This is a genomic window from Labrenzia sp. C1B70 (genome assembly GCF_000475395.1).
GTDB lineage: Bacteria > Pseudomonadota > Alphaproteobacteria > Rhizobiales > Stappiaceae > Roseibium > Roseibium algicola.
This window is the reverse complement of record NZ_AXCE01000003.1, coordinates 229,588-314,730: the sequence shown is the minus strand read 5'-3', so window position 1 is coordinate 314,730 and position 85,143 is coordinate 229,588. Positions and strand designations below refer to the sequence as shown.

75 protein-coding genes (1 of these 75 only partly in view) are annotated in these 85,143 nt (G+C 58.6%); 43 read left to right on the top strand and 32 right to left on the bottom strand.

The window, feature by feature from the left end; all coding sequences use genetic code 11:
- Positions 1-358: tyrosine-type recombinase/integrase (locus Q666_RS38265; RefSeq protein ID WP_023014450.1), on the top strand; the 358-nt coding region annotated here is incomplete at its 5' end.
- 1,992 nt (positions 359-2,350) lie between these two features.
- On the opposite strand, the gene Q666_RS38260 is transcribed toward Q666_RS38265, so the two are convergent.
- Positions 2,351-3,145: an IclR family transcriptional regulator gene (locus Q666_RS38260; protein WP_023001551.1), complete on the bottom strand. Its 795-nt coding sequence runs from the start codon at positions 3,143-3,145 to the stop codon at positions 2,351-2,353.
- 372 nt (positions 3,146-3,517) lie between these two features.
- Here Q666_RS38260 and Q666_RS38255 point away from each other — a divergent pair, with 372 nt between their 5' ends.
- On the top strand, positions 3,518-5,620 hold the full coding sequence (locus Q666_RS38255) for a TonB-dependent receptor (RefSeq protein WP_031269562.1): 2,103 nt from the start codon (positions 3,518-3,520) through the stop codon (positions 5,618-5,620).
- A 144-nt stretch (positions 5,621-5,764) separates the two neighbouring features.
- Here Q666_RS38255 and Q666_RS38250 read toward each other — a convergent pair whose 3' ends face one another.
- From Q666_RS38250 to Q666_RS38230, 5 genes are all read right to left on the bottom strand, one after another.
- Positions 5,765-6,808, bottom strand: coding sequence for a methyltransferase (locus Q666_RS38250; protein ID WP_152533269.1), 1,044 nt, complete (start codon positions 6,806-6,808; stop codon positions 5,765-5,767).
- Between the two features lie 73 nt (positions 6,809-6,881).
- Positions 6,882-7,637 (bottom strand): 2,3-dihydro-2,3-dihydroxybenzoate dehydrogenase, encoded by a 756-nt coding sequence (gene dhbA / locus Q666_RS38245; protein WP_023001548.1) that lies wholly within the window; start codon positions 7,635-7,637, stop codon positions 6,882-6,884.
- A 19-nt stretch (positions 7,638-7,656) separates the two neighbouring features.
- Positions 7,657-8,523 (bottom strand): isochorismatase family protein, encoded by an 867-nt coding sequence (locus tag Q666_RS38240; RefSeq protein ID WP_023001547.1) that lies wholly within the window; start codon positions 8,521-8,523, stop codon positions 7,657-7,659.
- 9 nt (positions 8,524-8,532) lie between these two features.
- Positions 8,533-10,167 carry a (2,3-dihydroxybenzoyl)adenylate synthase gene (locus Q666_RS38235; protein WP_023001546.1) on the bottom strand — a complete coding sequence of 545 codons (1,635 nt, stop codon included), beginning with the start codon at positions 10,165-10,167 and terminating at the stop codon, positions 8,533-8,535.
- A 33-nt stretch (positions 10,168-10,200) separates the two neighbouring features.
- The gene (locus Q666_RS38230) at positions 10,201-11,361 is read right to left on the bottom strand and encodes an isochorismate synthase (RefSeq protein ID WP_286133852.1); all 1,161 of its coding nucleotides are present in this window, start codon (positions 11,359-11,361) and stop codon (positions 10,201-10,203) included.
- A gap of 101 nt (positions 11,362-11,462) precedes the next feature.
- Here Q666_RS38230 and Q666_RS38225 point away from each other — a divergent pair, with 101 nt between their 5' ends.
- The 3 genes from Q666_RS38225 (at position 11,463) to Q666_RS38215 (ending at position 17,690) form a co-directional block, all read left to right on the top strand.
- Entirely contained in the window at positions 11,463-13,121 is a 1,659-nt protein-coding gene (locus tag Q666_RS38225) for a condensation domain-containing protein (RefSeq protein WP_023001544.1), read from the top strand.
- Positions 13,122-13,137: 16 nt separating this feature from the next.
- Positions 13,138-16,227, top strand: coding sequence for an AMP-binding protein (locus Q666_RS38220; RefSeq protein WP_152533268.1), 3,090 nt, complete (start codon positions 13,138-13,140; stop codon positions 16,225-16,227).
- A 77-nt stretch (positions 16,228-16,304) separates the two neighbouring features.
- Positions 16,305-17,690: a condensation domain-containing protein gene (locus Q666_RS38215; RefSeq protein WP_023001542.1), complete on the top strand. Its 1,386-nt coding sequence runs from the start codon at positions 16,305-16,307 to the stop codon at positions 17,688-17,690.
- 89 nt (positions 17,691-17,779) lie between these two features.
- Here Q666_RS38215 and Q666_RS38210 read toward each other — a convergent pair whose 3' ends face one another.
- Positions 17,780-18,799, bottom strand: coding sequence for a LacI family DNA-binding transcriptional regulator (locus Q666_RS38210; protein ID WP_031269559.1), 1,020 nt, complete (start codon positions 18,797-18,799; stop codon positions 17,780-17,782).
- A 140-nt stretch (positions 18,800-18,939) separates the two neighbouring features.
- Between Q666_RS38210 and Q666_RS38205 the strand changes: the two genes are divergently transcribed.
- The 11 genes from Q666_RS38205 (at position 18,940) to Q666_RS38160 (ending at position 28,098) form a co-directional block, all read left to right on the top strand.
- On the top strand, positions 18,940-19,971 hold the full coding sequence (locus tag Q666_RS38205; protein WP_023001540.1) for a Gfo/Idh/MocA family oxidoreductase: 1,032 nt from the start codon (positions 18,940-18,942) through the stop codon (positions 19,969-19,971).
- 17 nt (positions 19,972-19,988) lie between these two features.
- Positions 19,989-20,921: a sugar phosphate isomerase/epimerase gene (locus Q666_RS38200; RefSeq protein ID WP_023001539.1), complete on the top strand. Its 933-nt coding sequence runs from the start codon at positions 19,989-19,991 to the stop codon at positions 20,919-20,921.
- Positions 20,922-20,968: 47 nt separating this feature from the next.
- Positions 20,969-22,177 carry a sugar ABC transporter substrate-binding protein gene (locus Q666_RS38195; protein ID WP_031269557.1) on the top strand — a complete coding sequence of 403 codons (1,209 nt, stop codon included), beginning with the start codon at positions 20,969-20,971 and terminating at the stop codon, positions 22,175-22,177.
- Positions 22,178-22,292: 115 nt separating this feature from the next.
- Positions 22,293-23,195, top strand: coding sequence for a sugar ABC transporter permease (locus tag Q666_RS38190; RefSeq protein WP_023001537.1), 903 nt, complete (start codon positions 22,293-22,295; stop codon positions 23,193-23,195).
- 11 nt (positions 23,196-23,206) lie between these two features.
- Entirely contained in the window at positions 23,207-24,022 is an 816-nt protein-coding gene (locus tag Q666_RS38185; RefSeq protein WP_023001536.1) for a carbohydrate ABC transporter permease, read from the top strand.
- Positions 24,019-25,095 (top strand): sn-glycerol-3-phosphate ABC transporter ATP-binding protein UgpC, encoded by a 1,077-nt coding sequence (gene ugpC / locus Q666_RS38180; RefSeq protein ID WP_023001535.1) that lies wholly within the window; start codon positions 24,019-24,021, stop codon positions 25,093-25,095. The genes Q666_RS38185 and ugpC overlap by 4 nt, the downstream gene beginning before the upstream one ends.
- Positions 25,096-25,675: 580 nt before the next feature.
- Positions 25,676-26,293, top strand: coding sequence for a DsbA family oxidoreductase (locus Q666_RS38175; protein ID WP_035907839.1), 618 nt, complete (start codon positions 25,676-25,678; stop codon positions 26,291-26,293).
- 64 nt (positions 26,294-26,357) lie between these two features.
- The gene (locus Q666_RS38170) at positions 26,358-26,678 is read left to right on the top strand and encodes a multidrug efflux SMR transporter (protein WP_023001532.1); all 321 of its coding nucleotides are present in this window, start codon (positions 26,358-26,360) and stop codon (positions 26,676-26,678) included.
- Between the two features lie 56 nt (positions 26,679-26,734).
- Positions 26,735-27,109: a multidrug efflux SMR transporter gene (locus tag Q666_RS38165; protein ID WP_353607752.1), complete on the top strand. Its 375-nt coding sequence runs from the start codon at positions 26,735-26,737 to the stop codon at positions 27,107-27,109.
- Positions 27,109-27,597, top strand: coding sequence for a nucleoside deaminase (locus Q666_RS0132820; RefSeq protein WP_031269554.1), 489 nt, complete (start codon positions 27,109-27,111; stop codon positions 27,595-27,597). The genes Q666_RS38165 and Q666_RS0132820 overlap by 1 nt, the downstream gene beginning before the upstream one ends.
- A gap of 81 nt (positions 27,598-27,678) precedes the next feature.
- Positions 27,679-28,098, top strand: coding sequence for a MarR family transcriptional regulator (locus tag Q666_RS38160; RefSeq protein ID WP_031269552.1), 420 nt, complete (start codon positions 27,679-27,681; stop codon positions 28,096-28,098).
- 38 nt (positions 28,099-28,136) lie between these two features.
- On the opposite strand, the gene Q666_RS38155 is transcribed toward Q666_RS38160, so the two are convergent.
- On the bottom strand, positions 28,137-34,853 hold the full coding sequence (locus tag Q666_RS38155) for an autotransporter outer membrane beta-barrel domain-containing protein (RefSeq protein WP_023001527.1): 6,717 nt from the start codon (positions 34,851-34,853) through the stop codon (positions 28,137-28,139).
- A 204-nt stretch (positions 34,854-35,057) separates the two neighbouring features.
- On the opposite strand from Q666_RS38155, the gene Q666_RS38150 reads away from it, so the two are divergent.
- Together Q666_RS38150 and Q666_RS38145 are read left to right on the top strand one after the other, a co-directional pair.
- Positions 35,058-36,200 (top strand): histidine kinase, encoded by a 1,143-nt coding sequence (locus Q666_RS38150; RefSeq protein WP_023001526.1) that lies wholly within the window; start codon positions 35,058-35,060, stop codon positions 36,198-36,200.
- A complete protein-coding gene (locus Q666_RS38145; protein WP_023001525.1) occupies positions 36,188-36,934 on the top strand; it encodes a LytTR family DNA-binding domain-containing protein in 747 nt (248 codons plus the stop codon). Before Q666_RS38150 ends, Q666_RS38145 begins: the two co-directional genes overlap by 13 nt.
- Positions 36,935-37,009: 75 nt before the next feature.
- On the opposite strand, the gene Q666_RS38140 is transcribed toward Q666_RS38145, so the two are convergent.
- Together Q666_RS38140 and Q666_RS38135 are read right to left on the bottom strand one after the other, a co-directional pair.
- Positions 37,010-37,342: a VOC family protein gene (locus Q666_RS38140; RefSeq protein WP_023001524.1), complete on the bottom strand. Its 333-nt coding sequence runs from the start codon at positions 37,340-37,342 to the stop codon at positions 37,010-37,012.
- A 27-nt stretch (positions 37,343-37,369) separates the two neighbouring features.
- Positions 37,370-37,816, bottom strand: coding sequence for an SRPBCC family protein (locus Q666_RS38135; protein WP_023001523.1), 447 nt, complete (start codon positions 37,814-37,816; stop codon positions 37,370-37,372).
- A gap of 49 nt (positions 37,817-37,865) precedes the next feature.
- Between Q666_RS38135 and Q666_RS38130 the strand changes: the two genes are divergently transcribed.
- The 3 genes from Q666_RS38130 to Q666_RS38120 all read left to right on the top strand — a co-directional run bounded on the left by Q666_RS38130 (position 37,866) and on the right by Q666_RS38120 (position 40,771).
- Positions 37,866-38,243: a metalloregulator ArsR/SmtB family transcription factor gene (locus tag Q666_RS38130; RefSeq protein WP_023001522.1), complete on the top strand. Its 378-nt coding sequence runs from the start codon at positions 37,866-37,868 to the stop codon at positions 38,241-38,243.
- 743 nt (positions 38,244-38,986) lie between these two features.
- Positions 38,987-39,430, top strand: coding sequence for a GNAT family N-acetyltransferase (locus Q666_RS38125; protein WP_023014449.1), 444 nt, complete (start codon positions 38,987-38,989; stop codon positions 39,428-39,430).
- A 162-nt stretch (positions 39,431-39,592) separates the two neighbouring features.
- Complete coding sequence (locus Q666_RS38120) at positions 39,593-40,771, top strand: PAS domain-containing protein (RefSeq protein ID WP_081713180.1); 1,179 nt, start codon at positions 39,593-39,595, stop codon at positions 40,769-40,771.
- A gap of 67 nt (positions 40,772-40,838) precedes the next feature.
- Here Q666_RS38120 and Q666_RS38115 read toward each other — a convergent pair whose 3' ends face one another.
- Complete coding sequence (locus Q666_RS38115; protein ID WP_023001519.1) at positions 40,839-41,753, bottom strand: PhzF family phenazine biosynthesis protein; 915 nt, start codon at positions 41,751-41,753, stop codon at positions 40,839-40,841.
- An 85-nt stretch (positions 41,754-41,838) separates the two neighbouring features.
- Here Q666_RS38115 and Q666_RS38110 point away from each other — a divergent pair, with 85 nt between their 5' ends.
- Positions 41,839-42,768, top strand: coding sequence for a LysR family transcriptional regulator (locus tag Q666_RS38110; protein WP_023001518.1), 930 nt, complete (start codon positions 41,839-41,841; stop codon positions 42,766-42,768).
- A gap of 290 nt (positions 42,769-43,058) precedes the next feature.
- Positions 43,059-43,541, top strand: a complete 483-nt coding sequence (locus Q666_RS38105; protein WP_031269548.1) for a GNAT family N-acetyltransferase — start codon at positions 43,059-43,061, stop codon at positions 43,539-43,541.
- Positions 43,542-43,584: 43 nt separating this feature from the next.
- On the opposite strand, the gene Q666_RS38100 is transcribed toward Q666_RS38105, so the two are convergent.
- Both Q666_RS38100 and Q666_RS38095 read right to left on the bottom strand, forming a co-directional pair.
- Positions 43,585-44,328 (bottom strand): response regulator transcription factor, encoded by a 744-nt coding sequence (locus Q666_RS38100; protein WP_023001516.1) that lies wholly within the window; start codon positions 44,326-44,328, stop codon positions 43,585-43,587.
- Positions 44,325-45,593 carry a sensor histidine kinase gene (locus Q666_RS38095; protein WP_023001515.1) on the bottom strand — a complete coding sequence of 423 codons (1,269 nt, stop codon included), beginning with the start codon at positions 45,591-45,593 and terminating at the stop codon, positions 44,325-44,327. The genes Q666_RS38100 and Q666_RS38095 overlap by 4 nt, the downstream gene beginning before the upstream one ends.
- A 227-nt stretch (positions 45,594-45,820) precedes the next feature.
- Here Q666_RS38095 and Q666_RS38090 point away from each other — a divergent pair, with 227 nt between their 5' ends.
- The 5 genes from Q666_RS38090 to Q666_RS38070 are packed head-to-tail and all read left to right on the top strand — an operon-like array spanning position 45,821 to position 51,133.
- Positions 45,821-46,837, top strand: a complete 1,017-nt coding sequence (locus tag Q666_RS38090) for an ABC transporter substrate-binding protein (RefSeq protein WP_023001514.1) — start codon at positions 45,821-45,823, stop codon at positions 46,835-46,837.
- A gap of 13 nt (positions 46,838-46,850) precedes the next feature.
- A complete protein-coding gene (locus Q666_RS38085; protein WP_023001513.1) occupies positions 46,851-48,332 on the top strand; it encodes a sugar ABC transporter ATP-binding protein in 1,482 nt (493 codons plus the stop codon).
- Complete coding sequence (locus tag Q666_RS38080; protein WP_023001512.1) at positions 48,329-49,270, top strand: ABC transporter permease; 942 nt, start codon at positions 48,329-48,331, stop codon at positions 49,268-49,270. Before Q666_RS38085 ends, Q666_RS38080 begins: the two co-directional genes overlap by 4 nt.
- The gene (locus Q666_RS38075) at positions 49,263-50,225 is read left to right on the top strand and encodes an ABC transporter permease (RefSeq protein WP_023001511.1); all 963 of its coding nucleotides are present in this window, start codon (positions 49,263-49,265) and stop codon (positions 50,223-50,225) included. The genes Q666_RS38080 and Q666_RS38075 overlap by 8 nt, the downstream gene beginning before the upstream one ends.
- Positions 50,222-51,133 (top strand): SMP-30/gluconolactonase/LRE family protein, encoded by a 912-nt coding sequence (locus tag Q666_RS38070; RefSeq protein WP_023001510.1) that lies wholly within the window; start codon positions 50,222-50,224, stop codon positions 51,131-51,133. The genes Q666_RS38075 and Q666_RS38070 overlap by 4 nt, the downstream gene beginning before the upstream one ends.
- A 55-nt stretch (positions 51,134-51,188) precedes the next feature.
- On the opposite strand, the gene Q666_RS38065 is transcribed toward Q666_RS38070, so the two are convergent.
- From Q666_RS38065 to Q666_RS38050, 4 genes are all read right to left on the bottom strand, one after another.
- Positions 51,189-52,184: a zinc-binding alcohol dehydrogenase family protein gene (locus Q666_RS38065; RefSeq protein ID WP_031269544.1), complete on the bottom strand. Its 996-nt coding sequence runs from the start codon at positions 52,182-52,184 to the stop codon at positions 51,189-51,191.
- 38 nt (positions 52,185-52,222) lie between these two features.
- On the bottom strand, positions 52,223-53,014 hold the full coding sequence (locus Q666_RS38060; RefSeq protein WP_023001508.1) for an ATP-binding cassette domain-containing protein: 792 nt from the start codon (positions 53,012-53,014) through the stop codon (positions 52,223-52,225).
- 75 nt (positions 53,015-53,089) lie between these two features.
- Entirely contained in the window at positions 53,090-54,031 is a 942-nt protein-coding gene (locus Q666_RS38055) for an ABC transporter substrate-binding protein (protein WP_023001507.1), read from the bottom strand.
- Between the two features lie 46 nt (positions 54,032-54,077).
- Positions 54,078-55,100 (bottom strand): ABC transporter permease, encoded by a 1,023-nt coding sequence (locus Q666_RS38050; RefSeq protein WP_023001506.1) that lies wholly within the window; start codon positions 55,098-55,100, stop codon positions 54,078-54,080.
- Positions 55,101-55,238: 138 nt separating this feature from the next.
- Here Q666_RS38050 and Q666_RS38045 point away from each other — a divergent pair, with 138 nt between their 5' ends.
- A complete protein-coding gene (locus Q666_RS38045; RefSeq protein ID WP_023001505.1) occupies positions 55,239-56,141 on the top strand; it encodes a GntR family transcriptional regulator in 903 nt (300 codons plus the stop codon).
- Here the strand turns inward: Q666_RS38045 and Q666_RS38040 are convergent.
- From Q666_RS38040 to Q666_RS38025, 4 genes are all read right to left on the bottom strand, one after another.
- On the bottom strand, positions 56,126-57,127 hold the full coding sequence (locus tag Q666_RS38040; protein WP_023001504.1) for an aldo/keto reductase: 1,002 nt from the start codon (positions 57,125-57,127) through the stop codon (positions 56,126-56,128). The genes Q666_RS38045 and Q666_RS38040 overlap by 16 nt on opposite strands.
- Positions 57,124-58,245, bottom strand: coding sequence for a D-mannonate oxidoreductase (locus Q666_RS38035; RefSeq protein WP_023001503.1), 1,122 nt, complete (start codon positions 58,243-58,245; stop codon positions 57,124-57,126). Before Q666_RS38035 ends, Q666_RS38040 begins: the two co-directional genes overlap by 4 nt.
- Before the next feature lie 111 nt (positions 58,246-58,356).
- Complete coding sequence (locus tag Q666_RS38030) at positions 58,357-59,454, bottom strand: ROK family transcriptional regulator (protein ID WP_023014448.1); 1,098 nt, start codon at positions 59,452-59,454, stop codon at positions 58,357-58,359.
- A gap of 60 nt (positions 59,455-59,514) precedes the next feature.
- Positions 59,515-60,156, bottom strand: a complete 642-nt coding sequence (locus Q666_RS38025; RefSeq protein ID WP_023001501.1) for an SGNH/GDSL hydrolase family protein — start codon at positions 60,154-60,156, stop codon at positions 59,515-59,517.
- Between the two features lie 377 nt (positions 60,157-60,533).
- On the opposite strand from Q666_RS38025, the gene Q666_RS38020 reads away from it, so the two are divergent.
- The 7 genes from Q666_RS38020 to Q666_RS0132815 all read left to right on the top strand — a co-directional run bounded on the left by Q666_RS38020 (position 60,534) and on the right by Q666_RS0132815 (position 67,356).
- Positions 60,534-61,607, top strand: coding sequence for an ABC transporter substrate-binding protein (locus Q666_RS38020; RefSeq protein ID WP_023001499.1), 1,074 nt, complete (start codon positions 60,534-60,536; stop codon positions 61,605-61,607).
- A 98-nt stretch (positions 61,608-61,705) separates the two neighbouring features.
- A complete protein-coding gene (locus Q666_RS38015; RefSeq protein ID WP_031269541.1) occupies positions 61,706-63,199 on the top strand; it encodes a sugar ABC transporter ATP-binding protein in 1,494 nt (497 codons plus the stop codon).
- 25 nt (positions 63,200-63,224) lie between these two features.
- Positions 63,225-64,187: an ABC transporter permease gene (locus tag Q666_RS38010; RefSeq protein ID WP_031269540.1), complete on the top strand. Its 963-nt coding sequence runs from the start codon at positions 63,225-63,227 to the stop codon at positions 64,185-64,187.
- Between the two features lie 2 nt (positions 64,188-64,189).
- Positions 64,190-65,146, top strand: coding sequence for an ABC transporter permease (locus Q666_RS38005; RefSeq protein ID WP_023001496.1), 957 nt, complete (start codon positions 64,190-64,192; stop codon positions 65,144-65,146).
- A 29-nt stretch (positions 65,147-65,175) separates the two neighbouring features.
- Entirely contained in the window at positions 65,176-65,856 is a 681-nt protein-coding gene (locus tag Q666_RS38000; protein ID WP_023001495.1) for an SGNH/GDSL hydrolase family protein, read from the top strand.
- Between the two features lie 351 nt (positions 65,857-66,207).
- Entirely contained in the window at positions 66,208-66,654 is a 447-nt protein-coding gene (rnk, locus tag Q666_RS37995) for a nucleoside diphosphate kinase regulator (RefSeq protein WP_023001494.1), read from the top strand.
- 183 nt (positions 66,655-66,837) lie between these two features.
- Complete coding sequence (locus Q666_RS0132815; RefSeq protein WP_023001493.1) at positions 66,838-67,356, top strand: hypothetical protein; 519 nt, start codon at positions 66,838-66,840, stop codon at positions 67,354-67,356.
- A 72-nt stretch (positions 67,357-67,428) separates the two neighbouring features.
- On the opposite strand, the gene Q666_RS37990 is transcribed toward Q666_RS0132815, so the two are convergent.
- Positions 67,429-68,001: a carboxymuconolactone decarboxylase family protein gene (locus Q666_RS37990; RefSeq protein ID WP_023001492.1), complete on the bottom strand. Its 573-nt coding sequence runs from the start codon at positions 67,999-68,001 to the stop codon at positions 67,429-67,431.
- Between the two features lie 69 nt (positions 68,002-68,070).
- A complete protein-coding gene (locus Q666_RS37985) occupies positions 68,071-69,261 on the bottom strand; it encodes an acetyl-CoA C-acyltransferase (protein ID WP_023001491.1) in 1,191 nt (396 codons plus the stop codon).
- A 111-nt stretch (positions 69,262-69,372) separates the two neighbouring features.
- Here Q666_RS37985 and Q666_RS37980 point away from each other — a divergent pair, with 111 nt between their 5' ends.
- Positions 69,373-69,945 carry a TetR/AcrR family transcriptional regulator gene (locus tag Q666_RS37980; RefSeq protein WP_023001490.1) on the top strand — a complete coding sequence of 191 codons (573 nt, stop codon included), beginning with the start codon at positions 69,373-69,375 and terminating at the stop codon, positions 69,943-69,945.
- 135 nt (positions 69,946-70,080) lie between these two features.
- On the opposite strand, the gene Q666_RS37975 is transcribed toward Q666_RS37980, so the two are convergent.
- Positions 70,081-71,187, bottom strand: a complete 1,107-nt coding sequence (locus Q666_RS37975) for a glycosyltransferase family 4 protein (RefSeq protein WP_023001489.1) — start codon at positions 71,185-71,187, stop codon at positions 70,081-70,083.
- A gap of 1,610 nt (positions 71,188-72,797) precedes the next feature.
- On the opposite strand from Q666_RS37975, the gene Q666_RS37970 reads away from it, so the two are divergent.
- The gene (locus Q666_RS37970) at positions 72,798-73,316 is read left to right on the top strand and encodes a MarR family transcriptional regulator (RefSeq protein WP_023001488.1); all 519 of its coding nucleotides are present in this window, start codon (positions 72,798-72,800) and stop codon (positions 73,314-73,316) included.
- Positions 73,313-73,933: a gamma carbonic anhydrase family protein gene (locus Q666_RS37965; protein WP_023001487.1), complete on the top strand. Its 621-nt coding sequence runs from the start codon at positions 73,313-73,315 to the stop codon at positions 73,931-73,933. Before Q666_RS37970 ends, Q666_RS37965 begins: the two co-directional genes overlap by 4 nt.
- A gap of 83 nt (positions 73,934-74,016) precedes the next feature.
- Here Q666_RS37965 and Q666_RS37960 read toward each other — a convergent pair whose 3' ends face one another.
- Together Q666_RS37960 and hemA are read right to left on the bottom strand one after the other, a co-directional pair.
- Complete coding sequence (locus Q666_RS37960) at positions 74,017-74,400, bottom strand: cytochrome c family protein (RefSeq protein WP_023001486.1); 384 nt, start codon at positions 74,398-74,400, stop codon at positions 74,017-74,019.
- Positions 74,401-74,616: 216 nt separating this feature from the next.
- Positions 74,617-75,840 (bottom strand): 5-aminolevulinate synthase, encoded by a 1,224-nt coding sequence (gene hemA / locus Q666_RS37955; protein WP_023001485.1) that lies wholly within the window; start codon positions 75,838-75,840, stop codon positions 74,617-74,619.
- A gap of 171 nt (positions 75,841-76,011) precedes the next feature.
- Between hemA and Q666_RS37950 the strand changes: the two genes are divergently transcribed.
- Both Q666_RS37950 and Q666_RS37945 read left to right on the top strand, forming a co-directional pair.
- The gene (locus Q666_RS37950) at positions 76,012-76,716 is read left to right on the top strand and encodes a Crp/Fnr family transcriptional regulator (protein ID WP_023001484.1); all 705 of its coding nucleotides are present in this window, start codon (positions 76,012-76,014) and stop codon (positions 76,714-76,716) included.
- A gap of 2 nt (positions 76,717-76,718) precedes the next feature.
- Positions 76,719-77,279, top strand: a complete 561-nt coding sequence (locus Q666_RS37945) for a DUF4202 domain-containing protein (protein WP_031269536.1) — start codon at positions 76,719-76,721, stop codon at positions 77,277-77,279.
- Here the strand turns inward: Q666_RS37945 and Q666_RS37940 are convergent.
- The 6 genes from Q666_RS37940 to Q666_RS37915 are packed head-to-tail and all read right to left on the bottom strand — an operon-like array spanning position 77,269 to position 82,745.
- Positions 77,269-77,541 (bottom strand): hypothetical protein, encoded by a 273-nt coding sequence (locus Q666_RS37940; RefSeq protein WP_023001482.1) that lies wholly within the window; start codon positions 77,539-77,541, stop codon positions 77,269-77,271. The two genes, Q666_RS37945 and Q666_RS37940, sit on opposite strands and share 11 nt — an antisense overlap.
- A 6-nt stretch (positions 77,542-77,547) precedes the next feature.
- Positions 77,548-78,126 carry a cytochrome c oxidase subunit 3 family protein gene (locus tag Q666_RS37935; RefSeq protein WP_023001481.1) on the bottom strand — a complete coding sequence of 193 codons (579 nt, stop codon included), beginning with the start codon at positions 78,124-78,126 and terminating at the stop codon, positions 77,548-77,550.
- 8 nt (positions 78,127-78,134) lie between these two features.
- Positions 78,135-80,072 carry a VWA domain-containing protein gene (locus tag Q666_RS37930; RefSeq protein ID WP_023001480.1) on the bottom strand — a complete coding sequence of 646 codons (1,938 nt, stop codon included), beginning with the start codon at positions 80,070-80,072 and terminating at the stop codon, positions 78,135-78,137.
- 10 nt (positions 80,073-80,082) lie between these two features.
- A complete protein-coding gene (locus Q666_RS37925) occupies positions 80,083-80,898 on the bottom strand; it encodes a CbbQ/NirQ/NorQ/GpvN family protein (RefSeq protein WP_035907776.1) in 816 nt (271 codons plus the stop codon).
- Positions 80,898-82,268 carry a cbb3-type cytochrome c oxidase subunit I gene (locus tag Q666_RS37920; RefSeq protein WP_023001478.1) on the bottom strand — a complete coding sequence of 457 codons (1,371 nt, stop codon included), beginning with the start codon at positions 82,266-82,268 and terminating at the stop codon, positions 80,898-80,900. The genes Q666_RS37925 and Q666_RS37920 overlap by 1 nt, the downstream gene beginning before the upstream one ends.
- Before the next feature lie 24 nt (positions 82,269-82,292).
- Positions 82,293-82,745: a cytochrome c gene (locus Q666_RS37915; protein ID WP_023001477.1), complete on the bottom strand. Its 453-nt coding sequence runs from the start codon at positions 82,743-82,745 to the stop codon at positions 82,293-82,295.
- A gap of 370 nt (positions 82,746-83,115) precedes the next feature.
- Between Q666_RS37915 and Q666_RS37910 the strand changes: the two genes are divergently transcribed.
- On the top strand, positions 83,116-84,870 hold the full coding sequence (locus Q666_RS37910; RefSeq protein ID WP_031269533.1) for a nitrite reductase: 1,755 nt from the start codon (positions 83,116-83,118) through the stop codon (positions 84,868-84,870).
- Between the two features lie 70 nt (positions 84,871-84,940).
- Positions 84,941-85,143, top strand: the 5' portion of a protein-coding gene (gene cobA / locus Q666_RS37905; RefSeq protein ID WP_023001475.1) for a uroporphyrinogen-III C-methyltransferase. Its footprint extends 601 nt past the window's final position; only the first 203 of its 804 coding nucleotides appear in the window; the start codon lies at positions 84,941-84,943; its stop codon lies off the right edge, out of view.

The following is an 85,143-nucleotide window of genomic DNA, read 5'->3' as shown; positions in this document are numbered from 1 at the left end:
TTCGGTTCTTCTGATCGGACGGAGTGTCGACGCGCTAAAGACCTGGCTGGAAGCGGCCCAGATTCAGGAAGGGGCCGTCTTCCGCGCGATCGATCAGTGGGGCAACCTGAAAACCCGTGCCCTCACCCCGCAATCGGTGAATGCCATCGTCAAGAAACGCTGTGCACTTGCCGGTCTGGACCCGCAGGACTTTTCCGCGCATGGCTTGCGCTCTGGCTTTCTGACAGAAGCGGCCAACAGGGACATTCCGATCCAGGACGCCATGCTGCAGTCCCGGCACAGGTCCCTCGCCCAGGCGTCCAGCTATTACAGCGATGCCGGGCGCAGCAGACGGCGGTCGGCCAGATTGTTGGGGTGATGTTCAACGCGAGGGAAGTTCATGAGGGAGATCCGGGCAGGTCTTGAAAGTGGCCCGTCCGGATCATTTCTCCTCAATCATTAGCTGATCCATCAGTCGAGTTGAACTCCTTAAAAAACAGTTAATAACCTCTCATATTCCCTTGCGGCATACAAGCGACGAGAGGTTGTTGTTATGGCCAGGTTGCATCCGTTTCGTGTTGTGCAGACTTCGGCTGGCTCTGTTTGCTGAGAGGTCGTTCTTGGGTCTGGCGTTTTGCACTGCACGGGACTGCCGCGCAATTTCCCAATGTTGTTCAGCGCGGCATGATCGTTGAGCGTAATGATTGGTGCGCGTCATTGCACGTAATGCCTCTCTTGGTGGTCGTTTGAATTCTGTTCGCATGGCCGGCCGGTCAGGTCGATGCTATCAAGTCTGCAATCATCTTTGTGAAAACAGGTCGTCCTGTTCCTGTCAGGCCGGCTGCGCAATTTCAGCAGCTAGCGTTTGCAGGACATGTATCTGGTAGCGCCTAAATACGTGACCACTTGCTCCTCTCTTGAGTTGGTTCATTCTCTTCAAGATTTCGTTCGGATAGGTGACGGCTGATTGGGGAAGCAATCAGGAAACTGAAGTTTGGTCGCATAGCCACAGTGGGTTTCACCAACACAGGTTGAGCTATATTGGGGCAACAAGGGAGCCGTCGGCTTGGTCCATGCTTGTGTTGCCGGTTCATTGGTTTCCGGTCTGAAAATACTTAGTTGTGCGATACGGGAGAACTCGAGGACAGGCTCGGCTAATTGATTGCTTTTTGGGATTTGCTAGCTGTGTGAAATGGCCTTTAGCGCGATGGGGTTCGTTCTGTGGGTATAGCGCCCTCCCCTGATGAGATGCGCTTCTTAGCTTGAAGAAGTTTTCTTCAAGCGCCGCGTAGTTTTCGTTGGACTAATGATCTCTGATCCGGAGTCCGGTTGTTGCCATACAGGCGGTTCGTCGTTCAGCCTTGAATTGAAGCTGCCGATTGATTGAGCTCTTTATTGACACGTGGTTTGCGGAAGGTGTTGCGGAGCACTCATTGGTGGATGGAGCGTTAGACGGAGTGGCGCTGGAGGGCCAGATGTTCCGGTCGTTTCGGCTGGACGCATTGTGAAAAGCGGTGGCGTGTGTCTCTGGCCAGATGTCTCGTTACTTTCATCGTTCGGCGTTACCTCCCTGCCCGCTCCATTTTTGTCCTGACCCGCTTCAAGAAAAGAGAATATCGAGACAGTCCGCGCGAGCCGATGCTCGTTATGCCAAGGACCAGCTTTTCGTCCGATGCCTTGTCCGGCTTGAGGTGTTTTCTGATCTCTGTTTTCTTGCATTGGGTGGCGCGACGGTCTGGTTCTGAGAATGCTCGCCGGAAACCAGGCGGAGGCTCTGTGATAGGGCGTTTTTTTGAGCGTCCAAGGCCTGGCGAATATAGATAGCCATCTGCAATGTGTTGCCTGTGCAGAAATTTCGGAAGTGCCAGGTACACATGCGTCGACGCATCATTACGTTCGCAAGCGTTTCAGACGCTGCCAAGGGCAAAACTTGTGAATATAGCAATTGCTATATCAGCTGATTTTTCCGGGTGTGGGGTATGACCCTTCAGTGTTAAAAGTCGCTCCGCTAGAAATTATAGCAATTGCTATATTGGCCGGTGTTGTGCTGAGCGTTCGTAGAGGCACAAAGAGCCTGACGCCAATTTCGTCGATTGTCCGGCTATAATCGTGGTTTGTAATGCATGGGTTTCAGGCAAAATAGTCCTGCGATGCATGGCAAAAATACACGGCAAAAATTTGGGTGAACGCCCTATGAGGGCGGTTCGTCAGATGCCAGGGCCTGTCTTCACTCCCGAAGATTTTTCTGGCCGATTGGGCAACGAGTGCCAGGTGGGCTTTTAGATGGTCGCCGGCTTTTTAATTGGAGCCGATCTGGCCAAAAGCTTTTTGTGAGCCTGCTGTATCGAAAATCCCCGGAGAGGGGAGGGGCTTACAAACCCGTGAACGCATCCAAACCACCAGTTTCCCGGGCCGCTTGCCGTGCGCAGTCGAACAGAGCCTTTCTATCCTCGGGCTTGTGCATGAGGCCGAGATTTGTGACCGTTGTCATGACGCAGGCAATCTCCTGCTGTGCATCAAACACCGGTACGGCCTGCCCCGTAATACCTGGTAGCAGGTGGTCGGTCAGTTCGGCCCAGCACTCGGTGCGGACGGTCTCGAGGATCTTGCGCGAGGGTGGTTTGCCTCGGAAATGAGGGGGCTGCAATTTCCTGGCAACGTTGATCTGGCTTTCGGGAAGGAATGCCTGGAAGATCAGACCGCACGCGGAATTGTCGACCGGAAGGACGTCACCAAGCCCGACGGAACTGATCGAAAAAAGTGCGCTGCGATACCAGCGCACGACTGTTGGGCCACGCTCGGTCCAGATGGCAATGCCCGCACTTGCGGCGTACCCACTGGCGAGTTGCTTCGTGTGCCTTGCCGCGATCTCGACAGGGTTTACACGTTTCAAGGCGCCAATGCCGATACTCAACGCGGTCGGGCCAAGATCGTAGTGCCCGGTCTGGGGATCTTGCATGACGAGCCCCTCCTTCACCAGGCTTTGAAGGTATCGGTGTGCAGTCGGGCTGCCGGTGCCGGCCTGTTTGGCGATGACGCCAAGTGCCATGGCTTCGGAACCATTGGCCAGGATGTTCAAGAATCGCGTGGCAATGGAAACGGATTGAATGTTACCGGAGCGTTTGGGTGATTGTCCGGTCGTTTCGCCATCTGCGTCTTCACTCATTGCCTGGCACCTTAATCGACTGATGCCTGGATTCGTCGTGCAACCAATCTGAAAATTTCGACAACGCACACCTCTCCCATCTCACCGACAGGGTATTTGGCAACCGTTGCAAGTTCAATCGTGAATGCAGCAGATTTTCCGTTCAAATTCAGTTTGTTGACTGAAGGTGTTGCCGGTTCGCCACATTTATTTATGAGTTTTATACTCATGTTGAAATGTGTAATGAGTTCTGTATAGTGAAATTCAGTTGATCCGGTCACCGGCGGCTGGGGCAAGCATGAGCCGCAACCGGTGACAGGGTCGTCTCTCCCCAACTGCTCGTGGGCAAGGCTTTTCCAGCTCGCGCAGTCATAAACTCATCAGGATCAAGAGATGAAACCGACTCGTATTGCGACGATGCTTGGCAGCACCGCCGTGCTCACCGTTTCACAGATGGTTACCAGCATCGCATGGGCTCAAGATGCAGGAACCGGAACTGCTGCTGACGTAACTGTCCTCGATACGATCCTCGTGAGCGGCGAAAAGATTTCGCGCAGCCTTCAGGAGACGGCCAGCTCGGTTGAAATCATTACGGGGGAGGATCTGGAAACACGGCCGGATGAGGAAAATGTCCAGAGCGCCATTCAGGACGTTCCCAACGTCTACTATCCCGGCACGGCAGGCGTTGCGCCGATTATCCGCGGGCAGGATACGCAAGGGCCGAACACTGGCGCGGTCGCGTTTTATTCAGGTACCGTTCCTCGGGCGTCCATCAACATTGACGGACACTACCAGACCTATTTCGAAACGGTGTTCGGTGCGACATCGATCTGGGATGTGGACCAGATCGAAGTGTTCCGGGGCCCACAGACAACGTCTCAAGGTGCGAACAGCATCGCCGGTGCGATCATCGTCAAGACCAAGGATCCCACGTTCACGCCGGAAGGTGCGCTGCAGGCTGAATACGGCAGCTACAACACTCACCGTGTGTCGGGCATGCTGAGCGGACCGCTGAGCAGCCAGCTCGCCGCCCGTGTCGCGCTGGACTACTACGGCCGTGACACGTTCATCGACTATATCAATTCAAGCTTCACGGATGACGAGACCAACCTCGACATCATGTCCTTTAATGGACGGGCGAAGTTGCTCTATACGCCTGACGCCATTCCGGGTCTGACGGCAAAGCTCACCTATGCGACCGCTCAGAACAATCAGCCGACATATGAAGCTGCGACGGTCCAGCCCTACGACCGGCTTGAAAACAGCCAGGCAAACGTGCCGAGCTTCTATTCCCGTTCACACACCGGGTTCGCCGACCTTTCCTATGAGTTCGAAAACGGAATTGTCGTCAGCAACGTCACCCAATACACCGATCTGGAAGTGAAGCGGAGCGTCGAAACAGTCGGCAACGGCGATGCGACCATCGACCAGCAGAACTGGTCGAACGAGACCCTGGTGAACTTCGGAACGCAAGACAGCACTTTCAGTGGTGTTGCGGGCCTTTATGCAGCTCATACACAGTCAGACGAAACCCTGCTCTTGCCTTTCAACGGTTCGCCGGATTTCGAGGATTCCAAGACCAATCTGGGTGTATTCACCGAGATCGATTACCGGATCAGCGATGCCTGGACCCTGACGGGCGGCTTGAGGTTCGAGAGCGACCGGATCAAGCGCACCGGCCTGTCGTCGACAGTTGCGCCCAGGCCCGTGGATTTCGATTACGACGAGACCTTCAACGCGCTTCTGCCGAAGATTGCACTCGCCTACAACATCACGCCGGACGTTACCGTGGGCGGCCTTGTCAATCGGGGTTTCAATCCAGGTGGTGTTGCCTTCGACTTCCTGAACGGACAAGCCCTGCCGTTCAAGGCGGAGACGTCCTGGAACTATGAAATTTTCGGCCGTGCCAATCTTCTGGACGACAAACTGTTTGTGTCCGCAAACCTGTTCTACACCGACTATCACGACTCCCAGCGTTACTTCCAAACGGTGTTGCCTGGCAGCAGCGTGACGCAGCTCCTCACGTTGAACGCGGAAAAGGCCCACGCCTATGGTCTTGAAGTGGCGATGAGCTACCAGGTCCTGGACAATCTGCGTGTGAACGCCAATGCCGGTGTGCTTCAGAGCGAGATCTCCGAATTCGATACGCTGCCGTCGGTCGAAGGCAATGAATTCGGCAAGGCTCCGGGCTATATGCTGGGCTTTGGTGTGGACTGGAGTGTGCTGGAAAACCTGACCCTCTCGGCAAATGTCGAGCATTTCGACGGGTACTATTCGGACGATCTCAACACGCCGGCTTTCCAGGTCGATCCCTATACAATCGCGAATGCACGGGCGACCTACCAGGTCCACGATCATTTCCAGCTTTATGGCTACGTGAACAATATCTTCGACGAGCGTGTTCCGACCTATCTCGAGAACCGGCCGGGAGTCGCTTCCTTCGCCACCATGACGGCACCGCGCATGTTCGGCATTGGTGCAAAGGCAACGTTCTAAATCAGGCTTCACGACACAATTCTGCCGGTGGCACGGGGTTCCCCCGCCGCCGGCAGAACATTGATTGCTTGAGAAACTTAGCCGTTTAAATATCTGTCTGGCGCGAACCGATTTTCTGCGCGAGAGGGGTGGGGAGTGGCTGCATCAGCCTGCCTGCCTGAATTCCAGAATGCTGACGGGGCTGGCCGTCGGAGTTATGGAAGAAGTCTCAAAACCTGCCTTCGCCAACAGTTCGATAAATTCGTCCGCCGTCCGCTCCCTGCCACCGAGCTGCGTCATCATGAAGATATCCTGGGACGACCCGCGGGCATCGGCAGCAGCGTCGCTGGTCATCATGTCGATCAGATAAAGGCGTTCTTTTCCGCTCAGGGATTGGCTGGTGTTCTGCAGGATGGTGAGCGCAGCTTCATCGTCAAAGTCATGGAAGACCCGGCTGAACAGATAAACATCGGCATCACCTGGTACATGCTCGAAAAAGGATCCGTATTGAGTAGTTGCCCGGCCGTTTGACCGCATCTGCTCGAACAGCGGATCGTGGTCTTCGACACCGCGCGGAAGCTCGAACAGAGTTCCCGTGGTTTCCGCGTTCCTGTCCAGAATTTGTGCCAGAAACGACCCGTTGCCGCCGCCGACATCCATGATCCTGGTGCCTGGTGCGAATGCCAGTTTGTCGACGACGACAGCACCAATGCCTTTTGAGGCCCCGTTCATCTGGTCGTCGAACCGTTTTTGCGCTGCCTCATCCTGCACGTGCCAATCGAAAAACGCGGAGCCATGGGCCAGATCGAAGGCAGTCGTACCGGTTCGCAGTTGTTCGGGCAGGTTTTCCCAGCTTCGCCAGAGCAACGGGTCGAGTTCACAGGCCACCCAGTTGCGCAGGCTCTGCGGATGCCCCGGCACGAGGTGGCGGGTGACAGGGGAGGGGAGGTAATGTCCCTGGTCATCCAGGGAAATCACCTCTTCATTGACCAGGTGCCTGAGCACTCGTTCCAGGAGACGGGGCTTTGTTCCTGTGATTTCCGCAAGCTCTCCCAGCGATCTCGCCCGCTCGACCAGAAGGGCGGGTATCCCGAGTTCGACAAGAGCACGAATACATTGAGACGTACGATATGCCGTGATCTGTGCCATCAGCTTGAAGGGCGGAACGGGGGCCGGTTGTTCGGAAGGTGTGGGAGCTGGTGCTGTCAATTTTGCAATCCTTGTAAATGAAAATTTGCCGGAGGGTCCGGCTCAATGGAGGGCAGGGGAGGGGCGCTGGCTGTCAGGCGCCCAGGGTCGCGCCTCCATCGACCACGATGTCCTGCAGCGTGATGTGCCCGGCCTTGTCGGATGCAAGAAACAGCACCGTCTCGGCAATATCGTCCGTCGTGGCTACCTTTTGCAGTGGAATGCCGAGTTTGAACCGATCCGGTTGGCCCGCGACCAGCTGCCTGTAGCCGGATGCTCCACCCGCCATCTCGCGCAGCATCGGTGTATCGGTCGAACCCGGCGAGACAAGGTTGCAGCGGATGCCGAAGGGCGCGAGTTCCAGCCCGATGCAATGGCTGAGGCTCGCCATCGCCGCCTTGGACGCGCAATAGGCAGTCATGCCCGTGCGCGGCACATGCGCCGCATTGGAGGCGATGTTCACGATCGCCCCGCTTTGCCGTTCCTTGAACACCGGTATCCATTGGCGCAGCAGGTAGAACGGTCCGCTGACGTTGACGTTCATACAGGCCTGCCAATCCTCTAGCGACAGATCCTCCGCCGCCCCGGTTCGCAGGACACCGGCGGCATTCACCAGGATGTCCGGGTACCATCGGTCCGCCATGAGCCCGCTAGAGATCGTTTCAAGCTGACGGGCATCGGCAAGGTCCGCTGTGAGAATGCGAAATGGCAGGGTGTTATCGCCGGCCTGTCTGTCCAGACCAAGGACCGTGGCACCCTCGTCACAAAACCTTTCGGCGATGCGCCGACCGATGCCGCTTGCGGCACCGGTTACGAACACGCGCTTGCCTGCGAACTGCCGAGTTGACATGTCGGAGCGCTCTGATCTGTCAGGCTGCAAGGCGCTTGCTTTCAATGAGCGCCCACCAGCCGTTCAGGGTCGGGACACGCGCAAGTTCGTCAAAGCCGACCACAATGCCGCGTTCCTTCAGTTCACTGGCAAGTTTCATGACCTGAATGGAATCGAGACCATAGAAAATCAGGTTTTCTTCCGGATCGAGATCGGCGTCGTCTTCGATGAGCTCCAACACGCGGCTGTGCAGCCAGTCACGCATCGGCTCAGACTTCTGGGCTGCACCTGTGAGGCTTGCCGTATCTGTGACCGCACCGCAGCGGGTGGCGACATATTTCAGGGCCATCTTGTGTTCGGCCTCGGAAAAATCGGCAACTGCATCGCCAATCATGAAGGCCTGAATGTCGTTCATGAACGCATCCGCAACAGTCATCAGGCAGCCGATATGTGCGTAGATGCCACCGACGATCAGTTGATCGCGGCCAAGGGATGCCATGCGGGCCTTGAGGTCGGATCGTTGAAATGCGCTGTAGCGCCATTTGGTCAGAACCACGTCGTTTTCGCCTGGCTCCAGTCCCTTGACCACCTGCTGCAGGGCCGGGTCGGCCACGGTCAGGCCGGGACCCCACATGTCGTTCAGGAGTGCTCGGTCTTCCGGCGGCTGGTCATGAGGCTGAGCCGTGTAGATGACCGGGACGTTGTTGGCGTAGGCCCAGTTGCGAACACGCTGCAGGTTGGCGATCAACCGCGTCATCAGTTCGCCGTCGGCGTTGTAGTAGCGGAGGAAATAGTCCTGCATGTCGTGGATCAGGAAGACAGCACGCGCGGTATCCGGTTTCCAGCCGGTCTTGTTCGCCGGAAAGTCCTTCGGCATCGGGTAGTCGGAAATTGTCGGGATGGTCATTGGGAACCTCTACTGTGTCAGAGCGGGAGTGAATTTCTGCGCGAGATCCATGCGCAGTTTCTTCTTGTCGGGTTTGCCGAAGGCTGTGAGGGGAATGGCGTCCGCAAAACTGAAGCGGTCAGGCAGCTTGTAGTCGGCAACTCCGAGCGACATTAGGTGCCTGCGAAGAGCAAGCGGTTTGATGCAGGAGTTGTCCGAGACAATGACAGCGCAGCTTTTCTCGCCAAGTGCCGGGTCCTGGATGGCGACAAGGGCCGCTTCTCGAACATCAGGATGAAGCAGAAGCAGGCTTTCGACTTCTTCCGCGGCTATCTTCTCGCCGCCCCGGTTGATCTGGTCCTTTACCCGTCCAACGACCCGCAGATAACCTTCACCGGTGCGGCACACCAGGTCACCGGAATAGTAGAACCCGTCCTCATCGAAGACGTCGGCATTGTGTTCCGGGCTTCGAAAGTAGCCGCGGAAGGTGTAGGGACCACGCGTCGCAAGTCTGCCCGTTTCGCCGTCGGTAACAGGTTGCCCATCTTCTCCGACAATCTTGATTTCGTCGTCAGGGCTGATCGGGCGTCCCTGGGTCGTGAAGACAAGCTCATCCGGATCATCCAGACGGGTGTAATTCACCAGTCCTTCCGCCATTCCGAAGACCTGTTGCAGCTTGCAGCCAAGTATCTGAGAGACCAGACGCGCATGGGACTCAGGAAAATGTGCGCCGCCCACCTGCAGGAGTTCCAGGCTCTCCAGCGCATTGCGATGATCAGGCGCTGCCTGAAGCCAGAGATTGACGGCGGAAGGCACAAGACCGGCCATGGTCACCTTGTGTTTGCGAATAAGCTCGAAACAGGCAAGAGGTTCCGGATTGGGGGCGAGCACGACGCAGCCACCGGCATGGAACACTCCGAGTGCGCCTGGTGAACTGAGCGGAAAGTTATGCCCGGCCGGCAACGCGCAAAGAAACCGCGTTTCGGGTGTCAGGTCGCAAATTTCCGCGCTGGCCCTGACGCTGTAGTCGTAGTCGTTGTGCGTACGTGGGATCAGCTTAGGTGTACCCGTGCTGCCGCCGGACAGTTGGAAGAAGGCGACTTCGCCTGGGGGTGTCGGGCCGTAATCGGGGGCAACGCCTTCCGGAGCACTTTCGATCCAGTGTGACAGGCTGGAGGCGGGATCTGCTTCGTCCATAAGAAGAACAGTGAGAGCACCGTCCTGCATTTCCTGCAGGCTGCCGATGAAGTCGTCCGTCCGGAACAGCTCATGTTGGCGGCTGGCGATCAGAAGTTTCGGTTCGATCTGCCGGGCATAGGCCGTCATCTCGTGACGTCGATGGCTGTAGAGCGCGTTGACCGGTGCAATGCCGGCCTTCAGCAACGCAAAAAAGGCGATGTAGAACTCGGCGAGGTTTGGCAGCTGCACCAGTGCGGTGTCACCGGGACCCAACCCTTTTGCCACCAATCTTGCAGCCAGATTGGAGGACAGCCGGTCGAGTGCGTCATAGGAAAGGGTTCGTTCGCCGCACACGATCGCCGGCGCGGAGGGACGCGTTTGCCTTTGTTGATCCAGAATTCGGGTCAATGGCTGATCGATCCAGTAGGCACAGGAGCGGTAATGCGCTGCCAGTTCCTCTGGCCAGCGCTGAAATTCGACGTTCATTGGAAAACCTGATTGTTTGGTAAGGTCAGGGGCTCAGGCGGCGAGGCCGCAAGCCTTGAGCATGGTGCCCAGTTTGGTTTGGACTTCGGCCCATTCGCAGTCCGGTTGAGAGGCCTCAACGATGCCGGCACCTGCGAAAAGCCGCACTACGTCACGCTCAACGATGCCGCAGCGGATGGTGATGGCCCATTCGCCGTTCCCCTGGGCATCGCACCAGCCTACAATTCCGGTGAAAAGCCCGCGCTCGAAGGGTTCGACAAACCGGATGAGACGGTGAGCCAGCTCGGTTGGATATCCGCAGACAGCAGGCGTCGGATGCAGGAGGCATGCAAGCTGCAACACGGTCATCGACGGGTCGTTCAGCTGTCCCTCGATCCTGGTGGACAAATGCCACAAAGCCGCTGTGCCAAGAAGCGACGGCTGATCCGGCACATCGATCTGTGAGCAATAGGGTTGCAGCAAACGGTGAATGTCCTCCACGACCAGCCTGTGCTCATAGCGATCCTTTTCGGAGCGAAGCAATTCAGTGCCGGCGTCCTTGTCGGCGGCGAGTTCGGGCAGGCGCCTGGTCGACCCCGCTAGTGGGTTTGACGTGAACGAGCGGCCGCTCTTGCGAATGAGCAATTCCGGACTGACGCCGATCAGCTCGCTGCCATCCGGAAGTGGCACCTGGAACTGATAGCCGTCGGTGTTCTGGGCTCGCAGGCTTGTCATGAGCCGCTCGACATCGACAGGCTCTGCAAATTGCAGTTCCCGTATGACCGAAAGGACGGCCTTGCGGACATCACTGTGCTGGAAGTTGACGATGGCGTGTTGGACGGCCCGTTTGAAGCCGGCCTCATCCGGATAACTCCGCTGTGCGAGCAGCTCCGGCATGATGCGTTTGGAGACGGCGCCTCCGTTCGTCTCCTTGCAGGTGCGCCATTCATGGCGTTCAGGCACGTAGAGGCAGGACACCTCACCGAGATCGAACGGAATGGCACCAACGACAATCGGGTTTTCCTGGCCAGCATTGCGGGCGCGTTCCAAGGCTGCGCCAACCGTGGCTTGAAACAGGTCTCCCGAAGTTTTTCCGGACCGGGCCGGGACGGCAATCCGCTCACGAATTCCGTCTGCATGCAGTTCGTTTCCGCCTGAAGTGAACAGAAATTTTCGCTTGGGATCAGGCTGGATGGCCACGTCTTCGTGACGCATCACTCTCGCTCCGGTTGCCATGGAGCATCTCCTATATGAATGGTTGACCTGCTTCAATACTTGAGTATGATACTCATGTTTTGTCAACACCAAAAGTCGCAATGAAAAATCTTACACCCATGCAGGCCGCTTACTGGACCGGGCGCGAAGCCAAGGGCTTCCTCGGAAATGTATCAGCTCATCTTTATGTGGAATTCGATGGCAGCAACATCGATCCGATCCGCCTGGAAGGCGCGGTTCGCAAACTCTATGAGACGCATGCCATGCTTTGCATGCAAATCACGGCGGATGGCCGGCAAGTCATTGGAAAAACAGAAGAAAGCCTGTCTTTCGAGGTTGAGGACCTGAGCCCTCTCAAGCCGCAAGCACTCGCCCATCGACTGGCGGAAAAGCGGGAAAGCTGGACCAGTCGATCGCTGGACCTTGCCAGCGGTGAGACGTCCGCATTCGGACTTAGCCTTCTACCCGATGGTGCCAGCCGCTTGCATGTCGACACGGATATGGCGGCGATCGATCCGCCGAGTTTCTGCCTCCTCATGGAGGACCTTGCCCGGTACTACGAAAAGCCGTCATTGCCGGCCGAACCCGGGGAAAGCAGCTTTTTCGACTGGCTGGACGCCAAAGCCGATGATGCCGATTTGCACAGGCGTCAGCAGGAAGACAAGCGCTGGTGGCAAGAGCGTCTGGATGACATGCCGCCGGCTCCCGATCTGCCGGTCGTTGCCGCTGGCCAACGGGTCAAAAGCGGGAGGCTCGCCGCCTATCTGTCGCCTGCTGAACGCAGGTCACTGGAAGAGACCGCGCGCCGGCTGCGCGTGACGGTGTCGGCGTTGATGCTGGGGTTGTTCGCCGCCGTTGTGGGTGGGGCCACCGGCAGCGGCCGTTTTCGTCTCAACGTGCCGATGTTCTGGCGTGCTCCTTACACCGCTGGTGTCGAGCGGCTTGTCGGAGACTTTTCCAACACCCTTATTCTGGCGGTCGATCTACGGCCCAGGGAGACCTACGAAGACGTCTGCAAATCTCTGGCCGGCAGAATGCTGGACCTGCTCGCCCATTCTGCCTATCCGGGTGTCAGCGTGATGCGTGATCTGTCGCGCCATCAACGGTCCCTGCAGTCTGCTCCCATCGTGTTTACCTCCGGCCTCGGTCTGCCAGCGGGAGGCCTCTTCTCCGAACGTGTCCGCCAGGTTTTCGGATCGATGAACTGGGCCGTGTCACAAGGGCCGCAAGTTGCCCTGGATGCCCAAGTTGCGGAACTGGACGGCGGTATCCTGGTCAACTGGGATATCCGCTATGATGCACTGCCCGAAGCCTGGGTCGATGCCGCGTTCAAGAGCTATGAGCGGCTCGCGAGGAAAGTTGCGGCCGACCCGCGGTCACTTGGCGAACAGGCAGTTTGCAACGTCATGACGTGCGGCTCTGCAAGACGGCCCGCCACATACACCGAAGACATGCTTCTGGAACTGTTGAACCGGCTGGCGCCGGGCAGGGTGACTGGTAGTGATGCTGACATGCATCTCCCTATCCGGGATTTCGGACTGGGCGAGGGCGATCTTGCGGACTTCGTCACCTTTCTCAATCGTTACATTCCGTCTGCAGCCATTGCACCGGAGGACATTGGTCCTGCGAGCACAACCGCCGCCCTGGCATCCCTGATCAACGATCGCTCCGGCAAGGCGTCGGACAGCATCGCACGAGCTTTTCTGCAGGCGGTTGGCGCAAGTAGCCGGATTTCGCTTGCAGCTCAACCTGCCGAATAGATCCGCTGGAGACATCATGACATCCGAACTGACGTCGCTGCAGCGCGCGTACCTCCTTGGCAGAAGCGAATATGTGCCTCTCGGCGGCGTCGCGATGCAGGAGTTTCGCGAGTATCGCGGTCGCTTCAACCTCGCTCTTCTGGAGCGCCGGCTGCTCCATCTGGCGGAGCGATATGACAGCCTGCGGACGGTTGTCGATGGCCAAAGCCAATCGAGACACGTCCTGGCAACGCCGCAGGTCGATTTCCTCCGCATCGATCTGTCCGACCAGACGCCGGAAAGTGCTGAGCAAAAGATCGCCGAGTTGAAGCAGGGGTTTACCCATGAGCTGTTCGATCTGACTGCACCGCCCTGGCGGGTCGTCGCGTTCCAGTTGCCCGAAACGGCCGGCAAGACCGGAGATGACTGTGCAATCTTCTTCCGGTTCGATGCGCTGATCCTGGACGGTTTTTCCATAGCTGCGCTGATGGTTGAACTGTTCGAGGATCGACAGATCGAATCCGCGGCAAGCTTGCCTGTTCCTTCTGCCATACAGCCGATCAAGAGCCAGAACGAGGCTGATGCAAACTACTGGAGGGCCAAGCTCGGGTCTTACGAAGGCGCGCCGAAGCTTCTCTGGGCGAAATCTCTGCAGACCATTGGAACCTCTCGCTACGTGCGCGCCGGTTTGACGATCGATGCAGCACGATTCCGCAAGCTCACGCGCATGGGGGCAAAGGCGGGCCTCTTTCGCAATACGGTGCTGTCAGCCGTGATCCTGGAAGTTCTATCGTACTGGTTGAGCGAAGGGAGCCTTCATGTCGGCGTACCGGCGGCCCCGCGAACGGAAGGGGGCTACCAAAACGGATCGACGTTCTTTGCCGTCGCTTGGGACGGGCAGGGAACAGACGATTTTGTTGCCAGGGCAAGGGCCTTGCAGGACGACGTTCTGGAGGGGCTGGATCACCTGTCGTTTTCCGGCGTCGACATCAGCCGGTTCCTGATGGATCTCGGAGGCGGTGCAAGTGGTGTCGCCCTGCCGGTTGTCCTCACGAACGGGCTGTCCTGGCCAGTGCTCTCGTCCGATGCGCACGTTCGCCTGCATGACGGCCTGACACAGACACCGCAGGTCGCATTGGACATTCGCCTGGGTGCGTTGGCCGACGGAGGCCTGGCGATCGATATCGATCATGCCGTCGAAGCTATCGAGCGCACCGTCGTTGATGACATTCTGGCAGCAATCGACAGGGCCGTGACCGCCATCTGCGAAAGCGATGAGCTTCAGGTCGAAGCGCGAAACGTGCTGGATTTCGACCACTATCGGTTCAACATGCCGGAGGAGACTTATGCCGCCTGCGGGTTCCTGAGGCGCATTGCCGACAACATGTTTTCAGCACCGCCGGAAAACGACGCGCTTGTCTGCGGTGCCCGTCGGGTCTCCTATGCAGAGCTCGGCAGGGGCGTGCACAAGGTGCTGGCGTCTCTCGCGGCCCGAAACCTTCAAAAGGGAAATGTTGCGGTTCTTGCGCTGCCGCGTTCTCCTGAACAGACGATGGTGACGCTGGCCTGTGCGCTGCGTGGGGTAACCTGGGTTCCCGTGGATGCTTCTGCCCCAGAAGAGCGCAGAAAATTTCTCTGCGACAATTGCAAGCCAGACCTTATCGTCGGAACGCAGCCGATTGAGGGCTACGACGTCGTTTCTGCCGAGACGCTGCTGCAGGGAGAACCGTCCGGCGACGTATTTGACTTCATGCCGCCGCTTCAGGAGCTCTCGTCCAGTCCGGAGGACGCGTACTATCTTTATACGTCAGGCACGACCGGGAAACCGAAATGCGTCGTGCTGTCCAACCGATCGACCGACAACGTCATCGGCAGCACCAATGCGGAGTGGGAAATCACTTCAGATGACATCTTCATTTCAGTCAGTCCATTGCATCACGACATGTCTGTCTACGAGGTCTTCGGGTGTCTGACCGCTGGCGGAACGCTGGTTCAACCCGCTGAGGGCGAGGAGAAGGATGCCGTTCGGTGGAACCAGCTGATTGACGCGCACGGCGTAACGATCTGGTCGTCTGTTCCGACAATCTTCGAGATGTTGCTTTCCTGCCGTCAAGAGCCGGAACTTGCCAAGCTGCGCCTGATCAACCAGGGCGGTGACTACCTCAAACCGGCGGTGATCGCAGATGTAAGGCGCAGCAACCCGGCTATCCGACTGAGTTCAATCGGCGGACCGACCGAAACCACGATCTGGAGTATCTGGCACAGGATCTGTCCGGAAGATACAGGCAACATACCTTATGGCCGCCCGCTGCCGGCAAACCGGTATTTCGTGCTCAACAAAAAAGGCGAGCACTGCCCTGTCGGTGTTGTTGGCCGTATCCATTCTTCGGGCGTGAACACGGCGCTCGGATATTTGGAAGGCGGCGAGTTGCGGCAGCATGACTTCGTCATGATCCGGGATGAGCACGGAGAGCCGGTTCGTGCATTCCGGTCTGGAGACCGGGGGCGATACAGGCGCGACGGACTGATCCTGTTCGACAGCCGCGTTCAGGGCTACGTCAAGGTGCGCGGCGTCCGCATTTCCATGCCTGACGTCGAGAATGAACTTGTGAAACACCCTGACGTCGCCCGCGTTCTACTAACGGATCTTGGAGACGAACGCCGTGGGGAAACCGAATTGGGTGCCCTTTATGAACCGGTTCCAGGAAGCGGACTTTCCGATGCGGACCTTCGGAATTTTGCAAGACAGCACCTGCAGGAAACCCACGTTCCGGCTTACTTTTTAAAGGTGGATAGCATTCCGCTGTCTGCCAATGGAAAACCGGATCGAAGGGCTGCAAGGCAATTGTTTGCAGATTTCCCTTCCAGGCAACCGGTGCCGCGAAGGAAAACATCCTCGGCAAACCGGCGGCTTGTCGACATCTATCTGGAGGTCGTCGGCTGCGGATCAACGTCAGCCGTAAATGGGGCTACCGACTTCCTGTCGATGGGGCTGTTACCGTCGCATCTCAAGACGATCGCTCAGCGCATCTCCGACGAATTCGGCGTCGCTCTGCTGCCAAAGCAACTTCTCATGTGCCGAAACGCGAACCAGGTGGAGGAACTCGTTTCCCGAGAGCTGCCTTGATTGGCCTCAAGACGTTCCGTTTTCCAACCTTGCGAATAATTCAATCGTCATTTGAAATCGAAAAAGGAGTTTAGTTCATGCCGGACATCGGTCCAACCGGTGAGATGCCGCTGACACTGCCACAGCTCGATTTCTGGGAAGAATTCACCTTTCATCCCGACCAGCCCGTGTCGACGGTCGCGCATTACATCGAGCTTGAAGGCGACATTGACGAGCTAGCGTTGACCAGGGCGATCACACGCACCATCCGCGAGGCCGAGATCCTTTCGGCACGGTTTCGGGTGAGCCCGGATGGTGGAGCGCCGGTTCAGGTCTGTGATCCGGAATTTCTGCCCGCGCTTGAACAGGTGGACTTGCGCCAGGAAGCCGAGCCACTGGAAGTTGCCAGAAAGCGGATGGAAACCGATCTGGCCGCAAAGCTGGATTTGCGGCGCGATAAACTGTCGGCGCATGCGCTTTACCGCGTCGGGGAGAGAAACTACCTCTGGTACATCCGCGCTCACCATATCATCGTCGATGGCTATGGTCTGGCGCTGATCGAACAGCGCTGTGCCGAGCTGTACAATCATTATCGCGGCCAGGGCGATGCCGGTCTGCCATTCCATCCGCTGGCAAGTTTTCTGTCTGAAGAGGCTCGATATCAGGAGAGCCGGCAGTGGAACGACGACAAGGCGTTCTGGTCGGACTATTTCGCAAGATCCTCCGACATCGAAGTTCTGGAGCGGGGAGATGAAGACTATGGTGGCCCCGGGTATCACGCTCAGATTTCTCTAACTTCGGAGTTCACGCGAAACCTGCAGGCAACCGCTGCGACGGTTGAAATTGGCTGGCCGGATCTCCTGACACTGCTCTGCGGTCTCTATCTTCTGCGCGAACGGGCCGGTCGGCAGATGCCGCCCGAGAATGCGTTGACCCTTTGGCTTCCATTCATGAGCCGGTGGGGCAGTGTGGGGGCGCATTTGCCGGCGCTGCTGGTCAACATTCTGCCGTTCCGGATGGAGGTGAACAGAACCGACACCCTGGCAGATTTTCTGAAAGGCTCGGCCGCTGAGCTGAAACGCCAAAGGCGATACAGCCGCTACCGTATCGAGCAGATTTCACAGGACCAGGGGCTGACAGAAGGCAGCCGCTACTTCTTCTCTCCCCTGATCAACGTGCTGCCTTTCAATGCACCGGCTTTCACCGGTTGCAGATCTCGCCGCCACATTCTTGGCAGTGGCCCCGCTGACGGCTTCAATCTCACTTTCCGAGGGGAGGATGACGCAAGCAACCTGACCCTGTGCCTGGACGTCGATCCCAGCATGATGAGCTCACAGGCTTTCAGCGAGCACGAAAAGAAACTGCCGTCATTCCTGTCAGGTGCACTTCAACCGAAATGGCTGACACGACCGGTCGGCGATGCCCTTGGAACGACCTGCTCGTCGGCTCTGTTTGACGCAGCTGTACAGCGATTTCCGATGTAGTGACGCGTCATCAGGGACTGACTGCCTTTGGGAGGGGAGGGCAGCGTCCGCTGAAAAACAAGTGGCAAGCCGGTCGGATACGAGTTGGACTACCGGCCAGGTGGGGGCGCGAAACTCTCTGTTATGGCCATCGTGGCAGGCCAGACAATCCTGGTCTTGTGGCTGTTGTCGCGCAGCACGTGCAGAACTTCCCTCGCGATTGTTCGCCCGAGCTGCTCCAGATCGATCTCGAATGCCGTTACCGGCGGGTTGAGGAAGCGAAGGAGCTTGCTTCTGCGGAGTGTTGCAACCGACAGGTCCTTGCCCGGTGAGAGCCCGGCTTCCTGAAGGGCCGAGTAAACGCCAAAGGCCATCAGTTCGTAGTTCAGCAGCAGCGCGGTCGCCCGGTTGGGCATTTCCAGGATCTGGCGGGTCACCTGATTGCCGCCAGACTCGCTGACTTCACACTCGAAGATCAGACCGGGATCGAATTCCAGCCCCGTTTCGGCAACTGCGTTTTCATAGGCTTCGCGCAACACACTGGCGATGTTGGATCGGGTCGGCGGCACGGTAATGGCAATGCGTTTGTGTCCGAGGGCCACCAGCTTGCGGATTGTCTGATCGACATATCCTTCGAAATCGAGATCGATCCAGGGGTGCTGGTCTTCCAGGCGTGACCGTCCGAGTGTCAGGAACGGGAGCCGTGACTTGAGCAGGAACTCGATCCGCGGATCGTTCTTCATGGTCGCGGTTACAACAATGGCATCCGCCGTGCCGCGCGCGATCACGCGTTTCAGAAACTCCGTCGGATCATTGGCGGAATGGCAAGGCAGGATGATGAGATCATAGCTCTGGTCGTCGAGTTCGGCCTGCATGGCGTCAATCACGCGCATGAAGAAGTTGTCGCCGCTCCTGAGTTCCGACTGCCCGGTTTCAAGCATGAAGGCGATTGTCTGCGTTGTTCCACGACGCAGCGAACGGCCCGAAGCGTTCGCACTGTAGCCGAGTTCAACTGCGGCATTGAGCACGCGCTCTCGGGTCTTTGCGTTTACATCCGGCTTGTCGTTCAGCGCTCGCGAAACGGTTCCGATAGAGATCCCAAGATGTTGCGCGAGGTCTTTTATGTTCAAGGACAGGGGCTCCTGAAAAGATTTCCGAAAACGTTTACGAAACTTCTTGACACAAAGTTCCATCGTAATCTAGCGTCGTAAACGTTTACGGAGCCCGGAAAGACGAAAGGTCACAACCGCGCCCGATGGGAGGAAATCACATGCAGACCGCCGTCATGGTGGGGTGCGGAGCCATGTCCGAGGGCTGGCTACGTGCACTTCAGGACATCAACTCTTCCGGCAAGCGGGTCGAGATTGTCGGCTTTGTCGACCTTGACACGGACCTTGCGCAAAAACGTGCTCAGACCTCCGGCTTCGGCAACGCAGAGGCCGGAAACGATCTGACGGAACTGCTGTCCAGGCTGAAGCCAGACCTCCTGTTCGATATCGTCGTGCCATCCGCCCGCAACGAGGTGGTGACCCAGGGCTTTGCTGCCGGCTGCGATGTGCTTTCCGAAAAACCGATGGCGAACTCGCTGGATGAGGCAAAAGCGCTGCTCGACGTGCGACGGGATCAGGGCAGGTTGCATGCCGTGATTCAGAACCGCCGGTTTCTGCCCGGCATCCGGCGTGCAAAACAGTTTCTGGACCAGGGTGGCATTGGGCGGATTGCGGAGGTCCATTGCGACTTCTTCATCGCACCGCATTTCGGTGGGTTCCGGGAGGAGATGGATCATGTGCTGTTGCACGACATGGCAATCCACACTTTCGACGCGGCCCGTTTCGTCGCCGGGCTGGAACCGCGCCGGGTCTTCTGTCACGAGAGCAATCCGTCCCATTCCTGGTACCGCCACGGAGCCAGTGCCGCCGCCATCTTCGACTGCCATGACAATGTGACCATGACCTATCGCGGTTCGTGGTGTGCGGAAGGTGCGCGCACGGACTGGGAAGCCTCCTGGCGGATCATCGGATCGCGCGGAACTCTTTTGTGGGACGGCAACGAAGGCTTCCGAGCCGAAATCGTGAAATCGGCCGAAGGCTTTCTGTATCCGCTGGAAGAGGTCGAGGTGCCCGAATTGCCCGCATCGCTGGAGGCCACCGGTCATGCAGGCGTCATTGCCGATTTCCTGGACGCGCGCGAGACCGGCAGGGCCGCTCTCACGGATTCCGCCGACAACATCCGCTCACTCGCCATGACATTTGCTGCAATCCGGAGCGCCGAGGAAGAGCGCTTCGTCGAGATAGATATCTGACCCGAGGACATTCATTCATGAGCAATCCTGCAAAATCCATTCGCATCGGAACGATGATCGCCGCCACGGGCGGAGACGCTGCGAAGCGAATCGATGAAATCGCCGATCTCGGGTTTGAAAGCTTCGAGCCGTTCTTCTGGCAGACGACCAACGGGCAGGACCTGGCCGAGCTCGGCAAACGCTGTGTCGAGGCGATCGGCGACCGGGACATCACCATCTCGACCCTGGGCATGTTCGGGAACCCGCTGGAAGATCAGCCGCTGGACCGGGACACCCTGCAGGGATGGAAGGACTGTATCGATAACGCCCATCACTTCGGCGCCACTTGCGTCGCCGGCTTTACCGGCAGGATCCGTGGCAAGCCCCTGGAAGACAGCCTGCCCAAATACAGGGAAGTCTGGTCAGAGCTTGCAAGGCGCGCCGCCGACAAGGGTGTCAGGATCGCTTTTGAGAATTGCGCCATGGACGGGAACTGGCAGACCGGCGATTGGAACATCGCCCATAATCCGGATGCCTGGGAACTGATGTTCAACGAAACGACGGACGACAATCTCGGCCTGGAATGGGAGCCTTGCCACCAGCTTGTCTATCTGATCGATCCGCTGCCGCAGATCCGCAAGTGGGCCGACAAGATCTTTCACGTGCACGGCAAGGACGCCACGGTCCGTCATGATGTCATCCGGGAACACGGCATTTTCGGAAAACATCCGTTCGTCTTCATGCGTACGCCGGGTTTTGGCGATAGCAACTGGACAGACATCATCAGCGAGCTGCGTCTTGCGGGTTATTCAGGCTCCATCGACATCGAGGGCTGGCACGACCCGGTCTATCGCGACGAGCTCGAAATGACCGGCCAGGTGCATGCGCTCAACCATCTGAAAACCAGCCGGGGCGGTGCCTTCATACCGGGAACCGGCAAATACGAAGGCGGCGATCCCTCACTGACCTAGGGCAACGCCGTCCGTCATTCATGTCGCATACAGGGAGGAGACCCAACATGGACTTGAAATCAATAGCATTGGCAACATCCGGGCTGATCGCGCTGGCTTCAACCGCCGTTGCCGATCCGGTCGAGCTGGATCTGTGGACCATCGACGACCCGGGCGAATATCACTACGTCATGGCCGACGAGTTCATGGCCAAGCATCCCGACATCAAGATCAACGTGCGGACCGTCCAGTTCGAGGACATGGTCAACGACCTCGCACGCGGCGTGGCGACGGGCGATGCTCCCGACATCACGTACATCGACAATCCGGAAGTAGCGCTGTTTGCTTCTCGCGGACTGTTGCTCGATTTGAAACCCTATATCGAGCAGTCCGATATCGTGAATGCCGACGACATCTTCCCGGGGCCGTTGTCATCGGTCAGCTACGAGGGCGGCATCTATGGCATCCCGCGTGGGGCGAATACGATCGCTCTCTATTACAATGCCGACATGTACCGGGCGGCCGGGCTCGACCCCGACAACCCGCCACGCACCTGGGACGAGCTCTACAAAGCCGCCAAGGCGCTGACCAAGCCGGAAGAGAATATCTACGGCCTCGCTTTTTCTGCGGTTGCGACCGAAGAGGGCACTTTCCAGTTTTTGCCCTGGCTGCAGATGACCGGTGGGGATTACGACAACGTCGACACGGACGGGGCGGTACGAGCACTTTCACTCTGGAAGAAAATCCTCGACGAAGGACTGGCCTCGCCGGACACGCTCATTCGCGGTCAGTGGGACAGCACCGGTACTTTCAATGCCGGGACCGCCGCAATGTCGATCTCGGGACCCTGGGAACTGCCCCGAATGAGCTCGGAAGCCAAGTTCGATTTCAGGGCTGCGCTCCTGCCTGCACCGGACGAGGGAGCGGACCGTGCCTCGGCGCTGGGGGAGGGCGACAACGTCATTCTGGCCAGCACCGACAATCCGGATGAAGCCTTCCTGTTCCTGGAGTTTCTCTATGACAACATGGACCGCGTCTGGAATGAATTCGGCTACCTGCCGGCTTCCAAGGTCGAGGTGAAGGATCCCAAGTATCCGGAAATCTATGCGGTCTTCGAAGAATCGATGAAATATGCCCGCAACCGCGGACCTCATCCGCAGTGGCCGCGCATCAGCAAGGCGATCCAGACCGCAATCCAGTCGACACTGACCGGTCAGGCAACGCCTGAAGATGCTCTCGCTGCCGCGCAGACCAGCATCGACAAGGTCCTGAAGTAGGGTCTGTTCAGGCGGGGTTTTGCGATGTTCGCCCTGCCTTGGGGTGTGTGCTCGCGAGCCGTCCGACCGGACGGGAGCGCACACCCTTTTTCATCCGCCATGGAGGAGGAGACGGATGCTCAACTTTACCAGACCGTTCCGGGACGGGGCCGGTTTCGACACGATCCTCGTGACGCTGGCACTCGGGTACCTGGTTCTGTTTTCGGGTTTTCCGCTCGTTTACAACCTCGTCATGTCGTTTCAGGAAGTGGACTTGTTTTCACTCGGATCCTTCGACAGGCCCTATGTCGGTCTCGACAATTACGTTGATGTACTGTCACGTCCCGAGGCCTGGGGCATCTTCCTCAACACCGTGAAATTCGTCGGCATCTCGGTCGCAGCGCAATTGTCCATCGGATTTGCCCTGGCAATGTTCTTTCAGCAGAATTTTCCGGGAAGCACCTGGCTGCGCGGTTTGTTCCTGGCAGGCTGGATCATGCCGGCTCTTGTTGTCGGCGCTGTCTGGAGCTGGATCCTTGCAGGGGATTTTGGCGTTCTCAACCATGTCCTGTTGTCTCTCGGCCTGACCGGTGAGCGTATCTTCTGGCTGTCCGACCCGAACGTGGCCCTTTATTCGGTCATCCTCGCCAACATCTGGCTTGGTGTTCCGTTCAACATGATCCTGTTGTCCGTCGGTCTGGCGGGAATTCCGGAGGATATCTACGAAGCCGCCGAAATGGACGGTGCGAATGCCATCCAGCGGTTTTTCACCATCACCTTGCCAATGATGCGCGCCCAGCTCGGAGCGGTGATCTCACTGGGCGTCATTTTCACCCTTCAGCAGTTCGACCTGTTTGCAGCCCTCACGCAGGGCGGTCCGTCGAATGCTTCCAATGTCTTCCAGTACTGGAGCTGGCAATTGTCATTTCAGTACTACGAGATTGGCGTCGGTTCGGTGATTTCGGTTCTGATGATCCTGTTCGTGATTTTCGTTGCCGCGGTCTACGTGCGGTCCACGCGCCACGAACAGCTAGCTTGAGGCGTCGAGCGATGATGAAAAAATATGGCCTGACCGCGATCGCGCTCTGTCTGGTGAGCTTCTATCTCTTCCCACTTTACTGGATGTACATCACGGCCCTGAAAAGCGGCACGGAAATCTTTGCCAATCCACCGACGTTCTGGCCGGAAAATCCGCAATGGATGGTTGGCGAAGTCTGGACGCGCCTGAAGATGGACGTCTACCTCTGGAACTCGCTTCTGATTGCCTCGGGGGTGACGATTATCGTCGCCATTTGCGGCACGGGTTGTGCCTACGTTCTCTCTCGCATCCGCAACCGCTGGATGGACGTGGTGCTCTTCATCGTTCTGATGATGCAGGTCTTGCCATCTTCCCTGATGATCACGCCGATTTTCGTTGCCTTCAACCAGGTTGGCCTCAACGAGGTACCAAGAACATCGGTGATACTGGCGCAGGCGGCGAAGGTTCTGCCGCTCTATATCGTGCTGTGCCGCGCAACCTTTCTGCAGGTTCCAAGGGAGCTGGAAGAAGCCGCGCTGGTCGACGGCAACTCGCGGATCGGTGCGTTCCTGTCCATCATCGTCCCTCTTGCAAGAAACGGCATTCTGGTGACGTCGGTGCTCATCTTCCTGCAGTCCTTCGGGGAATATGTCTATTCGCGCTCCCTGATCACGCAGCGGGCGCTACAGCCGGCGACCGTCGGACTGCAATCCTTCATGGGCCCCAACACGTCCGACTGGTCCGGTGTGATGACCTACTCCGCGATCTACGTGACGCCGGTTCTCATCATATTTGTGTTGCTGCAACGCCAGATCGTCAGCGGCCTGACCTCCGGAGCCCTCAAATGAGCTATCAGATCGAGCTGGAAAACATCCAGAAATACTACGGCGCCTATCACGCGCTCCGCGACGTCTGCCTGCAGATCCCCAAGGGACAATTCGTTGCCCTGGTCGGGCCTTCGGGATGCGGCAAGTCCACCTTGTTGCGCACCATCGCCGGACTGGAAAAAATCACCAGCGGCACGATGCGGATCGCAGGGGATGTGGTCAATGATAAGGCTCCACGCGAGCGGGACCTGGCGATGGTGTTCCAGTCCTATGCCCTTTATCCGCACATGACCGTTCGCCAGAATCTGACCTATTCCATGCGGCTCCGGAGACGCCCCAAGTCCGAAATCGACAAGGCGGTGGAGGAAATTGCCCGCGTGACCGGGTTGGGCGAACTTCTCGACAGATATCCGCGGCAACTCTCCGGTGGGCAGCGCCAGCGCGTTGCCATGGGCCGGGCCATCATCCGCAACCCGAAGGCGTTCCTGTTCGACGAACCGCTTTCCAATCTGGATGCGGCCCTCCGGGTGCACATGCGCTCCGAAATCCGGCAACTTCACAATCGCCTCGGTGCGACGTCCGTCTATGTGACCCACGACCAGATCGAGGCGATGACAATGGCCGACCAGGTGGTGGTCATGAGAAGCGGGGTAATCGAACAGAAAGGCGCGCCGCTCGACCTTTACGACAGGCCAGTGAACAAGTTCGTTGCGGGATTTATCGGCTCCCCGGCGATGAATTTTGTCGATGGCGTCGTAGCGGAGGGGGGCAAGAGTGTTGGTCTTGCTCTTCCCGGGACACCGGAGATCGCATTTGAAGGACTGCAACTGCCTGGTCAGAAGGTAACGGTCGGACTGCGGCCGGAACACCTGATGGTGGGGCAGGGGGATACCGGAAATGAAATGACGCTTCCGGTATCGCTCGTCGAGAGAACGGGGGCAGTCTCCTACGTGCTCACCGACACGGATCCCGGGCTCCTGATTACTGCTCCGGTTCGTGTTGAAGATGGCGTTCGGTCGGTCTCCGTTTCGATCAAACCGGAACACATCCACCTGTTTGACAGGGAAACCTGCAACGCCCTCTTGCATACGTGATAGCCCAGCCGTCCAATTGAGTGTCTGCGGATCGGAAACTCCTGGCAAAGGGGCTCCTGTCCGCTGGCGACCGTCGTGAAAATCGATGTTGCGGCGGCTGGGAAAATGATCATTTAAACAGATCATTCTGATAGAAATTATATCACTTAAATAAAACGTTCGATCGGTGCTACTTCAGGGCCACCCATTGACCTGAAGTGTTGCAGCGTTAATGACCCGGCTAAATTGCTCTTCCATTCCTTTTGCGCTCCCAATGAGGGATGGCGCCGCCGCAGGGCTCTGGCCTTGCGGGCATTTCCGTTGCGCTGTTTGCCCCGCGGATTGAGCCTTTGAGCAAAATCCCTTTGTAACAACGTTAGGCGAACCACCGCGACTGCGAAACCTCTCAAGGGTTACCAGTCTCACCATGGCCTTTTGGCAGTGCCGCACGGTCGCTCCTTGAGGTTTTGGCAGCGGCAACAAGAAGAGACCTTTTCACTCGTAAGGCAAAAATAAACATGCATGCGCATGCAAATATATTGACGATCGCAAGGCTCTACCTATATTGCATGCACATACAAATAAAATGAAAGCCTACCTGATGAGTGCCGTTACAGTTTACACCGACTACGTCTGTCCCTTTTGCCTGCTCGCAGAACAGGTCGTGACGACGGCGATCGGTGACAGGAAGATCCCGATATCCTGGCGAGCCCATGAATTGCGGCCCGACCCGGTGCCAACGCTGAAACCCGAGGATCCTTACCTTCCGGCGATCTGGAATCGGTCGATTTATCCGCTTGCGGAAAGCCTTCAGGTGCCAATCAAGCTGCCGTCGATTTCGCCTCAGCCACGCACCAACAAGGCTTTCGAGCTTCTGGCCCTGGCACAGGATCAGGGGTTGGATCATCCGTATTCGATGCGGATATTGCGCGCCTTCTTCCAGGAAGATCGCGACATCGGCGATCCCGAGGTTCTTGTCGCATTGGCTGCGGAAGCGGGGATCGATCCGGATGAAGCCAGGCAGGCTCTCGAAACCGGGGCCTATCGCGAACGTCACCGTGAAGCACTGCGCCACGCCCGCGAAGACATGGCGATCACGTCGGTTCCCACGATCGTGGTCGGGGATCAGATTTTCCGGGGAGTGCCCCCGCTGGACGAGTTGCTTCAGGCAATCGACCGGTTGGAAAGCGCCCCCGGCAATAGCGGCCGCTCCCGTTAATCGACGCGGCCAGGTCTAAAGGCATCCGCCTTCACACACTCTCAATCTACGAAAGGAACATGCAATGAGTTGGGTTTATCTCGGAATCGCCGTGATCTTTGAGATCGCGGTCGCAATAAGTGCCGGAAATGCAAAAGGGTTCACACGGTTCGGGTGGACCGCCGCAACCCTCGTGAGCGGCGCTATCGCCACCTTCTTCCTGAGCCTTGCGCTCCTCACCTTCGATGTCGGTGTCGGGTACGCAATCTGGACCTCCGTCTCCGGTGTCGGGATCGTCGTCCTGGGGGCGCTGTTCTTTGGTCAGCAGCTCAACTGGAAGAAAGGCCTCGGCATTGCCTTCGTCATCGGCGGCGTTGTCGGCCTGCGCCTGAGTGGTGCTGCCTGAGCACCTGAAACACGAAATATCTCTTCCAATTCTCTTCTGATCAAAAGGAACAGCAAATCATGGATACGCTCCAGAAAACCCAGGGCAATGGCGGTGCATGGGGCATGCTGATGCTCGCCAGCGCGTTCGAAATCGGCTATGCGCTCAGCGTCGGCGGCAGTCAGGCCTTCACCATTCCGAGCTGGTCGATTGCCGCCGTCGTTTTCTTCCTGCTCACTCTTTACTTCCTCAGTGCCGCGCTGCGAACCATCGACGTGGGGATCGGCTATGCGGTGTGGGCAGGGATCGGCTCGGTCGGGGCTGCCGTCTTCGGTAGCTTCTTGCTCGACCAGCCGTTGACACTGATCCAGGCAGTCTGGCTGGCTGTCATTATCGTAGGTGTCGTCTGGCTGAAGCTGGCCGACAGCCCGAAGCTTGCGGCGACAGCCTGATGGGGACGGATCGTTCAGAACGCCTTGACCAGCTCATGGAGGAGGCCGTGGCCTTCTCCGTGGATCATGTCCACAAAGGCGGCATTCCCTTCACCGCTCTTGTCGTTGACGGAAATGGCACAGTAATCGGGCGCGGTGTCAACCGCGTTCGGGATCATCATGATCCGACCGCGCATGCGGAAGTCGACGCGATCCGCGACGCTTGCCGCACGCTTAAAACTCCACATCTGCATGGGGCCATTCTGCTTGCGTCAGGTGAACCTTGCGCGATGTGTTACATGAGCGCGCTTTATGCAGGCATCGCGCAGGTGTTCTTTGCCGCCGATCGTGATGAAGTGGCAAGGCACGGCTTTGATTATCGAGGTTCCTATGGGCTGTTTGCCAGTGATCCGTTGGCCTGGCAGTCGCCTCGCGTGGCCAAGCTGGCCGTTCCCAAAGCCATGCGGCCTTTCCAGAACTTTGCCGCGATGAGCCGCATTTCCGACTAATGGCAGTTACTTGTTTCTGCGCTTGCATGAGCATACAAATGATCTGCGCAAGCGCAGAACACTCAAAGGCCCAGATTGATCATGTCCAATAGCAGTGGTTCGTGGCTCAGGTTGATCCACGCGGTCGCCAACGTCGAAGCAGACCTCGCAAAAGTCCTGCAAGACCGGCATGGCCTTGGTCTGTCGGATTATCGCGCACTCGAGATCCTCTCCAAATCGCCCACGTCCGAATTGCGCATGCAGGAACTGGCCGCCCATCTGCAGCTGAACCAGAGTTCCGTATCACGCATGGTCGAGCGTCTGGAGCGGGGTGGCTTCACGGTTCGTGATCTTTGTCCGGACGACAAGCGCGGTGTCTACACCGTTCTCACCGACAAGGGACGTGCACATTTTGAAACCGCGCAACCGGATTACGAGAACGCACTGGAAAATGCCCTCAAGGAGCACGGCGGTGCCGAGTTGCTGCTTGCACGATTTGGAAATGCGGAAGACGTGGTCTGATTGGCCATTTGCGGTTGCGTTGCCGATCAACGGCAAACTTAAAACGGAATGCTGAGCCTGAGAGAGCCGCTGTTGGTGGCCAGATTTTCGGAGAACCGGCCATTGTATTCCAGGCGCAGGTCGACCCCTTCAATGGATGTGAGCTGAAGGCCGGCCCCGATCGAGGCAAACAGATCCTCATGTTCGAGAGACGTCTTGAACGACCCGGTTCCCCCGGCGCGGTTGGTGAAGCGTGCATCTGTTTCCCATTGGTCACTGGACAGGAACGACACACCGAGTTTTCCATATACACGCAGGTCCTTGCCGTCCTTGTAGCGCAGGCGGCTTCCGATCTCGATAGAAGGCGTTGCGGCAAAATTCCAGTGGCCGGTGGAGTCGAATTCAAGTCCGTAATCACCGCTTTCCCGGTAGTCGCCGACCCTGGAGTAGATAGCGTCGAAGTCGACATAAGGTTTAACGTAGACGTTGGTTGCCGCGAAGGTGCGTGCGATCCGTGCTCTGACGGAGCCAGCCAGCACATCGGGAGAGCTGGAGATCGTCTCGGAAAGATCGGAGATCGACAGGTTACGGTCGAACCTGGTCGCTCCGTAACTGCCAGCGGCAGCGGCCGAAAGGGTCCAGGCCCCTATCTCCCGCTTCAGGCTTGCCCCGAGATACCCCGCCTTGCCGTCTCCTTTCACGGTTCCGGAGGCCTGTGAAATCCATGTTTGCTGAAATGCAGCAGCGCCACCGATGAACCAGCCGGGCGCTATTTCCCGTTGTCCTCCCAGCTGGTAGGTCAACGCATTAGCGTTATAGCTCGGTGAATTGCCGATGGCTGAGCGATGGCCTGTTCCGCCGGTTGCGCGTGCCCAGCCACAGGAGCCTTCGGTTATGCCTGCGCCATCGCCTTCGAAGACAGGACAACTCATCAGGCTGTCGCCGAAGGACAGCATTTCGAAGGTCTGTTCGACGACGGCAGCAAGCCCGGTGCGCGGCAGAAGCTGGTTCAGGGTGTCTGCATAGCTTCCGGATTGATTGTCGACCTCGTCGGCAATGGCCCCGAACAGTGTTCCGAAAATGTTGTTGCCGCCGCGATCCCAGATATTCTGCAGGTTTTCCGCAACGGCCTTCTGATCCCGGTTTAGTTTCACCTTGCCGTTGGGGGTAAAGTCGGCGCCGGTTACCTGGAAATAATAGTCGGAGCCTTCCGGACTGAACAGGTAATCGAAGATGAGAGAGTCCTGCGGGGTGAGGGTGCCTGTAACAGACCCGCCGACCGACAGAACTTTCGTCTTCCTGTCCGGAAGAAGGCTGATGGTCTTGAGACCGAGTGTGCCTGCAAGCGTCGCCTCGCCGCGTACTTCCAGCCAATCGGAATTGAAATTGTTCAGGTCGATGTCCGCGACCAGAAACCCTTGTGCGCTCTGCGTGAAATTACCGGTAATCACTGTCTTGCCGGGGTCGCGTGCGCGCCCCAATACAAAGCGGCCGTTGTTGACCACATTTGCATCGTACAGATAGCCGTCAGCAAGGGTGTTGGGGGAATTGTTGGTGACTGTACCGGCGCTGCCGCCGTCGGCATTGGTGAGGACGACATCCCCGTAAAGAGACGCAGTGTCGTTGACGGTTACATTGAGGATTGCCCCGTCAGCCGTCGTGCCCGTTCCGGTATACCAGACCGCATAGGAGCCGGTGTCGTCGGTGCCGTTGCGCGATGCGCCCGACTGGACAATGGCATTGTCGTTCAGAACCAGCGTGTTGTTGAGCCCGTTGGAGACCCTGATGGCCGCGGCATCCGTATCCGTGCCCCCCTGGACGTTGCCTTGTCCGTCAACCGTGATCCCGATTGTGCCGTTGCCGTCTGCGCCCTGGCTTTGTGCAAAGACGCCCGACGAACGCGATCCGGAAGCATAGACCTGACTTGCGATTTCCAGATCGATAGCGCCCGCGGTCCCCGTGCTGTCTGTTGACATGAGGCCAGCCACGCCTCCGTTGCCGGTTCCGGATATACCGCCGCCGCCACCGATGGACTGGGCGATAATACCGATGGACTCGTCACCCGTGACGGTGATCGGCGCGTCGATATCCAGTGTGATCTGGCCACCATTGCCGCTGGCGCCGCCGGAGGTCAGGTTCGCGGTGGCGTTGGTCATGGAACCGCCGGTCGCGTCGCCCGCCAATCCACCGCCACCACCGATGGATTGTGCCACGAGGCCGAAAGCGCCGTCGCCGCGGGTCTGGATGCCGGCGCCTCCGGTCAGCTGGAACGTCACCGCGTCACCGTTGCCTGCCGCACCGCCCGTGCCGCCGATTGCCAGATCAAGCCCACCTTCTACGCTACCGGTGACGCCATAACCACCGCCGCCGCCGATGGACTGGAGCAGAACGCCATGAGAGCGGTTGCCGTAGGTGGCAATCGTCGTGTCCATTGCCAGATCGATTGTGCCGCCATTGCCGGCCACACCGCCAGAACCGCCAACAGAGACGCTCAGCTCGCTACCGTCGACACGGGTTGTCTCCGCACTGCTGCCGACCCCGCCGGTGCCGCCACCACCGCCGATCGATTGGGCAACCAGGGCAGCAGCATCATTGCCGCTGGTGGTGATCGTTACCGCGCTGGTGTCATAGGTGTGAACCTGGCCGCCATCGCCGCCTGCACCGCCTGTGCCGCCGCCGTCGCCACCGATTGCCAGTGTGCCGGTCTGGTTGTCCGAGCCGTCGCCACCCTGGCCGCCACCGCCACCGATGGACTGCATCGTCATGCCGGTAGCTGCAAAACCGGCCGTGTTGATGAAATTGCTGTCACCGTCTACCAGCCAGACGGCGACTTCACCGCCGTCCCCGCCAGAGCCGCCCCTGCCGCCGACTGCAAGTTGGATCGAGGCGCTGACTTCGCTGCCGCTGGCCGTGGACGAGCCGCCCTGGCCGCCGCCGCCGCCAATTGATTGCAGGACGACCCCGTCCGCCCAGGCACCTTGCGTGATGATCTGGCCATCATGGTAGTATTTGACCTGATTGCCGTCCCCGCCGGACCCGCCGCCACCACCGACATCGACCGTGAACGAATAGGACGCTCCAGAATCCGACAGGCGCTTGATCTGTTTCTTCAAGGCCCCAATGGCGTCGAGAACCTTGTGAGACGACGCGTCATTGCCGAGCGATCCGCCGATACCACCGCCGCCGCCGATGGATTGCAGCACGACACCGTCCGAGTCGCCGCCGAAGGTTTCGATGCGGCCGTATTGTTCGGCGTAGATGGTACCGCCGTTGCCGCCGCTTCCACCAATGGCTCCAACACCCAGGGACATGCTGCCGGAGACGCTGCTGGCGCCAACGCCAAGGTAGACGGTGCCACCCTGCGAATTGCCGCCACCTCCACCGATGGACTGCCCGACCAGACCCTTGGAGCCCGATCCCTGCGTCTGGACCGTGTAGCCGGCAAAGTTATGGATCTCGACGGAGGAGCCGTCACCGCCCGAACCACCCTGGCCACCCAGGGAAATCTTCGCTTCCAGCGAAGCGATACCGCCTTGCGAATAGGCGTTGCTGTTGCCCAGGCCACCGTTACCGCCACCGCCGCCAATCGATTGGGCCAGAACGCCATGGGCACCGTCACCAAAAGTGAAAAGCGTGCTTTCCGGGGCCAGACTCGTGAGTTTCGTTGCGGTGGTGCTGCCTGAATTGGAAGACGAGCCGTAGGTTCCCAAGGTTACGTTGACTTCCCCGCCATTGCCGCCACCGGATGTCGTAAACGCATAATCCATATTGAAGTCGCTCAGGACATTGCCGGTGCCGCCCCCCAGAGCAACGGTAGCGGTGGATTCCACAGTGTCCTTGTCGCCAAGCGTGGCTGTCAGCGCGGACGCATCGCCGCCGTTGCCGCCGCCGCCGCCAACCGATTGAGCAAGGATCCCGTGAGAGGCGTCGCCGATTGTCGTGAGCCTGGAGGGTTGGTCATAGGTGACGGTCACGTCGCCGCCGGCTCCCGCATTGCCGCCGTTGCCTCCAACGGTTGCCACATAGTTGAAGGCGAGGGGAACGCCGGTGCCGGTTGGAGCGGCAACCAGAAAATCGCCGGCGGATGTCGAGCCGCCATTGCCGCCACCACCACCGATGGACTGGGCCAGAATGCCGGTGGCATTGTTGGGGGCGTATTTGGAGGTGGAAGACGCGGAAAGTCCGGTGGCGATGGTGCCGCTTGAAAGATCGATTGTGACGTCGTCCCCGTCGCCTCCGTCGCCGCCGCTGCCGCCGAGGACAAAGGCTGCGTTGAAGCCGACGGTCGCGTCAAAGTAATTGGCGCTGCCGCCCGTGCCCCCACCACCACCGATGGACTGTGCGACGACAGCTGTCGACTGTGCGCCGGAGGTCGCGGCGTAAAACTGGTTCTGGGTCAGGGAAACGGTTCCCCCGTCACCGCCATCGCCGCCGCTGCCACCCATCTGGAAGGCGAGGAACGAAAGGACGCTGAAATTCTTGACGCTGCCGCCGTTGCCGCCGCCGCCGCCGATGGACTGGGCGATCAGCCCCGGTGCGAATACGCCGGTTGTGGTGATGTGCGCGTTGCCGTTGCTTGTGGCAGCCAGAAGTGAGGGAAGGTCGGAGTAAACGCATCCGCCGGTGTTGTCGACGCAGACCTCGCCGCCGTCACCACCGAGGTCGGCGGAACCGCCGACGCCGATGGAGGCGATGGTCGACAGGGTTTGCACGCTGCCGCCGTTGCCGCCACCGCCGCCAACAGACTGGAAGATGGCTCCAGGAGAATAGCCGCCGGAGGTGACGATGGTTCCGATGTTCGGAATGGCGACCGTTCCGCCAGTTCCGCCCGCTGAGCCCTGGCCGCCTACGCCGACAGTGCCGGTGGCATCGCCACCCGAGCCACCGCCACCGCCAATCGATTGCGCAAGGATTCCGGTAGAGGAGTCGCCTTTGGTCGTGACCTTCTGCGTATTCGAAACGCCGACGTAACTTCCGTTGGACGTTGTCGATCCGGCAGCGCTGCCACCAACGCTGACAAACCCGCTGGAAGATCCCGCGGCTCCGCCGCCACCGCCAATGGACTGGGCGATGATGCCGAGCGAGTTGAAGCCACTGGTCGTGATGTCCGCGCTTGAGTTGACCGTTACGGTACCGGCTGCGCCTCCACCGGCGCCATCGCCGCCCAGTCCAACCAGGGTTGAGGCATCGATCCCGCCGGTTCCGCCACTTCCTGCGATCGACTGCGCGACGACACCGAAGGCATGGTCAGCTGCCGTTGAGACCGTCGCGCTGCCAAGCGAAAGGGTGACGTTTCCGGCATCGCCGCCATTGCCGCCGTTGCCGCTCTGACCGCCGAGAACACTCTGAAAATCGCTCCCCGTTCCGCCGCCGCCGCCGATGGAGTGCAGCGCGATGGCTGCGGAAAAAGCGCCGCTTGTCTCAATACTGGTATCGCCTGAGACAGTGACGGAAACCGCGCCGGCATCGCCGCCGAAACCGCCGCCGCCACCGGTGCCGGCGAGAGCCGTGCCGTCGCCGCCGTCTCCGCCTTCACCGCCGATACTCTGTGCCAGCACGCCGTACACATTAGCGCCACTTGTCTCGATGGATTTTCCGTCTTGAAGAGATACCGACACGGATCCTGCCGTACCGCCATCGCCGCCGCTATGATCCTTGGTGGGGCCGGTGCCACCCTTGCCGCCGAGGCTTTTTGCGCCGATTGCTGCGCTCGGTTCGTAGCTGCCGCCGGTAACATCGAGGACGAGCCTGGCTGAGTTGGTGATCGAGACGTTGCCGCTGTTGCCGCCATCGCCGCCGTCGTCGCTGTTGTCAGTCGAGGCGGTCCCGGCGCCGCCTTCGCTTAACCCATAGAGAACGAACAGGCCGTCGCCCCCAGTCGTGGTGACATCCCAGTAGATGTCGCCGTTCATGGCGTTGTTGATCGTGACTGTTCCACCAGCACCGGCATTGCCGTTGTTATCGCCGCCTCTGCCGCCAAAGGATCTGGCGATGAATCCGCCGCCTTCTCCAAGCCCCTGAAAACGGTTGCTGCTCGAACCGACGGTGAAGCTGCTCGGGGCGGTGTTGTTGACGGTGACGCTGCCGCCGTCACCGCCCTTGCCGCCATATTGGTCGGACAGGACGCTGTTGTTCTGGTTGCCTCCTGTTCCGCCGTTGCTTTCGGCAACGAAAATAGCAAATCCGAAATTGGCGTAACCAATGGCGGTATAGCTTGCAAGGCCGTTGTTGGTAACCTGCACCGAGCCACCGTTGCCGCCTGCGCCGCCGTTCGAATTGTTATCTCCGTTGGATTGATCGCCTTCGCCGCCGCTGGATTGGGCGAAGATGCCCATTGCAAATTGGCTGACTTCCGACACGCTGATATCGATATTTGACTGATTGACGATTGTAACTGTTCCGCCAGCGCCGGCTGCGCCGGAGTCCTCGCCTGCCGACCCTCTGGACTCGACATACCAGTTTGCATAGATGCCCTTGCTGGTCGGGATAACCATATTCTGCTGGGCGTAATTCTGGATCGTGATGCCAGGGGCCTGGGCGCCAGCGGATGCACCCGTTGCGGTCAGATCGACGTAACTGACATCCGTGCCGGTATTGAAGGTGCAAACCCACGGGTCGCCGGAATCGTCACACAGGGAATCCGCCAGGGCGGGGGATGAAAGGCACAGGCTCGCAACGGATGCGGTGGACAACAGCAGCGATTTCACGCGAATGTTTTTTCTGACCGAAGGACGGGAGACCTGGTCTTTTCCTTCGGTTGTAAGGCCGAGGCCCATTTTCTTATCCCTGAAACAATTGGCTTAAAAAGTTTTGAGACGGAACTTTTTGCTCTTCCTCGTCAGGAATAACTATGGTTGCAGGGCAGCGGGTTTCACTGCAAATTCGATGAACCAGCTGAAATCATCGATGAAATTGTGGGCCGTGCCGCAGGAGCGGTCCTATATTGAAAGTTACCTTTCCAGTACGAGATTGCTTGTAACATGCTTTCAGATGAAGCCGTTCCGGCGACGACACGCAGGACTGTCTCCACTCCAGAAGAAGACGTCCGCGTGCACGCCGTCAGTAAGTCTCATCACGAGGAGCGCCTGCAGCCAGAGACCGAGCATCTCTTCTGGAAAGTTCAGATCGGCGGCTGGTTGTTCATAGCCGTTTATGGCTTTTTCGCCCGGGTGGTGACGTTCTCCGACTTCCGGCTTGCGTTCACGTTGACCCTTTCGATGGACCTGGTCGGCTTTCTGCTGACGAGCGCAGCGCATCACTATGTTCTCCGGAACGTCCAGCGGCTGATCACGATTCCGGTGTTCCTGGGGGCGGCGGCGTTTTCGCTCGCGTGTGGCACCTTGCAGATGTATCTAGCCTGGTATCTGCGCGACTTGATTTTTCCTGAAGCCCTGCCCTTCAACACGCCTCTGACGCCGGTCGTTTATTACACTTCGGTTCTGCTGGGCTGGATGCTGGCCTATTTCTGCCTGAGGTCCGATTACGAGGCGCGGATCGCGCGGTTGCGGCGCAGCGAGGCGCTTGCGGAGGCCATGCGTTCCGAACTGGAACAGCTGCGGCTGCAACTGGCGCCTCACTTCCTGTTCAATGCGCTCAATTCCGTCGCTTCGGAAATTCACGAGCGACCCGACACCGCGCTTGAAATGGTGAGGGAAATTGCAGGTTACCTGCGCTATTGCCTGAACCAGCAGCGTCGGGACCTCTGTCCGCTGTCGGAAGAAGTGGAGGCGATGAACGCCTATCTGCGCATCCAGGAAATCCGGTTTGAAGACAAGCTACAATGCACCGTCAGCGTCGATGAAACCGTCAGGGACATGATCGTTCCCCACATGATTCTGCAGGGGCTCGTGGAAAATGCGGTCAAGCACGGGTTAAAGCATCAGTCGAACCGTATCGACATTCACGTCTCTGTCAGCCGTCTCGGCAAGGATGAGGTCGAGGTTTCGGTCACTAACTCAGGGAAGATTTCGGAAACGGACCCGACACGGAAATCGATCGGTCACGCTAACCTCAGAAAACGCCTGCAGCTCTACTATCCGGAAATGCACGAGTTCAGCCTGCGTGAGGGGCAAGGCATGGTCGTTGCCCGCATCTTGCTGAAAGGTCCGGCATGCTCCGTGTAGTTCTGGTTGACGACGAACCTTCCGCCAGGCGCGGTCTCAGGCGAATGCTTGCCGAATTTCCCGACATTGCTGTGAGTGGTGAAGCGGGGGACCTCGAGTCTGCCCGGCAAGTGATGCATGAGGTCCGCCCGGATGCGGTTTTCCTTGATGTGGAACTGACCAACGGCAAGGGTCTTGACCTTGCAACGGACCTGCCGCCCGAAACCTTCGTGATCGTCGTCAGTGCATACGATCTATACGCGATCGACGCCTTTGATGTAGCCGCACTCGATTTCCTTGTGAAACCGGTCAAGCCCGAGCGGCTGGAAACAGCGATTGGTCGTCTGCGAGAAAGACTGCCGCCGGTCCCGTCCACTCCGGATAACAATGTGTCCCCAACCTTGGTCACAGCGCAGGGTCGTCTTCAATTCAAGACCAGTTCAGCGTCGATCCTGGTGTCCCACGATGCAGTTGCCTTTCTGCGGGCGGAAGGGGACTATACCCGCGTCTATCTGGAAAACGGTCAGCAACACCTCGCCAATGGCCTCCTGCGCGTTTTCGAAACCAGGCTTCCAGCACCGCCTTTTCACCGGCTGGATCGTTCCACTATCGTGAACTGCGCACAGATCCAGCGCGTCAATTGGCACGCTAGCGGACGCAGCAGCATTCATTTCTCGAATGGGAACAATGTCGTTGAAATTGGGCGCCCAGCATCAAGGAGATTGCGCTCCATTTTGCAGCTGAGTGGAGGCTGAAAAACCGGCAATTGGCGTCCTGGCTCTGGTCGCTGTTGCCAATCTTGGAACGTCCGACAAGGAACGCCAAGCAGTTCAGGAACCTTTCCGCAGCAGTATGACGGTTCCTGCCGGATCGCATGTCCAATGGCCGGTGACATCTGTCAGCGGCTCCAGTTCATCGCGTTTGGGAGATCCCAAGGCCGCCAGGGCATTCGTGGGATCCTCATCGAACAGTTCTATCCAGACGTCCGTCTGGCTTTGATGCGGCACGCGGTCGATCCACAATGTCATGGGGCCAAACGAGAAGCCGGTGCTGTCCTTCAGTTCACGCGTCACCTTCAACCCGATCTTGTCCCGGTAGAAGGCTACGGTTTCGTCCCACCGATACAGCGGCACCTTGATCGCGATGTTCTTGCCCGGTTCCATTTCCAATTCCCTTTCGATGCGTGTTGCCTATTTGTAAAATCCGTCGCGTAGCCTGATGCCGTTTTCGAGCCAGACCTTCATGGCGCAGAGCATACCCGTCCAGCCTTCGCAGTTGCCGAGACAAGACTTCAGACCCGTTTCGGTTCCGGGCCAGCCAAATTCGTTGATGCGGACATGGGTGCGCCCGTCTTCCAGCTCCTGAAACGTGATGGTCACGGTCGTCCAGGTGCGGGCGTCATCTCCTGCCTCCCACTGCAGAACGACTTTTTCGTTCGGCACCACCTCCTGCACCAGAACAGGGAAAGCACCGGGAAAGTCATGAAAGTCCCAGGACACCTCCGCTCCCGCTTCGATGCGGCCTCGAGCTCCTCCGGTCGTGAAGAATTCCGAAAGCTGTGCCGGGTCGACGACAGCCTCAAACACCTCCGCGACGGGTTTGGAAATCCTCCCGCCGACTGTGAATTTCAGTTCCATGGCCCTGTTCCTTGTTGCCTTGCGAGCTATTATGTTATAAAAATATAACATGTCAACAGATGATCAGGATGACGCGCTTTTCAAGGCGCTTGGCCACAGGGCGCGCAGGCATATGCTTGACCTTTTGAAAAAGGGGCCGCTAACCACAGGCCACCTTTGCGAGGCGCTGCCGAAGATAGACCGCTGCACAGTCATGCAGCATCTGAAGGTTCTGGAAAAAGCCGGGCTGGTGGTGGCCGAGAGACGTGGGCGGGAGCGGTGGAACCACCTGGATGCACTGCCAATTCAAGCAGTTCACGAGCGCTGGATCGGTCCCTACGCTGCTTATGCAGCCAGCATGCTGGGTGCTCTCAAGAAGAGCGTTGAACAGAGCGAGGAAACTCACGCTGCAGCCGAAACCACCAACGGTGATACGAAAGGTACGTGATGACGTATCAGGTAGGCGCAAGCGCTCTTTTGGTGTGAGCGCTTGCAAGGGGCGTTCTCGTAAAACGCTGACCTCGCTCCGGCGGTGTTATTGACCGCCGCCGGACGAAGAACTTGCGTCTAGGCGTTTTCCGCGCTTCTCGAAAGGCAGCAGACCCTCGTCTCGGGATGACATTGGTCAATCGCGAACAGATTGATTTTGGTGCTGACGAGGTAGAGTGGAAACGCTCTTCCAAGCGTCTGGATCCAATAATCAATTTCCAGAGAGTTAAGGTCATTGCAAGACTTGCAATAACTGGAGAGTGAGTACCCTTTTTCCTGCAAGTCTTCGAGCGTTGTGCAGCTGCTTGTTTCCAATGGCTCAAGAATTCTTATGTTTAAAGACATTTTTGGCACACCGTTTTTATTGTCGTAAGCAGCTTCAAGGGCGGTGTTCTTGGTTTTGGGCGATGGGAGCACTTGAAACTTGCATCTTTTTTACCGGTGATTGGGAACGTTCTCAATTCGTGGGAGTACTTAAGTATTATTTGAAAGGGGTGTGGCCCTCCCAGGGTTCGGGCAACCGGAAATCATGGCACGATTTTTACGTATTTAGTCCTGGAACCCGATTGCTTCCCAGACGGGGTTCCGCCACATCTGCGGGTCGACATTGAACGCGGAACTTCAAATGCCCCCAGTTTCAAAACAGGCCTTCGTTGCCAAACGCCCTTACAGAATTGCCGCGCGATTGCTGCGAGCCGGGCAATGATGGTTCGGACCGCGCGGTTGGAGGATACCCCGCAAGTTCTCCGGTTGATCCGAGATCATGCGCAGTATGAGGGCGGGAGAGCCACTATCGACAAGTGCGTGTTGGAACGACTGCTTCAGGTCGAGGCGCCACCGGTTCGGATCCTTGTCGCTGAATCAGATCAGATCGCTGGATATGCCGCGTTGACGACAGACTATTCGCTCTGGTCCGGAGCGCGCTACGGGCATCTCGATTGCCTTTTCGTTGCGAAGGAATATCGCGGCAGGGGCGTCGGCCAGATACTGTTCCTGAAGGTGCGTGAAGAAGCGCATTCTGCCGGGTGCGTTCGGCTTGAATGGCAGACGCCGGACTGGAACCGTCAGGCAACTGAGTTCTACAGAAGAAATGGCGCTGAATGTTTGTCGAAAACCCGCTTTGTCCTGCAACTTGACGCAGGGTAGAGGGGGTAGAACTGACAGTGTGGTCGTACTGGATTAAATCTTCACGAGTGCAGAACTTTTTCGATTAAATAGACCCGGTTTAGAAATGCGGATTCAGGCTTTTTTCAGCTTTGACGTGCTCAATACTTGAGTGCAAGTTGGCGCTAATGACGAAGACGCAGCATGTCTACAGAAGTCAACATTCTTATTCGGTCCATGCGTCAGCTGGTTCCCAATCCGGAAACAAGCGCGATCCTGACTGCGATGGGTGTTTCCTACTGGGCCTACGATCCGGTTGCGGAAGAGTTGTGCTGGCAAAGGTCGGATCCGACCTCTGTCAGAGGTTATCGCCTTGCAAAGCTGTCCATTCAAAGGGCGCTTCAATACTACATCCAGCGTGACAGAACCCGCTTCCTCAAGGTGATTTCCAATGCGGTGGAACACGGTCTGTCGCAGACCACTCGTGTCACCATGAAAACGGATGGCGGTCACAAGTCCTACGACCTGGTGGCTTCTCGCATTTCCGGCAAACCGGCGTTTCTGATCATAGGGCTGATGAAGGAGTGTGCGCCGGAAGCGCCGGTCAACGCGGAATTGCCGGACATTCTGCAAAACCTGTCCAACGTCTTTATCTCGAACGCCAGTGCTGTCCTCATTACGGACAACAAGGGGGTGGTTCAGTCGGCCAATCGCCAGTTTCTGAAGCTGTTCGGCATAAGTAACGCCAAACAGGTTGTCGGCCGCGATGCAAGAACGATCCCCAATTACATAGGCAAGAAGCTCGCCGGCTCATTTGCCGAGATGTTGCGAAGCCGCCTTGCGTCCAAGGGAACGCTCAAGCTGCCTCAGACAGTAGGCGATCCTGTTGAAGTTCTTTACGATCTGCATCCGATGGCACTCGATGATCCGAACGGCGGTATCATCTTTGCAGGGGAACTTGCTGCCAATTCAGTGGAAATATCTGCCAATGAAGTTCTGGATGCGGTTCCAACCCCAATTCTGGTTGCCGATCTGGATACTCGCCGCATCAAATACGCCAACAAGGCCGGGCGCGGCGAGTTGGGGTTGTCCGCAAAACAAATAGGAACCGAACGGCTATCCGACACGCTCATGAGCGCGAATGACGTTCGTGATCTGACCCTTGTTCTAGACAAGGTCGGCTGGGACGCTGGCCGTGTGTGGCAGGTTCAAAGTCACATCGGACTCAAGAGGCACTACCGTATTCGCACCTGCTTCATCGGCAAACAGTCTTCGCGGCAGATCGTGCTCGAATTTCTGCCTGTCCGGCTTGAAAAGGACAAACCCGGCAACGAAAAAGCCCAGAACTTCTTCTCGCGCCTGCTCGACATGAGCTTCAACTGATCCTGTCATCACTGTACGTCTCTGAAGGCCGCCAACGCAGACCTCCAGGCTTTTGAGTTTCATGCCGTCAGATCGTGACGGTCATTTCCTCCATGACGGATCCATAACCACCCGCCATCAGGCCGGTAATCCTGCCATCTTCAAGGTCAAGATCCACGGTAATGACACTGGGGAAAGCCGGGGTCATGAAGTGGCCCTGTTCAATGACGAACCGTGATTTCCTTTCGTGAAGCAGGTCGTGCAGCACACAGGCGAGGGGGCCAGCCGCCATGCCAGTGGCGGATTCCTCGTTAATTGCATAGCGCGGTGCGAACATGCGGGTGGTGGCGTCGGCCTGCGTGGCGTTTCGATCGGTCGTGAAAACGTAGTAGCCGATCAGGTCCAGCTTGTTGCTGATGTCATTGATCCTCGACTGGTCCGGTACGATCTGCTTCAGGACTTCTGTATCGCGAACAGCGACGACGATGAAACTGTTGCCTGTGTTCACGAGGACAGGGCGCAGGCGCTCATCCAGCTGGTCTGCCTTCAGACCGAGCGAAGCCAGTACGTCGGCTTCGCTGACACCGCGCTCGGCCCAGGCTGGGCTCCGTTCATAAGTCGGGGCAAGCTGTTCCATGTATGCCGCACCGTTCTTGATGACGATCTTGCGCGGACCATCGACGGTTTCCTTTGAAGTGACACCCTCCCGAACCCGGCCCAGTTCTGCCATGTAGCTGAAGGTCGCTATCGTTGCATGGCCACAATGGGCTATCCGCCTGTTTGGCGTGAAGAAGTCCAGCTTGAACCCTTCTTTCGCTGATTTAGACACGAAGGCTGTCTCTGAGAGTCCGATCTTTCCCGCGACGGTCAACATGTCTGCTTCCGACAAGCCATCGGCATCGAGGATGACGCCGGCCGGATTTCCACCAAAGGCTTCCGAACCGTTTCGGCGCGTAACAAACCCGTTCACAATGCGGGCGACAATTTCTCTCGTTTCATTCATTTCATGCACCTCTCAATCATTGACTGGACACAAGAATGATGTTGCCTTATTGCTGGTTCAATGCCTGAATACATGAGTGAATTTCATGAATGAGCGAGACGAACTGCAAAACCGTCTTTTGCTGAACGCACAGCTGCTGCACGCTATTGCAGAAGAAGGGAACTTCTCCCGGGCAGCCGTCGCGGTCGGGCTGGAGCAGTCGGCGGTCAGCCATCGCATCAAGTCTCTGGAGGCCGCGCTCGGCATTCGGCTTTTCGAGCGAACGACCCGGCGCATCGTCCCGACGGAAGCGGGACGGATCGTTTGTGATGCCGCGCAGCGCTGTCAGGAGATCTGGGGCAGTGCGCTGTCACGGATTGCGGATGTGAAGACCTCCAGGACCATACGTCTTTCCGTATCGTCCTCCGTTGCCATGAAATGGATCGTTCCGGCCCTGCAGCGCGCGCAGGAGGCCGGCCTTGACCTTGTGGTCGATGTGGAAGACAGGCTTGTCGACCTTCACGCCGGTGAGGCCCAGGCGGCGATCCGCTACGGGACCGGCCCATATCCGGGGTTCCACGCCGAAGCCCTCATGACTGCGCAACTTGTGCCCGTTGCGCGGCCCGGCTTGTTGAAGGGGCAAATGGTTCCCGGCAAGGGAACACCGGCTCTGCTTGCAGACCGGTCCGGCGGGACAGACGGAACGGGCTTCAGCTGGACCGACTATTTCAAGGGGTGCAACTGGCCCGAGCCACCTTCAAGACCAGTGGCTTCCTTTGCCAGAGCCGACCTCGCGATCCAGGCCGCCATCAGTGGCATGGGGGTCGCGCTCGGCAGGACACTGCTGATCGAAAACGACATCGAGGCAGGGTTTCTGGAAGTCGTCTGCAACCCCGTTGCTTCCAAGGCAAAATACTGGCTGGTGACGACGGCTGCCTATGCGGACACGGAGGGATATCGCGATCTACGGGCCTGGATCGGCACTGAAATCGAGATCGCACGCGACCAGAACCGAAGGCTGATTTCCCAGGCTTGAACGGTATTTGGTTCCGTAGGTGGCCTTTCAAGCGTCACCAGACGCCTTGAGCCATTGCATCACAAGGTCAAGTTTGACCTGGTCGGAAAGACCGAGGTACTCGAAGTTCGACCTGGTCAGGAAACGCAGGGCTAAATTATCCAGAACATGATTGCAGTGGCGAAGGCCGCTTTGTTGACTGCTCGCGGCTGATGGATCAAACGGATGGCCTGCTGCTTCACGCAGAGGCCATCACGTTACCAGTGCGCTGGTTCACGCCCTCCGCCAACCTCGAAAGATCCACTGGACCCATGACTGACAAGACCTACCAGATCAGGGCATTTGAGCCAGGCGACGGTGATGCCCTTGCCGCCATCTATCAAGGCGCGGTCGATCAGATTGCCAGGGCCGACTACTCAGAAATCCAGCGGTCTGCCTGGCTCTCCATTGCACCGACGGGTGATGTCATGGAAACGGCCTATGGGGATGGAAGGCTCGCGCTTGTGGCGGTAGATCACGAAGCGCGGGTCATCGGATTTTCCGACCTCGAAGAGGATGGTCATATCCAGTTCCTCTACGTTGATCCAGGTGCGGCCGGCCGTGGTGTTGGTTCAAGCCTGATCAGGGCGCTTGAAGGCGCGGCAAGGCAACGGGGTCTGGGCCACCTTTATTCGGAGGCAAGCGAGACGGCACTGCCGGTATTTTTAAAGCAGGGCTTTGAACGTCTGCATCGTCGCGACCTGAAGATCGGCGATGTCGACATACATAATTACAGCGTCGAGAAGCGTCTTTGACGGATCTGGATACCGGGTGGATTGGGGCAATCGGGCCGAAGCGTCAACGGGCCTTTTCGATCTGCTCGGTATGGCTGTCCAGCCACTTCTGCAGGTCGCGCTCGGCGCTTTCCAGGCTTTCGGCGTTTATGGCACGCAGGTTCAGGGCGCGTGTAATGGCACGTGTCCGTTTGTTGATCGCAAAATCGGCAGGTACCGTTTCGAGATTGTCCACGCCCAGCTTGTCATAAAGCGAGAGCAGGCGGTTCTGGACGGTGCGAAGCGACAGTCCCTGCCGAACGGCAATGACCTTGTCCGACAGGCCGAGAGCCATGTCCAGGAGAACGGCATATTCGCTGTCCGTAAGCGTGTCGTGCGTCCGGATGTGGCGCTGCTGCACCCGGTGGATTTCCTGATCCACCACAATCTGGGACTCAAGAAAAACACCGCGCAGTGCCAGGTGAAGCCGCTCCTGAGTAGCCGTCTTTAAAACATATCCGTAGGAGGTTTCCTGAGGCACGATCCGGGCTATGCCGCGCAGGTACGCCTCGTCCGAATAGTTCGACCAGAACAGGATGCGGGTCTGGGGGCGTTCGCGCCAGATCGTCCGGGCAGCGTCGATGCCGTTGCGTTCCTTCATCTGAAGATCCATCACCACCGACTGGATGGAATGCCTGCGCGCCAGCTGCTCGCCTTCCAGCCCGTTGGTCGCGTGGAAGATGTCCTCGACGTCCGGCAAGGCCAGTTGCAGGGCTTCGCTCAGATACCCGGCATGAAATTGATCGTCTTCTACCAGAAGCACCTTCATACCAGCTCTTCCTCACCCGTCTGTGGTGCGGTTTCCTGACACGGGGCGCAGGTCATCGGCAATTTCACCGTGATGGTCGTGCCTTCCTTGCTCGACATGCCGAAGTCCGCGGCGATCAGCCTTGCCCGTGTGCGCATATGGGCAATGCCTCCTGTTGCCTTGCTGGTGTGCCGGCCGAGACGTGAACCGGGAAGCCCTTTACCATTGTCCCTGATTGTCATTTGCAGTCCGGATTTCACCCGCTTCACGGAGACGCTTATCTGGTCGGCTCCGGAGTGGCGAGCGGCATTGTTTATGGCTTCCTGGGCGATGCGAAACAGGGCAATCCGGATGGTCGGGTCCAGGGTATCGATCAGGCCGTCCGTCTCGTCCGCAGCTTCAAGCATGGTGGACGAAACGTCCTCCACCGCGCGCTCCAGATGTATTCGCAAGGCGTGGGCAAAGCCGAACAGGTCCAGTATCGTTGGTACGGCGGTGTCGATAATCCGGCGAAGGTCCCCGATGCAGTGCTGAATGCTGCCGATCACCCGAGCCTTGTCGGAGGCCGTATCCATTTTTTCAACGTCCCGCATGATCCGGGTCAGATCGGCAAGGGTCTGGTCATGCAGGTCCATGCCGATACGCTGGCGTTCCTGTTCCAGAACCCGGGTCAGTTCCAGCGCGCCTTGCCGCAGGCCTTCTTCGCGTGCCTGGGCTTCCGCGCGGACGACGGCTGCGCGCTTGGCCTTTTCGTTCGCGCGAAGGGAATAGAAATAGGGGGCAAGCACATCGGCAATCTGCCTGACGCGCACAACTGTTGCCTCGTCGTAGATGTCCGCAGTGCAGGAGGAGCAGTTCAGCGCGCCGATGGTGCGGCCAAGCACCTTCATGGCGACATTCACCCGGCTGCGCAGCTTGTGCTTGATGATCGGTTGGGCCAGCGCACCCTCATAGGTGTAGCGCTCGTCTTCCATGGCGTTGCCGGTGAGCATGTAATCCGTCTCCCCGAGCAGGATGCTGCGAACAGGCGAGATGGCGACAGGCGTGCGTGACAGGCTCCAGCGCGTCTTCATGCCGACTTCGTAACTGGTGTTCCAGGTGTTCTTGTCGTCCACCAGGCAGACGTCCAGATGATCGATCGGAAGCAGGTTCTCGATCTCGGCCTTCACCGATCTCAGGGCAGCCCGGATTTCGACCTGGCCCGCAAGATGACTGGAAATGCGCAAGAGAGAGACGAGAGCCGTCGGCTCCGACACCTCCTGATTTTCATTGGCTTCCTGTCGCATGGCAACAACAAGCTCCTCCCGTTTATTGCATGCCAGTGTGCGGTACGGGGCTTGCGTCGGCAACCCATCTGTTGCGCGCTCAAGTGCATCACGGTTGCGGGAACCCGCAACCGTGATGCGTTTCTTCCGCTTTACGCATTTCCTTAACGTCAGCAATCTGAGTGCGGGATGCGTTGGGAGAACTGTGTCCCGTTATCAAAGACGCCTGCTGGCGTCAGGGAGGAAACATGAACACCAAAGCCAAGCTCTTGGGGGCGGTCGCACTTGTTGCGGTCACCCTGCCGGGTCACGCTGTAGCGGATACCGCGGATAAACGTATTGCCCTTTCCAACAATTATGCCGGCAATTCATGGCGTCAGGCCATGCTTGAAAGCTGGGCCAAGGTCGGCGACAAGGCTGTTGAAGACGGCTTGGTCGCCTCGGCCGATGCATTCACCACGTCCGAAAACCAGGCAACCGAACAGGCCGCTCAGATTCAGAACATGATCCTGCAGGGCTACGACGCGATTGTGGTCAACGCAGCTTCGCCAACCGCCCTCAACGGCGCGATCAAGGAAGCCTGCGACGCCGGCATCACGGTCGTTTCGTTCGACGGTATCGTCACCGAACCCTGCGCATGGCGCATTGCGGTCGATTTCAAGGAAATGGGCCGTCAACAGGTCGAGTATCTCGCCGGACGCCTGCCGGATGGCGGCAACCTTCTTGAAATCCGCGGTCTGGCCGGGGTTTTCGTGGACGATGAAATCCACGCAGGTATCGAGCAGGGCGTGACGGAATTTCCGAAATTCAAGATCGTCGGATCGGTCCACGGCGACTGGGCGCAGGATGTTGCCCAGAAGGCGGTTGCAGGCGTCTTGCCGAGCTTGCCGGAGATTGTCGGGGTCGTCACCCAGGGCGGCGATGGCTACGGGGCAGCGCAGGCGATCAAGGCGGCCGGCCGCGAAATGCCTATCATCGTGATGGGCAACCGCCAAGACGAAATGAAATGGTGGGCCGAAGCGCGTGACGAAAACGGCTACGAGACCCTGTCTCTTTCCATTGCCCCGGGTGTTGGCACGCTTGCCTTCTGGGTCGCCCAGCAGGTGCTAGATGGTGCCGAAGTGCCCAAGGATCTCACGGTCCCTTTCCTGAAAGTCACCCAGGAAACGCTTGACGAGACGCTTGCCGCAACACCTGCCGGTTCGGTAGCGAACGTCGAATACAGTCAGGAAGACGCCAAGTCCGTCATTGCAGCTGCCAACTAAGGGAGAGACGGAATTGGAAGTGGCAACTGGCGCCGGCAGGCCGAAGCCGGATGTCCCGTTGGTTGCCCTTTCGGGCGCGTGCGTTCACTTCGGTGCAGTGCGCGCGCTCGACGGGGTCAGTCTGACCGTCAGTCCCGGCGAATGTGTCGGTCTGATGGGTCACAACGGTGCGGGCAAATCGACAGCCGTCAACGTGATCAACGGCGGACTGACGCCAACGGACGGACAAGTCCGTTACGGGCATGAGGACGGCAGAAAAGGAACGGGGGCAGCACGTGCGCGTGCCTGCGGTATCCGCAGCGTTTTTCAGGAACTCTCCTTATGCCCTAACCTGTCCGTACTGGAAAATCTGAGGGTTCCACATCGTGATCTGACAGGGTTTGGCTGGCGCAAATCGGCTGCCGGGCGGATTGCCGGTGCTCTCGACGAAATCTTTCCCGGACACAGGATCGAACCGGGCATGATCGTCGGCGACCTGACCCTGGCGGAACGTCAGATGGTCGAGATCGCTGCCGGATTTGCAGGTGGCCCTACACCGCCGCGTCTCGTCATCCTTGACGAGCCGACATCGTCCCTTGATGCCTCGATCGCCCGGCAACTGCTCGAACATGTCCGCCGTTTCTGCGCCGAGGGCGGTGCGGTCATTTTCATTTCGCACATGCTGGGCGAGGTTTTCGAAGTCGCTTCACGGATCGACGTGATGAAGGACGGCAAGATCATCGCCAGCAGACCGGCGTCCGAATTTACCCAGCAGGGCCTGATCGACGCCATGGGACATGTGGCAAACGAGAAGGCTGTCGCCCGGGCGGCGGTCGAAAGCAGTCAGCGCATCGGCGAAGAAGTGCTGAAGACGCCGGAAGGGCTCAGTGCCCGCAAAGGGGAAATCGTTGGCCTGGCGGGTCTTGCCGGGCATGGGCAGGCAGAAGCTTTGGCCCGGTTCTTCATGTCCCGGTCGGGGAAACTCGCGCGGGTGAAGGATCCTGAAGCGGCCTTCGTTGCCGGTGACCGCGGCCGGGACGGGGTCATGCCGCTCTGGTCGATCCTTCGAAATCTCACGCTGACACACCTGCCAAGCCTGACCCGGCGAGGGTTGGTCGACAGGATTGCTGAACAGGCGCTGGGCGCAGACTGGAAGAAACGCATCGGTATTCGGACCGACAATCTGGGCAATCTCATCCTGTCCCTGTCCGGTGGCAATCAGCAGAAAGTTCTTTTCGCCCGTGCACTGGCCTCATCCGCCCCGATCGTGGTGATGGACGACCCGATGCGCGGTGTCGATGTCGGCACCAAACAGGAAGCTTACGACATGATCCGAACGGAAGCCGCCAACGGGCGCACCTTCCTGTGGTACTCGACGGAAACGGATGAAGTCTGCCAGTGTGACCGGGTGTTTGTGTTTCGGAACGGGCAGATATCTGCGGAGTTGACCGGGGATGGCATCACGGAAGAAAACATTCTGGCCGCATCCTTCCAGATGCAGGGGGGCGGCGTATGAACGGAAAGTACCGCATTCTGCTTCCGGTCCTGTCCCTGACTGTGCTGCTGGCGGCCGTCTTTTACCTTCAACCCCGGGCAATGAGCTACTTCGGCCTGAACCTGCTCTTCAATCTCGCGGTGCCGATCGCATTGGCAACCATCGCGCAGATGATGATCATCATGGTCAACGACATCGACCTGTCGGTCGGGACGTTCGTCAGCTTCGTCGCCTGTGTTACGGCAACCTTCCTGAACGATGCGCCGCTCGTCGGTGCGGCTATCCTGCTGGCATCGATCCTCGCCTATGCGGCCATCGGCGCGCTCATTCACATTCGCCAGCTTCCGGCGATTGTGGTCACGCTCGGCATGTCATTCGTCTGGGGAGGCCTGGCGGTTCTGCTGCTGCCATCGCCGGGTGGTGCGGCGCCGACATGGATCCGGACGGTGATGACCGTCAAACCCCCACTGGTGCCGATGGCGGTGGTGGCCTGCATCCTCATCGCCGGTCTGACGCACCTTTTGATCATGCGATCCTCGACAGGCACGCTTCTGCGGGCCGTCGGCGGCAACGCCCAGGCGGTCGCCCGCTCCGGCTGGTCGGTCACGAAACTGAAGGCGGGCGCCTATGCGCTTGCCGGCTTCTTCGGGGTCCTGGCCGGTATCTGCCTCGTCGGACTGACAACGTCGGCCGATGCCAATATCGCGCTGCGCTACACGTTGCTCTCCATCGCCGGAGTGATCCTGGGGGGAGGAGAGTTCACGGGCGGCCGGGTCTCGCCTGTCGGTGCGGTTCTCGGTGCGTTGACACTCGCGCTCGCCGGAAGCTTCCTCTCGTTCATGCGCCTGTCGCCGGACTGGCAGATAGGCGCCCAGGGCGCGATCCTCATCCTTGTGCTTGCGGTGCGGCTGATCTTTTCGCGCCGCAGCCGGAAATGGAAGGGAGCCGAAAATGGATAACTCCCGTCTTTCGACAGTTCTCGCCATCCCCAGAAGACCCTGGTTCTGGGCATTCGCGGCCAGTGCTATCGCCTATTTCGCAACCCTTTCGCTGACGGAAGGGCGCGGCGGAGGGGAGCTTCTTTCCGCAGCGCTGACCTTTGCCTCCTTCTCGGCCATTGTCGGGCTTGGCCAGATGTTCGTCATTACGCTGGGGCCGGGCAATGTCGATCTGTCTATCCCTGCGACCATGACCCTGGCCGGCACGCTGTCGCTCAAGTTCATGGACGGCGCTGCAAATCTCATCTTGCCGGGGCTTGCCGTTGCGCTTGCAGTTGGTATCGGCGCGGGCACATTCAATTACCTGCTGATCCGGCTTTTGCGGATCCCGCCAATCATTGCGACCCTTTCAGCATCGTTCCTTTATCAGTCGCTGGCGATCTGGTGGAACCGCGGCCTCAGGATCAAACCGCCCGAGGCGCTCGCGGATTTTTCGACCGGTGCCATCGCCGGCCTGCCAAACCTGACGATCATCGGCGTGTTGATTGCGCTGTTGAGCTGGGTGGTTCTGGAACGCTCGATCTTCGGACGCTGGGTGTCCGCCTTCGGGCAGAACACGCGCGCGGCCCGACTAAGCGGGATCCCGGTGGAGACGGTCCGCGCGGTCACCTATATCGCGTCCGCCGTCCTGGCCGCGGTCACCGGATACCTTCTGGCGAGCTTTTCAGGAGGTGCCGCGCTGAACATGGGCACGGAATATCTCCTGATTTCCATCGCCGTCGTCGTGATCGGAGGCTGCTCCATTGCAGGCGGCAATTCGAATGTCCCGGGCATCTGGGGTGGGGCGCTGCTGATGTTCCTGGTCGTTTCGATGTTGAATTCCTACGGCTTCGGAGCAGGCGTGCGCCTGATCATGACCGGCGCCATCATCATTGGCATCGTCGCTGCCGCATCCGGAAAGGGCAGACCCACATGAACAGTTTCTCTTCTCCCTATCAGATCGACGATCCCCGGTTCAGGAACCTGATCCAGAAGAACGCTAGGCTGCGCCAACTTGCGACCGGCTTTGAATGGACCGAAGGGCCCGTCTGGTTTGCCGATCACCAGCACCTGTTTTTTTCCGATATTCCCGCAAACCGGATGATGCGACTGACACTCGATGGCCAGGTCAGCACCTACCGCCAGCCTTCGGATTATTCCAACGGCAACACCCGGGATCGTCAGGGCAGGCTGGTGTCCTGTCAGCACGGAACCCGTTCCGTTACCCGGACCGAGCTGGACGGCACCCGCACCGTGATTGCAGACAGCTACCAGGGAAAACGTCTCAATTCACCGAATGACGTGATCGTCCAGTCGACCGGTGCGATCTGGTTCTCCGATCCGACCTACGGCATCCTGAGCGATTATGAAGGCTACACGGCAGAGCCGGAGCAGGTGGCCCGCAATGTCTTCCGCGTTGATCCGGCGACGGGGGAGGTCGAGGCAATGATCACCGACTTCACCCAGCCGAACGGTCTGGCCTTTTCAGCGGACGAGAGCGTTCTCTACGTGGCAGAATCCGGCTCCAGTCATGATGCCGGGGTTCCCTCCGTCATCCGCTCCTTCAAACTGGACGACACCGGCAGGATCCTGTCGGACGATGTTTTTGCCACGATTGACCGGGGCCTTCCCGATGGAATGCGGGTTGATATCGCCGGCAATCTTTGGAGTTCGGCGTCCGACGGCATCCACTGTTTCCACCCCGACGGGACCCGGCTCGGGAAGATCCTGGTGCCGGAAGTCGTCTCCAACCTGTGTTTCGGTGGCGTGCGCGGCAACCGGTTGCTGATCACCGCAACCACGTCCGTTTATGAGATTGCGGTCAATGCGAGATCGGCGATCTGAGAAGATCGCCGCACAGAAGCCTTGAGAAATCTTCAACTGGCAGACCCGATCGTTACTACAAGATCACGATGGCCTTGATCAAGGCTTCCCTGTCTGTCGCCAGCTCCTTGATCTTCGCCGGAAGATCCTCAAGGCGCACGGTCAGCGTGCACAGCGCGTCCGTGTCGATCCGGTCTGAGCGAATTGCCGACATGACGGTCTCGAAGTCTTCTCTCGTGGCGTTTCTGCTGCCGATGATCTGGGTTTCGCGCTTGTGAAACTCCGGATCGCTGAAGCTGATGGTTTCCTTCACGACGCTCACCAGTACATAGCGGCTGCCATGCGCAAGAAGAGGAAAGCCCGCTTCGATGGCGGCCGCATTGCCTGTTGCATCGAAAATCACGTCGAAGCCGTCTTGCAGCGGACCTGACAGAATGTCGGTTCCGACGAGATGCGTGTTCTTGAAGCCGAATTTTTCCGTCGCCTGGGCCAGCCGCGTTTGGCTCATGTCCAGAAGATGGACTTCGGCTCCCGAAAGCCGGGCAAAGAGAGCTGTGCCGATGCCGATGGGACCGGCCCCGGTGACCAGAACCCTGTCGTCGGCAGATAACGCCGCCCGGCGAACGGCATGGGCCCCGATTGCAAGAAACTCCACCATCGCCGCCTGAAGTTCCGTCAAGCCGGTCGCCGGATAGAGATTTTGCTGGGGAACGGCGATGCGGGAACACATTCCGCCATCCCGGTGAACACCGAGAACCTCGATGCTGCTGCAGCAGTTCGGTTTGCCCTTCATGCAGGCCCGGCAGGCGTTGCACGAAAGATACGGGTTGACCACCACCAGTTCCCCGGCAGTCCACGGGCCGACACTTTCCGCTACCCTGCCGCTAAGCTCATGACCGATGACACGCGGGTAGTCCAGGAAAGGGTGCTTGCCTTCCAGAATGTGGTAGTCGGTGCCGCAAATGCCGACGGCCTCGATGTCCACAAGCACCCAGCCGTCCGGCGCGTCTTCGGGCAGGGCCCGCGTTTCGAGCCTGAAGACGCCCGGTTCGATGACGGTTCCGCATTCCATTGATCGGGCCACTGCCGGTGATTTGGTCTTTTCAATATTCATTGAACGGCTTTCCGGCTCCTGGGAGCCCAGTCGTGAGGAAGGTCGCCCTTGATGATAAGGCTGAGAACATCATCCTTGGTCACGTCTTCAATCCGGTGCGAGCCGACCTTACGGCCCTTGTTCATCACTATGACACGATCGCAGAGTTCGAACACGTCATGCATGTCGTGGCTCACCAGGAGGATGCCTATTCCTTCTTCGCGCAATTGTCTGATCAAGGCACCGACCATGGCCGTTTCCGAAGGGCCGAGAGCGGCTGTCGGCTCGTCCATGATCAGGATCTTGACGTCAAAATAGATCGCTCTGGCAATAGCAACAACCTGGCGCTGACCGCCTGAGAGGCTCGACACCGGATCGTTCAGGTTCTTGAAGTTCGGGTTGAGCCTTTTCAGAACACGGACCGCCTCGGCCATCATCCGGCTGTCGTCCAGATTTCCGAACCTTGTTTTCAGTTCCCGGCCGAGAAACAGGTTTGCGGGTGCGTTCAGATGATCTGCAAGGGCAAGCGTCTGGTAGATGGTTTCGATGCCCAGATCGCGGGCGTCGTGGGGCGATTGAATGTCGGCGATTTCGCCATTGACGCGGATTGTCCCCTCATTGGGGATCATGGCCCCGGACAGGATGCGCATCAGACACGATTTGCCGGCGCCGTTGTGGCCGAGAACGCCAACGACTTCACCTGGATAAAGCTCCAGAGAAACACCATTCACCGCCCTTATGCCGCCAAAGTGCTTTTCGATTGCCTCCATCTGCACCAGCGGTGCCGCGGATTGTGCATCTGGTTTCATATTCCGTGTCCCGATCGACGATTGAAAAGACCGGAAGCCTTTGAGCAGAAAGGCTTCCGGCCGCGTTGTGGTGCGTTAGTAAAGGACGTTCTGAACGCTCGGATGATCGATGTTGTCCTTGGTCGCCAGGACAACGCCGGTGTCGATGAAGTTCGGGACCTGTTCACCGTTCAAAAGCTTCAGAATGGTCTGAACGCCGATCTCGCCCATCTGGAACGAGCCTTGAACGGCGGTCGCGGCCAGAGTTCCGTCGCGGACGAAATCCTGAAGGTCTGTGTTGCCGTCAAAGCCGATTGCCGTGACCTTGCCCGCCTTGCCAGCTTGTGCCAGGGCCCGGCCCATGCCGATGGCCGTCGGTTCGTTCGCGCCGAAAATGCCGACGAGATCCGGGTTTGCCGCCAGAACGTCGGTGGTCTGGTTCAAGGCGGTTGCCATCTGGGACTGGGAGTAATAAGGGCCGACGATCTCGATCTTGGACTGATCCTCGATCCGCTTGACGAAGCAGCCGACGCGGCCAAGTTCGGAGCCGACACCCGCGACATAGGACATCACGGCAACCTTGCCCTCAGTCCCGACTTCCGAAATCATCTTGTCGGCAACCAGTTGACCGGCAGCGCAGTTATCGGTCGACAGGAATGACTGGTAAAATTCCTTGCCGTTGTCGGCGAGGCCGGAGTCGATGATGACGACGGGAATTTCGGATTCATACGCTTTCTTCACCGCCGGGATCAGGGCTTCCGGATCGGATGGTGCCAGGACAATTCCGGATACGCCGCGGTTGATGGCGTTCTCGACAAGGCTGACCTGATCTGCAACGGCCGATTCCGACGCCGGACCGTTGAAGGTCATCGTGTGGTCCGACTGGCCTTCGATGGCTGCGCTGGCGCCCTTGTTCACGTTCTGCCAGAAGTTGGAATTCGTCGTCTTGACGATGACCGCAATTTCTCCGGCCTGCGCGGCTGCTGCGGACAGCGCAAGGGCACTTGCCATCATCGCTGTGGTCAAAAGCTTCTTCATTTCATTCTCCTCCGTCTGAAGTTGCTCTGGAAATCGTCCGGCTTTCTCAGCGCCGGTTTCTGATCTGATCGACGTAGACCGCCAGAATGACGATGACGCCGATCACGATTTGCTGGATGAATGCGGACACGCCAGCCATGTTGAGGCCGTTCCGCAGAACGCCGATGATGGCTGCGCCGATCATCGTTCCGGAAATATTACCGACGCCGCCCATGAGCGAAGCCCCGCCGATGACGGCCGCGGCGATCGCGTCGAGCTCGTACATGACGCCTTCGTTCGGCTGAACCGTCACGAGACGGGACATCAGGACGTTGCCCGCGAGCCCTGCAAGAGCTCCTGAAAGGACGTAGGCAAAGATCTTGGTGCGATCGACCAGGACACCGGATAGACGCGCGGCTTCCTCGTTCGAGCCTGTGGCATAGATATGCCGGCCGATCTGGCGGCGCCTGAGAAGATAGGCTGCGGCAAGCGCGACAACCGCGAGCAGAATGACCGGATAGGGAATTCCGGGGAAGACGACTTTCGGGAAGATGCCGCCGGTTTTCTCCACGATGCGGAACAAGGAGCCATTGCCCAGAAGACCGAAACTTTCGCCCAGACGCGAAATCGGCGCTGCGCCCGTCAGCTGGAGGGCAACGCCTCGGGCGATCAGCATCATGCCGAGCGTTGCCACGAACGGGGTGATCCGCATTTTGTTAATGACGAAGCCGTTGACGAAACCGCAAGCGGCGCCGGCCATCACGCCGATCGCCATGGCGGGACCGACCGGCACGCCTGCCTTGATGCTCAATCCGGTGATGGTTCCAGAAAGGGCAAGCACAGAGCCGACGCTCAGGTCGATGCCGCCGGTAATGATGACCATCGTCATCCCGATGCCCAGCAAGCCGATGACGGACGTCTGCAGCAGCACAGTCAGGCCGTTGTTGATGGAGAAAAAGGCCGCGTTTCCGAAGGAGAACGCGAAGATCAGCAGGGCAAGGGTCAGGAGCGCCGATAACTTGTGAAAGGAACCGGCAGACAGTTTGAAGGTCCAGGAAGCAGGCTCTGCGCCTCGATCAAGATCCGCCATAAATCCTCCCGGGCCGGATATTGAATAAAATTATTAAAAACAATATGAGGTCAGGTAATGCGACGCGTCAACAGTTTTTTATTTTTTAATACAAACAATCGGAATTGTTCAGCGTTTTGGATATGTTAGGTTGCTGCCATGGCAAGAACGGACGAACGATTCAGGCGCGCATACAACAGGTTGCTGGACATCTGCAGCACCATGGCGATTGGCGACGAGTTGCCCGCCGAGACCGCGCTTGCGGACAAGATGGAAGTCAGCAGAACCATCGTACGTACCGCATTGCAAAAGCTGGACAGCGACAATCTCATTCGCTGGGAAGGCCGTACCAAGACGTTGATCCGGAAACCTCAGGCGGAGCACCGCCTGGTTCCTGCCGAAAGTTCCCTGTCCACGGAGGAACTGGAGCACAGGTTCTTTGAATGGATCCTGCGTTTCGACGTTCCGGCGGGGACGTCGCTCAACGTGGCGCAACTGTCGCGGCAATTCGGTGTTCCCGTCCACAACCTTCAGGAATTTCTGGCCGGACTGAGCCGTCTCGGTCTTGTGGAGCGCCGTCCAAGAGGAGGCTGGTCGCTCCTTGGGTTCACGTCGGAATTTGCGGTTGAACTGTCAGAGTTTCGAATGGTTCTCGAGCTGAATGCGGTCCGGCAGCTGCTAACCCTTCCGCCCGAGCACGAGATCTGGAAAAAGCTCAAGGCCTTGAAGCGCGAACATGAGGACCTGAAATCGGTTCTTGAGGAGCGGTATCACGACTTTTCCCTGCTGGACGAAAAGTTTCATTCAGCCGTCAACAGCGTCGTCAAAAACCGGTTTGTTCTCGAGGCACAGAAGCTCATCAAGCTGATCTTCAACTACCACTACATGTGGGACAAACGCGACGAGCTGGAACGCAATGCGGCCGCGATCGAGGAGCATCTGGAATGGATCGACGCGATGCTCGACAAGGACGGCGCAAGGTCGGAAGCCGCAGCGCTAAAGCATTTGCGGAGATCGAAGGAAACGCTTCTGCAGTCGCTGCGGGTTCACAAGTTCGCCTGAAGGCCCTCTTGCGCAGGGGTGCCAAACACTCTTGAAAAGCTGGCGGGCGGTGCTTCGGCGAGGCAGTCGAGATTGCGCTTCAGGGATGAGGCCTTCGATGTGCCGAGCAGAACAGAGGCGACACCGGGATAGCTGTGGGCGAAGTGAAGGGCCGCGCTGGCAAGCGGAAGTCCCAGTGTCGTGGCCTGTTCCTTGAGCGCGGTCACCTTTGCCAGGATTTCCGCTGGCGCGGGTGCGTAATCGAACCAGGCGCCCTCAACCGGTCCCGTTGCCAGAATTCCGGAATTGAAGATCCCGCCGAGAACCAGGCTTGTGCCTTTTTCCAGGCACCGCCCGACGAGCTGGTCTTCGGCTTCCCGGTCGAGCAGGGTCAGGCGTCCTGCAAGCAGGATGGCGTCCAGGTCGGTCTCATTCAGAAGGTCGAGACAAACCCGGGTTTCATTCACGCCGAGGCCGAAGGCGCGGATTTTTCCCCTGTCTTTCAATCTTTGCAACCGGTCGAGCCCGGTCGCCAGCAAGTCCTGCATATGTGTTTCGTTTGAAGCACCATGGGTGTAGGTGCCGATGTCGTGGATGTAGACGATATCGACATGGCGCGTCTGCAGCCGCTCGAAACTGCCTTCCAGCGACGCTTCAATGCCGTCGTCGGAATAGTCGTAGTGAACAGCGTTCGGAAGCGGGTCGAAAAAACCGTCGGCCTCCTTCAGGGGAGTTCCAGGGGACAGTACGCGCCCAACCTTGGTGGACAGGACGTAGTCTTCACGCCGCCTGGATTTCAGGAACCGGCCTAGCCGCTCTTCCGACCGGCCACGGCCATAATGAGGTGCGGTGTCGAAGTACCGGATCCCGGCGTCCCAGGCAGACTGGAGAACTTCGTTTGCCTCTGGTTCCGGCACTGCCCGACCCATGTTTCCGATGGCGGAGGCTCCGAAGGAGATATCCGTTACCAGAACACTTGTGTTGCCGATCTGTCTGAGTGCCCTCATGAGCGTGCTGCCTTGGCACCAGCCGCCACTGCATCCAGCCGGGGCATCTGAAGTGACGCGTCGGCTTTCCGTGCCCAGGACAGGAAAGATGAAATACGTCGGTCTATCTTTTCCCCGTGGTTCTGTGCGATGTCGGCAAGCTTGTGGTCCAGAAACGGGTTCTTGAACCTGTCGATTGTCGTGGCGGCGTAGGCTTCCGCTTCGTTCTTGCGGCCATGAGCCTCGAAGGCAGGGATGACTTCGCGTCGATAGAGATCTGTAAGGTCGGGGCCATAGTCGGGACTGTCAATAAGTTCCCGGACAAACTGCAGGGACGAACCGCCTGCAGCCAGCCATCGTGACACCAGGTAGGTGTGTCCAAGGTTCAGGATGAAAAGCTTCAGGGTCTCGACCTGTTCCAGATCCTCGACCACCTGCACGCATCGGTGCACGCAGGGCAGAATGAGGCCGGGTTGTTTCTCTATTGCCCAAAGCGCATAGGGTTCGGCCACAGCTCCGGCGGGTTCCAGCGGTTCGGAGACGATCCTGTCGACCAGGGAATTCACCCAGGTCACGTTTGAGCGGAGCCAGTCTGCAAATTCAGGCGGGTAAAGAGCTGCAATGGAAAGGACGAGATCTCTCAGAACATTGCCGTTTTCGGGAATGAGTTCGGCCGGCATGACCTGCACCGGAGCGCCGCCAATGCCGAACCTTTGGAACAGGAACCACGTCAGCTTGGCCGGATAGGACATGTCGATGGAAAAGTCGGTGCTCTTGTCTGCCTCACTTGGCCGATAGCCCGCATCAGCGGTGTTGGAGAGGATAATCCTTGCCTCGCCGGCCACGGCTTTCGCGACCTCGGCAAGGTCTTCCGGCAAGGACAAGGCACGTTTGATGCTGCTGACGGTCTTGCTTGTGTCCACCAGGGTGCCGTTGTCGATGCCCTTGATCCGGACTTCGTAGCCGGCAGGGTCTGCAAGCGCCTTCAGGCGATGTGCCCGGGACGCGTCGCCACTGGTTTGAACCACTGTGATCGGTCCGATGTCCTGCCCTTCGGCAATGGCTTCGGAAACGAATAGGTCCGCATGCGCTTGCAGGAAACGGCTGGTCCCGAATTGAACGATCGCTGACGTCGACATGGCTCTCTCCCGAATGATTTTATGTTTATTATTATTATGAACATTTTAAATCAAGCAATTTCCGACCGCGGAAAAGATCAGACGGTTGTCGGGGGTATAGACTTCAGCGGGTCAGTTTCCGCTGACCATGAACCTGGAACTGAACGGCAGACTGGCAGCGCCGATCGCCTTCGGCGCCGGCACGATGTTGCCTGCGATTGCCTTGATCTGCGGGGCTGCTGCTTCCAGTTTCCGGCAGATGTCCTGGCAAATGCTTTCAGGCGCATAAGACGACAGGATGACTGTTTCGATTTCCACGAATTGGCCAACCCCATGCAGGGAGGCGCGCATCTGGGCAATCAGCCGTTCTTCCCAATCGCTCACCAGATCACCGTAGTCTGGCCAGGATCCCGAACGGTCCCAAAGCGGGTCGACTTCCTTGCCCTGTGCCGACAGGTCCCTCTCCAGTGCCGCAATGCCGACATCGAAGCTGACTTCGGAATTGCCGTTGTAGATCTGGTGATTGAGGACAAGTCGGCCGTGCAGGTCGGCGCCGAGGTAGAAGAACATATAGTCCGAAAGCGTCTTGGCAGCGCCGAACATGCTCTCACCGCTGGCAGCTGCAGTGATGTCGTTCTGGACAAAAACGGCAATGCCGAGCTGTTCCTCGATCTCCGCCTGCAAGGCCTTGAAATAGGCTTCTTCGTCCATGCCGCCCGACAGTCGGCGGGGCAGGGCAAGACCGACGCCAGCCAGGCGTTCGCGTTCCGCATCCGGCAGCAGCTTCACCGCGCTCGCAATCGTCTCCAGAAATTCCGAATGGTTGCTGCCATGGGCAAGCTGTGGATTGGGCAAGGTCTTGTGAAAGCGGATCTTGCCGACAAAATCGATGAGAACGATATCAGTGTGCCGGTTGCCGACGCTGATCCCGATGGAATAAGCGCCTTCGGGGTTGAGGGTAAGCGGCACGGTTGGCGGGCCGACACGGCCCTTTTGCGCTTCCCCCTTCGCCACCAGTCCTTCCTGCTCCAGAGACCTGACGAGTACGGACACGGTCTGCGCCGAAAGGCCCGTCTGTTCGCCGATCTCCAGCCGTGTCGTCGAGGAGTTCTGCAGAAGCAGCGAAAGCACCAGGCGCTCGTTGTAGCTTCGCACACTGACGGCATTCAGGCCTGACGCACGGTCGGCTATACGCAGCGGATTGGGTGGAGCAAATCTCATGTCAGGCATGGAAGGCCCTCCGTTGCCGTGCCGGATAAATTCCTGCCGGCAGCTGTGCACGCAGCGAACTCATTTCCACCCGATCGCCTCCACTTCCCTTGCTAGGGCGACACCGAGATTCTCATGTGCCTGAGCGTTGATGTGGAACCCGTCCAGCGGATCACAGGTCGAGACGGACCCAGCGTCGAAGAAATGCACCTCAAGCGAATCCGACATGATCTCGAACTGAAGGGCAAGTTCATGGGACTTCTGCTGGGCGGCCTTGAAGATGTTCTCCCATTCCTTGATGTCGTCCAGCATCGGCGGCGGCGAGACCACCATGATCTCGGGCACCGTTCCGTCAGGGCCGGGCGAGAGTTCCTTGATGTCGTGGATCAGGCAGCCGATGCCCATTGCCACTTCCGACGCCGGCTGGCCAAACCGGGCCTTCAGGTCGTTCGTGCCCAGCATTATGATGACAAGGTCCAGAGGAGCATGGCTCATGAGGCAGGGGCGCAGATAGGTGCGGCCATTCTTCAGCGCGCCTTCGATGGGGTCGTCATGCACCGTTGTCCGACCGCTGAGGCCTTCCTCGATGATGTGCCAGCCCTTGCCGAGTTCACGCGCAAGCACACCCGGCCACCGCTGCAGCAGAGTGTAGCGATCCAGGGGTGTCCCCCCTGGAATTTGTCCGTGCGTGTTCGAGTCGCCGTAACACAAGATCGTGCGCATGCTGGCAGCGTCCTGATTTAGTTATTGAAAACAGTCGGTTGTCCCGAAGGTTGGCCGAAATCTCTGTTGCCATACATTGCATCGCTCGCGGGATCTGACAAGTTCTACAATTAATCATTCAATATGAATAACTATTGACAGGCAAGTCCTGCCGTGATTTTTAACGGACCTGGGAGGAGGTCCCACCCATCGCAGTTGCGTTCACCCGCCGCCGGAATGCGTTTCGGCGAACGGCATCGCCTTGTCTGCCGGCCGGCACCCGTTGTCGCTGCCGGAACGGCTGACCTGTGCGTAGAGGAAGGCTGTTCGCCGAGGTCAGGCGCTCGGCAGTCTTCCTGCAAGCAGATCAAAAGCCTGACCTTGGAGGAGGAATTTCGATGACATATTTCAAACCTGCCACTCTGGCGGGCTGTCTGGCGGTCGCCATCTCGTCATACCCTGCATTCGCGCAAGACACGTTTCTGATGGATGGTGTTACGGCCAGGGAAGGCGACAATCCGGTTGTCGAAGCGGACAAATACAAGAAGGATTGCCCCTGGACCATCGGCATGAGCCACTTTGGGGTGAACGCCAATACCTGGACCGTTCAGGTGGCACATGAGTCCGAAGCGGCTGCTGCCAAGAACGACTGCATCACCAAATTCATCCTGCTCGACGCCGGTTTCGACCAGAAAAAGCAGGTGGCCGATATCGAGGATCTGGTTGCACAGAACGTCGATGCGATCATTGTCCAGCCCGTGACGTCAACGTCTGCAGATGCGTCGATCGCCAAGGCCGTGGCGGCCGGCATTCCGGTTGTCCTGCACACCGGCCGTATCGAGAGCGATGCCTATACGACCGAGATCCAGGGCGGCGCCGAACACTTCGGCAAGGTGATGGGCGACTGGCTCGTCAACGAGGTTGGCGCCGACGGCAAGATCTGGGTTCTGCGCGGTCTCGCCGGACACCCGGAAGACACCAACCGTTACAACGGCTTGCTGCAGTCTCTTGAAGGCACGAATGTCGAAGTCATCGCCGAGGAACATGGCGACTGGCAGTACGACAAGGCCAAGAACCTGTGTGAGACGCTTTATCTGAACAACCCGTCTGTCGACGGAATCTGGTCTTCCGGTGCCGACATGACCCGTGCTTGTGTTGACGTGTTCAAGCAGTTCGGCGCTGAAATTCCGCCGATTTCCGGCGAAGGCAACAACGGCTTTTTCGGTCAGTGGATCCGGGACGGATTTAAATCCGTGTCTGCGGAATACGCGCCTGCCCAGGGGGCTGCCGGTGTGCGTGCCACTGTCGCCCTGCTGGAAGGCAAGGAGCTGAAGAAGCACTACGACTACAACCCGGCAGGCTGGGACGTCGATAAGGCCAAGCAATATTACCGCGAGGACCTGTCCGCCAACGTCTGGTGGCCAACCGAGCTGCCGGAGGAAAAGCTGCAGGAGCTTTACGGCAAGAAATAGCCTCCTCCCGAGGCCGGACGGCCAGCCGGTGCTGCAGTTCCGCGCACCGGCTGGTCACCGACAGCAAAGATCCAGAATATGATCCGGGGGAGAAGGCAATGACTTGCCTCGTTGAAATGTCGAACATTTCCAAATCGTTCGGCGGAAGCAAAGCAGTCGACGGTGTGTCACTCAAGCTCATGCCCGGCACGGTCCATGCCCTGATGGGTGAGAACGGTGCCGGCAAGTCGACGCTGATGAAGATCCTGGCCGGTGTCCACCAGCCGGACAGCGGGGAGATCTTCCGCGAGGGGCGGAAAGCTGGTTTCGAGACGCCGAGGGAAGCTCTTGAAGCAGGCATATCGACCGTGTTTCAAGAGCTTTCTCTGCTTGCCAACCTGACGATTGCGGAAAACATGTTCCTCGGCAGGGAACCGGTTACAGCGTTCGGAATGGTCGACAGGGCAAGGATGCGGCGCGAAACCCGCAAAGCCCTTGCCGCGTTGGGGCTGGAGTTGAACCCCGATATTCTGGTTTCCGAGCTGTCGATTGCGGAGCGCCAGTTCGTTGAAATTGCCCATGGCATCAAGGCGGATGCCTCGGTGTTCATTCTGGACGAACCGACAGCCGCGCTGAATGCAGCCGATGTCGAGGTGATGAATGCGCAGATCAGGCGCTTGCGCGATGAAGGCAAGGCGATTGTCTATATTTCGCACCGCATGGACGAGATATTCGGCATCTGCGACACGGTGACGGTTCTCAAGGACGGCAAGCTGGTCGCAACGCGGCCCCTGAGCGGCATGACGCCGGACAGCCTCATTGCCCTGATGGTCGGCCGCGAACTGCAGGACCTCTTTCCCGCACGCGGAAAAGCGTCAACAGAAACCGTCCTCGACCTTGAAGACTTCAGGATCGATCCGGGCAGCACACCGCTGTCCCTTCATGTCAACAAGGGCGAGATCGTCGCCCTTGCTGGACTGGAAGGGCAGGGACAACAGCAATTGCTGAGATCGCTCGCCGGGCTTTACCCGGCTTCGACAGGCACCGCGTCCATCAAGGGCAAGACCTTGCCGCTCCCCGCGCCGAAAGCATCCGGCATCCGGCAGCTTCAAGCAAGGAAAGTCGGCTTCGTTCCCGAAGACCGGAAGGAAGAGGGTCTCTTCCTGGGACTTTCCATCGCACACAACATTGCCGTCGGTCTGTCTTCCGTGCATGGCGAACTCTCCATCGCGCACGACTATCGCAAGGCGATTGCCGAGACGATGGCCAGCATGAACATCAAGGCGTCCGGCCCATCCGCACCGGTCGGCACGCTTTCGGGTGGCAACCAGCAGAAGGTGCTCCTGGGGCGCTACCTTGCGGCCGGTCTTGATCTGCTGCTCATCGAAGAACCGACCCGGGGTGTCGACATCGGGGCGAAGGCGGAAATCTACAAGCTGTTGCGCAGCTTTGCGGACGAGGGTGGCGCAGTTCTGGTTCTTTCCCGCGAGACAATTGAGCTCATCGGCCTGTGCGACCGCATTTATGTCGTCCATGGCAAGGCCATTGTCGCGGAGCTGCCCGCCGAGACCGCAACGGAGCACCAGATCCTGAACGCTGCCTTGAGCGCCTGACCCTGCCCACAAGATTGAAGTGATCATGACACAAGCATTTCTCGCGAGATTGACGCAGCCGAAAGGCCGGCAGGGTTTGTGGATGCTGCCCTTGCTGATCGCCATTGCCATCGGCATTTATCTCGGCCTTCGCACCGACCAGTTCCTCGGTTCTGAAAACCTCTTCAACCTGATTGCCCAGGCGATGCCGCTGGTCATCACGGCCATTGGCCAGATGTTTGTGGTCGTGGTGGGCGGCCTCGATCTGTCGGTGGGTTCCCTCATCAGCTTCACGACGGCCATTCTGGCGCTTGATGCGCCGGGCTACGTGACGATACCCGCGGTTTTCCTGTTCGCCGTATTGGTTGGCCTCAGCAACGGCCTTGTGATCACCCGGCTGAATGTCCACCCGATCATCGCAACGCTGGCAATGCAGTATGTCATTCTGGGCATCACGCGCATCCTGCGTCCGGTCTCCGGAGGCACCGTGCCCGATATCGTCATCCAGTCGGTCGGCGGCACGTTTCTCGGAGTGCCGATGCCGGTGTTCTGGGGTGTCGCGGTGGTTCTGGTGGCCTGGAAGTTGCTGCATGGATCGCGCTTTGGCCTGCATCTGTTTGCGATCGGCGGCGGAGTTGCAAACGGCACGCCGGATGCTGCGCGCAATTTCGGCGTTCCGGATCGTCGCAACATCCTGCTCGCCTACGTCGCCTGTTCGTGTTTTGCGGCCCTTGCCGGTGTCTTCCTGGCCGGCCGGATTGTTTCGGGCGATCCCAATGTCGGTCTCTTGTTCGAACTGGATGCGATTACCGCCGTCGCCGTCGGCGGAACACAGCTCTCCGGCGGTATCGGCAGCCTGCAGGGCACAGTGATCGGGGCACTGGTCCTGGCGCTCCTGTCCAACGGCATGAATCTCACCAACGTGTCGCCCTTCATCCAGACCGCGATCAAGGGCGGTCTCCTGCTCCTGGTCGTGGGGCTCCAGACCCGCAAGAAGATAGGGCTTTGATCATGTCTGCGATCGTGAAGCATCCTTTCCTGCAGCGCCTGCTGCGTGTTCCGCCAGCATACTACGTGTTCGCCATCCTGCTGATCACGCTCTGGATTGCCAGGCCGCACATGCTCAACGCCAATATCATGGGCATCTTCATTCGCCAGGTCGCGCCGCTCGGCGTGCTGGTACTGGCTCAGTTGCTGGTCATGCGCGTGAAGAGCATCGACCTTTCCGGCGGTGGCATCATCCTGTTGGTCAACTACTTCATTTCCTCGGGGATCTTTCCCGGGGCGTCGATGCCGTTCTTCATCGGGCTTAGTCTGGCAACCGGTACCGCGATCGGCCTCTTCAACGGTTGGATGATCGGCAAGCGCCGGGTTTCTGCGGTTATCGTCACACTGGCGGTCAGCATCATCCTGGTCGGGTTCGTGCAGTATCTTTCAAGCGGCAAACCACCCGGCGACGTGCCGTCCTACCTGAACGACATCTACAACATCAAATGGGGCCCGGCCCCGGTTCCGGTGCTGTTCTGGTTCGCCCTGACCGTGGTGATGGCGCTGTTTCTCTCAAAGACGGTGTTCGGCAGATATGTCACTTCGGTCGGCGAGAACCCGGAAGCCGCACATTTTTCAGGGGTACCGGTCGAGCGGACCGTCATTCTTGCCCATACGCTGGCCGGTTTCATCGCAGCGGTTGCGGCCCTGGTGCAAACCGCCTCCATCGCGGTCGGCAGTGTCCGGGTTGGGCTCGATCTGCCTATCCTGGCAGTGGCTGCAACCATTCTCGGCGGGGTCGTTTTCGGCCGGGGTGAAGGCGGTGTCTGGGGCCCGTTCTTCGGGGTCCTGTCCTTCGCCCTCCTGTTCGTGGTGATGACCACCTTCGGCATCGATGACCCGGGCAAGCTCATTGCCCAGGGCCTGATCATCCTGCTCGCCGCCATCTTCTACGGCATCAGAACGTCCAGATCCAATTGAGCCTTTCCGTAAAATTTGAGGAGGAAACAATGGCAAATGAAAAGTCGATACTTTGCTTTGGGGATTCGCTGACCTGGGGATGGATCCCAGTTGTGGAAGGCGCTCCGACAATGCGCTACCCTTATGAACAGCGCTGGACGGGGGCAATGGCCGCCGAGTTGGGCGAAGGGTACCGGATTATCGAAGAAGGCCTCAGTGCCCGCACGACGAGTGCCGATGATCCCAACGATCCCCGTCTGAACGGCAGCCAGTACCTGCCGTCGGCCCTGGCCAGCCATTTGCCGCTGGATCTGGCGATCATCCTTCTGGGAACCAACGACACCAAGCCGTTCTTCAATCGCACGCCCTATGACATTGCCTATGGCATGTCGAAGCTGGTCGGACAGGTGCTGACATGTGGTGGCGGCATCGGCACGCCTTATCCGGCGCCAAAGTGCCTTGTCGTTGCACCGCCGCCCCTGACGCCTATGCCGCATCCCTATTTCCAGGGCATGTTTGGCGGGGCCCACGAAAAGTCGGCGGCGCTGGCCGAGCAATACCGGAACATGGCCGATTTCATGAAGGTCGATTTCCTCAGCGCAGCTGACCACATCACCACTGACGGTTGCGACGGCATTCATTTCACTGCCCAGAACAACATCGACCTGGGCAAGGCCATTGCCGGTAAGGTGCGGGAGATCCTTAACCGGCAGCAGGCCGAAGCGGCTTGATACTCCTGGTTCAGACCTGACAACTCTCCTTGCCGCCCGCCAGTGTAGCCAAAGCATGCGCGGGCGGCTTGACTTTGCATGAAATTCTTCGCAACTATCCCGTCATGAACAAAGCCGCCGCGACCAGCTACAAACGAGATTTCAGAGCTATCCCCAAAGCGGGAGAGTAGCCCCCGGCTCGGCTGTCATGCGCCCCGAGCCTCGGGGTAAACACTTGAGATGATGCAACAGGAACCGGTCCTGCCGTTGAAATCATCGAAGCGCACAAATCACCACATCTTGAAACTTAACTCCGCCGCCCGGACGTGATCCGTCCATTGGTGCCTGAAGGCACCTGGCAAGGGGGACTTTATGCGCGAACCGACTGATTTTGCTTCGAAGCCTGACATCGTCATCGGCACGACCGACTATGAACGACTGGAAGGCCTCGCGTCCTCGTTTGAAACACGATTGCCAAGTGTCACGGAGGATCTCCTGGCCGAATTGAGCCGGGCCAGACTCGTCCCTGACGGGGCGTTGCCTGCCGATAGTGTGAGAATGGGTTCCGTCGTCCGGTTCCGAACCGACGATACGGACGAAAAGACCCTGCAACTGGTCTTTCCGGGTGACGCGGATATTGCAAACGGCAAGATTTCCATCCTGACACCCATCGGCACCGCCCTCATTGGCCTTTCCGCGGGCCAGTCGATCGCCTGGTGTGCAAACGACGGACGTCGGCATCGCCTAACCGTCGTGTCGGTCAGCCAGCCACCGCTCGTCGGTGGAGGTCCGGAACTGCAGAGCCCGGATCGCGGTTAGTCATGACTTCCGACTCGCCGTTTCACAAACCCCGTTTCCTGGATCACGCAGGCAGTCTTCTCGCAGGAACTTAGCCCCTGCCGGTCTCTCGCACCCGAGACCGCCGGACAGGGGGAGCAGTCTTGAAGCTGAAACCAGTTCCAACACCGGCCTTCGCCAAAGCGAGGCCGAAGGAGACACCGCATGCGCGAACCAAAGCAGTTTATCTTCACCAACAAGGACTACGCGACCCTGACCAGAATGGTGTCGCAATGCCCGCGAACCAATACGCCGTTTGTTTCCCTGCTGCGCCGGAAATTGGCGCAAGCCCACGTAGTGCCCTCATCGGAGATCCCGGTGAACGTCGTCACCATGAACAGCCGCGTGACCTTTCAGGTGGACGATCATGCCCCCGACACAAGGGTGGTCATTCCCGATGAAGCCGACAGTCTTGTCGGCCTGACCTTGCCGATCACGACGACAACGGGAATGGCCTTGCTTGGCATGTCGGAAAAGCAGAGCATGGAACTTGCAGGCCTTGGCTGCCAGAGCAGGACTCTGACGGTGATCGGGGTTGCCTACCAACCCGAAGCCATGGGTGGTGTTCGCTTGGATGTGCTGCAAGGTCCGATATCCGCCAGACGGCAAGGCAGGCCTTTTCTGCATCTTGTTCATAGCTCGGATGAAGACGCAGAGGGCAACCTCGTTCACTTGCACCGGTAATATGCATGATCCGCTGTCTCCCGGCGCCGTATGCCGGGCGACAGCGAGGAATAGGTTTTGCTCGTCACCTTCTCAGCTGACCAGCTCTGCTGATGGCGTGCGTTGCCAGGCGAATTGCTCGAAATACGGCTCGATCGGCGTATCGGCCAGCTTGTTGGTGTAATTGCTCATCACCTTCTGGGAAATGGCAAGCACGACTTCGAGAACCTGCCGGCTGGTAAAACCGGAAGCCAGAAACGCCTCCACCTGCCGGTCGCCGGCCGATCCGCGCTCGCGAACCATCTGCAGCGTGAACCGGCGAAGCGCCTCAAGCCTGGGCGTCGGCAATGGCGTTTCGTTGCGCAAGGCGTCCGAGACCGCATCATCAACGCCCATGCGTTTTGAGATGCCGGTGTGGGAAGGGACGCAGTAGTGGCAATCATGTTCGACGTTTATCGACTGCCAGACAACTGTCTTTTCCTCGTCCGTGAAGCTGCTTTCCAGGAAAAGCCGGTGAAGAACCAGATACCCTTCCAGCAGACCCGGAGCTTCCGCCATGACCGCATGGAGGTTGGGCACGACGCCGAAAGCAGCCTTTGTTTGTTCGAGCAAGGGTTTGCTGCGATCCGGCGCCGATTGTGCCGTGTGGATTTCAAATTCGGTCATGAAGATTGTCTCTTGTCAGTTTGAAAGCGGGGGAATGCGCTGCCGTTGGCTCTATGCGCTTCAAAGTGTTCAGGCGGAGAGTTCGATGGCCAGCGCGGTGGCTTCGCCGCCGCCGATGCACAGCGCTGCAACGCCACGCTGGGCTCCACGAGCTTTCAAGGCATGAATGAGCGTGACAACCAGACGGGCACCGGTCGCGCCGATCGGGTGGCCGAGCGCGCAGGCGCCGCCGTTGACGTTCAGCTTCTCGCGCGGAACGCCGATGTCATGTGCGGCAGCCATTGCGACCACCGCGAAGGCTTCGTTGATCTCCCAGAGGTCGACGTCATCGGCAGACCAGCCGGTGCGATCCAGAAGTTTGAGGATCGCCGGGATGGGCGCCGTCGTGTACCAGGCCGGGTCCTGCGAATGGGTCGCGTGGCCACGCACGATTGCTAACACCGGCAGCCCGTTGGCTTGCGCATAGCTCTTGCGGGTGAGAACCAGTGCCGCGGCACCGTCCGCATTGGCCGAGGCACTGGCAGCTGTGATGGTGCCGTTTTCAGAAAAAGCCGGGCGAATCCTAGGGATTTTTTCCGGATCGACCCGTCCCGGGATTTCATCGTCCTCGATAGTGACGGTGCTTTTGCGGCCTGCGACCTCAAGAGGGACGATTTCATCCCGGAAGGCACCGCCGGTCACAGCCTTTTGCGCACGGACGAGCGTTTCCTGGGCAAAGGCGTCCTGGTCGGCGCGAGTGAAACCGTATTTTTCCGCAGCTGCTTCTCCGAAAGACCCCATCGGCCGGCCGGCCTCATAGGCATCCTCCAGGCCGTCGCGCATCATGTGGTCAAGTACTTCGCTGCTGCCGAACTTTCGACCCACGCGCATTTGCGGCAACAGGAAGGGTGCGTTCGACATCGATTCCATGCCACCTGCAACGACGATGTCTGCCGATCGGGAAATCAGGAGATCGTGTGCGAGCATGATCGCCTTCATGCCGGAGCCGCAAACCTTGTTGAGTGTGGTTGCGCCCGTGTGGTCGGAAAGACCGGCTGCACGAGCCGCCTGCCGGGCCGGAGCCTGTCCCTGACCGGCAGGAAGAACGCAGCCCATCAGAACTTCACTGATCGAGTCTCGCCCAGCTCCCGCATCCTCAAGTGCTGCTTCAATCGCTGCCGCGGCGAGTTTTGGAGCTGCTACGGGGCTCAAGGCCCCCATGAAAGCGCCTAGCGGTGTGCGTCTGGCGGCGCAGATAACGATCGGATCGGTTTCGCTCATGGGTATCTCCTGGTTGGTTTTCAAAATTAGATTATGATCATAATTTATAAAATCAAGGATAGATTTGGATCGTAATCCGAATTACGATTCCAAGAGCCAACGGAGGTAGAAATGCGTGTCAGCAGGGAAACGGCAGCCAGAAACCGCGAGAACGTCGTGAAAACCGCGAGCAGACAGTTTCGGGAACACGGCTACGACGGGATCGGTATCGCAGGACTGATGAAAGCTGCCGGGCTGACGCAGGGTGGCTTCTACAAGCAATTTGCCGACAAGGACGCCATTATCACCGAAGCAACGCAGCAGGCGCTGGACGAAAATCTCGTCGCCTGGCAATCCGTTGTTGAAGGACACCAGGACGACCCTTTGAACGCTCTACGACGCTGGTATCTATCCCGGGAACATGTCGACCGGCGTGACGCAGGTTGCGCTTATGCCGCGTTGGCGGCCGAAGCCCCGCGTCACGGCAAGGGTCTTCAGGATGCTTTTTGTGAAGCCGTTGAGAAATCCATCACCCTGCTGACCGACACCCGCGCCGAAAGTGCCCAGTCCCGCTGTGAGGCAATTCGGCTGATCACCGGCATGGTCGGGGCACTTGTCCTGTCACGGGCTGTCGGGGAGGGGGCGTTGAGCCAGGAAGTTCTCGATTGTGCGATTCTGGAACCAGCGCCTGGACGCTCGAAATAGGCAATGCCCCGGCGTCTCATGCGCCTTTTCACCGTTGTGGTGTGTGAGACCTGTTTCGCGCCCAAGGGCGGCACGGCAATAAGGTGAAACCGGAAATCGGCATGCACGGCCGTTTTGGTGCCAATGAACCTCATGTCAAGCATCGGCAAAAACGGTCAAAGGAGGACGGCCTGCGGCTTGAGAAATTGTCTCGTCCCATTTGGCCAGGACGGTTGCCGTGGAAAAGCGGTCCAGCGAAGGTGGGCCGGCCTCGCAAAAAGATCCGCGCAGCTCTGGGTCGGTAAGGACCCGAGTGATCGCCGTAGCAAGTGCCTCCTTGCTGCCCATCGGCACGAGCAGACCGGTGGTTCCGTCCTGCACGATTTCGCTGGGACCCCACGGGCAGTCGACGGACACAACGGCCATCCCGCTCGACATTGCCTCGAGGACGACATTCGCAAAACCTTCGAAGCGGGAACTCAGGGCAAATACGTCGCCGGGTGATACCCATTCGCCAGGAACTTGCGTGACACCCGAAAGACGGACGACTTCCTGCAGTCCGAGGTCGGAAATCTGCTTTTCGAGTGCGGACCGCTCCGGCCCTTCGCCATAGATCGTCAACACCGCATCAGGGACGCGCTCCACAACCTGGGCAAAGCTGGCGATGAGGATATCAAACCCTTTCTGCCGGTCGAGCCGCCCTACCGCGACCACCCTGCGGCCCGCATCGGGCCGCGGCATGGCGCGGGGCAGCGGCGTGACCGGATTTGGAATAACGATGGTTTTTTTGCGAACGCGGGCGGGTTGTCTTGCACGTGCGCGCTCCGTCATGACGACGACACTGGTCGCTGCAAAGGCCGCCATCGGCCGAGACCAGCGCCAGAAGCGGCTCATTTGCTGAACATCAAAATTGTTGCGTTCGGATATGATCGTCGGCGTACCGGTACCTGCGGTCGCAAGGACCGTGATGACGTTGATCTTGGTCAGGAAGGAGACGACCATATCTGGTCTGATCCTTGCAAAGCGCCTGCGTAGGTCCTTTACCCGTTGCATGGTGACAAAATGCCGAGAATTTTTGCCGGTACGGCTTAGTCCTTCGACCTGAATCCTGGGGTCATAGGAAAAATAAGAGGTGGAATCGGTCGCATTCAGGGCGATCACATGTACATCGTCGCCAGCGGCAAGGCGGTGGTGCGCCAGCAGGTTGACGACTTTTTCAGCACCGCCTGCTCCGAGGCCCGCAAGAACAAACACAACACGCATTACGGATCCTTTCTCGCTGCGGGGCTGGTGAAGCCTTTCGATGTCGGATGCCTATTAGTCTCTGATTGTGCGATGTGGCCCGGGCCTCCAGCAACCATCACTTGATGCTCGTCGACGATGACCATACGGGTAAGCTTTGGCGTCATTGTAACGCTTCCCTTCGGATCGGCTTTTAGTGATGATTTGAAGAAAGGAAGACCGTTGGGCAGGTCCTGGTTTGCTTGACGAGGCTTCGGGTTCCAGAGGTCGCTCCATGCCTCCGCATGCACTCATGCAGGGCGGCGATACCCCGGTGAATGCCCTTGCCGAGGGTCAGTGCCGACGCAGAGCCATCAAGCCGGGCCTTATCAAGCGTGCCTTCCGCTGCAGTTTTGGTGTGTCCCCTTCCATTCGTCCGCGTAATTCTGGCTTGACGTCTTGACGGGAACGTTTCAACGGATAATTGACCGATAAATTTACTATGTACCTTGCCCATGTCACCCCACCATATTCAATTGGAAACGAAATTTATCCTTGTATGAAGTATCTATGGCTACAGATTTACAGGACGTATTACGCTGAAGGTGAATTTCGCGTGCCCTTGATGAGCTGTAAAAAGAATATCCACCGAGAAATACACTGTAAAAAAATATAGCGTTGCCACCAACCGTATGGTTGGCATTCTTTATCAATCAGGAAGCAACTTGTTTTGGGATCTTCTTGTGTTGCCTAAGCTTTGTTATTTTCTAAATTGAAATAGAACCTTCCGTGTTCATGTCGTTTTCTTTTAGGAAACTTTCCAAAATCAAATTGCAATAGCTGCCATTCCAAACGTGGTCTTGCGCATTTTTCTACGAGCACTCTCCATGCTCGCAGATCGGACGATGCCACTTCCCTCACTGTGCTGTCAGGTTGCCCAACCCACTACGTGAACTTGCCGCACAGGAGCGAAGAAAAAAATGATAATTAGCCATCCGCCCTATATTAACAAATATTACACCATTAACGCTACGCAGGGAAAGCTTTGAATGTCGAAAGTTTTTCCGAGAGGCCTGAGACCTTTTAATCGCAAAGTTCGTCAACGCGATTGATCTCCAGGAACGCAATAATCTTTAGTTTGACAATGCAAAGCTTGCAGTAATTCAAGAATAATTCTTGATGTGAATTGGGTGAAGAAAATGATTTACATCAGATATCGCAATACCTAGGTCAATTTATCGAGGCGCTAGACTTTGTCAGGCTTGTGAAACAAGACACGTACTGAATAGTCAGGTTTCAGAATTTCCCGGAAAGTGTATTCGCAACTCGTTCGTCGAATACAGACAAAGCGGGAAGGCTCTGTTTTTATCGAAACGTCACAGCAGCCAGCTGACACTCCGTTCGGCACGAAATTGCATCCAAGGTTTGCGTTTCAAGCTGTCCGACATTCCTTCGGAGTGGACACAAGAAGAAGCCTCCGAGGTATTGCCTTTTTGAATTCTTCGGGAGGAGAAGACCTCTTGGGAGCACCTTTCAGGCGTTTCTTGTTCCAGCGCATCGGTTCTTGCGTAGCGTTATGAGCGCGAAGAGTTTGTATTGGCGGAGGCGGACATGGACGTTGACAAGGAGAGAAATTAATATATGCATAGGCTATGCAATTATTGGACGCCAACAAACTGGGTGCCCTCGGCACTTTGATCCGCGACCGGACAGATGCGGCGCTGGGACCATTGTCGCCAAGCGCTGCGGCCGTTCTGTCGATGCTTCACTTCAAGCCTGGGTTGACGACGAGTGAAATTGCAACGGTCGTCGGCGTCAGTCAACCGACTGCCGTCAGGTTGATAGACGGGCTGGAACGACAGGCGTTGATCAAGCGCGGCGAGCAGGTAGGGCGCGTCACCCCGCTCAGCCTGACAAAGGCCGGGCACGATGAGGCCGAAGCGTTGCAGCGGCGCCGGCTGGCCGCTTTGGACGGTTTGCTTGGCGCCTTGCCCGAGACAGACCGGAACCGGTTCGTTTTCCTGCTGGACAGGGTTCTTGAAGAGGCAACGACATCGCGATCCTTTGCCAGAACAACTTGCCGGCTGTGCGAGCATAACCTGTGCAGCGCCGATGTTTGCCCGATTGGCTGCAAGGCCAGCGAAATCGAGAAAGCGCAGGAGCGGCTATGAGCACGTCTGAAGGAAACGCCTCACCTTACATCGATCCGGATGCATGGGTTGCGCCTGACGCAACGGTTGCGGGCGATGTCAGGATTTGTGCGGGCAGCAGGATCATGAATGGCGCCCGGCTGGTGGCGGAAGGCGGCAGCACAATCCGTATCGGCCGAAACTGTATCGTGCTCGAAAACGCCGTGATCCGCGCAACGTCCCGTCACGATTGCAAAATCGGAGATCATTGTCTGATCGGCCCGAACACTCATGTTGTCGGCGCGGAAATCGAGGATGAAGTCTTCATCGCAACCGGAGCTGCCGTTTTCCATGGAGCGCAGGTGGGGCACGGGTCGGAGGTTCGCGTCAACGGCACGGTTCACCTTCGCACGCGGCTGGAACCCGGATCGACCGTTCCGATCGGATGGGTCGCTGTCGGTGACCCGGCCCGGATCCTGTCGGCAGACCAGCATGAAGCCATCTGGACAATCCAGAAGCCGCTCGACTTTCCGGGGTTTGTCTATGGCGTCGACAGAAACGCTCCCGACGTGATGAAAACCATCACCCAACGGCTTTCGGAAAGCCTGGGGGAACGCCAGGTAACCGTGGCCGGTGCGCCAAGTGTGCCTGGCCTTTGAGCCCAGGAATTACCGACGGGTAGGCCACGACCGGACCGCGCCTGAGTTAACGGCGCGAGCCCGGTGTGCCCGTTGCAGTCCGCTTATTGAAACGTCTTCAGGTAGGCGATGACGTTCTCAATTTCCTCGTCCTTGCGCAGCCCGGCGAAGGACATCTTTGTCTTGGGGACGACTTCCTTTGGCTTGTGCAGATAAGCCGTCAGGGTTTCTTCGTCCCAGACCAGTCCGCCGTCAGCCTTTTCGGTCATGCTGGCGGAATACTTGTAGCCTTCGACCTGGCCTGCTGGTGCGCCGACAATCCCGTTGAGCGCCGGGCCAACCTTGTTCTTGGCGCCGTCGCCGACAGCATGGCAGGCCTGGCATTTCTTGAAGATCTTTTCGCCTGCAGCAGCGTCGCCGTCAGCCCAGGCAGGAGCCGCTGCGAAGAGACCCGCAAGCGTGACAAGGCAGGTGAGTGTCTTTCTCATGATGTTTCCTTTCCTGTTGCCGGCACATTGCCGACGATACGGCCGGCGGACGGCCGCGGTGGGTTTTCATGGTGGCCGGGCAAACCTTGTTTGCCCGGCCTGACCGGTCCGTCCCCAGGCCTCATTGTCGGACGGACGAGGTCATGGTGAGGGTGCGAGGCCAGAAAGCCGGTGATCGCCTTTCACATCCTTGACATCCGTCAAGCGAGCCTCCGGCTATTCGGCGGCAACGGGCTGTCTTGCCAGCTGGCATTGCGACCAAAGCGAATGAAGCGCGCAGACCAGTCGGTCGACATCCCCGGATGTGTGAACCGGCGACGGGGTAATCCGCAGCCTCTCGGTTCCCTTTGGAACGGTCGGGTAGTTGATCGGCTGGATGTAGATGCCGAATTCCTCCAGGAGCGTGTCCGACAGGAATTTGCACTTGGCCGGATTGCCGACGATCACCGGTATGATGTGGCTGGGATTGTCGACATGTGGAATGCCGAGCGTATCGAGACGCCGCCGAACCTTGGCGACGATGGCCTTGTGGGTATCCCGTTCCACCGAACTTTCCTTCAGATGTCTGATGGACGCCGTTGCGGCCGCCGCGATGGCAGGGGGAAGGGCTGTGGTGAAGATGAAGCCGCTGGCAAAACTGCGCACGAAATCGCAAAGTTCGACAGACGCTGCGATATATCCTCCGACAACGCCAAAGGCCTTGCCAAGGGTGCCTTCGATGACGGTCAGGCGGTCCATCACGCCTTCCTGCTCTGCGATACCGCCACCGCGCGGCCCATAAAGGCCAACGGCATGGACCTCGTCCAAGTAGGTCATGGCGCCAAATCGGTCGGCAAGATCGCAGATCTGCGAAATCGGAGCGATATCTCCATCCATGGAGTAGACGCTTTCAAAGGCGATCAGCTTCGGCTTTGCCGGGTCGGCAGCCCGCAATTTGGCTTCCAGGTCTTCCAGGTCGTTGTGTTTCCAGATCACCTTTTCGGCGCGCGAGTGGCGTATTCCCTCGATCATCGAGGCGTGGTTCAGGCTGTCGGAAAAAACGATGCAGTCGGGGATCTGCGAGGCGAGCGTACCGAGCGCCGCCCAGTTGGAGACGTAACCGGATGTAAACACCAGGGCGGCTTCCTTGCCATGCAGATCGGCGAGTTCGGCTTCCAGCAGCACGTGATCGTGTGTCGTGCCGGAAATGTTTCTGGTTCCGCCTGCCCCGGCTCCGCAGCGGTCGACCGCCTCGTGCAGGGCTGCCAGAACCTTAGGGTGCTGCCCCATGCCGAGGTAATCGTTCGAGCACCAGATGGCGACATCTTTGGTGCTCTCTCCGCTGGTCCACTTCGCTTCCGGAAAATTGCCGCGTTTACGCTGAAGGTCGATGAAGACGCGGTAGTTTCCATCATGCTTCAGGTCTGCAAGACGGCTTTTGAAAAAGGCTTGATAGTCCATGACGTCCCCGCTTTCTCAAGTGTCCGGTAGACGCTAGTTGCGGGGCGGGGCAGGCTGAATGACAATAGTCAAGAAAGGCAAGAATCCGTCGATGGTCCGCGCTTGCTATTGTGCAAAGTCACCAGGTCGGGCTAGACGTTCTTCCATATCACTTGCCCAGGACCTTCATCGATGCCGACCGACCGCCAGCGGAAAATTGCCCAGAACTCCCTGCTTCTGAAAAGCTTCCCGCAGGAGATCCGAGACATGGTGCTCGGCATGTCGAGCTGGCGGACATATGACCGCGGTGAGACGTTGTTCCTGCATGGTGAGACAGCCCAGGCAATCCACATCGTCATGGACGGCTGGGTCAAGCTTTACCGGATCGCGCCCAACGGAGGCGAAGCGGTCGTGAATGTCTTTGCCAAGGGCGAAAGCTTCGGTGAAGCGGTCGCGTTCCGCGGGCTTGCCTATCCGGTTTCGGCGGAAGCGGTAACCGCCTGCGAAGTGATGCGCATACCCAGCACGGCCATCCTGGAAGCCATGCGCAAGGACCCGGACATTGCCGTGTCGGTTGTGGCATCGACCTTCATTCACCTGCATTCCCTCGTTTCGCAGCTGGAACAGTTGAAGGCGCAAACCGGACCGCAAAGGGTTGCCGAGTTCTTGCTGGAGTTGTGCGAGCAGGAAAGCGGTAGCTGCGAGGTAACCCTGCCTTACGACAAGTTCCTGATCGCCGGCCGTCTCGGCATGAAGCCGGAAAGCCTGTCGCGGTCTTTTGCGCGGTTGAAATCTGCGGGGGTCCGCATCAATCGAAATCATGCGGAAATCAAGGATATTGAACGGCTTCGGGCCTTCTCCGAAGAAGATCCGGTGGATGCCTGGACCAAGGGGTGACCATGATGAAACTGGACATTGCCTTGACGGCCATCGACACCGCGAACGCCGCTGACCCCAACCAGGAAGACGGCAAGCCTGCGGCTCTTCTATATGGGCAACGGATGAGCGAAGAGCTGGAACGGCTCTACCCGGAGGCGACCGATCCGTTGAAGATTGCGGCCAGTGGCCAGCACATCGAGCGCTGGATCACTCCGCGCCAGTCCTACCCGGACGGCAAGGCCGGCTATCACGCCTGGCGCCGGGATCAGGCCCGTCATCACGCGGACCGGGTCGGTGAAATCATGGCCAGCGCGGGCTATTCACCGGAGGAGATCGAGGCGGCGGCGAAGATGCTGCGCAAGGAAGGCCTCAAGCGGGACGCGGACGTGCAGGCGCTGGAAAACGTGATCTGTTTTGTGTTCCTGAAATGGTATTTCGCGCCATTTGCCGCCAAACACGAGGACAGCAAGGTGCTCGATATCGTGCAGAAAACGGCACGGAAGATGTCAGAGGAGGGACGGGCCCGGGTGCTTGCCGAATTCGATCTTCCAAAGCAGCTTGCCGAAGCGTTCAGGGACTGAGCCCCGGTGCCACGTAAAGCACCAGCAACAGCAGGCAAAAGAACCCGATCACCCAGCTGAAGCCTGACAGCCAGGCAGGCGCCTGCCACAACCCGAGATATCGGGACAGTATGATCCGTGCCTTGATGAAGGCCAGCAGCAACAGCAGTCCGCCGAAAAGAGCCGGACTGAAATGACCGGTTCCGCCTGTAGTCACCAGAACGGTAGCGGCCGACAGGCCCAATAGCGCAATCCACGCAAGCGTGACGGAGGGAAGGGTCATCGTTCGCTATCCCAGGACATAGATCACCGGAAACAGCAGAACCCAGATGAGATCGACCATATGCCAGAAGGCGGTGCCTGTTTCGATGGTACGTGGTTCGTCTTTCCAGGCAACCAGACCCAGCACAACGATACCGGCAAGCACATGAGCCGCGTGAAATCCGGTGAGCAGGTAGTAGAAGGTGAAGAAGGGGTGGGTCTCCGTGGAGATCCCTTGCTCTATCTTGACCGTATATTCCTGTATCTTGATGGCGAGGAACAAGCCGCCGAGGGCCATGGCACCAATCAGGTGAAAACGCGCCGCGGTGCGTTTCATCGCAAGCCGAAGCTCCAGGCTTCTGGCCGCCAGAAAACCACTGGTGATCAGAACGATCGTATTGATGCCCGCAAGCGCCGGGTCGAGATGAGCTCTTGCGGCAGCAAATCCTGCCGGATCGGATATTCGCACGCCCATGAAGGCGGCAAGACCGGCACCGAACACCAGCAGTTCACTGACGATGAGCACCCACATCATCAGTTCTCCGGGCAACTCGTCGAGGATGCCGGCGTCGCCGTCTTGTTCCGGCTTCGGTGACGGAGCGTGCATCAGCGGCTCTAGCCTCCGACAATCTGGCGGTAGATCTGCGGCAAGGCCTGTGTCAGCCGATCGGGATGCGGGATCACGGCAAAGCCGCCTTGACCAAACAGCCGCGGAAACCAGGACTTGGCCGACTTGTCGATGGTGACACCAAAGACGGATTGGCCTGCCCGCCGGGCCTCCCGAACTGCCATCCTGGTGTCTTCGATGCCGTGCCGCCCCTCGTAGTGATCAAGATCGTTCGGCTTGCCGTCCGTGATCACCAGAAGAAGCTTTCGTTTGCGCGACTGCGCTGCCAGGTCGGCGGATACATGACGAATAGCTGCGCCCAGACGGGTGTAGAAGCCGGGACGCAGCGTTCCGATCCTCTGTTCGACAAGGGCACTCATCGGTTCATGGAATCCCTTGCAGGACTGCAGGTACACCCGCTGCCGTTTCAGGGATGAAAAGGCAGTGATGGCGAAATCATCGCCGCAGGCGTTCAGACCCCAGGCCAAAGCTGTCAGGGCTTCCCGTTCGATATCGATCACGGCGCGTCCGGTGACGGCGCTCTCGGTCGAGCGGGAAACGTCGAGCAGGATGGAAACCGCAAGATCACGCGCTTCCGGACGGGTCTGCAGCCAGATTCGTTCCGAGCCGGTGCCGCCTGCAATCCGTTCGGCTTCAGAGCGCACGGCTGCATCAAGATCCAGTCCGTCGCCTTCCAGGTGTCCACGTGTTGTCACCCGGCCCGGGCGGAGGGCCTCGAACTGCTTCTTCACCGAGCGGATGCGCCGTTTGGCCCGCTCGTCCATGCCGGCAGATCCCTTTTCAGGATCCGCTTCCGCGGTGCTGGTCAGAACGCAGACGTGGTCTGCCAGATAGCGGCCGCTGCGCGTGTCCCATTCCGGGTAGAGATGCCGTCCGGACAGTCTTTCGCGGTCGACATCTTCCGGGGCGAGATCAAGATGCAGCTTCAGACGGGTTGCCGGTGCCTTGGAGATTTGCCCAAGGCCGATCTCCTCCTGATCGTCTGCCGCTTTCTTGGCGCTGTCGTGGTCGTCGTCATCGACACGCCGATTGAGATTGAGAAACTCCGCCCAACTCAGAATGGCTTCAAACTTGTGGAGGATCAGGCTGTCCTTGCGTTCCGCCTGATCTGCCTTGCGTCTGCGGGCGCGCACGGTCTTGCCGGTCGCTTCCTCGGGTGGGCCGTCTGTCTCGCGGCTGTCGACTTCGTCTCCCGCTGAAAACACGACCTCTCTGAGATCCGGCCAAAGCGGCACAGGCCGGAAAGGGCGGTACCCGCGCGGGGCAGTTATTTCCTCGAACGAATTCCGGTCAACCCGCTCCTGAAGTACCAGGACATCGCGGGGAGGAAGTGCGGGGTCTCCCAGCATTTGACGCACAAGCCTGTCGACCCTTGCTTCCATGTCCGGCAGCGGGGCCTGAGGTCTTGCTGCCAGCACCTGCTGGCAGAGTGCGCTGTAAAGATCCCGCAAGCCGGGAGCGTGTTCGAGCGTGTCCCGCACCATCGCGGAAATCGCCCTGAGCGCTTGAAGATCGGTGCGGAGCGGATCCGTTTCGGCGATATGGGTTGGTGCATGGGCCGCAAGGGCCGTCAGCCAGACATAGAGTGCTGCATTTGCCTCCCGCTGCGGGAACACCGCAAGACTGGCCGGCAATCTCAGGATTTCGCCGTCGAAGCTGGTCCGTGTCACGGTTTCGGCTTCCGTGCCGAGCCGCCTCAGAAATCCGAGGCGATGGCGGGAAACCTCCTGGGCGACCGGACGGAGCTCGACACTGTGAGCTCCGCCCAATCCCCGGAAAAGGACAGCAAGCCGCCCGCCGACCTCATCGAGGCCGACCGCGGCTCCATGATGCACCTCGGGTGCACCCAGGCGGCTTGCAAACGCGTGCCACAGTTTCCCGACAGTTTCCTCGGGTTCCCATGGCTCGATGTCGATCTTGCCCATCGGTCTGGCCTCACCCAAACACGGCCGTGACAAGATCAAGGAGCCCGCGTTTCACGTCTTCATCGTCGGTCAGCGGTTCGATCATTGCAGCTTCGATCGCCCGTCCGACTGGCATTCCCTGGGCAATCAGCGTTGCCGCATAGACGACCAGACGGGTCGACACGCCTTCTTCGAGATCCTGGCCTTTCAGTGCCCTGAGTTTCCCGGCCAGGCGCACCAGCGAGGCGGTCCGGTCGTGATCGAGGCCGCTTTCCTCGCAAACGACCTCTGTTTCCAGATCCGCCGGCGGGAAATCGAATTCAAGCGACAGGAACCGCTGGCGGGTGGATGGTTTCAGGGTCTTCAGGATGTTCTGGTAACCGGGGTTGTAGGATGCAACGACCATGAAGCCGGGTGAGGCCATCAGCTCTTCTCCGGTTCTGTCGATCGGCAGGGTCCTGCGATCATCGGTGAGGGGATGAAGGACGACCGTCACATCCTTGCGCGCTTCCACAACCTCGTCGAGATAGCAGATTGCGCCTTCCCTAACGGCCCGTGTCAGCGGTCCGTCCACCCAGACGGTCTCGCCGCCCTTGAGAAGATACCGGCCGATCAGGTCGGCGGCGGCAAGGTCGTCATGACAGGCGACCGTGTAAAGCTTGCGGCCGAGCCTTGCTGCCATATGGGCGACGAACCGGGTCTTGCCGCAGCCGGTCGGCCCTTTCAGCAGAACCGGCAGGCCGTTCCGGTGCGCGGCTTCGAAGACATCGCATTCGTCGCCTTGCGCGAGGTAGAAGGGGGCAGATGCCGCCCCCTTTTCCATGGAGACTGTAGCGTCCATATCCATCACTCCGCCGGGGCGCCGGCTGCTTCACCGGGCTGGATGACTTCGCGGCGTGGCACTGCAACTGCGTAGATGAACAGGATGGCGCCGAGGACGAAGGCAGCACCGGCCCCGAAGCGCATCCAGTAGAACACGGCCAACTGGTCCTGAACGTCCATGTAGTATTCGCCCATGACACGCTGCAGGTGGGTTTGCACCGTTCCGGCGAACGTCAGCACGAAGGTCATGAAGGACATGCCACCAGCCATCAGCCAGAAGGACGCCATGTTGAGCACCTGGTTGTAGGGATCCCGGCCGCGCAGAAGCGGCATGGCGTAGGTGATGATCGCCAGGTTCAGGGAAACATAGGCACCGAAGAAGGCCAGGTGTCCGTGGGCAGCGGTGATCTGCGTGCCGTGGGTGTAGTAGTTCACGCCATGCAGGGTGTGCAGGAAGCCCCAAACGCCGGCACCGAAGAAGGCAAGCGTTGCGCAACCGAGCGACCACAGCAGCGCGGCCTTGTTGGGGTGGTCCCGCCGGCCTTTCCACACCATCACGAAGGCAAAGGCCATCATGGCAAAGAAGGGGATCACCTCCAGCGAGGAGAAGATCGAGCCGATCCACTGCCAGTATCCGGGTGTCCCGATCCAGTAGTAATGGTGGCCGGTGCCCAGGATGCCGGAGAACAGTGCGGCGGCAACGATGACGTAGAGCCATTTTTCGATGACTTCGCGGTCGACGCCGGTCAGCTTCAGCATCAGGTAGGCGAGGACCGAGGCCATGATCAGTTCCCAGACACCTTCGACCCACAGGTGCACGACGTTCCACCAGTACTGCTTGTCGAGCGAGAGGTTGCTTGGATTGTAGAAGCTGAACAGGAACAGGAGCGCCAGGCCCCACAGGCCCAGAAGCAGGATGTTGGTGATCGCGGTCTTCTTGCCCTTCAGCACTGTCATGGTGATGTTGAACAGGAAGATGAGGGCGGCAACAACGATGCCCACCTTGACCCATTTGGGCTGTTCGATGAACTCGCGGCCTTCCTTGCCCAGCAGCCAGTTGCCTTCAAACAGGTTGAAGACATAGGTGAGAACCACACCCAATGTGCCGACCACCAGAATGATAAGCTGCAGATAGGCGAGCTTGGTGGAATGGATTTCCCGTTCCGCTTCTTCCGGGATCAGGAAGTAGGCGGAGCCCATGAAGCCGAGCAGCAGCCAGACGATCAGGCTGTTTGTGTGCAGCATCCGCACGATGTTGAAGGGAAGCAGCTCCGACAGAAAGTTCGGCGCCACATAGATGTAGCCGGCGAGCAACCCGCCCAGAACCTGGACGGCGAACAGGCCGAGCGCCACGGCGAAATACGCCAGCGCAACCTTTTGAGATTGGTATTTCATCTTGGGTTTCCTCAGCGTTCAAAATCAGCCGGCGTCGTTCGGCGGCCAGTCCTGGGCGTCGATCTTGTCTGTCCAGATCAGGAAGTTCGAGAGATCGCGGATCTCTTCGTCCGTCAGGTGGAACTGCGGCATCTGTCGGCGGCCTTCGATGCCGGAAGGCTGGGATTCCATCCAGCCCTTGAGGGTCTCGAATGCCAGGTCAGGATCGTCCAGCACACCCCAACGGGTCATCACGTTGCCGACTTCGGGGGCGAAATACGCACCCTCGCCGAGGATCGTGTGACAGTTGATGCAGGCCTTGTCCTCCCAGACCCGTTTGCCTGCGGCAACGCTTTCGGTCAGCGTTTCCGCATTCGTCGATGTGCTGGTGATGTAAAGGTGGCTGTGCGCCGACAGCCCCACAAAGATGATGATGAAAAAAAGCGACCCGCCATAGAATATGTTTCGGGCCATGCTTTTGGTCATGACTTCGCGCATAGCGCGCTCCTTTCCCCGGAGTTGATCCTGCCGGGAGGGTGCCAGCGCGCAGCCGCATTTCCTTAACCAAAGTCAAGTGGACCGGAAAGCGGTGCCGAAGACAGTGAAATTCATTGCAATGGGATCGACGCGTTCGCCGATGTTGCCGTGAAGTGCATGCTCCCCTGCGACAATTGTGTCGTTTTGCAGGCGGTAAACTCGTAATTATTTCAATAAAGACAAACGCTTATGAGGATCGTGTCTTGCCGGTTTTCCCGACGGACATGGCTGAACAAACCTGCCTGAAAATTTCAAGTTAACGAAAGTCAAGGAAGCAGACCCTGCCTGCGCGCACCGTCCGATTGCCTCACCAGTCGAACGGAGACTAATCATGATCTCGACACGAGCCATTCGGAGAAATGCGCTGCTGATGAGTGTGGCTTTCACACTCGGATTGTCGGCAGTCGGCGTTTCTGCCCAAGACAAGCCGGCGGACCACGGCAGTGGTCCTTCAGCTGCCTATGAGCCTAGCATGTCAACTCTCGGCCAGCTGAAGGTCGAGATTCCGGGGCGCAAGGAAGGCGATCCCGTGATGACGCCTGAAGAATATCAAAATGCAAACCAGATCTATTTCGAACGCTGCGCCGGTTGCCACGGCGTGCTGCGCAAGGGCGCGACCGGCAAGCCGCTGACCACGGATATCACCCGAGAAAACGGCTACGAGTATCTGCGCGACTTCATCACCTACGGATCGCCCGCCGGCATGCCGAACTGGGGGACCTCGGGTGAATTGACCGAGGAACAGGTCGACATGATGGCGCGCTACATCCTGCTGGAACCGGCGTCACCGCCAGAGTTCGGCATGGACGAAATGCGCAAGAGCTGGAAGGTGCTGGTTGCACCGGAAGACCGTCCGAAAGAAAAGTTGAACGATATCGACATCGACAACCTCTTCTCGGTCACCCTGCGTGACAGCGGCCAGGTCGCCCTTATCGACGGTGAAACCTATGCCATCCATGCGGTGATCAACACCGGTTACGCGGTTCACATTTCGCGTATTTCCGCCTCCGGCCGCTATCTCTACGTGATCGGGCGCGATGCGCTTGTGAACATGATCGACCTTTGGATGGAAGAACCGGCAACAGTGGCGCAGATCAAGGTCGGCACCGAGGCCCGCTCCATCGAAACATCGAAAATGAAGGGATGGGAAGACAAGTATGCGATCGCCGGCTCCTACTGGCCGCCGCAATATGTGATCATGGATGGCGACACGCTGGAGCCGCTCAAGATCAAGTCGACCCGTGGCATGGTCTACGACGACCAGACCTATCATCCCGAGCCGCGCGTCGCCTCCATCGTGGCATCGCACTACAATCCGGAATTCATCGTCAACGTGAAGGAAACCGGCAAGATCCTGCTGGTCGATTACTCGGACATCAAGAACCTGAAGACGACCGAGATCGAAGCCGAACGCTTCCTGCATGATGGCGGGTTCGACAGCACCAAGCGTTACTTCCTCGTGGCTGCCAATGCCCGCGGCAAGGTCGCGGTCGTCGACACCAAGGAAGGCAAGCTGACTGCCTTGCTTGAAACGGGTGGTCAGACACCTCATCCGGGGCGTGGTGCCAACCTGATCCACCCGAAATACGGACCGGTCTGGGTCACTTCGCACCTCGGCGACGAAACCGTCGCCCTGATCGGGACGGATCCGGAAGGCCATCCGGACAGTGCCTGGAAGGTCGTGCAGACCCTCTATGGTCTGGGCGGTGGCTCGCTCTTCGTCAAGTCCCATCCGAAGTCGAACCATCTCTACGTGGATGCACCTTTGAACCCGGACGCGGAAGTCTCGGGCGCGATCGCAGTGTTCAACGTCGACGACCTGACCCAGGAAGAACCTGAATACAAGGTTCTGCCGATTGTCGAATGGGCGGATGTTGGCGAGGGCCAGCCGCGTGTCGTTCAGGGCGAATTCGACCAGGCGGGTGAGGAAATCTGGTTCTCCGTCTGGAACGCCAAGGACAAGGAAAGCGCGATCGTCGTCGTCGACGACAAGACGCTCGAGCTGAAGCACGTCATCAAGGACGAACGGCTGATCACTCCGACCGGCAAGTTCAACGTCTTCAACACGCGCGCCGACGTCTACTGACGTCCCGCCGGGAGAGGCGGAATTCCGCCTCTCCCGTTTCTTTCTTCCATGCCGCCTGCAGGAGCAAACGATGAAACAGTCAGGGAAGGTCTATCTGATCGGTGCGGGACCCGGAGACCCGGAGCTTCTGACGCTCAAGGCCCTGCGAATGCTCCAGGAAGCGGATGCGGTCGTTTTCGATCGTCTGGTTTCACCTGAAATCCTGTCGTTGGCTCCGTCCGGTGCCCTGCAGGTGCCTGTTGGAAAATCGCCCGACAATCATCCCGTTCCTCA

Bases quoted from the DNA above. Each gene is read 5' to 3' on its own strand.
- Q666_RS37930 (WP_023001480.1), bottom strand. From the start codon at position 80,072: ATGGGCAAGATCGACATCGAGCCATGGGAACCCGAGGAAACTGTCGGG.
- Q666_RS38145 (WP_023001525.1), top strand. From the start codon at position 36,188: ATGCTCCGTGTAGTTCTGGTTGACGACGAACCTTCCGCCAGGCGCGGT.
- Q666_RS38035 (WP_023001503.1), bottom strand. From the start codon at position 58,245: ATGTCGACGTCAGCGATCGTTCAATTCGGGACCAGCCGTTTCCTGCAA.
- Q666_RS38100 (WP_023001516.1), bottom strand. From the start codon at position 44,328: ATGAAGGTGCTTCTGGTAGAAGACGATCAATTTCATGCCGGGTATCTG.
- Q666_RS38080 (WP_023001512.1), top strand. From the start codon at position 48,329: ATGAACGGAAAGTACCGCATTCTGCTTCCGGTCCTGTCCCTGACTGTG.
- Q666_RS37950 (WP_023001484.1), top strand. From the start codon at position 76,012: ATGCCGACCGACCGCCAGCGGAAAATTGCCCAGAACTCCCTGCTTCTG.
- Q666_RS38140 (WP_023001524.1), bottom strand. From the start codon at position 37,342: ATGGAACCGGGCAAGAACATCGCGATCAAGGTGCCGCTGTATCGGTGG.
- Q666_RS38200 (WP_023001539.1), top strand. From the start codon at position 19,989: ATGAGCAATCCTGCAAAATCCATTCGCATCGGAACGATGATCGCCGCC.
- Q666_RS37945 (WP_031269536.1), top strand. From the start codon at position 76,719: ATGATGAAACTGGACATTGCCTTGACGGCCATCGACACCGCGAACGCC.
- Q666_RS38195 (WP_031269557.1), top strand. From the start codon at position 20,969: ATGGACTTGAAATCAATAGCATTGGCAACATCCGGGCTGATCGCGCTG.
- Q666_RS38065 (WP_031269544.1), bottom strand. From the start codon at position 52,184: ATGGAATGCGGAACCGTCATCGAACCGGGCGTCTTCAGGCTCGAAACG.
- Q666_RS38240 (WP_023001547.1), bottom strand. From the start codon at position 8,523: ATGACCATCCCGACAATTTCCGACTACCCGATGCCGAAGGACTTTCCG.
- Q666_RS0132820 (WP_031269554.1), top strand. From the start codon at position 27,109: ATGGGGACGGATCGTTCAGAACGCCTTGACCAGCTCATGGAGGAGGCC.
- Q666_RS38095 (WP_023001515.1), bottom strand. From the start codon at position 45,593: ATGCGACAGGAAGCCAATGAAAATCAGGAGGTGTCGGAGCCGACGGCT.
- Q666_RS38235 (WP_023001546.1), bottom strand. From the start codon at position 10,167: ATGAACGTCGAATTTCAGCGCTGGCCAGAGGAACTGGCAGCGCATTAC.
- Q666_RS38030 (WP_023014448.1), bottom strand. From the start codon at position 59,454: ATGCCTGACATGAGATTTGCTCCACCCAATCCGCTGCGTATAGCCGAC.
- Q666_RS37935 (WP_023001481.1), bottom strand. From the start codon at position 78,126: ATGCACGCTCCGTCACCGAAGCCGGAACAAGACGGCGACGCCGGCATC.
- Q666_RS38155 (WP_023001527.1), bottom strand. From the start codon at position 34,853: ATGGGCCTCGGCCTTACAACCGAAGGAAAAGACCAGGTCTCCCGTCCT.
- Q666_RS37960 (WP_023001486.1), bottom strand. From the start codon at position 74,400: ATGAGAAAGACACTCACCTGCCTTGTCACGCTTGCGGGTCTCTTCGCA.
- Q666_RS38125 (WP_023014449.1), top strand. From the start codon at position 38,987: ATGATGGTTCGGACCGCGCGGTTGGAGGATACCCCGCAAGTTCTCCGG.
- Q666_RS38135 (WP_023001523.1), bottom strand. From the start codon at position 37,816: ATGGAACTGAAATTCACAGTCGGCGGGAGGATTTCCAAACCCGTCGCG.
- Q666_RS38110 (WP_023001518.1), top strand. From the start codon at position 41,839: ATGAATGAGCGAGACGAACTGCAAAACCGTCTTTTGCTGAACGCACAG.
- Q666_RS38060 (WP_023001508.1), bottom strand. From the start codon at position 53,014: ATGAAACCAGATGCACAATCCGCGGCACCGCTGGTGCAGATGGAGGCA.
- Q666_RS38070 (WP_023001510.1), top strand. From the start codon at position 50,222: ATGAACAGTTTCTCTTCTCCCTATCAGATCGACGATCCCCGGTTCAGG.
- Q666_RS38090 (WP_023001514.1), top strand. From the start codon at position 45,821: ATGAACACCAAAGCCAAGCTCTTGGGGGCGGTCGCACTTGTTGCGGTC.
- Q666_RS38120 (WP_081713180.1), top strand. From the start codon at position 39,593: ATGTCTACAGAAGTCAACATTCTTATTCGGTCCATGCGTCAGCTGGTT.
- Q666_RS37940 (WP_023001482.1), bottom strand. From the start codon at position 77,541: ATGACCCTTCCCTCCGTCACGCTTGCGTGGATTGCGCTATTGGGCCTG.
- Q666_RS38205 (WP_023001540.1), top strand. From the start codon at position 18,940: ATGCAGACCGCCGTCATGGTGGGGTGCGGAGCCATGTCCGAGGGCTGG.
- Q666_RS38025 (WP_023001501.1), bottom strand. From the start codon at position 60,156: ATGCGCACGATCTTGTGTTACGGCGACTCGAACACGCACGGACAAATT.
- Q666_RS37915 (WP_023001477.1), bottom strand. From the start codon at position 82,745: ATGCGCGAAGTCATGACCAAAAGCATGGCCCGAAACATATTCTATGGC.
- Q666_RS37980 (WP_023001490.1), top strand. From the start codon at position 69,373: ATGCGTGTCAGCAGGGAAACGGCAGCCAGAAACCGCGAGAACGTCGTG.
- Q666_RS37910 (WP_031269533.1), top strand. From the start codon at position 83,116: ATGATCTCGACACGAGCCATTCGGAGAAATGCGCTGCTGATGAGTGTG.
- Q666_RS37920 (WP_023001478.1), bottom strand. From the start codon at position 82,268: ATGAAATACCAATCTCAAAAGGTTGCGCTGGCGTATTTCGCCGTGGCG.
- Q666_RS37970 (WP_023001488.1), top strand. From the start codon at position 72,798: ATGCAATTATTGGACGCCAACAAACTGGGTGCCCTCGGCACTTTGATC.
- Q666_RS38230 (WP_286133852.1), bottom strand. From the start codon at position 11,361: ATGCGTCACGAAGACGTGGCCATCCAGCCTGATCCCAAGCGAAAATTT.
- Q666_RS38190 (WP_023001537.1), top strand. From the start codon at position 22,293: ATGCTCAACTTTACCAGACCGTTCCGGGACGGGGCCGGTTTCGACACG.
- Q666_RS0132815 (WP_023001493.1), top strand. From the start codon at position 66,838: ATGCGCGAACCAAAGCAGTTTATCTTCACCAACAAGGACTACGCGACC.
- Q666_RS38150 (WP_023001526.1), top strand. From the start codon at position 35,058: ATGCTTTCAGATGAAGCCGTTCCGGCGACGACACGCAGGACTGTCTCC.
- Q666_RS38075 (WP_023001511.1), top strand. From the start codon at position 49,263: ATGGATAACTCCCGTCTTTCGACAGTTCTCGCCATCCCCAGAAGACCC.
- Q666_RS38170 (WP_023001532.1), top strand. From the start codon at position 26,358: ATGAGTTGGGTTTATCTCGGAATCGCCGTGATCTTTGAGATCGCGGTC.
- Q666_RS37990 (WP_023001492.1), bottom strand. From the start codon at position 68,001: ATGACCGAATTTGAAATCCACACGGCACAATCGGCGCCGGATCGCAGC.
- Q666_RS37975 (WP_023001489.1), bottom strand. From the start codon at position 71,187: ATGCGTGTTGTGTTTGTTCTTGCGGGCCTCGGAGCAGGCGGTGCTGAA.
- Q666_RS38050 (WP_023001506.1), bottom strand. From the start codon at position 55,100: ATGGCGGATCTTGATCGAGGCGCAGAGCCTGCTTCCTGGACCTTCAAA.
- Q666_RS38000 (WP_023001495.1), top strand. From the start codon at position 65,176: ATGGCAAATGAAAAGTCGATACTTTGCTTTGGGGATTCGCTGACCTGG.
- Q666_RS38160 (WP_031269552.1), top strand. From the start codon at position 27,679: ATGTCCAATAGCAGTGGTTCGTGGCTCAGGTTGATCCACGCGGTCGCC.
- Q666_RS38045 (WP_023001505.1), top strand. From the start codon at position 55,239: ATGGCAAGAACGGACGAACGATTCAGGCGCGCATACAACAGGTTGCTG.
- Q666_RS38115 (WP_023001519.1), bottom strand. From the start codon at position 41,753: ATGAATGAAACGAGAGAAATTGTCGCCCGCATTGTGAACGGGTTTGTT.
- Q666_RS38005 (WP_023001496.1), top strand. From the start codon at position 64,190: ATGTCTGCGATCGTGAAGCATCCTTTCCTGCAGCGCCTGCTGCGTGTT.
- Q666_RS38105 (WP_031269548.1), top strand. From the start codon at position 43,059: ATGACTGACAAGACCTACCAGATCAGGGCATTTGAGCCAGGCGACGGT.
- Q666_RS38015 (WP_031269541.1), top strand. From the start codon at position 61,706: ATGACTTGCCTCGTTGAAATGTCGAACATTTCCAAATCGTTCGGCGGA.
- Q666_RS38220 (WP_152533268.1), top strand. From the start codon at position 13,138: ATGACATCCGAACTGACGTCGCTGCAGCGCGCGTACCTCCTTGGCAGA.
- Q666_RS38175 (WP_035907839.1), top strand. From the start codon at position 25,676: ATGAGTGCCGTTACAGTTTACACCGACTACGTCTGTCCCTTTTGCCTG.
- hemA (WP_023001485.1), bottom strand. From the start codon at position 75,840: ATGGACTATCAAGCCTTTTTCAAAAGCCGTCTTGCAGACCTGAAGCAT.
- Q666_RS38040 (WP_023001504.1), bottom strand. From the start codon at position 57,127: ATGAGGGCACTCAGACAGATCGGCAACACAAGTGTTCTGGTAACGGAT.
- dhbA (WP_023001548.1), bottom strand. From the start codon at position 7,637: ATGTCAACTCGGCAGTTCGCAGGCAAGCGCGTGTTCGTAACCGGTGCC.
- Q666_RS38215 (WP_023001542.1), top strand. From the start codon at position 16,305: ATGCCGGACATCGGTCCAACCGGTGAGATGCCGCTGACACTGCCACAG.
- Q666_RS38020 (WP_023001499.1), top strand. From the start codon at position 60,534: ATGACATATTTCAAACCTGCCACTCTGGCGGGCTGTCTGGCGGTCGCC.
- Q666_RS38260 (WP_023001551.1), bottom strand. From the start codon at position 3,145: ATGAGTGAAGACGCAGATGGCGAAACGACCGGACAATCACCCAAACGC.
- Q666_RS37925 (WP_035907776.1), bottom strand. From the start codon at position 80,898: ATGGATATGGACGCTACAGTCTCCATGGAAAAGGGGGCGGCATCTGCC.
- Q666_RS38225 (WP_023001544.1), top strand. From the start codon at position 11,463: ATGAAAAATCTTACACCCATGCAGGCCGCTTACTGGACCGGGCGCGAA.
- Q666_RS38255 (WP_031269562.1), top strand. From the start codon at position 3,518: ATGAAACCGACTCGTATTGCGACGATGCTTGGCAGCACCGCCGTGCTC.
- Q666_RS38130 (WP_023001522.1), top strand. From the start codon at position 37,866: ATGTCAACAGATGATCAGGATGACGCGCTTTTCAAGGCGCTTGGCCAC.
- rnk (WP_023001494.1), top strand. From the start codon at position 66,208: ATGCGCGAACCGACTGATTTTGCTTCGAAGCCTGACATCGTCATCGGC.
- Q666_RS37965 (WP_023001487.1), top strand. From the start codon at position 73,313: ATGAGCACGTCTGAAGGAAACGCCTCACCTTACATCGATCCGGATGCA.
- Q666_RS37985 (WP_023001491.1), bottom strand. From the start codon at position 69,261: ATGAGCGAAACCGATCCGATCGTTATCTGCGCCGCCAGACGCACACCG.
- Q666_RS38055 (WP_023001507.1), bottom strand. From the start codon at position 54,031: ATGAAGAAGCTTTTGACCACAGCGATGATGGCAAGTGCCCTTGCGCTG.
- ugpC (WP_023001535.1), top strand. From the start codon at position 24,019: ATGAGCTATCAGATCGAGCTGGAAAACATCCAGAAATACTACGGCGCC.
- Q666_RS38010 (WP_031269540.1), top strand. From the start codon at position 63,225: ATGACACAAGCATTTCTCGCGAGATTGACGCAGCCGAAAGGCCGGCAG.
- Q666_RS38185 (WP_023001536.1), top strand. From the start codon at position 23,207: ATGATGAAAAAATATGGCCTGACCGCGATCGCGCTCTGTCTGGTGAGC.